The organism is Agromyces sp. Y182 (genome assembly GCF_059445385.1).
On the sequence record NZ_JCAIUF010000001.1, the window covers coordinates 3,003,385 to 3,113,309 of the forward strand.

General features: G+C 67.9%; 113 protein-coding genes, 4 tRNA genes and 2 pseudogenes (1 of these 119 running past the window's edge). 57 read left to right on the top strand and 62 right to left on the bottom strand.

Annotated features, from left to right (window positions below; all coding sequences use genetic code 11):
- Positions 1–358: the final stretch of a DUF6716 putative glycosyltransferase gene (locus tag AC1C2R_RS13770; RefSeq protein ID WP_495380285.1), read on the top strand. The gene continues 941 nt to the left of window position 1, outside the view; 358 of the gene's 1,299 nt are visible here — the last part of the coding sequence; its start codon lies beyond the left edge, outside the window; the stop codon is at positions 356–358.
- A gap of 40 nt (positions 359–398) precedes the next feature.
- Here the strand turns inward: AC1C2R_RS13770 and AC1C2R_RS13775 are convergent, their stop codons facing one another.
- The 3 genes from AC1C2R_RS13775 to AC1C2R_RS13785 form a co-directional block, all read right to left on the bottom strand.
- The gene (locus tag AC1C2R_RS13775) at positions 399–935 is read right to left on the bottom strand and encodes a gamma carbonic anhydrase family protein (RefSeq protein WP_495380286.1); all 537 of its coding nucleotides are present in this window, start codon (positions 933–935) and stop codon (positions 399–401) included.
- Between the two features lie 4 nt (positions 936–939).
- Positions 940–2,253 carry an APC family permease gene (locus AC1C2R_RS13780; protein ID WP_495380287.1) on the bottom strand — a complete coding sequence of 438 codons (1,314 nt, stop codon included), beginning with the start codon at positions 2,251–2,253 and terminating at the stop codon, positions 940–942.
- A gap of 64 nt (positions 2,254–2,317) precedes the next feature.
- Entirely contained in the window at positions 2,318–2,800 is a 483-nt protein-coding gene (locus AC1C2R_RS13785; protein ID WP_495380288.1) for a hypothetical protein, read from the bottom strand.
- Between the two features lie 199 nt (positions 2,801–2,999).
- Here AC1C2R_RS13785 and AC1C2R_RS13790 point away from each other — a divergent pair, with 199 nt between their 5' ends.
- Both AC1C2R_RS13790 and AC1C2R_RS13795 read left to right on the top strand, forming a co-directional pair.
- Positions 3,000–3,632, top strand: coding sequence for a YbaK/EbsC family protein (locus AC1C2R_RS13790; protein WP_495353056.1), 633 nt, complete (start codon positions 3,000–3,002; stop codon positions 3,630–3,632).
- A 662-nt stretch (positions 3,633–4,294) separates the two neighbouring features.
- Positions 4,295–4,849 carry a helix-turn-helix domain-containing protein gene (locus AC1C2R_RS13795; protein ID WP_495380409.1) on the top strand — a complete coding sequence of 185 codons (555 nt, stop codon included), beginning with the start codon at positions 4,295–4,297 and terminating at the stop codon, positions 4,847–4,849.
- 52 nt (positions 4,850–4,901) lie between these two features.
- Here the strand turns inward: AC1C2R_RS13795 and galK are convergent, their stop codons facing one another.
- Positions 4,902–6,050 (bottom strand): galactokinase, encoded by a 1,149-nt coding sequence (gene galK / locus AC1C2R_RS13800; RefSeq protein WP_495380289.1) that lies wholly within the window; start codon positions 6,048–6,050, stop codon positions 4,902–4,904.
- Entirely contained in the window at positions 6,047–7,153 is a 1,107-nt protein-coding gene (gene galT, locus AC1C2R_RS13805; RefSeq protein WP_495353256.1) for a galactose-1-phosphate uridylyltransferase, read from the bottom strand. Before galT ends, galK begins: the two co-directional genes overlap by 4 nt.
- A gap of 140 nt (positions 7,154–7,293) precedes the next feature.
- Here galT and AC1C2R_RS13810 point away from each other — a divergent pair, with 140 nt between their 5' ends.
- The gene (locus AC1C2R_RS13810; protein ID WP_495353058.1) at positions 7,294–8,139 is read left to right on the top strand and encodes a DeoR/GlpR family DNA-binding transcription regulator; all 846 of its coding nucleotides are present in this window, start codon (positions 7,294–7,296) and stop codon (positions 8,137–8,139) included.
- Complete coding sequence (locus AC1C2R_RS13815) at positions 8,136–9,068, top strand: aldose 1-epimerase family protein (RefSeq protein ID WP_495353059.1); 933 nt, start codon at positions 8,136–8,138, stop codon at positions 9,066–9,068. The genes AC1C2R_RS13810 and AC1C2R_RS13815 overlap by 4 nt, the downstream gene beginning before the upstream one ends.
- 765 nt (positions 9,069–9,833) lie before the next feature.
- On the opposite strand, the gene AC1C2R_RS13820 is transcribed toward AC1C2R_RS13815, so the two are convergent.
- Positions 9,834–10,577, bottom strand: coding sequence for a TetR/AcrR family transcriptional regulator (locus tag AC1C2R_RS13820; RefSeq protein ID WP_495380290.1), 744 nt, complete (start codon positions 10,575–10,577; stop codon positions 9,834–9,836).
- Positions 10,578–10,665: 88 nt separating this feature from the next.
- On the opposite strand from AC1C2R_RS13820, the gene AC1C2R_RS13825 reads away from it, so the two are divergent.
- Together AC1C2R_RS13825 and AC1C2R_RS13830 are read left to right on the top strand one after the other, a co-directional pair.
- Positions 10,666–11,610 carry an ATP-binding cassette domain-containing protein gene (locus AC1C2R_RS13825; protein ID WP_495353061.1) on the top strand — a complete coding sequence of 315 codons (945 nt, stop codon included), beginning with the start codon at positions 10,666–10,668 and terminating at the stop codon, positions 11,608–11,610.
- Positions 11,607–12,422: an ABC transporter permease gene (locus tag AC1C2R_RS13830; protein ID WP_495380291.1), complete on the top strand. Its 816-nt coding sequence runs from the start codon at positions 11,607–11,609 to the stop codon at positions 12,420–12,422. The genes AC1C2R_RS13825 and AC1C2R_RS13830 overlap by 4 nt, the downstream gene beginning before the upstream one ends.
- Before the next feature lie 213 nt (positions 12,423–12,635).
- Here AC1C2R_RS13830 and AC1C2R_RS13835 read toward each other — a convergent pair whose 3' ends face one another.
- From AC1C2R_RS13835 to AC1C2R_RS13875, 9 genes are all read right to left on the bottom strand, one after another.
- Positions 12,636–12,968 carry a DUF6262 family protein gene (locus tag AC1C2R_RS13835; protein ID WP_495380292.1) on the bottom strand — a complete coding sequence of 111 codons (333 nt, stop codon included), beginning with the start codon at positions 12,966–12,968 and terminating at the stop codon, positions 12,636–12,638.
- Positions 12,968–13,156: a hypothetical protein gene (locus tag AC1C2R_RS13840; protein WP_495380293.1), complete on the bottom strand. Its 189-nt coding sequence runs from the start codon at positions 13,154–13,156 to the stop codon at positions 12,968–12,970. Before AC1C2R_RS13840 ends, AC1C2R_RS13835 begins: the two co-directional genes overlap by 1 nt.
- 302 nt (positions 13,157–13,458) lie before the next feature.
- Positions 13,459–14,043, bottom strand: coding sequence for a hypothetical protein (locus AC1C2R_RS13845; RefSeq protein WP_495380294.1), 585 nt, complete (start codon positions 14,041–14,043; stop codon positions 13,459–13,461).
- Positions 14,040–14,825, bottom strand: coding sequence for a tyrosine-type recombinase/integrase (locus AC1C2R_RS13850; RefSeq protein WP_495380295.1), 786 nt, complete (start codon positions 14,823–14,825; stop codon positions 14,040–14,042). Before AC1C2R_RS13850 ends, AC1C2R_RS13845 begins: the two co-directional genes overlap by 4 nt.
- Positions 14,822–16,042: a PEP/pyruvate-binding domain-containing protein gene (locus AC1C2R_RS13855; protein WP_495380296.1), complete on the bottom strand. Its 1,221-nt coding sequence runs from the start codon at positions 16,040–16,042 to the stop codon at positions 14,822–14,824. Before AC1C2R_RS13855 ends, AC1C2R_RS13850 begins: the two co-directional genes overlap by 4 nt.
- The gene (locus tag AC1C2R_RS13860) at positions 16,039–16,644 is read right to left on the bottom strand and encodes a histidine phosphatase family protein (RefSeq protein WP_495353067.1); all 606 of its coding nucleotides are present in this window, start codon (positions 16,642–16,644) and stop codon (positions 16,039–16,041) included. Before AC1C2R_RS13860 ends, AC1C2R_RS13855 begins: the two co-directional genes overlap by 4 nt.
- Positions 16,644–17,291, bottom strand: coding sequence for a transcriptional regulator (locus AC1C2R_RS13865; protein ID WP_495380297.1), 648 nt, complete (start codon positions 17,289–17,291; stop codon positions 16,644–16,646). Before AC1C2R_RS13865 ends, AC1C2R_RS13860 begins: the two co-directional genes overlap by 1 nt.
- Entirely contained in the window at positions 17,288–17,695 is a 408-nt protein-coding gene (locus AC1C2R_RS13870) for a hypothetical protein (protein WP_495380298.1), read from the bottom strand. Before AC1C2R_RS13870 ends, AC1C2R_RS13865 begins: the two co-directional genes overlap by 4 nt.
- Before the next feature lie 243 nt (positions 17,696–17,938).
- Complete coding sequence (locus AC1C2R_RS13875) at positions 17,939–19,117, bottom strand: MarP family serine protease (protein WP_495380299.1); 1,179 nt, start codon at positions 19,115–19,117, stop codon at positions 17,939–17,941.
- Positions 19,118–19,352: 235 nt separating this feature from the next.
- Here AC1C2R_RS13875 and AC1C2R_RS13880 point away from each other — a divergent pair, with 235 nt between their 5' ends.
- Entirely contained in the window at positions 19,353–20,393 is a 1,041-nt protein-coding gene (locus tag AC1C2R_RS13880) for an LLM class F420-dependent oxidoreductase (protein ID WP_495380300.1), read from the top strand.
- Between the two features lie 171 nt (positions 20,394–20,564).
- On the top strand, positions 20,565–20,747 hold the full coding sequence (locus tag AC1C2R_RS13885; RefSeq protein WP_495353072.1) for a YegP family protein: 183 nt from the start codon (positions 20,565–20,567) through the stop codon (positions 20,745–20,747).
- 78 nt (positions 20,748–20,825) lie between these two features.
- On the opposite strand, the gene AC1C2R_RS13890 is transcribed toward AC1C2R_RS13885, so the two are convergent.
- A tRNA-Lys gene (locus tag AC1C2R_RS13890) sits at positions 20,826–20,898 on the bottom strand.
- A gap of 203 nt (positions 20,899–21,101) precedes the next feature.
- On the opposite strand from AC1C2R_RS13890, the gene AC1C2R_RS13895 reads away from it, so the two are divergent.
- Together AC1C2R_RS13895 and AC1C2R_RS13900 are read left to right on the top strand one after the other, a co-directional pair.
- A complete protein-coding gene (locus AC1C2R_RS13895; RefSeq protein ID WP_495353073.1) occupies positions 21,102–21,740 on the top strand; it encodes a DNA-directed RNA polymerase subunit beta in 639 nt (212 codons plus the stop codon).
- A gap of 253 nt (positions 21,741–21,993) precedes the next feature.
- Complete coding sequence (locus AC1C2R_RS13900) at positions 21,994–22,881, top strand: aminodeoxychorismate lyase (RefSeq protein WP_495380301.1); 888 nt, start codon at positions 21,994–21,996, stop codon at positions 22,879–22,881.
- An 18-nt stretch (positions 22,882–22,899) separates the two neighbouring features.
- Here AC1C2R_RS13900 and pstB read toward each other — a convergent pair whose 3' ends face one another.
- The 8 genes from pstB to AC1C2R_RS13940 form a co-directional block, all read right to left on the bottom strand.
- On the bottom strand, positions 22,900–23,679 hold the full coding sequence (gene pstB, locus AC1C2R_RS13905; protein ID WP_495353075.1) for a phosphate ABC transporter ATP-binding protein PstB: 780 nt from the start codon (positions 23,677–23,679) through the stop codon (positions 22,900–22,902).
- Between the two features lie 22 nt (positions 23,680–23,701).
- Positions 23,702–24,796, bottom strand: a complete 1,095-nt coding sequence (pstA, locus tag AC1C2R_RS13910) for a phosphate ABC transporter permease PstA (protein WP_495353076.1) — start codon at positions 24,794–24,796, stop codon at positions 23,702–23,704.
- Entirely contained in the window at positions 24,796–25,731 is a 936-nt protein-coding gene (pstC, locus tag AC1C2R_RS13915; protein WP_495353077.1) for a phosphate ABC transporter permease subunit PstC, read from the bottom strand. Before pstC ends, pstA begins: the two co-directional genes overlap by 1 nt.
- A 90-nt stretch (positions 25,732–25,821) precedes the next feature.
- The gene (locus AC1C2R_RS13920) at positions 25,822–26,913 is read right to left on the bottom strand and encodes a phosphate ABC transporter substrate-binding protein PstS (RefSeq protein ID WP_495380302.1); all 1,092 of its coding nucleotides are present in this window, start codon (positions 26,911–26,913) and stop codon (positions 25,822–25,824) included.
- Between the two features lie 165 nt (positions 26,914–27,078).
- Positions 27,079–28,203 carry an epoxide hydrolase family protein gene (locus AC1C2R_RS13925; protein ID WP_495380303.1) on the bottom strand — a complete coding sequence of 375 codons (1,125 nt, stop codon included), beginning with the start codon at positions 28,201–28,203 and terminating at the stop codon, positions 27,079–27,081.
- A gap of 63 nt (positions 28,204–28,266) precedes the next feature.
- The gene (locus tag AC1C2R_RS13930; RefSeq protein ID WP_495380304.1) at positions 28,267–29,202 is read right to left on the bottom strand and encodes an NUDIX hydrolase; all 936 of its coding nucleotides are present in this window, start codon (positions 29,200–29,202) and stop codon (positions 28,267–28,269) included.
- A complete protein-coding gene (locus AC1C2R_RS13935) occupies positions 29,199–31,391 on the bottom strand; it encodes an RNA degradosome polyphosphate kinase (protein WP_495380305.1) in 2,193 nt (730 codons plus the stop codon). Before AC1C2R_RS13935 ends, AC1C2R_RS13930 begins: the two co-directional genes overlap by 4 nt.
- Before the next feature lie 45 nt (positions 31,392–31,436).
- Entirely contained in the window at positions 31,437–32,126 is a 690-nt protein-coding gene (locus AC1C2R_RS13940) for a response regulator transcription factor (RefSeq protein ID WP_495353082.1), read from the bottom strand.
- Positions 32,127–32,202: 76 nt separating this feature from the next.
- Between AC1C2R_RS13940 and AC1C2R_RS13945 the strand changes: the two genes are divergently transcribed.
- The 3 genes from AC1C2R_RS13945 to ygfZ all read left to right on the top strand — a co-directional run bounded on the left by AC1C2R_RS13945 (position 32,203) and on the right by ygfZ (position 34,440).
- A complete protein-coding gene (locus tag AC1C2R_RS13945; protein WP_495353083.1) occupies positions 32,203–32,517 on the top strand; it encodes a hypothetical protein in 315 nt (104 codons plus the stop codon).
- Positions 32,518–32,671: 154 nt separating this feature from the next.
- Entirely contained in the window at positions 32,672–33,280 is a 609-nt protein-coding gene (locus AC1C2R_RS13950; protein WP_495380306.1) for a heme-binding beta-barrel domain-containing protein, read from the top strand.
- Positions 33,280–34,440, top strand: a complete 1,161-nt coding sequence (ygfZ, locus tag AC1C2R_RS13955) for a CAF17-like 4Fe-4S cluster assembly/insertion protein YgfZ (protein ID WP_495380307.1) — start codon at positions 33,280–33,282, stop codon at positions 34,438–34,440. The genes AC1C2R_RS13950 and ygfZ overlap by 1 nt, the downstream gene beginning before the upstream one ends.
- A gap of 95 nt (positions 34,441–34,535) precedes the next feature.
- On the opposite strand, the gene AC1C2R_RS13960 is transcribed toward ygfZ, so the two are convergent.
- A complete protein-coding gene (locus AC1C2R_RS13960) occupies positions 34,536–40,640 on the bottom strand; it encodes a ThuA domain-containing protein (protein ID WP_495353086.1) in 6,105 nt (2,034 codons plus the stop codon).
- Positions 40,641–40,856: 216 nt separating this feature from the next.
- Between AC1C2R_RS13960 and AC1C2R_RS13965 the strand changes: the two genes are divergently transcribed.
- A complete protein-coding gene (locus tag AC1C2R_RS13965; protein ID WP_495353087.1) occupies positions 40,857–41,603 on the top strand; it encodes a phosphoglyceromutase in 747 nt (248 codons plus the stop codon).
- 146 nt (positions 41,604–41,749) lie between these two features.
- On the opposite strand, the gene phoU is transcribed toward AC1C2R_RS13965, so the two are convergent.
- Positions 41,750–42,409, bottom strand: a complete 660-nt coding sequence (gene phoU, locus AC1C2R_RS13970; protein ID WP_495353088.1) for a phosphate signaling complex protein PhoU — start codon at positions 42,407–42,409, stop codon at positions 41,750–41,752.
- A 199-nt stretch (positions 42,410–42,608) separates the two neighbouring features.
- Here phoU and AC1C2R_RS13975 point away from each other — a divergent pair, with 199 nt between their 5' ends.
- The gene (locus tag AC1C2R_RS13975; protein WP_495380308.1) at positions 42,609–43,868 is read left to right on the top strand and encodes a sensor histidine kinase; all 1,260 of its coding nucleotides are present in this window, start codon (positions 42,609–42,611) and stop codon (positions 43,866–43,868) included.
- Positions 43,865–44,545, top strand: a complete 681-nt coding sequence (locus AC1C2R_RS13980; RefSeq protein ID WP_495380309.1) for a winged helix-turn-helix domain-containing protein — start codon at positions 43,865–43,867, stop codon at positions 44,543–44,545. Before AC1C2R_RS13975 ends, AC1C2R_RS13980 begins: the two co-directional genes overlap by 4 nt.
- A gap of 87 nt (positions 44,546–44,632) precedes the next feature.
- On the opposite strand, the gene AC1C2R_RS13985 is transcribed toward AC1C2R_RS13980, so the two are convergent.
- The gene (locus AC1C2R_RS13985; RefSeq protein ID WP_495353091.1) at positions 44,633–45,115 is read right to left on the bottom strand and encodes a hypothetical protein; all 483 of its coding nucleotides are present in this window, start codon (positions 45,113–45,115) and stop codon (positions 44,633–44,635) included.
- Between the two features lie 158 nt (positions 45,116–45,273).
- Here AC1C2R_RS13985 and AC1C2R_RS13990 point away from each other — a divergent pair, with 158 nt between their 5' ends.
- The 4 genes from AC1C2R_RS13990 to rlmB all read left to right on the top strand — a co-directional run bounded on the left by AC1C2R_RS13990 (position 45,274) and on the right by rlmB (position 49,622).
- Positions 45,274–45,756 carry a CarD family transcriptional regulator gene (locus tag AC1C2R_RS13990; protein ID WP_022889889.1) on the top strand — a complete coding sequence of 161 codons (483 nt, stop codon included), beginning with the start codon at positions 45,274–45,276 and terminating at the stop codon, positions 45,754–45,756.
- Between the two features lie 189 nt (positions 45,757–45,945).
- Positions 45,946–47,139, top strand: coding sequence for a 2-C-methyl-D-erythritol 4-phosphate cytidylyltransferase (gene ispD, locus AC1C2R_RS13995; protein ID WP_495380310.1), 1,194 nt, complete (start codon positions 45,946–45,948; stop codon positions 47,137–47,139).
- Between the two features lie 48 nt (positions 47,140–47,187).
- Complete coding sequence (gene cysS / locus AC1C2R_RS14000; protein WP_495380311.1) at positions 47,188–48,612, top strand: cysteine--tRNA ligase; 1,425 nt, start codon at positions 47,188–47,190, stop codon at positions 48,610–48,612.
- Positions 48,609–49,622 carry a 23S rRNA (guanosine(2251)-2'-O)-methyltransferase RlmB gene (gene rlmB, locus AC1C2R_RS14005; RefSeq protein WP_495353094.1) on the top strand — a complete coding sequence of 338 codons (1,014 nt, stop codon included), beginning with the start codon at positions 48,609–48,611 and terminating at the stop codon, positions 49,620–49,622. Before cysS ends, rlmB begins: the two co-directional genes overlap by 4 nt.
- Here rlmB and AC1C2R_RS14010 read toward each other — a convergent pair.
- From AC1C2R_RS14010 to AC1C2R_RS14020, 3 genes are all read right to left on the bottom strand, one after another.
- Positions 49,585–49,971: a GIY-YIG nuclease family protein gene (locus AC1C2R_RS14010; protein ID WP_495380312.1), complete on the bottom strand. Its 387-nt coding sequence runs from the start codon at positions 49,969–49,971 to the stop codon at positions 49,585–49,587. The genes rlmB and AC1C2R_RS14010 overlap by 38 nt on opposite strands.
- A gap of 231 nt (positions 49,972–50,202) precedes the next feature.
- The gene (locus AC1C2R_RS14015) at positions 50,203–51,525 is read right to left on the bottom strand and encodes a DUF4032 domain-containing protein (RefSeq protein ID WP_495353096.1); all 1,323 of its coding nucleotides are present in this window, start codon (positions 51,523–51,525) and stop codon (positions 50,203–50,205) included.
- Positions 51,526–51,719: 194 nt separating this feature from the next.
- Positions 51,720–52,820 carry an ABC transporter ATP-binding protein gene (locus AC1C2R_RS14020; RefSeq protein ID WP_495353097.1) on the bottom strand — a complete coding sequence of 367 codons (1,101 nt, stop codon included), beginning with the start codon at positions 52,818–52,820 and terminating at the stop codon, positions 51,720–51,722.
- Positions 52,821–53,068: 248 nt separating this feature from the next.
- Between AC1C2R_RS14020 and AC1C2R_RS14025 the strand changes: the two genes are divergently transcribed.
- The 3 genes from AC1C2R_RS14025 (at position 53,069) to AC1C2R_RS14035 (ending at position 55,271) form a co-directional block, all read left to right on the top strand.
- A complete protein-coding gene (locus tag AC1C2R_RS14025) occupies positions 53,069–53,995 on the top strand; it encodes a DsbA family protein (RefSeq protein ID WP_495353098.1) in 927 nt (308 codons plus the stop codon).
- Positions 53,996–54,087: 92 nt separating this feature from the next.
- Positions 54,088–54,160, top strand: a tRNA-Thr gene (locus tag AC1C2R_RS14030).
- A 4-nt stretch (positions 54,161–54,164) separates the two neighbouring features.
- Positions 54,165–55,271 (top strand): DMT family transporter, encoded by a 1,107-nt coding sequence (locus AC1C2R_RS14035; RefSeq protein WP_495380313.1) that lies wholly within the window; start codon positions 54,165–54,167, stop codon positions 55,269–55,271.
- On the opposite strand, the gene AC1C2R_RS14040 is transcribed toward AC1C2R_RS14035, so the two are convergent.
- Entirely contained in the window at positions 55,255–55,809 is a 555-nt protein-coding gene (locus tag AC1C2R_RS14040) for a nitroreductase family protein (RefSeq protein WP_495353100.1), read from the bottom strand. The two genes, AC1C2R_RS14035 and AC1C2R_RS14040, sit on opposite strands and share 17 nt — an antisense overlap.
- Entirely contained in the window at positions 55,810–56,211 is a 402-nt protein-coding gene (gene msrB, locus AC1C2R_RS14045) for a peptide-methionine (R)-S-oxide reductase MsrB (RefSeq protein WP_495353101.1), read from the bottom strand.
- Between the two features lie 236 nt (positions 56,212–56,447).
- On the opposite strand from msrB, the gene AC1C2R_RS14050 reads away from it, so the two are divergent.
- From AC1C2R_RS14050 to groL, 5 genes are all read left to right on the top strand, one after another.
- Positions 56,448–56,744, top strand: a complete 297-nt coding sequence (locus AC1C2R_RS14050; protein WP_495353102.1) for a DUF3263 domain-containing protein — start codon at positions 56,448–56,450, stop codon at positions 56,742–56,744.
- A gap of 28 nt (positions 56,745–56,772) precedes the next feature.
- Positions 56,773–57,318, top strand: a complete 546-nt coding sequence (locus AC1C2R_RS14055; RefSeq protein ID WP_495353103.1) for a LytR C-terminal domain-containing protein — start codon at positions 56,773–56,775, stop codon at positions 57,316–57,318.
- 203 nt (positions 57,319–57,521) lie between these two features.
- Positions 57,522–57,725: a cold-shock protein gene (locus AC1C2R_RS14060; protein WP_108595877.1), complete on the top strand. Its 204-nt coding sequence runs from the start codon at positions 57,522–57,524 to the stop codon at positions 57,723–57,725.
- A gap of 90 nt (positions 57,726–57,815) precedes the next feature.
- The gene (locus AC1C2R_RS14065; RefSeq protein ID WP_495380314.1) at positions 57,816–58,868 is read left to right on the top strand and encodes a DUF3048 domain-containing protein; all 1,053 of its coding nucleotides are present in this window, start codon (positions 57,816–57,818) and stop codon (positions 58,866–58,868) included.
- 125 nt (positions 58,869–58,993) lie between these two features.
- Positions 58,994–60,613, top strand: a complete 1,620-nt coding sequence (gene groL / locus AC1C2R_RS14070; protein WP_495353105.1) for a chaperonin GroEL — start codon at positions 58,994–58,996, stop codon at positions 60,611–60,613.
- Between the two features lie 319 nt (positions 60,614–60,932).
- Here groL and AC1C2R_RS14075 read toward each other — a convergent pair whose 3' ends face one another.
- The 3 genes from AC1C2R_RS14075 to AC1C2R_RS14085 all read right to left on the bottom strand — a co-directional run bounded on the left by AC1C2R_RS14075 (position 60,933) and on the right by AC1C2R_RS14085 (position 63,909).
- Complete coding sequence (locus tag AC1C2R_RS14075) at positions 60,933–61,223, bottom strand: WXG100 family type VII secretion target (protein ID WP_495353107.1); 291 nt, start codon at positions 61,221–61,223, stop codon at positions 60,933–60,935.
- Between the two features lie 141 nt (positions 61,224–61,364).
- Positions 61,365–63,185: a sensor histidine kinase gene (locus tag AC1C2R_RS14080; RefSeq protein WP_495353108.1), complete on the bottom strand. Its 1,821-nt coding sequence runs from the start codon at positions 63,183–63,185 to the stop codon at positions 61,365–61,367.
- Positions 63,186–63,216: 31 nt separating this feature from the next.
- Positions 63,217–63,909: a response regulator transcription factor gene (locus tag AC1C2R_RS14085; RefSeq protein ID WP_495353109.1), complete on the bottom strand. Its 693-nt coding sequence runs from the start codon at positions 63,907–63,909 to the stop codon at positions 63,217–63,219.
- Between the two features lie 116 nt (positions 63,910–64,025).
- Between AC1C2R_RS14085 and folP the strand changes: the two genes are divergently transcribed.
- Together folP and AC1C2R_RS14095 are read left to right on the top strand one after the other, a co-directional pair.
- A complete protein-coding gene (gene folP / locus AC1C2R_RS14090; protein ID WP_495380315.1) occupies positions 64,026–64,898 on the top strand; it encodes a dihydropteroate synthase in 873 nt (290 codons plus the stop codon).
- Complete coding sequence (locus AC1C2R_RS14095; RefSeq protein WP_495380316.1) at positions 64,895–65,617, top strand: pyrimidine reductase family protein; 723 nt, start codon at positions 64,895–64,897, stop codon at positions 65,615–65,617. Before folP ends, AC1C2R_RS14095 begins: the two co-directional genes overlap by 4 nt.
- Positions 65,618–65,630: 13 nt before the next feature.
- Here AC1C2R_RS14095 and AC1C2R_RS14100 read toward each other — a convergent pair whose 3' ends face one another.
- The 3 genes from AC1C2R_RS14100 to AC1C2R_RS14110 form a co-directional block, all read right to left on the bottom strand.
- Entirely contained in the window at positions 65,631–67,274 is a 1,644-nt protein-coding gene (locus tag AC1C2R_RS14100; RefSeq protein ID WP_495353112.1) for a DNA repair helicase XPB, read from the bottom strand.
- A 177-nt stretch (positions 67,275–67,451) separates the two neighbouring features.
- On the bottom strand, positions 67,452–69,314 hold the full coding sequence (locus tag AC1C2R_RS14105; RefSeq protein WP_495380317.1) for a helicase-associated domain-containing protein: 1,863 nt from the start codon (positions 69,312–69,314) through the stop codon (positions 67,452–67,454).
- Between the two features lie 9 nt (positions 69,315–69,323).
- Positions 69,324–69,596: a multidrug ABC transporter ATPase gene (locus AC1C2R_RS14110; protein WP_495380318.1), complete on the bottom strand. Its 273-nt coding sequence runs from the start codon at positions 69,594–69,596 to the stop codon at positions 69,324–69,326.
- Between the two features lie 109 nt (positions 69,597–69,705).
- On the opposite strand from AC1C2R_RS14110, the gene AC1C2R_RS14115 reads away from it, so the two are divergent.
- Positions 69,706–70,086, top strand: coding sequence for a cold-shock protein (locus AC1C2R_RS14115; RefSeq protein WP_495353115.1), 381 nt, complete (start codon positions 69,706–69,708; stop codon positions 70,084–70,086).
- The gene (locus tag AC1C2R_RS14120; RefSeq protein WP_495380319.1) at positions 70,079–70,744 is read left to right on the top strand and encodes a DUF3027 domain-containing protein; all 666 of its coding nucleotides are present in this window, start codon (positions 70,079–70,081) and stop codon (positions 70,742–70,744) included. The genes AC1C2R_RS14115 and AC1C2R_RS14120 overlap by 8 nt, the downstream gene beginning before the upstream one ends.
- On the opposite strand, the gene AC1C2R_RS14125 is transcribed toward AC1C2R_RS14120, so the two are convergent.
- Positions 70,717–70,983: a DUF2530 domain-containing protein gene (locus AC1C2R_RS14125; RefSeq protein WP_495380320.1), complete on the bottom strand. Its 267-nt coding sequence runs from the start codon at positions 70,981–70,983 to the stop codon at positions 70,717–70,719. The genes AC1C2R_RS14120 and AC1C2R_RS14125 overlap by 28 nt on opposite strands.
- A gap of 5 nt (positions 70,984–70,988) precedes the next feature.
- Positions 70,989–72,104 carry a phosphoserine transaminase gene (gene serC / locus AC1C2R_RS14130; RefSeq protein ID WP_495380321.1) on the bottom strand — a complete coding sequence of 372 codons (1,116 nt, stop codon included), beginning with the start codon at positions 72,102–72,104 and terminating at the stop codon, positions 70,989–70,991.
- Between the two features lie 72 nt (positions 72,105–72,176).
- Here serC and AC1C2R_RS14135 point away from each other — a divergent pair, with 72 nt between their 5' ends.
- From AC1C2R_RS14135 to AC1C2R_RS14150, 4 genes are all read left to right on the top strand, one after another.
- Positions 72,177–72,869 carry an iron-dependent transcriptional repressor DtxR gene (locus AC1C2R_RS14135; RefSeq protein ID WP_495380322.1) on the top strand — a complete coding sequence of 231 codons (693 nt, stop codon included), beginning with the start codon at positions 72,177–72,179 and terminating at the stop codon, positions 72,867–72,869.
- A gap of 391 nt (positions 72,870–73,260) precedes the next feature.
- Positions 73,261–73,932 carry a C40 family peptidase gene (locus tag AC1C2R_RS14140; protein ID WP_495353120.1) on the top strand — a complete coding sequence of 224 codons (672 nt, stop codon included), beginning with the start codon at positions 73,261–73,263 and terminating at the stop codon, positions 73,930–73,932.
- A 364-nt stretch (positions 73,933–74,296) separates the two neighbouring features.
- On the top strand, positions 74,297–74,794 hold the full coding sequence (locus AC1C2R_RS14145; protein WP_495353121.1) for an HNH endonuclease: 498 nt from the start codon (positions 74,297–74,299) through the stop codon (positions 74,792–74,794).
- A 363-nt stretch (positions 74,795–75,157) separates the two neighbouring features.
- A complete protein-coding gene (locus AC1C2R_RS14150; protein ID WP_495380323.1) occupies positions 75,158–75,874 on the top strand; it encodes a CHAP domain-containing protein in 717 nt (238 codons plus the stop codon).
- A gap of 79 nt (positions 75,875–75,953) precedes the next feature.
- On the opposite strand, the gene AC1C2R_RS14155 is transcribed toward AC1C2R_RS14150, so the two are convergent.
- Positions 75,954–77,015, bottom strand: a complete 1,062-nt coding sequence (locus AC1C2R_RS14155) for a lactonase family protein (RefSeq protein ID WP_495380324.1) — start codon at positions 77,013–77,015, stop codon at positions 75,954–75,956.
- 71 nt (positions 77,016–77,086) lie between these two features.
- Between AC1C2R_RS14155 and AC1C2R_RS14160 the strand changes: the two genes are divergently transcribed.
- Both AC1C2R_RS14160 and AC1C2R_RS14165 read left to right on the top strand, forming a co-directional pair.
- A tRNA-Arg gene (locus tag AC1C2R_RS14160) sits at positions 77,087–77,158 on the top strand.
- Between the two features lie 279 nt (positions 77,159–77,437).
- A complete protein-coding gene (locus AC1C2R_RS14165; protein ID WP_495380325.1) occupies positions 77,438–77,737 on the top strand; it encodes a hypothetical protein in 300 nt (99 codons plus the stop codon).
- A 39-nt stretch (positions 77,738–77,776) separates the two neighbouring features.
- On the opposite strand, the pseudogene AC1C2R_RS14170 reads toward AC1C2R_RS14165, so the two are convergent.
- Positions 77,777–77,893: pseudogene (locus AC1C2R_RS14170) on the bottom strand (hypothetical protein); the annotation flags it as partial.
- A gap of 79 nt (positions 77,894–77,972) precedes the next feature.
- Here AC1C2R_RS14170 and AC1C2R_RS14175 point away from each other — a divergent pair.
- Both AC1C2R_RS14175 and AC1C2R_RS14180 read left to right on the top strand, forming a co-directional pair.
- A complete protein-coding gene (locus AC1C2R_RS14175; protein WP_495380326.1) occupies positions 77,973–78,374 on the top strand; it encodes an SgcJ/EcaC family oxidoreductase in 402 nt (133 codons plus the stop codon).
- Between the two features lie 5 nt (positions 78,375–78,379).
- A complete protein-coding gene (locus AC1C2R_RS14180; protein WP_495380327.1) occupies positions 78,380–79,120 on the top strand; it encodes an SDR family NAD(P)-dependent oxidoreductase in 741 nt (246 codons plus the stop codon).
- A 74-nt stretch (positions 79,121–79,194) separates the two neighbouring features.
- Here the strand turns inward: AC1C2R_RS14180 and AC1C2R_RS14185 are convergent, their stop codons facing one another.
- A complete protein-coding gene (locus AC1C2R_RS14185) occupies positions 79,195–79,674 on the bottom strand; it encodes a MarR family winged helix-turn-helix transcriptional regulator (RefSeq protein WP_495380328.1) in 480 nt (159 codons plus the stop codon).
- A 64-nt stretch (positions 79,675–79,738) separates the two neighbouring features.
- Between AC1C2R_RS14185 and AC1C2R_RS14190 the strand changes: the two genes are divergently transcribed.
- A complete protein-coding gene (locus tag AC1C2R_RS14190) occupies positions 79,739–80,968 on the top strand; it encodes an FAD-dependent oxidoreductase (RefSeq protein WP_495380329.1) in 1,230 nt (409 codons plus the stop codon).
- Complete coding sequence (locus AC1C2R_RS14195; protein ID WP_495380330.1) at positions 80,965–81,702, top strand: metallophosphoesterase; 738 nt, start codon at positions 80,965–80,967, stop codon at positions 81,700–81,702. Before AC1C2R_RS14190 ends, AC1C2R_RS14195 begins: the two co-directional genes overlap by 4 nt.
- A gap of 25 nt (positions 81,703–81,727) precedes the next feature.
- Here AC1C2R_RS14195 and AC1C2R_RS14200 read toward each other — a convergent pair whose 3' ends face one another.
- Together AC1C2R_RS14200 and AC1C2R_RS14205 are read right to left on the bottom strand one after the other, a co-directional pair.
- Complete coding sequence (locus tag AC1C2R_RS14200; protein WP_495380331.1) at positions 81,728–82,312, bottom strand: ABC transporter permease; 585 nt, start codon at positions 82,310–82,312, stop codon at positions 81,728–81,730.
- Between the two features lie 37 nt (positions 82,313–82,349).
- A pseudogene (locus tag AC1C2R_RS14205) lies at positions 82,350–82,808 on the bottom strand (ABC transporter ATP-binding protein); the annotation flags it as partial.
- A gap of 149 nt (positions 82,809–82,957) precedes the next feature.
- On the opposite strand from AC1C2R_RS14205, the gene AC1C2R_RS14210 reads away from it, so the two are divergent.
- From AC1C2R_RS14210 to AC1C2R_RS14220, 3 genes are all read left to right on the top strand, one after another.
- Entirely contained in the window at positions 82,958–83,548 is a 591-nt protein-coding gene (locus tag AC1C2R_RS14210) for a TetR/AcrR family transcriptional regulator (protein ID WP_495380332.1), read from the top strand.
- Positions 83,549–83,625: 77 nt separating this feature from the next.
- Positions 83,626–84,027: a hypothetical protein gene (locus AC1C2R_RS14215; protein ID WP_495380333.1), complete on the top strand. Its 402-nt coding sequence runs from the start codon at positions 83,626–83,628 to the stop codon at positions 84,025–84,027.
- 62 nt (positions 84,028–84,089) lie between these two features.
- A complete protein-coding gene (locus tag AC1C2R_RS14220; RefSeq protein ID WP_495380334.1) occupies positions 84,090–84,650 on the top strand; it encodes a dihydrofolate reductase family protein in 561 nt (186 codons plus the stop codon).
- Positions 84,651–84,870: 220 nt separating this feature from the next.
- Here the strand turns inward: AC1C2R_RS14220 and AC1C2R_RS14225 are convergent, their stop codons facing one another.
- The gene (locus AC1C2R_RS14225) at positions 84,871–85,542 is read right to left on the bottom strand and encodes a DUF998 domain-containing protein (RefSeq protein ID WP_495380335.1); all 672 of its coding nucleotides are present in this window, start codon (positions 85,540–85,542) and stop codon (positions 84,871–84,873) included.
- A gap of 87 nt (positions 85,543–85,629) precedes the next feature.
- On the opposite strand from AC1C2R_RS14225, the gene AC1C2R_RS14230 reads away from it, so the two are divergent.
- The 3 genes from AC1C2R_RS14230 to AC1C2R_RS14240 all read left to right on the top strand — a co-directional run bounded on the left by AC1C2R_RS14230 (position 85,630) and on the right by AC1C2R_RS14240 (position 87,299).
- A complete protein-coding gene (locus AC1C2R_RS14230) occupies positions 85,630–86,253 on the top strand; it encodes a TetR/AcrR family transcriptional regulator (RefSeq protein WP_495380336.1) in 624 nt (207 codons plus the stop codon).
- Positions 86,254–86,355: 102 nt separating this feature from the next.
- Positions 86,356–86,511, top strand: coding sequence for a hypothetical protein (locus AC1C2R_RS14235; RefSeq protein WP_495380337.1), 156 nt, complete (start codon positions 86,356–86,358; stop codon positions 86,509–86,511).
- A 251-nt stretch (positions 86,512–86,762) separates the two neighbouring features.
- Positions 86,763–87,299: a hypothetical protein gene (locus tag AC1C2R_RS14240; RefSeq protein WP_495380338.1), complete on the top strand. Its 537-nt coding sequence runs from the start codon at positions 86,763–86,765 to the stop codon at positions 87,297–87,299.
- 81 nt (positions 87,300–87,380) lie between these two features.
- Here the strand turns inward: AC1C2R_RS14240 and AC1C2R_RS14245 are convergent, their stop codons facing one another.
- The 11 genes from AC1C2R_RS14245 to AC1C2R_RS14295 all read right to left on the bottom strand — a co-directional run bounded on the left by AC1C2R_RS14245 (position 87,381) and on the right by AC1C2R_RS14295 (position 97,246).
- Positions 87,381–88,007 (bottom strand): VOC family protein, encoded by a 627-nt coding sequence (locus tag AC1C2R_RS14245; protein ID WP_495380339.1) that lies wholly within the window; start codon positions 88,005–88,007, stop codon positions 87,381–87,383.
- A 222-nt stretch (positions 88,008–88,229) separates the two neighbouring features.
- Positions 88,230–88,976, bottom strand: a complete 747-nt coding sequence (locus AC1C2R_RS14250; RefSeq protein WP_495353124.1) for an energy-coupling factor ABC transporter ATP-binding protein — start codon at positions 88,974–88,976, stop codon at positions 88,230–88,232.
- Positions 88,973–89,650 carry a cobalt ECF transporter T component CbiQ gene (gene cbiQ, locus AC1C2R_RS14255; RefSeq protein WP_495353125.1) on the bottom strand — a complete coding sequence of 226 codons (678 nt, stop codon included), beginning with the start codon at positions 89,648–89,650 and terminating at the stop codon, positions 88,973–88,975. Before cbiQ ends, AC1C2R_RS14250 begins: the two co-directional genes overlap by 4 nt.
- Positions 89,640–89,948 (bottom strand): PDGLE domain-containing protein, encoded by a 309-nt coding sequence (locus AC1C2R_RS14260; protein WP_495353126.1) that lies wholly within the window; start codon positions 89,946–89,948, stop codon positions 89,640–89,642. Before AC1C2R_RS14260 ends, cbiQ begins: the two co-directional genes overlap by 11 nt.
- On the bottom strand, positions 89,945–90,649 hold the full coding sequence (locus AC1C2R_RS14265; RefSeq protein ID WP_495353127.1) for an energy-coupling factor ABC transporter permease: 705 nt from the start codon (positions 90,647–90,649) through the stop codon (positions 89,945–89,947). Before AC1C2R_RS14265 ends, AC1C2R_RS14260 begins: the two co-directional genes overlap by 4 nt.
- A 113-nt stretch (positions 90,650–90,762) precedes the next feature.
- Positions 90,763–94,185: a DEAD/DEAH box helicase gene (locus tag AC1C2R_RS14270; protein WP_495380340.1), complete on the bottom strand. Its 3,423-nt coding sequence runs from the start codon at positions 94,183–94,185 to the stop codon at positions 90,763–90,765.
- A 60-nt stretch (positions 94,186–94,245) separates the two neighbouring features.
- Positions 94,246–94,944, bottom strand: coding sequence for a TMEM175 family protein (locus AC1C2R_RS14275; protein WP_495353129.1), 699 nt, complete (start codon positions 94,942–94,944; stop codon positions 94,246–94,248).
- A gap of 87 nt (positions 94,945–95,031) precedes the next feature.
- A complete protein-coding gene (locus tag AC1C2R_RS14280) occupies positions 95,032–95,304 on the bottom strand; it encodes a hypothetical protein (protein WP_495353130.1) in 273 nt (90 codons plus the stop codon).
- On the bottom strand, positions 95,301–95,465 hold the full coding sequence (locus AC1C2R_RS14285) for a hypothetical protein (RefSeq protein WP_495380341.1): 165 nt from the start codon (positions 95,463–95,465) through the stop codon (positions 95,301–95,303). The genes AC1C2R_RS14280 and AC1C2R_RS14285 overlap by 4 nt, the downstream gene beginning before the upstream one ends.
- A gap of 145 nt (positions 95,466–95,610) precedes the next feature.
- The gene (locus AC1C2R_RS14290; RefSeq protein WP_495353132.1) at positions 95,611–96,657 is read right to left on the bottom strand and encodes an ATP-dependent DNA ligase; all 1,047 of its coding nucleotides are present in this window, start codon (positions 96,655–96,657) and stop codon (positions 95,611–95,613) included.
- Between the two features lie 73 nt (positions 96,658–96,730).
- On the bottom strand, positions 96,731–97,246 hold the full coding sequence (locus AC1C2R_RS14295) for an Lrp/AsnC family transcriptional regulator (RefSeq protein ID WP_495353133.1): 516 nt from the start codon (positions 97,244–97,246) through the stop codon (positions 96,731–96,733).
- A 145-nt stretch (positions 97,247–97,391) separates the two neighbouring features.
- Here AC1C2R_RS14295 and ald point away from each other — a divergent pair, with 145 nt between their 5' ends.
- Positions 97,392–98,489: an alanine dehydrogenase gene (gene ald / locus AC1C2R_RS14300; protein ID WP_495380342.1), complete on the top strand. Its 1,098-nt coding sequence runs from the start codon at positions 97,392–97,394 to the stop codon at positions 98,487–98,489.
- 125 nt (positions 98,490–98,614) lie between these two features.
- Here the strand turns inward: ald and AC1C2R_RS14305 are convergent, their stop codons facing one another.
- Positions 98,615–98,929, bottom strand: coding sequence for a rhodanese-like domain-containing protein (locus AC1C2R_RS14305; protein ID WP_495353135.1), 315 nt, complete (start codon positions 98,927–98,929; stop codon positions 98,615–98,617).
- 201 nt (positions 98,930–99,130) lie between these two features.
- Between AC1C2R_RS14305 and AC1C2R_RS14310 the strand changes: the two genes are divergently transcribed.
- Positions 99,131–102,817 carry an AAA family ATPase gene (locus AC1C2R_RS14310; RefSeq protein ID WP_495353136.1) on the top strand — a complete coding sequence of 1,229 codons (3,687 nt, stop codon included), beginning with the start codon at positions 99,131–99,133 and terminating at the stop codon, positions 102,815–102,817.
- On the top strand, positions 102,814–103,026 hold the full coding sequence (locus tag AC1C2R_RS14315) for a hypothetical protein (RefSeq protein WP_495353137.1): 213 nt from the start codon (positions 102,814–102,816) through the stop codon (positions 103,024–103,026). The genes AC1C2R_RS14310 and AC1C2R_RS14315 overlap by 4 nt, the downstream gene beginning before the upstream one ends.
- Here the strand turns inward: AC1C2R_RS14315 and mscL are convergent, their stop codons facing one another.
- From mscL to AC1C2R_RS14330, 3 genes are read right to left on the bottom strand one after another with little or no spacing between them, the layout of a single operon-like run.
- Complete coding sequence (mscL, locus tag AC1C2R_RS14320; RefSeq protein WP_495353138.1) at positions 103,027–103,443, bottom strand: large conductance mechanosensitive channel protein MscL; 417 nt, start codon at positions 103,441–103,443, stop codon at positions 103,027–103,029. It abuts the gene before it with no gap.
- 38 nt (positions 103,444–103,481) lie between these two features.
- The gene (locus AC1C2R_RS14325) at positions 103,482–103,865 is read right to left on the bottom strand and encodes an FmdB family zinc ribbon protein (RefSeq protein ID WP_495353139.1); all 384 of its coding nucleotides are present in this window, start codon (positions 103,863–103,865) and stop codon (positions 103,482–103,484) included.
- Positions 103,866–103,908: 43 nt separating this feature from the next.
- Entirely contained in the window at positions 103,909–104,487 is a 579-nt protein-coding gene (locus AC1C2R_RS14330; protein WP_495353140.1) for a 5-formyltetrahydrofolate cyclo-ligase, read from the bottom strand.
- Between the two features lie 70 nt (positions 104,488–104,557).
- On the opposite strand from AC1C2R_RS14330, the gene AC1C2R_RS14335 reads away from it, so the two are divergent.
- The 5 genes from AC1C2R_RS14335 (at position 104,558) to AC1C2R_RS14355 (ending at position 109,145) form a co-directional block, all read left to right on the top strand.
- Complete coding sequence (locus AC1C2R_RS14335; RefSeq protein WP_495380343.1) at positions 104,558–105,478, top strand: UTP--glucose-1-phosphate uridylyltransferase; 921 nt, start codon at positions 104,558–104,560, stop codon at positions 105,476–105,478.
- Positions 105,479–105,480: 2 nt separating this feature from the next.
- Complete coding sequence (locus AC1C2R_RS14340; protein WP_495380344.1) at positions 105,481–106,143, top strand: GNAT family N-acetyltransferase; 663 nt, start codon at positions 105,481–105,483, stop codon at positions 106,141–106,143.
- Between the two features lie 52 nt (positions 106,144–106,195).
- The gene (locus AC1C2R_RS14345; RefSeq protein ID WP_495380345.1) at positions 106,196–107,254 is read left to right on the top strand and encodes a hypothetical protein; all 1,059 of its coding nucleotides are present in this window, start codon (positions 106,196–106,198) and stop codon (positions 107,252–107,254) included.
- 53 nt (positions 107,255–107,307) lie between these two features.
- Positions 107,308–107,380: transfer RNA gene (locus AC1C2R_RS14350), tRNA-Ala, on the top strand.
- 271 nt (positions 107,381–107,651) lie between these two features.
- Positions 107,652–109,145 carry an MFS transporter gene (locus AC1C2R_RS14355; protein WP_495380346.1) on the top strand — a complete coding sequence of 498 codons (1,494 nt, stop codon included), beginning with the start codon at positions 107,652–107,654 and terminating at the stop codon, positions 109,143–109,145.
- 20 nt (positions 109,146–109,165) lie between these two features.
- Here AC1C2R_RS14355 and AC1C2R_RS14360 read toward each other — a convergent pair whose 3' ends face one another.
- Complete coding sequence (locus tag AC1C2R_RS14360) at positions 109,166–109,861, bottom strand: DNA alkylation repair protein (protein WP_495380347.1); 696 nt, start codon at positions 109,859–109,861, stop codon at positions 109,166–109,168.
- Positions 109,862–109,925: the final 64 nt, after the last annotated feature.

A 109,925-nucleotide genomic window follows, 5' to 3' on the forward strand; every position in this document is an offset into this window, starting at 1 on the left:
CGGCCTGTTCGGCGACGCGGAAGCGCTCGCCGACTGGTCGACCCGTCACCCCGATTCGGGGTGGCTCGCGGAGAACTACTTCCACGGGCGCGAGCACGACGACTGGGCGCAGCACCTCGACGCGCTCCTCGCGCGTCGTGCGGCGACGGCCCTCGCCCCGCGTGATCGGGCGCACAACCTGACCGGCGGTGCGCTGCGTCGAGCTTTCGAGCGCAAGCGCATGCTCGGTGAGCACGATCGTTCGATCGTGGGTGCCCTGTCGATGCTCGTCGCGATTCCGGCGCGGTGGGTGGTGCGTCGTGTGCGCAAGGTGCGCCGTCGCGTCATCGAATTCCGGACCGGTCCCGTCGAGGCGTGACCCGCCGTCGAGGCGTGAATCCCTTCGGGGCGCCGAGCGTTCAGTCGACGGGCGCGGAGTGCGCCTCGACATGGCGGAGGTACGCCGCGGCGTTGCGCTTGATGCCCGTGCGTTCGACGTCGTTGAGTTCGCGGCGCACCTTCGCGGGCACCCCTGCGACGAGTGAACCCGGCGGCACGACCGTGCCCTCGAGTACCACGGCACCGGCAGCGACGAGGGATCCGGCGCCGATCACGGCGCCGTTGAGCACTGTCGCGCTCATGCCGATGAGACAGTCGTCTTCGACGATGCAGCCGTGGAGCACCGCGCCGTGGCCGACCGAGACGCCGCGTCCGATGGTGAGTGGGTAGCCCGCATCGACGTGGCAGACGACCGCGTCCTGCAGGTTCGCGTCTTCGCCGAGGCTGATCGGTTCGGCCTCGGCGCGGAGCACTGCGTTGTACCAGACGCTCGAACCGGCGGCGAGCCGCACGTCGCCGACGATGACTGCGCCGGCTGCAACGAAGGCGGTCTCGTCGAGCATGGGTGCCGGCACCCCGGCGATGGTCAGGATGCGAGCCGAGGGGTCTGCAGTCATGCCGTCAGCCTACGCGCGGGCGATCGGGCGACCCGCCCCGGCGTGACCGCGCACCTCGCGCACCTCGCGCGATGAGCCGGTACGCAGCGCCGACGGCGAGCACGGCGACGCCCGCCACGATCGAGACGAGCGGCAGGGTCGCGACGAGCACGAGGCATCCGATCGCCCCCGCGACCGAGAGGGCCCGCGGTACCCGTCGTTCCTGTCTCGGCTGGGTGAGCGCCGCGGCATTCGCGACGAAGTAGTAGAGCAGCACGCCGAACGAGGAGAACCCGATCGCCCCGCGGAGGTCGACGGTGGCGACGAGCACGATGACGACGAGCGCGACGGCGATCTCGGCGATGTGCGGCACCTGGAAACGCGGATGCACCCTGGCGAGCGCCCGCGGCAGCTCGTCGTCGCGCGCCATCGCGAGGGCAGTGCGACCGATGCCCGCGATGAGTGCGAGCAGCGCCCCGAGCGCGGCGACGGCGGCTCCGATGCGCACGATCGGGGCCGCCCACGGCCAGCCTGCGGCCCCGACGACGTCGACGAGTGGGGCAACGGATGCCGCGAGCCCCTCGGCCCCGAGGGCGCCGAGGGCGACCGCCCCGACGGCGGCGTACACGACCACGGCGATGCCGAGCGCGATGCCGATCGCCCGGGGGATGGTGCGTGCCGGTTCCCGCACTTCCTCACCGAGGGTCGCGATGCGCGCGTACCCTGCGAACGCGAAGAAGAGTAGTCCGGCCGATTGCAGGATGCCGAACCATCCATGGTCGAGCAGTTCGGTGCCGAACACTGCCGGCTCGTTCGGGATCGCGCCCGTGCCGTTGAAGGTCGCGGCCGCACCGGCCGTGATGACGAGCACGAGCACGGCGAGCACGGCGATGACGATGACGGTCGCCGCCCGGGCGGTGCGGGTGATGCCACGCAGGTTCAGGGTGGCGATCGCGATCACCGCGAGCACCGCGAGTGGACGCTGCCATTCCGGAGGCGCGAGGTAGGCGGCGAAGGTGATCGCCATCGCTGCGCAGCTCGCGGTCTTGCCGATCACGAAGCTCCACCCGGCGAGGAATCCGGGCCACTCGCCGAGTCGTTCTCGGCCGTAGCGGTACGCACCGCCCGACTCCGGGTACCGGGCGGCGAGCTGCGCGGTCGAACCCGCGTTGGCGAGGGCGACGAATGCTGCGATCGCCAAGCCGATCATGAGGCCCGCGCCCGCCGCCTGTGCGGCGGGCGCGAACGCGGCGAAGACGCCGGCGCCGATCATCGCCGCGAGTCCGATCGCGACGGCGTCGCCCAATCCGAGCCGACGGGCGAGGGAGGGTTGGCTCACGCTCGCACTTTAGGGCATATCGGTGACCCGCAGGGTGCCGCTCAGGGCGTCGGTCGCGGCCTCGTCACGTGGTGTCACGGGCCCACGGCGAGCAGGCATGATGTTCGATGCAGACGCGGATCGCGACGGCACTGCCGTCCACGAGCCCGAGTTCTTCGTTCAGGTCGATCGTGACCTCGCCGTCGGTCGTGGGGCTGACGAAGCGGGTGCGGAAGTGGCCGTCGACGACCACCTCCGCCCGGGCGTCGTGACCGTCGTCCGAGCGGTCGTGCACCACGAGCCGGCTCGTGCCCGCGATGAGCGCCGCCGAGTAGGCGACGCCCTCGCGAGACTCGGTGTGGCTGATCTCGGCCGTGACGTCGAATGCGAGGTTGCCGACCCGCGCAACCGCCGTGGCCCGTGAGTTCGCACGCTCACCGGTCTCTCGGGCACCCATCTCGCAGACGTCGATCCCCGTGATCTCGCACGGGTCGTCGAACTGGTGCGGGTCCGGCATCGGCGCCCCGAACGTCATCGTGCCCGCGACGATCGCCGCCGCCAACTGCATCCCAATCATCCCAATCCCCATCGGTGCCCCATCCGTCGTGGCAGTCCCTTCACTGCGGAGACGAGCCTGCCGTGGGGCGCTTTCATCCGGCTTTCATATGCCCGCGAACGTTTCATGCACCGGCGAACGGATGTCCCGTGCCGCTCCCAACCGGGCAACCGGGGCAACCCGCCCGGGCGTCGTCGCTAGGATCATCCGCATGCCGTCACCCGTGCACCCCGCTGTCGACCGTGTCTCCGAAGCCCTCGCCGGGCACGGGCTCGCACCCGAGATCGTCTGGTTCGACGACGCGGTCACCACCGCCCAGCTCGCCGCCGATGCCCTCGGCGTCGTCGTCGGTCAGATCGCGAACTCGCTCGTCTTCACGCTCGACGAGGAGCCGATCCTCGTACTGACCTCCGGATCGCACCGGGTCGACACCGACTGGCTCGGCGAGACCCTCGGCGGCGTCATCCGTCGTGCCTCGAAAGAGACCGTGAAAGAGGCGACCGGTCAGGTGATCGGCGGAGTCGCACCGCTCGGCCACCCCTCGCCGGTGCGCACGATCGTCGATGTGCAGCTCGCTGAGTTCCCGGTCGTTTGGGCTGCAGCGGGCCACGCGAAGACCGTGTTCCCGACCTCGTTCGACGAGCTGGTGCGCATCACGGGCGGCACGCCGAGTTCGGTCGAGCCTCCAACAGTCGAGCCTGCGAAGGCGAGGGGCACGGTGGATGGAGGCGCGACGAGTACGGGCGCGCGGGATACCGGCGCGGCGGGCACGGGCGGGGCGACCACGGGCGGGGCGGACACGGGCGCGGCGGACACGGGCGGGGCCGACACGGGCGCTGCGTAGCGTCCTTGCTTCTCGCCGCCTCCACGGATCCTCGGCGCCGCCTCCGCTGCTCCTCAGCGCCGCCTCGACGCCAACTGTGCGCACTTCCGTCGCGTGGCTGACATCTTCGTGCCGTGCCGTGCCGTGCCGTGCCGTGCCGTGCCGTGCCGTTCCGTTCCATTCCGTGGCTCGCCCCGGTCAACGACATCGCGAGCACGGCGCCTTCGGCACAGCAGTTCTGGTGTTGATGCGTCCAGCGCATCAACGTGTGAACGTGTGAACGTGTGAGCGTGGTGGGTCTGTTCTGGTGTTGATGCGTCCAGCGCATCAACGTGTGAACGTGTGAACGTGTGAGCGTGGTGGGTCTGTTCTGGTGTTGATGCGTCCAGCGCATCAACGTGTGAACGTTGTGGACCGGGCGGGTCTGATGCGTCGAGCACTTCGGGGCTGCCCTCGCCGGAGAGTTGCCGGCGGGCGCCGGAGGGTGCCTGTGACATTGCGCGGGTGTCGATGTCGGTGGGGTTTGCCATGCTCCTTCCCAGGAGGCGCGCATGAACGGAGAATCGACTGGGGGTCGTCAGAGGGCTGGTGATCGCGAATCTGGCCGCGAATCCGATCGCGAATCTAATGGCGAACGGAGAGTGCCCGGCATTCGATCGGGGATCGATGTGGCGGGCATGGTGATGCGTGTTCGCCGCGCCTGCGATCTGAGCCAACGAGAGCTCGCGGCGGCGGTCGGGCGCGATCAGTCGCAGATCGCGCGTATCGAGGCGTCGCGGTCCGGTGTCGATCTCGAACTGCTGCAGCGCATCCTCGGCGTCGCGGGCATGCGCATCGCCGTGATGGACGGAGACGGCACCGAGGTTCGAGCGATCGATCCCGATGCGATTCGCGATCGCGCAGGTCGGCGGCTGCCCACGCATCTGGATGTCAGGACAGTGGCCGACCGCCCGCGATCGGCGTGGCTCACGGCTCATCGAGACGAGATGAGGCGCACGGCGTGGTACCACCAGCGTGCTGAGCGTGATCGACGGCGATCCACGTCGGGTGTCCATTCGATCGACGACCAGCCGACGCGACGCTCGCTCGAGGCGCTCGATCGAACGCGGCTCGACACGCGAGTGCGAAGCTCGGCACAGCATGCTGCGGCACTCATCGAGATGACGTGCGAATGCCCCGACCCGTGCTGGGGAAGCCGCGGCTGTGTCGACGAGTGCGGGTGCCGTTGCGGAGGCTGAAACATGACCGCCCCGGGGCGGTTCACCGGAGCCCGGCCCGATCCTCGAGCGGTCAGGCGTCGCGTCGTGCGCCCTGGGCGGCATGCACGGTGAACAACGACGGCTCGCGGTAGCCCTGTTCGGCGAACGCCGCGAGCACCTCGCGCGTCACGACCGGCACGAGTGCGTCGACCATGAGCGCGATCGCCGCGCCGCCGAAGCCGCCACCGGTCATCCGAGCGCCGATCGCCCCGGTGGCCTGCGCGGTCGCGACGGCGAGGTCGAGTTCGGGTACCGAGATCTCGAAGTCGTCGCGCATCGAGACGTGCGAGGCGTCGAGGAACGGCCCGATCGCGCCGGGACCGTGTTCGCGCAGCGTGCGCACGGTGTCGAGCACGCGCTGGTTCTCGGTGACAACGTGACGCACGCGGCGGAAGGTTTCGTCGTCGAGCAGCTCGGCAGCTCGTTCGAGGTCGGCGGGTCGGATGTCCCTGAGAGAGTCGACCCCGAGCGCCCGGGCCCCGGCCTCGCACGACGCCCGGCGGGCGGCGTACCCGCCCGAGGAGTGCTCGTGCGCGACTCGGGTATCGATCACGAGCACCGAGAGTCCGTCGGCGTCGAAGCCGAGCGGGATGACGTCGGCGTCGAGGCTGCGGCAGTCGAGGAAGACTCCGGCGTCGGCTTCACCCAGCAGCGATGCCGACTGGTCCATGATGCCCGTCGGTGCGCCGACCGCCCGGTTCTCGGCGAGGCGGCCCACCTTCGCGAGCGTGGGCCGGTCGAAGCCGAGACCCCAGTGCTCGTCGAGAGCGAGTGCGACGGCGCATTCGATCGCGGCCGAAGACGACAGGCCTGCGCCGATCGGCACGTCGGACGCCATGTAGAGGTCGACGCCCCGCACGTGTTCGAGGTCGGCACCGAATTCGCCGAGCGCCCATGCGACGCCGAGCGGGTATGCGGCCCAGCCGGTGACGGCGTCTGGAGTCAGCTCGTCGAGGTGGATGGTGACGGCCTCAGGCGAGAATGTCGAGGCGACGCGGATGACACGGTCGTCGCGGTCGCCGAGGGCGACTGCGGTACGCCGGTCGATCGCGAAGGGGAAGACGAATCCGTCGTTGTAGTCGGTGTGCTCGCCGATGAGGTTGACTCGCCCGGGCGCCGACCAGACGCCGGCAGGGCTCCGGCCGAACCATTCTGCGAACCCGTGTGCCGCCTCGCTCATACTTCGGCCTTTCCGATCGCGGCGCGCAGCGCCTCTGCTTGGGCTTCCGGGGGGACGTCCCCGATCCATGCTCCCATCGCCGCTTCCGACCCGGCGAGGTACTTGAGCCGGTCAGCGGCTCGCCGCGGACTCGTCAGTTGCAGCATAAGTCGCACGTCGTCGCGTCGTTCGTGCACCGGCGCCTGGTGCCACGCGGCGATGTACGGCGTGGGCGTGTCGTAGAGCAGGTCGATTCCGCGCAGCAGCCGCAGGTAGATCGACGCGAGTTCGTCGCGTTCGGCGAGGCTCGTCTCAGCGAGATCGGGCACCTGGCGGTGGGGGAGGAGGTGCACCTCGATCGGCCACCGGGCGGCGAACGGCACGAAGGCGGTCCAGTGCTCGCCCGTGAGCACGACGCGCGGTCCGTTCCGTTCGCGTTCGAGCAGGTCGGCGAAGAGCGTGGGCCCGTAGGCGTCGATCGAGGCGAGCAGTCGCTCGGTGCGCGGCGTCACGTAGGGGTACGAGTAGATCTGGCCGTGGGGATGACCGAGCGTCACGCCGATCTCGCGCCCGCGGTTCTCGAACGGGAACACCTGCTGCACGCCCGGCAGCGCCGAGAGGGCTGCGGTGCGCTGCGCCCACGCTTCGATCACGGTGCGCGCACGGGAGCGCGTCTGTGTGCCGAACGATCCCTCGTGCTCGGGGCTGAAGCAGACGACCTCGCAGCGGCCGATCGAGGGGTGCGTGCGCTCGAGTCCGACGCGCCGGAGATCGGCGAGGGCGTCGGTATTCGAGGAATCCGCTTCGCCGAGCGCCGGCCCGAATGACGGCGAACGGTTCTCGAAGACGGCGACGTCGTAGTTGCTCGGAATTTCCGAGGGGTTGCCCGGTCGTTGCGGCGCGAGCGGGTCGAGGTCGGCGGGCGGCAGGAAGACGCGGTTCTGCCGGGCTGCGGCGATCGAGATCCACTCGCCCGTCAGCGGGTCCTGTCGCATCTCGGCGTTCGCCGGGCGGGGGTCGAGCACCCGCTCGTCGACGCCGCGCCCGGGCGGCAGTGTCGAGTCGGCGTCATCGAAGTAGATGAGTTCGCGCCCGTCGCCCAGCTTGGTCGTGGTCACAGCGATGCGGGGGTCGACGAGCGGGGCGGATGCCGCTCCGGCGACGTCGTTCGAGTCGGTCACGCGGCACACCCTACGCGCCTTTCGTTTCGCAAACAACTTGGTTTCGTATTGCAAAGTAGCCCGGCAGGCCGCATGATTCCCCTATGACTGATGCAACGGCGCGCGCGAGCGGGCAGCCCGACGCGCTACGGCGGCGGGAGCTCGCGCTGGCTCTCGTCGCCGAACGCGGCTTCGTGCGCGTCGCAGAGCTCAGCGCCGCATTCGGCGTCACCACCGTCACCGCCCGCGCGGACCTCGACGCGCTCGAACGCCAGGGAGGCATCAGGCGCGTGCACGGCGGGGCCGTGCCGGTCTCCTCGCCGCTTGCGACCGCGCGGCCCGAACGAGAGCCGAGCTTCGAAGAGGCGCTCGAGGCATCCGTGGTTCCGAAGCGGCTCATCGGCGAGCTCGCGGCTTCACTCGTCAAGAGCGGACAGAGCATCATCCTCGACGTCGGCACGACGACGCTGCAGGTCGCTCGTGCTCTGCGTGCCCGCACCGAGCTCGACGACGTCGTCGTCTTCACGAACGGGCTCTCGATCGCGCTCGAGCTCGAGGCCGAGATCCCGCGCTTCACGGTCGTCGTCACCGGCGGCACGCTGCGGCCGAAGCAGCACTCGCTCGTGCACCCCCTCGCGGGCTCGATGCTCGATGAGGTGCACGTCGACCTGGCCTTCATCGGCTGCAACGGCGTCGACCCCGTGCACGGTGTGACCAACGCGAACCTGCCCGAGGCGGCGGTGAAGGCGCTCATGATGAGAGCCGCTGCGCGCTCGGTCGTCGTCGCCGACGCGACGAAGCTCGGCGAAGTCCATCTCGGCAGGGTCGCTCCCATCGATGCCTTCGACGCGCTCGTCACGGATGCCGCTGCGCCGCAGGCGATCGTCGCGGAGCTCGAGGACGAGGGGCTCGCGGTGCACTGCTCACGAGACTCTAGAGTGGATCCATGACCCTTCCCACGGGCGAGCAATTCGCCCTCGAGACGTCGACGTCGAGCGGGGACATCCGCGCGACGATCACCGCCGTCGCCGCAGGCCTCCGCACCCTCAGCATCAACGGCATCGATCTCGTGCCGTCGTTCCCAGAAGACCAGGCGCCGCCCATGGGCGCCGGCATCGTGCTCGTGCCGTGGCCGAACCGCATCCGCGACGGGCGGTGGAGCCACGAGGGCGTCGAGCACCAGCTCGCGATCACCGAGCCGGCGCGAGCCAACGCCATCCACGGCCTGCTGCGCTACACCGAATACAAGCCGATCTCCCGCGAGCGCGACTCCGTGACCCTTGCGGCGACGGTGTATCCGCAGCTCGGCTATCCGTTCCTGCTCGGCACGGCTGTGCACTACGAGCTCGTGGCCGACGGGCTGCGAGTCACGCACTTCGTCGAGAACCTCGGCGCCGACACCGCGCCCGTCGCGATCGGCACCCATCCCTACCTGAAGATCGGCGGCGTGCCGACAGCCGACCTCACCCTGCGTCTCGACGCCGCGAGTCACATCGAGGTCGACGACCGGCTGCTGCCCACGGGCGAGGTGCCCGTTGATGGCACCGAGTGGGACTTCCGTGAGGGCCGCAGGGTCGGCGATGTCTCCCTCGACGACGCCTTCGGCGAGCTCGCGAGCGAAGACGGCCAGGTGCTGCACACGCTCACCGCGCCCGACGGCCGCAGCGTCTCGATCTGGGCCGACGACGAGTTCGACTACGTGCAGGTGTACACCTCGCGTGAGTTCCCGGGCGAAGACGGCGATGTCGCAATCGCCGTCGAGCCGATGACGGCGCCCGCCGAGGCGTTCAACTCGGGCCGGGGCCTGCGTTGGCTTGACCCGGGCGAGGAGTGGCAGGTCTCGTGGGGCATCCGTTTCGAGGGGTTCACGGCGGAATAGGCGCAGGCCTCTCTCTCGACGAGGCATCTTCCGCTTCGAGGGGATTCGGGTGCATCCGATCACGGTCGTGCCTGCAACGGAGGGTCGCGAAGTCGAGGACCCGGGTTCTGGCAGGCAACGTTCGATCGTGAGCATTGGCTCTCGATTTGGCAGCGTTATGAACCATTCGGCAGGCAGCGTTCACAAACCGTCATTTCTGAGCGAAACGTTGGGTCGCCCTCGTATCTGTTCGTCATCGATCGCACATCGCTTCTGTAACGACCTTCGCGGCTGGTTCCGACCCCTCGAACACTCGGGGATGATCTCTCTCGGGGTGTGACGGGGGAGTCCAGGATGGCAGCGACGAACTGGCAAGGCGGTAAGAAGCCGATCCATTGGCCGTGGGGATTGCGATTGTCGCCACACTGCTCAGCGGACTGCTCCTCTGGCTCGCCAACCTGCGATTCGCTCTCCCGCCCGTGATGCCTCCACGACCAGTGCCGGACTACGCCGTGCAGACTGCTTGGAGCCTGGCCGGTGCCGTCGCGGTGGTGCTGGTCGCGATGGTGACACTCTTGATCGGTTCACGGATCCCGCAACGTAGGCACGGGATTCATGCCACGGGTGTTGTCGCGATGATCGTCGTTGGCGTCAGCTGCGGAGTGATCGCATTCGTTATATCTGCCCGGTGACTGGCAGTCTCGATCTGTGTCCAGAAACGACGGTTTGAGAGCGTGCTCAGAACCGGTCGATTGTGAAACATTGGATTCGCTGATCCTCGCGTTCTCACCCGAGAGCTGCATCACCGTGGCCGTTTGATGGGAGGGCCGCGGCGATGCAGTCGAGGACGCGCTGGAGCCCGCTTGCGAACTGATCGCTGCGGCTCATGTGCGGCTGGCGGGCTTCCATCACGATCTTGGTGAAGATCGGGAACCGCCCGCTCTCGATTAGTAGGTCGACGTACCGGGAGCTCTGTGCCATCCACTCCGACTCGCTGAGCGCGCTGCGACGCATTTCTTCGGCCGAGCTGATCTCCTCGCGGACCGTGCCCTCGACGTAGCCTTTCAGCATGGCGATGAGGCTGAGGTTCTCATCGATGGAGACCACAGGGTCAAGCACGCCCATCAGCCGTTCGATCAAGAGCAGCTGTTTGGGGCCCAAGCTGGGGAGTGACCGTTGGGTGGTGGCGATCCATGGGTGCCTCAACCACATGGCCCGCAGCCTGTCGGCGTAGCGGGTCAGGTCAACGCGCCAGTCGCCCGAGGGCATGTCCGTGACGTCGATCTCACCCAACACCCGGTCGGTCATGAGCTGGACCAGGTCGTCTCGGCTCGGGACGTACCTGTAGAGAGACATCGCGCTGGCGCCGATCTCGGCGGCGATCCGCCGCATGGTGGCGGCCTCGAGCCCCTCGGCGTCGGCGAGCCGGACGGCCGCCGCCGTGATCTGCGCACGGCTGTACAGCGGCTTGGGTCCGCGGGCGGGCTGTTCGGGCCGCATCCAGATGCTCACATACTCGGCGTCGGTCACCATTCCCCTCTCGCTTGCGTACATTGTACCCACTAGCCTAGTGTGAACGCATAACCGCGTACACCGTACCCAGCTGGAGGGCATCATCATGTCGGATCCCATCGTGCTTGCCGAGGGACTGCACAAGTCGTTCGGCGACACCCACGCCCTACGGGGCCTGAACCTGAGCGTCCCGCGGGGAACGGTCTGCGGTGTGCTGGGACCCAACGGTGCAGGGAAGACGACCGCGGTTCGCATTCTGGCGACCTTGTCAGATCCCGATTCGGGGCACGCCCGCATCGCCGGTTATGACGTAGTCCGCGACGCCGGCCAGGTGCGCGCGAGGATCGGACTCGCCGGTCAATACGCCGCCGTGGACGAGAAGCTCACCGGCCGCAGCAACCTGCGCATGTTTGGGCGCCTCTACCATCTGTCTCGACGTGAGGCGCACAGACGGGCCGACGAGTTGCTCGACCGGTTCAGCCTGACGGACGCCGCCGATCGGCAGGTTGCCGGCTACTCCGGAGGCATGCGTCGTCGCCTCGACCTGATCACCTGTCTCATCCTGCGCCCCGAGGTACTCTTCCTGGACGAGCCGACCACTGGCCTGGACCCGCGCAGCCGTGGCGAGATCTGGGACAGCGTTCGCGAGTTGGTGGCCGACGGCACCACGGTGCTGCTGACCACGCAATATCTGGAGGAGGCCGACCAGCTGGCCGACGCCATCGCCATCGTCGACCACGGACAGGTTATTGCCACGGGCACTCCCGACGAGCTCAAGGCGGTGATCGGGGACCGTCTCGACGTTGTCGTTGAAGATCCTGCCGCGCTACGTCCAGCAGCAGCCGTACTGAACGCGCTGACGGGGAGCGAACCGACGTTGACGGGCACCGACGGGCTCAGTGTCGCCTTGCCCGGCGGCTCGGTGCGCCTCGCCGATATCGTGCGTGAGCTCCACCGCGCCAACATCGCCGCGGCCGACGTGCGGCTACGTCACCCCACCCTCGATGAGGTGTTCCTGCGCCTCACGGACCGAAAGGAATCCGTACAATGACTACCCACACCCCGTTGCGGAGCCTGCGCTGGACTTTCTCTGACGGGCTGACCCTGATCGGCCGCGAGCTGGCGCGACTGCGCCAGGAGCCCGCGGAGCTCATCGCTGCGCTAATCTTTCCGGCCATCATGGTGGTGCTGTTCGGGTACGTGTTCGGCAGTGCTATCCAGGTGCCGAATGGCGGCAACTACCGCGAGTACCTCATGCCCGGGCTGTTCGCTATGGTGACCTTCTCCGGGGTGACGGCGGTCATGACGCGGATGGCGAACGACGCCTCCCGCGGGGTGATGGACCGGTTCCGCTCCATGCCGATGACGCGCTTGGCAGTACCGTTCGGGCAGACCGGCGGCGACTTGCTCATCGGTCTGCTGATGCTGGCCATCATGGTGGTCGCGGGCCTGCTGGTTGGTTGGCAGCCGCACCATGGCCTGATCCCCACGGCCCAGGCATTCCTTCTGATGATCCTGATGCGGTACGCGCTGAGCTGGGTAGGCGTCTACGTGGGCCTATCGGTGAAGAACGAGCAGGTTGCTGACGCGATGGTGCCCTTGGGCCTGCCGTTCACGATGCTGTCGAACGCGTTCGTCCCGACCGGCGGTATGCCGGGGTGGCTCCGCTTTCTGGCGGACTGGAACCCGGTGAGCGCGCTTACCGCAGCATCACGGGAATTGTTTGGCAACCCGGGCGCGCCATCCGGAGACATGGCATGGCCCCTCGCGCATCCGGTGACCGCTGTCCTGCTCTGGTCGACCGCGCTGCTGGTGATCTTCGTCCCATTGTCGCTCCGCGCCTACACGCGCAGAGGTCGCTGAACTCTCAAGTGGTCGCCGTTCCCAATCACCAATCAAAACAAAACGGTGCTAGCCCTGACTCAGAAGGGCACGTTCGACCGGCAGCATCGGCACACTCAATAACGACCGGTACCGACCACGCTCACAAACCGTCGTTATCTAGAGTCGGGTCAGACGTGGTCATGACGTCCAGCACGAGACTCAGCGGATCGGAAGTCTTCCTGGTGGACGCGGTTATCTTGAGCCGTCCATCAAGCGGCTCGGCCTCGTCACCGTGCCGTGGTCGAGGCGGCGTCGTAAGGACTCATCGGTGGAACGTTGCGACGCGGGCAGCGGTGCGCCGCTGGCTCCTTGCTGGAGGTCGCGGAGTCGGCGGATCTCGGCGCAGATGTCGGGCTGGGTGTAGAGCCAGGAACGTGAGACTTGCGCTTTCTGCACGACGATCTGGAAGGTGGCCGCCCCGCCTTCGCGGTCGAGGTCACGAAGAGCCTGGGTGGCTTTGGCGCGCGTGGCCTCGTGACGCAGTTGGGCGGCGGCGATCAGGTGATGGCTGTTATCGGCATGCATCAGGTGCTTGCCTCGCCGTCCTGGTCGTTCTCCAATGTGGTGATGATCTGGTCGAGGTTTCCCAGGACCTGCTGGTTCATCTCGATCAGCCTTTGCTGACCGCGGGCTTCGGCCGCGACGATGATCTGCACGACCTGCTGACGATGCTGGCGGTGCTCGGGCAGGAACTCCGAGGTGGTGATGAACATCGGGCAGCTCAGGCACGCGTTCGCGTGTGGGCAGGACTGCTGGACCGGCAGCCCGCAGAAGCCGTTGGACGTCGCAGCGCTTGAGCCACCGGTGCAGCGCCTTTCGGTAGGCCCCGTCACCGACCGACTCGCGGCCGTCGTCGTTGTCGGTGACTCGCGGGAAGAGCACGGGCGTACCAGCCGGCCACCGCTCCTGGAGCCGGCGGCGCTGCGCGGTGATGGCCTGGGCGAGGTCGGCGTCGATGGGCACCAGGGCCTCGCGTTTCATCTTGTGGTTGAGGTAGCGCAGGTAGGGCGCTCCCTCACCGTCGTAGGCGATGCAGTCGGTCGGCAGGCGGACGGTGTCGGTGATGCGTAGCCCGCACCCCATCAGGATCAGCTCGTAGCTGGGGTTGTTCCACTTGGCGAGGTTGTCCGGGTTCTCCAGCTGGGCCATCACGGTTTCGCTCAGCGCGCGCGGTTGCCGGATGGCTTCCTTTCAGCATGTGGTGGGTCACGGTGCCCGAGAACCGGGTGTGCAGGTGCGCGAGGTAGCGCTCCAACATCTCCCGGTCCAGGTCTGCCAGCCCCTGGACGGAAGGGGCGGCGTCCATGAGGAACTGCCCGAAGGACGTGATCGCCCGGGTGCCCGAGGAAACGCTGACCACCCCGAGTCCCGTGGCCGGGCGCCAGCGGGCCCAACGTTTCGCCAAGGCCTTCAGCCAGGGCTGCGGGATGTCCTCGAAGGTGATCCGGGCGAGCCGCCTGTCCTTGATGCCGAGCTCACGCAGCTGCCAGACGTCCTTGCCGTACTCCGCGTCCCAGCTGCTGGCCTGACGGGACGTTCGCCGCCGCTCGCGGCCGGTCCTCGAGGACTGGTCCGGCACCAGCGGGATGGGCGAGCTCACAACTGCACCTCCCGGCCGGTGAACCAGCCCGCTTCCTCCAGCGCCCTGCGGGCGTCCTCGGCGCTCAGGTGCCCGTAGACGGCGGCAGTGGTGGTGATGTCGGCGTGGCCGAGCAGCTTGGAGATGATCTCGATCGGCACGCCGTCGCGCAGCATCCGGGTGGCGGCGGTGTGGCGGTACCAGTGCGGATCGAAGTCGATCCCGGTGCGCCGGCGCAGACGCGTGACCAGGTCGTAGACCGCCGTGTAGGTCAGCGGGTGACCATGGGGTCGGCCCCACAGGTTCACGAAGACGTAGTCGGAGTCCAGGTCGCCGTACTCCAGGTGCAGGTAGTCGGCGTAGAGCCGGATCAGTTCCGCGCTGACCGGCACCGTCCGCGGGTTGCGTGACTTGGAGCGGGCACCGTTGTCATTGACCCGGCGCTGGACCGTGATCTGGGACTCGGCCGCGGCGATGTCCTCATGTCGCAGGCCTAGCGCTTCCCCGATCCGCATCCCGGTGTCGAAAAGCACGGCGAACAGGAACCGATCGCGCAGATGGGCACAGGCATCGAGGATCGTCGGCACCTCGACGGCGCTGAGCACGCGCGGGAGCTTGCGTTGCGCACTCAGCACGATGGCCCGCCGCGCTTGCGGTTTGCCCTTGCTGATGTGGTGCAAGAACGGCTTCCACTCCGAGCTACGGCCTCCGGCAGGCTGCCACGTCCTGAGCAGCTCCCCGAGGTCGATGCCGTGGCGGGCGGCGTGCTGGTAGAACGCGCTCAGGAGAGCGGGCCGCTTCACAGCGAGATGTGGCCGGTGTTGCCATTGACGATGACCACGGACGAAGGGTTGAGGAGCTCGGGCGCTCGTGGGACTGAGAGTACGGCGGGTATCCCGACTTCCCTGGCGACGATCGCTGCATGGGAGAGCACTCCACCTATTTCGGTCACCACTGCCGATGCAATGGTGAACAGCGGTGTCCACGCAGGATCGGTGTGGCGGCAGACCAGCACATCCCCGCGCTTGACCTTAGGAAAGTCGCCTGGTCCGCGGACCAGGCGGACGGGACCGGAGGCCACTCCTGGACTGGCTGGCACTCCGGTGATGGTGACATCGCCGGCGGCCGTCAGGGACGGTGCTGTGGAGTCAGGGACGACTGCCGTCACGGGTCGGGCTTGAAGGACCCACGTCGTGTCATCCGTGATGGCCCATTCGATGTCTCTGGGACCACCCAACGTGCTGGAGACCTCTTTGCCGAGGGCGTGCAAGCGCAGAACGTCGCGGTCCGTGAGACAGGGCTCCTTCTGCTCTGTCGGCACTGTGGATCGAGTGACGAGATACCCGTCGTAGCGGTCGGTGCGCTCGGTCTTGAGTCCTAGTCGGCGCTCGACGATGCCAGAGTCTCTGACGCGCCAGGAATCCGGAGTGACGTGGCCGGCGACGAGCCGTTCTCCGATGCCCCACGAGGCTTCGATCACGCTGGTAGTGCCGGTGAACATGATCCCGGAGACGCTGGCATCCACGAACCGTTGGACGAGCACGGCCATGTCGACTGGTGCCTGCCGGGCTTGGCGGGCTCGGTACGCGGCAGCGCGATCGGTCCACAGCGAGGCCCAGCACTTCAGGATCGCCTGGCATACCTGCTCGGTTCCGCGCAGGACAAGGAAGCTGTCATGCTGTCCTGCGGCAGATGCGTGGGCGTTGTCTTCAGCGATCGAGGATGAACGCACGGCCACGTAGTCAGTCGGTGCCCCGTCGGTGATGCGCTCCAACGCCCGGGAGACGTCATCGACAACGCCGTCCGGGAGGCGAGAGCGCAGGATTCGTGATCGAGCCTCTTCGGCGTGATCGGTGGAGAGTTCGGTGAGGCCAAGTGCCGTGGCCGCGGCTCGGTAGGTGGTTGCTGGCACCACGAAACCGGTAGGTACTTTGAAGCCAGCCCGTGTCAGCCCGGCCAAGGGGGCGGCTTTGCCACCGGCGGTCGAGTGATCGGCGTCGACGAGGTCCACGATGTTCACAGCTGTCTCCCGCCGGCAAAGCCTGTCCACCGCAATTCGGCGGGCAGGTGAGACATGTCGTTGACCATCACCACGCCAGGGGGTTCCCCGTCGGTGTGTTCGATCACCGTGAGCCCAGTGTTGGCGACACCGGCCAGCGACATCCATCGGGCAGGTGGGGCACTGAGTGCATCGCGCACCATCCAGGCGATCGGGTACGCGTGGGTCACGGCTACCTCGTGGGTCGGGCGCTGTGCCCGCGTGTTCGGCGTGCCGAACCGTGCCGCCAGGCCGTCTGCGGTCCTTCGACCGGCATCGGCTTCGCTGCGGTCGTAGCCGTCGAAGAATCCCACCCATGAGGGTGAGAGGTCTTCGCGGTCAGGGACGAACGGGACATGGTCGACGAGTTCGGCGGCCTCGTTGACCAGTACGCGCCGCATCTCCGCTGCGATAATCTCGGCACTCTCGACCGCCCGTGGCAGCGGGGAATGCCACACGACGTCGATGGGCAACCGGGCGAGTCGCTGGCCGATCAATCGGGACTGTTCCCGACCCTCGTCGGTCAACTGGCCCCAGGCGTCGGCCGCCCCGTGGCGCACGAAATAAACAGTGCGAGCAGCCATCACCGTCCTCCTTCATGTGGTTCCGAGGAACGGTCGTGACCGAGACTGGACAACAGATCCTCATGGAGTTCTGCCCACACGATGTGGCAAGAGAGCCGGCCCACGCCTGCCACCCACTGATGGTCACCCGCGCGAGCCTTCTCCAAGGCCGCCGAGAACTGCCGCGGGTACCGGCTGAATCGCGGAAGCCGGGCATCCAGTTCAGCTATGAGGTCGCTGAGAGCATCGCCTAAGTCCGTCAGCTCACGCAACACCTCCACACTGCGGTCCGCCCGGTCAGCGGAAGAGTGAAGCTGCCAGTCGGTCACCGCCCGGACGAGGCGGGGATTGACGCTGCCCTCGAAGTCCTCAGCCGTGGCTTGGAGGACGGGTCGCGCTCCGGATGCCTCAAGTTCTTCCTGTAGCAGTTCGCCGTCGCGACTCTTGCCCGCTTCCGTGAGAATCCAGCCACCGGAGTCAGCGAACGCCATGCGCTCAATCAGGTGCTGCCCTTCGAGGACGCGGAGAGTGTCACGGACGATGTTGGCTGGCAGGTCGACGCGGTCAGCGACCGCCTCAGTGTCCGCGAACCCGGCGAGGCGGACCGCGTGAAGCACCAGCAACTCGTCACGGGACTGCCACGTCGTATCGGATCGTTCAGATGTCATTCTGGTTGCTCCACGACGTCGCCGGCCTGGGCGCGAGTCGACACCCGCTGGAAGCGCTGCTGGGCCGCCTGCGGAGACTTCACTCCCAATTGCTTAGCGATGTCGGGCCAGGTCAATCCCTCTGCCCTCGCGATCAGCATCAAACCTGATTCGAGGGCATCGAGGTCAGCTCGTGCCGACTCCAGAAGTGTCAACGCGGCTCGAAGATCGTCGTGAGAAGCTTCCCCGACAGTCGAGTTCGCTCGCCACATGGCAAACCGCAGCAGGGTCACATCGTCGGGCATAGCCCCCGGTGGCAGCCACGGGAGCGGAGGCAACCCGTCGGCACCGGACTCGCACAGCTGTCGCCGCGCCGAGTCCAGCTCGTTCAACTCATCAAATTCATTCGGAACAGCAGGAACCATGCAGCAACCCTGACAGCACCAACATCACGTTGTCAACAGCCTGTTGATATCTGAGGACCTTCATCGGTCAGAGCACCCTGTTCAGTCCAGACCCCGAGCTGGACACCCGTCCACGACACAGAACCGAAGGTCATAGCCTGCGGTTGCGCTCCAGGACTCTAGATAACCGTCGTTTGCGGGCCGCCCGCTTCCCTCATCGAACGGCGCGAGCGCTCTTCGCCCACGACCGAATAGTCACGGGCCTCAACCGACGACGCACACTCCCGAGTCCACAGCCCTGCTGAGATTCGGCGCGTCGCCGGCGAGCGGCGCGAGGGTCGACGCCGGAATCGCGAATCCGACGTTGTCGACGGCCTCCGATTTCGCGAAGACGACCCCGCCCACCGCGCCGTCTCCGGTGAGCACCGGCCCGCCCGAATTTCCGTGGTCCACGTCGGCCGCGAGCGTCATCACGTCGCGCGTCGAGGTGCCGTCGGCGACCGAGATCGTGAGCGGTCCGCTCGCCATGACGTTCGCCGGGCGCAACTCGAACGGCCCGCCGAAGGGGTAGCCGGCGACGGCGACCTCTTGGCCCGGTGTTGCCGTTGCGAGCGCGAGGGGCGGCGTCGCGAGTCCGTCGACGGCGATGAGCGCGAGGTCGTTCGTGTCGTCGTAGGCCACGACCCGTCCGGGAAGCGCGGGCTGGCCCGGTGCCTCGACGATCGGCTCGGTGACGCCGGCAACGACGTGGGCGTTCGTCACGATGCGGTCGGATGCGACCACGAAGCCGCTGCCCGACAGGGTCGAGCCGCACTGGAACGCGCTGCCGGTGACGCGCACCACGGATGCCGCGGCGCGGGCGAGCTCGGCATCGTCGACCTCGAACGTGGGCAGCGCCGGGCTCTCGGTCGGGCCGTCGAGCACGTCGGCGAGCCAGGGGATGCCCTCGCCGAGCGCGGCGGTGCGGATCTCGGCGAGGAGTGTGCGGGTCGGTGCCGGTGTGACGGCGTCGAGGGTCTGCAGCACCCGCGATCCGGCCACCGCGGGGGAGAGCACGGGGACACCCATCGCCGAGACCCCTGAAGCGACGAGTGCGACGACGAACGCCGTGACGAGCAGGTTGCCGAGAGCACCGAGGACTCGGTCGAGCACCCCCAGCTTCACTGCCCTCGCGCCGTGCCGGAGGGCACGGCCCGCGACCGCGCCGAGCCACCCACCGAGGCTGAGCAGCACGATGGCGACCGCGATCGCCGCGGGTGCCCGCCACTCGGGCCAGGCGACGACACCGGCGATCCAGGGCATGACGAAGTAGGCGGCGATTCCGCCGGCGACGAGCCCGATGAGTCCGGCGGCCGTGCGCAGCAGGCCCGCGCGCGACCCGTTCACGACGGCACCGATGAAGACGAGCACGAGCGCGATGTCGAGCAGGATGCTCCAGACCACTGTGGCTCCATTCGTCGGCGGCGGGCGGGGATCTCCAGCCTGCGGCATCCGTCTCTGAGAGTGCTGAAGGCGCGCACACGGCAGGGCGGGTTCTCCGCAACCCACGACCGAACCGATCGTCGTCATCGCCGCAGAGTCGACCTGCGACAACGGATGCCACGTCGACGCGGCACCTCGGTTAGGGTCTGAGTGCCGCGGCCGATCGGCCGGGCCCACCACACGATGAGGAGTTCGGATGCGCGTCGGCATGTTCCTGAATTACGCGGGCGGCTTCCGTGAGGTCGCCGACGAGGTCCTCGAGCTCGAACGAGCGGGCGTCGACCTGATCGCCGTGCCCGAGGCCTACTCGTTCGACGCGGTCAGCCAGCTCGGCTTCCTCGCCGCCCGCACGTCGACCATCACGCTCGCCTCCGGCATCCTGCAGCTCTACACACGTACGCCCACGCTCACGGCGATGACCGCCGCCGGCCTCGACTACGTCTCCGACGGCCGGTTCGAGCTCGGCATCGGGGCATCCGGCCCCCAGGTCATCGAGGGATTCCACGGCGTGCCCTACGACGCGCCGCTCGGCCGCACCCGCGAACTCGTCGAGATCTGCCGCATGGTGTGGCGCCGCGAGCCCGTCGTGCACGATGGGCGCCGCTACCGCATCCCGCTGCCCGAAGGCGAGGGCACGGGCCTCGGCAAACCGCTGAAGCTCATCAACCACCCGGTGCGCGAGCGCATCCCGATCACGATCGCCTCGCTCGGCCTCAAATCGGTCGAGCAGACGGCCGAGATCGCCGACGGTTGGCTGCCGATGTTCTTCCACCCCGAGCGTGCCGCCGGGGTGTGGGGCGACGCGCTCGCCGCGGGCACCGCCAAGCGTGGGCCCGAGCTCGCACCGCTCGACATCTTCGCGAGCCCCGCGCTCGCGATCACCGATCACCCCGAGCAGGTGCTGCCGCTCGTCAAGCCCCAACTCGCGCTCTACGTGGGCGGCATGGGCGCTCGGGGCAAGAACTTCTACAACGAGCTGATCTCGAACTACGGCTTCGAGGCTGAGGCGGCCCTGATCCAGAACCTGTATCTCGAGGGGCGCAAAGACGAGGCGATCGCCGCCGTGCCCGACGAGCTCGTGCGTGCCGTCTCCCTCATCGGCCCTGCGTCGTACGTCGCCGAACGGGTGGCTGCGTTCGCGGAAGCTGGGGTCACGACGCTCGCCGTGACCCCACTTGCCCGCACTTCGGACGAGCGGGTGGCGTTGATGTCGGGGTTCCGCTCGATCGTCGGCTGAGCCTGTTGCCGCGACATCCGCTCGCCTTCAGGTGAGCGAGCGGATGCCTCGTGCATGAACATTGCCCGAGGCAACTCCCGACTGCCTCTGGCGCGGGGCGCCGCTGCAGGTCTACCGTGAAATTGTGCTCACGAAGACGTGGGCGCAAGGGACACCTGGGGAGGAGCCGCCGTGGCGGGAACGTTCGGACTCTACGAGGATGCGAGCGGGCGATTCAGGTTCCGACTGAAGACCGGCAACGGTCAGACGATGGCGGCATCCGAAGCCCGCACGACGAAGGCGGCCGCGAAGAGCGGCATCGAGTCGGTGCGCAGGAACGCGCCCGCTGTACCGCTCGTCGACCAGGCCGAGTAGTTCGAACGCCCGCCGAGGCGGTGCCAGGAGCGTCGCGAGAGTGAGGGGGTGTCATCGGTATGAACAATGACGCTTGGGTGGGCCCCGTCGGGCTCGAACCGACGACCCGCGGATTAAAAGTCCGCTGCTCTGCCAACTGAGCTAGAGGCCCGCCGAACCAGAATAGCCTGCTCGCGGGTGCGCTCGGTGCGACGAAGTCGAATGGCTGCTGCGTGTCTCGTCTGCGATTCGGTGAATGCAGTCGAATGCGCGGAGGATTCGATGAAAACTTGGTCTCGGCGGAGCTCGCCGGCGGACCTCGCCGGCTGAGCCCGTCCGGGCGGGGTTCGGCTCGTGCGAGTAGTGTGTGCGGCGATGTCTTCCGATTTCCATCGCCCCACTCGTTTTCCATCCGGCAAGTTCGAGGGGTTCCTCGGCGCCGAAGATCCCGCACAGATCAGCCGCGTGGCGCACGACACCGCTGCCGCGTTGCTGGCGAGAGTGCGTGCCGACCCCGATCCCGAGGTCGTCGCCCGCCTCGTGACGTACACCGACGAACACGGCATCGATGCGATCGCCGAGCTCTGGGCGCCGGCATCGCCGAGGAGCCTGCCCGGTGCGCTGTGGCGGGTCTATCTGCTGCGCACCCTGATCCGGCAGGATCCGCAGGGCCTGAGCCTCGCCTTCCAGCGCGGCACCGAGGTCTCCCACACGATCGACCAGGTCGTCGCGGGTGCGGCCATCCCCGCCGGCCCTGACGAGGTCCGCGAACTCGCCGACCGCATCCTGCACGGCCTCTTCACCGGGGACTTCGCCGTCGCGCTCGACCGAGCGTCCGCATTCGCGCGGGTGACCGCGGCGGGCATGGCGAGTCTCGCCGACGACGCCGATGCGACCGACGCCGCGAACCCCGTCCGCTCCCGGGAACTCACGAAGCGAGCTCTCCGTCTGACACAACTCGCCGAAGAGCTCACTTCGTGCGCACGACTCTGGCGCACCGACTCGCTCGACTGATTCCCGATTCTCGTCACCACGAGTCTCGGGAATGAAGTGGCACCCGACCTCGTTTACACTTGACGAGGCCGGCCGCAGTAACCCCGGGCTCCAATATTCGCCGCTCCGAGCGGCCTCGCGCCGAGAGGCGTTCTGCGGCCGGCCTTCCTCGTCTCCGGCGTCGGCCCGCGTTCATGCGTACGCCAACCACGAACCACGGTGAACGGATGCCCCGGAGCCGCGCGTGCGCGCGGCATCCGCGTAGCATCGGAAGATGCCCGAGACCGTCACCCTGCTCATCGAGCCCGTGCCCGCCGACACCCGCGCCACGGACTTCGGCTCGACGCTCCGCGAAGTCGATGCCGCGGCCCCGGCGCTGCGTGTCGGCGAGTTGTCGACGCAACGCGGCGACGGCGTCTTCGAGACGATCGCGGTGATCGACGGCCACGCGCAGGAGGCCGGGCCGCACCTCGAACGCCTCCGCAATTCGGCGCTCATCTGCGAACTGCCGGAGCCGAACCTGCCGCAGTGGCGCGCCGCGATCGATCGCGCGCTCGGGAGCCTGCCCGTCGCCGGCCCATGGGCGATGAAGCTCGTACTGAGCCGCGGCGTCGAGCACGGGCCGGCTCCAACCGCCTGGCTGCACGCGGCGCCGGCCGCGGACTTCAGCGAGGTGCGCGAGCGCGGGGTCTCCGTCGTCACGCTCGACCGCGGGTACTCGCACGACGCGGCCGAGCGTGCGCCGTGGCTGCTGCTCGGGGCGAAGACCCTGAGCTACGCGACGAACATGGCCGCGCTCCGCGAAGCGCATCGACGCGACGCAGACGACACGATCTTCGTCTCTTCAGACGGCTATGTCATGGAGGGGCCGACGTCGAGCGTGATCCTCCGGCACGGCGACGTCTACTCGACGCCGGCACCGTCGGGTGCGATCCTGCACGGCACCACGCAGCAGAGCCTCTTCGAGCATCTCGCCGCGACGGGTCGGGCGACGCAGTACCGAGACCTCCCGATCGCCGAACTCGCTTCCGCCGACGCACTGTGGCTCGTGTCGAGTGTGCGGCTCGCCGTCGGGGTGACCCGGCTCAACGGGGCATCCGTCGCCTACGACGCCGACGAGACCCGGGCGTTCAACGCCTACCTGCTCTCGCCTCGCGACTGAACCGCGACGGGTCGGGGCTCAGCCGAAGCGGCCCGAGACGTAGTCTTCGGTCGCCTGCACCGACGGGTTCGAGAAGATCGTCGTGGTGTCGTCGTACTCGATGAGGTTGCCGGGCTTTCCGGTGCCGGCGATGTTGAAGAACGCGGTGCGGTCGCTGACCCGCGAGGCCTGCTGCATGTTGTGCGTCACGATCACGATCGTGTACTGCTGCTTCAGTTCCTCGATGAGGTCTTCGATCGCGAGCGTCGAGATCGGGTCGAGCGCCGAGCACGGCTCGTCCATGAGGATCACCTCGGGAGAGACCGCGATCGCGCGGGCGATGCACAGGCGCTGCTGCTGGCCGCCCGAGAGGCCCGAGCCGGGGCGGTCGAGGCGGTCCTTCACCTCGTTCCAGAGGTTCGCCCCGCGGAGCGACTTCTCGACGAGCTCGTCGGCGTCGGACTTCGAGATGCGCTTGTTGTTGAGCTTCACGCCCGCGAGCACGTTCTCTTTGATCGACATCGTCGGGAACGGGTTCGGCCGCTGGAACACCATGCCCACCTGGCGACGCACGAGCACCGGGTCGACGTCGGGGTCGTAGAGGTTGTTGCCGTCGATGAGCACCTCGCCCTCGACGCGGGCGCCGGGGATGACCTCGTGCATGCGGTTCAGCGTGCGGAGGAAGGTCGACTTGCCGCAACCCGAGGGGCCGATGAACGCCGTGACGCTGCGGGGCTCGATCGAGAGCGTCACGCCTTCGACGGCGAGGAACTTCGAGTAGTAGACGTTGAGGTCGCGGACCTCGATGCGCTTGGACACGGGTTTCCTTTGCTTGCGGGTCTCAGCGGCCGAACTTCGGCGCGAAGATTCGGGCGATGAGCCTCGCGATGAGGTTCAGCGCCATGACGATGAGGATGAGGGTGAGCGCGGCGGCCCAGGCGCGGTCGATGAACGCCTCGGCCGGGTTGCCCTGGTTCGCGTACTGCGTGTAGACGTACACGGGCAACGACTGCATGCGGCCGTCGAAGATGTTGTAGTTCACGCTCGCGGTGAAGCCCGCGGCGATGAGCAGCGGCGCGGTCTCGCCGATGACGCGGGCGATCGAGAGCATGATGCCGGTGGTGATGCCGGCGATCGAGGTGGGCAGCACGACCTTGACGATCGTCAGCCACTTCGGCACGCCGAGGGCGAGGGCCGCCTCGCGGAGCTCGTTCGGCACGAGCTTGAGCATCTCTTCGCTCGAGCGAACGACGACGGGGATCATGAGCAGCGACAGGGCGACGGCGCCGGCGATGCCGGTGCGGGTGCCAGGGCCGAGGAAGATCGCGAAGAGCGAGTAGGCGAAGAGGCCGGCGACGATCGATGGGATGCCGGTCATGACGTCGACGAGGAACGTCACACCGCGGGCGAGCTTGCCCCGACCGTATTCGACGAGGTAGATCGAGGTCATCAGGCCGATCGGGATCGAGATGATCGCCGCCGCCCCGGTCATGAGCAGGGTGCCGATGATCGCGTGAAGCGCGCCACCGCCTTCGCCGGTGACGTTGCGCATCGACATCGAGAAGAAGTCGGCGTCGAAGCGCGCGGCGCCGAGCGTGACGACGGTGATCGCGAGCGAGACGAGGGGGATCATCGCGAGGAGGAACGCGCCCGTGACGAGCGCGGTGACGAGTCGGTCCATCGCGCGGCGACGGCCTTCGACGAGGGTCGAGAACAACCAGATCGAGGGGATGTAGAGCAGCGCACCGATGAACAGCGCACCGCCCCAGTTGTAGCCGGCGCCCGTGCCGACGGCGACGACGCCGAACACGGCGGCGGCGACGGCGATCGCGGCGATGAGGATCGTCCATGGCGCCGACTTCGGAAGCCGCCCAGCGGTGAGCGAATTGGCGATCGGCGTGCCGGCCTCGGGGGCCCGAGTGGTCTGGACGGTCATCAGTTGGCTCCCGAGAATTCCTTGCGGCGGTTGACGATCCAGCGCGCGAAGGCGTTGACCGCGAAGGTCACGATGAAGAGGATGAGGCCGGTGGCGATCAACACGTTGACGTTGAGGCCGTACGCCTCGGGAAAGCTCAGCGCGATGTTCGCCGCGATCGTGTTCGGGTTGACGGAGGTCAGCAGCTGGAACGTGATCACCGGCGATGCCGAGAGCACCATTGCGACGGCCATCGTCTCGCCGAGCGCGCGCCCGAGGCCGAGCACCGATGCGGAGATGATGCCGGGTCGCCCGAACGGCAGCACTGCGGTGCGGATCATCTCCCAGCGGGTGGCGCCGAGGGCGAGTGCCGCCTCCTCGTGCAGCACGGGCGTCTGCAGGAACACTTCGCGGCAGATGGCGGTCATGATCGGCAGCACCATCACCGCGAGCACGAGCGCCGCCGTGAGGATCGTGCGGCCGGTGGCAGACGGGGTGCCGCTGAAGAGCGGGATCCACCCGAGATTCTCGTTGAGCCAGGCGTAGGCCGAGACGAGGGCCGGAGCGAAGACGCCGATGCCCCAGAGGCCGAAGACGACCGACGGCACCGCGGCGAGCAGGTCGACGATGTAGCCGAGCACCGATGCGAGCCGGCGCGGTGCGTAGTGCGAGATGAAGAGGGCGATGCCGATCGAGACGGGCAGCGCGACGATGAGTGCGAGTGTGGCGGCCCAGATGGTGCCGAAGATGAGGGGCCCGACGTAGTCCCAGAAGTTCGTCTTGAGGATGGAGGCATCCTCGTTGGAAGCGACCATCGCAGGCAGTGCCTGCACGATCAGGAAGATGGCCACGGCGGCCAGGGTGACGAGGATCATCGATCCCGCGAAGACCGCCGAGCGGGAGAAGACGAGGTCGCCGACGCGGAGCTTCGCCTTGATCGGGGCCGTTACGGTCATCTGGTGCGATCCTCGGATCTCAAGGGAGGGATTCTGGGTGGCGATCGTGCCCGACCCCGTCGTGAACGATCGGGGTCGGGCACGAACCTACTACTCGATCGAGTCGATCGCAGCCGTGATCTTCTCGCGGAGCGTGTCCGAGATCGGGGCGGAGCCCGCGTCGGTCGCGGCGACTTCCTGGCCCTCGGGGCTCGCGATGTACGAGAGGTAACCCTTGACGAGTTCGACGTTCGCCGGGTCCTCGTACTGGCCGCACGCGACGAGGTAGCTCACGAGCACGATCGGGTAGACGCCCGCCTCTTCCGAGGTGCGGTCGATCTCGATGGCGAGGTCGCCATCGGCGCGGCCCTCGGCGAACGGCGAAGCGTCGACGATGGCGGCAGCGGCCTCGGGGGAGTACGGCACGAACTCGTCGCCGACCTGGATCGAGACGGTGCCGAGGTCACCGGCGCGTGAGGCGTCGGCGTAACCGATGGTGCCGTTGCCGTTGGTCACGGCGTCGACGAGGCCCGAGGTGCCCTGAGCGGCTTCGCCGCCTTCGAACGGCCAGACTCCGTCGGCTTCCCAGCTCCAGACGTCGGATGCCGCGGCGCCGAGGTACTCGGTGAAGTTCTCGGTCGTGCCCGAGTCATCGGAGCGGTGCACGGGCGTGATGGCGAGGTCGGGCAGCGTCACGTCGGGGTTCGTCGCGGCGATCGCCGGGTCGTTCCAGTTCGTGATCGTGCCGGCGAAGATGCCCGCAACGGTCGCCGCGTCGAGGTCGAGCGAGTCGACGCCCTCGAGGTTGAAGATCACGGCGATCGGCGAGATGTAGAGCGGCAGCTGGACGATGGTCGAGTCGGGCGCGCACTTGGCGAAGCCGCCGGCGGCGAGCTCCTCGTCGTTGAACGCGCGGTCGGAGCCGGCGAAGTCGCTGGCGCCCTCGAGGAAGGTCTCACGACCCGCTCCAGACCCGGAGGGGTCGTAGTCGATGGTGACGTCGGGGTTCGCGGTCTGGAAGCCGGCGATCCACGACTGCTGTGCGGCGTCCTGCGAGGAGGCGCCCGCGCCGACGAGGTTGCCCGAGAGCGTCGATGCCGAGTCAGACGGAGTTGCGCCGCCTTCGTTCGAAGCACAGGAGCTGAGTGCGATCACCGCAGTGACGGCGATGACGGCGGGCACGCCGAAACGCTTGAGGTTCACGTGAATTCCCTTCCGGGGTTCGATTGCAGGTTGTGGGCCGGTGCCGACCCGCCTGCGACGCTAATGAGCGCGCCTTACCAGCTTCCGCCACGACGGTAAACAGCAGGTGAACGACCGCTGTCGATGCGGATGCCGCGGCCGCTATCGCCGGCATCAGCGCACGACTCAGTGGAGCGGGCGGAAGAACTCGCGCAGATCGGCCGCGAGGAGCTCGGGTTCTTCATGCGGTGCGAAGTGGCCGCCTCGCGGCAGCTCGGTGTATCGCACGACGTTGTAGGTGCGCTCTGCCCACGCACGTGGCGGGTGAGTCAGGTCGCGCGGGAAGACGGCGACGGCGGTGGGAACCTCGACTCGGGCGACGCGTGTGGTCAGGCCGGCTGCGAACTCCCAGTACGGCCGGAACGAGGTGGAGATCGAGTTCGTGAACCAGTAGAGCGACGCTTGCGTCAGCAGGAAGTCGTCGCTGAACCGTGACGCGAGATCGCCGTCGCAATCGCTCCAGGCGCGGTACTTCTCGATGATCCATGCAAGCAGACCGGTCGGCGAATCGGACAGTGCGGGAGCCAGGCTGAGCGGCCGTGTCTGCTGCTCATGCTGATAACCGCCTTCGACCGCCACCCAGGCTTTCACCTCGTCGAGATAGACACGCTCTGCTGCAGACAGGGTCGTCTCGTCGGCGGCGGCGGGGGCGGCGACCGCGAGCAGGTGGATCCCGATCACCGCCTCGGAGTGAGCCTGCGCCAGTCTCGAGGTGATTCCCGCACCCAGATCGCCCCCGTGCGCCCCGTAGCGCTCGAACCCGAGCTCGTCGTGCATGAGGCGGTGCCAGAGTTCGTGCGTCTGCTCTTCATGCATGTCTCGCTGCGGCGAGAACGGGAAACCCGGCAGCGCCGGAACAACGACGGTGAACGCGTCGGCCGCGTCGCCGCCGTAGTGCGATGGGGTGGCGAGCCGCCGGGCGACCTCGACGAGCTCGAACGCGGTGCTCGGCCAACCGTTCGTGAGGATCAGCGGCATGGCGCCGGGGCGTTCAGCTTCGAATCGCAGGTAGCGGAGCGGGATCGCGTCGATCGTCGCGACGGCCCAGGGCAGGTCGTTGATGGCCCGCTGCTGTGCGTACCAGTCGAAACCGTCGGCCCAATAGGCGGTCAAGCGTCGCAGTTCGGTCGGGTCGGTGCCCGCCACCCACCCGGTGACCGGCCACTCACGCGACCAGCGAGTGTGCTGAAGCCGATCTCGCAGATCGTCCAGTTCGGCCTGTGGCACGTCGATCGCGATTGCGTCGGTCATCGTCCTATTCTCCTCTGTGAACCCTCGATCGGTCGTCTGCGGCGACCGGTATTGCGACCGCGCCTACGCCCGCGGTGCGTGCGTCTCGATCGCGATGATGCCCGATCCCGGACTCGTCGCCGAGAGGTGCACGACACTGAACGCGCCGGCCTCGAGCCCAGCGGCATCCGTGACGTACGCGCCCAGGGGAGTGCCGGTGGCGAGAGCCACCTCACGCATGATCTCGGGCAGCACCGGGGCGTGGCTGCAGATGATCGCGCTCTTGCCGGCCCGCACCCGTTTGCCGACGACGCGGCGCACTTCGGCGTCGCCGGACTCCCACGCGTCCTGGCTGATGCCCGCATCGCGCTTGATCTCGATGCCGGTCGCGGCGGCGAGCGGCGTCACCGTCGTCACGCATCGCACGGCCGGGCTCGACACGATGCGTTTCGGTGCCCACGCGCCGAGCGTTTCCACGAGTCCCGCCGCCTGCTCGATGCCTCGTTCGGTCAGCGGCCGCGCGGCATCGGCTCTCTTCCAACCCGAGCGACCGACGGCTTTGCCGTGCCGCACGACTGCGAGCGAGAAGGTCGAGGTGACGCCCTGGTCGAGCAGCGTCGCGAAGGCGTCGAGGATCTCGACGTCGGGCTCGTAGCTGAGGTATCCACGAGCCCGCTTGATCGTGACCCACTCGAGGGCGGCGACTTCGGCGTTCGGCTTGAACGTCGAGCGTTGCACGGCCCGTTCGCTCACTTCGGCCGCCCAGTAGTGCACGATCTTCTCGCGCCCGCTCGGCAGCGGATACCGCGAGACCCCGAGCGGCACCCCGAGTGCGACCTCGAGCCCCGTCTCTTCCGCGATCTCGCGCACGGCGGTCTGCGGCAACGACTCGCCGGGGTCGACTTTGCCCTTCGGGATCGTCACGTCACCGTACACGGTACGGTGAATGACCAGCACGTGCATCTTGCCGTCGATGACTCGCCAACAGACGGCGCCGGCGGCGTAGACCGCCGTCGTCACCGCCTCGGTCCCGAGCGAGGGCGCTGTCCGGAACGAGTGCGTTGGCCGATCTGCTGCATGAGCCTATTCTGCATGTCATCGAGCGGATGCCCCGCAGCATCCACCGATCGCCTGGCCCACTCGCCCGAGCCGTCGAGCCACCACGCGCTCGTCGTCTCGGCCATCGCGAGGTCGAACAGCGAGTCGATCTCACCGAGGTGCACGGGATCGGCCAGCCGCACGAGCGCCTCGACTCTGCGGTCGAGGTTTCGATGCATCATGTCGGCCGAGCCGATGTAGACCTGCGTGTCGCCGTCGTTGAGGAAGGAGAAGATGCGCGAGTGCTCGAGGTAGCGGCCGAGCACCGAACGCACCCGAATGTTCTCGCTGAGCCCCGGGATGCCGGGCCGAAGGCTGCAGATGCCGCGCACCAGCACCTCGACGGGCACTCCCGCGTTCGACGCGCGGTAGAGCGCGTCGATGATCGCCTCGTCGACGATCGAGTTCACCTTGATGCGGATGCCGCTGGGGCGCCCGGCCTCGGCATTGCCGATCTCGCCGGCGATGAGCTTCAGTAGCCCCTTGCGCAGGTGCAGGGGTGCGACGAGCAGCCGCTTGAACTTCTTCTCGATGGCGTAGCCCGAGAGCTCGTTGAAGAGCCGGGTGAGGTCTTTGCCGACCTGGTCGTCGGCGGTGAGCAGACCGAGATCTTCGTAGATACGGCTCGTCTTGGGGTTGTAGTTGCCGGTGCCGATGTGACTGTAGTGGCGAAGCACGCCCTTCTCCTGGCGGATGACGAGTGCCAGCTTGCAATGCGTCTTCAAACCGACGAGGCCGTAGACGACGTGCACGCCGGCCTTCTCGAGCTTTCGCGCCCACGAGATGTTCGCCTGCTCGTCGAATCGCGCCTTGATCTCGACGAGGGCGAGCACTTGCTTGCCCGACTCCGCCGCATCGATGAGGGCTTCGACGATGGGGCTGTCGCCCGAGGTGCGGTACAGCGTCTGCTTGATGGCGAGCACGTCGGGGTCGGCGGCAGCCTGCTCGAGGAACGCCTGCACGCTCGTGGCGAACGATTCGTACGGGTGGTGCAGCAGTACGTCTTGGCGGGAGACCGCGGCGAAGACGTCGGCCCGAAGGCTCGACTCGCTCGGCTGCAGCTGCAGCGCGGTGGTCGGCACGTGGGTGGGGTAGTGCAACTCGGGCCGGTCGAGACGCGAGAGGTCGAAGAGGCCGCCGAGGTCGAGCGGCGCGGGAAGGCGGAACACCTCCTGCTCGGTGACGTCGAGTTCGCGCACGAGGAGCCCGAGGGTCACGTCGTCCATGTCGTCGGTGATCTCGAGCCGGATCGGCGGCCCGAACCGGCGGCGCAGCAGCTCTTTCTCGAGCGCCTTGATGAGGTTCTCGGTCTCGTCCTCTTCGATCTCGACGTCTTCGTTGCGAGTGACCCTGAAGACGTGGTGCTCGACGATCTCCATGCCGGGGAAGAGGTCGCCGAGATGGTTGGCGATGAGGTCTTCGAGGGCGATGTAGCGGGCGTCTTCGATCGATTCGCCCGGATCGACGCGCACGAACCGGGGCAGCATCTGCGGAACCTTGACGCGCGCGAACTCCTGCCGCCCCGTGCGACTGTTGCGCACACGCACCGAGAGATTCAGCGAGAGTCCCGAGATGTAGGGGAAGGGATGCGCCGGGTCGACCGCGAGCGGCATGAGCACGGGGAAGATCTGCTTGGAGAAGTAGTCGCGCAAGTGGGCGTGCTCGTCGTCGCCGAGCTCGGCCCACGTGATGATGCGGATGCCGGACTCGGCGAGCGCCGGCTTGACGAGTTCTTGATAGGCGGCGGCGTGCCGCTCCTGCAGCTCGTGCGCCTTCTTGGAGATGTCGCTGAGCACGTCGAGTGGCGACCGCCCGACGTTCGACGGCATGGCCAGCCCGGTCACGATGCGGCGTTTCAGGCCGGCGACCCGCACCATGAAGAACTCGTCGAGGTTCGAGGCGAAGATCGCGAGGAAGTTCGCCCGTTCGAGCACGGGCACCCTCGGGTCTTCTCCGAGCTCGAGCACGCGTTGGTTGAACGCGAGCCAGCTGAGCTCGCGGTCGAGGTAGCGCTCAGGTGCGAGCTCGGGCGCGCCCTCGAGGTCGAACGGCTCGAAGTCGTCGTCGAAGTCGCTCGACGTGCGGTCGTCGAGGATGCTGTCGGCGGTCATCCCCTCATCATGCCACTGGCCTGTGACCGGCAGATGAGGTGTTCGTCAACGGGCGGTGACCGATGCGCCTTCGTCGTCTTCCTCGTGCACGTTGAAGCGGTAGCCGACGTTGCGCACTGTGCCGATGAGGCTGTCGAGGTCGCCGAGCTTCGCACGGAGCCGTCGCACGTGCACATCGACCGTGCGGGTGCCGCCGAAGTAGTCGTAGCCCCACACCTCGCTGAGCAGCTGCTCGCGGGTGAACACCCGCGAGGGATGCGCTGCGAGGAAACGGAGGAGTTCGAACTCCTTGTAGGTGAGATCGAGGGTGCGACCGTGCACCTTCGCCGAGTAGCTCGCCTCGTCGATGACGACGCCGGAGGTCTGGATGCGCTCGCTCGGCTGCGACGACTGCGAACGACCGATCGCGAGGCGGATGCGCGCGTCGAGCTCTGCGGGGCCGGCGTGCTCGAGCACGACGTCGTCGGTTCCCCAGTCGGGCGTCACCGCCGCGAGTCCGCCCTCGGTGACGATCAGGATGAGCGGCACGGAGAGCCCGGTCGTGCGGAGGATCTGCGAGAGTGCCTTGGCACCGGCGAGGTTCGTGCGGGCGTCGAGGAAGACGAGATCGGATTCGGGCGCCCTGACCAACTGCTCAGGCGAAGCGGGAATGATCCGCGTTCGATGAGTCAGGAGTGACAGAGCCGGAAGAACATCGTCGTTGGCCGCCGGCGACAAGATCAGGAGCTGCGCCACGCTCACCCTCCAGTAGTAAGGTGCGGTCAATACTACGGGACGCCGACGGGCGCGCCGCGACACGAATGGGGAGACGATGATCGACGAGACCGACACCGGCAGCGGATGGCTCGGCATCGCGCTCGTCTGGGCGATCGCGCTCGTCGGCGCGGTCGTGGTCGTGACGCTCGCCTACGCGGGAACCGCGGCCTGGTTCGGTGACACGACGCGGCTCGGCGTCTACGGCGCGCTCGGCGTGGTGCTCGCGACATCCGTCATCGCGGCTCTCGTCACCCAGCTCGCCACGCGACGGCCAGAGGGCTTCGTCGTGCGGGCGAGCTGGAGCATCGCCGGCGCCGTCGCGGTCATCGCGATCGCGGCCCTCGTGGTGACGCCCGTCGCCGTGCCGTGAGCGGATAGACTCAGAGCATGTCTGAGCTGCTCGCCCTCGAACTCCTCTTCATCGGCCTGCTCGGCCTCGCGAGCCTCGCGATCGCGTGGGTCAGCGGAGTGGTCGTCTACAAGCTCTTCAAGGGCCAGCGCTAGGTGCCCGTGAGGACGTGGCAATGATCGACCTGCCCGTCGACCTTCCGGCAGAGCTCGTGCCGCTCTCCTGGCTGCTCGGGGTCTGGGAGGGCTCGGGCGTCATCGACTACCAGGGCGGCGCCGAGCCGGTGACGCACGAATTCGGGCAGCGGGTGAGCTTCAGTCACGACGGTCTCCCGCACCTGAACTACACCTCGTACTCCTGGCTGTTCCCGGCCGAAGCAGGCGGTGAACCGACACCGCTCGTCACCGAGACGGGGTATTGGCGCTTGGCCCGCGAGCTCGGTGAGGGCGACCCGGGGCCGGGGATGCTGCCGGGGGTCGGCGAGTCGCGCTTCACCGATGCCGAGGCCGTCGAGTCACTGCGCAACGCCGACGGCGGCTTCGACATCGAGGTGTCGATCGTGCACCCCGATGGAGTCAGCGAACTCTACCTCGGCCAGGTCAAGGGCCCCCGGATCGACCTCGCGACCGATGCAGTGCTGCGCACGAGCAGCGCGAAAGACTACGCGGCCGCCACGAGGCTCTACGGCCTCGTCGACGGCCATCTGCTCTGGGCGTGGGATATCGCCGCCCTCGGAAACGAGCTGCGCACCCACGCGTCGGCCCGACTCGCGAAGGTCGACTGATGACTACTTCCCCTTTTCTCGGCCTGTCGGGCGCCGTCGCAGCCGAAGGCGTCGATGCGGGTGTCGCCGGCCACTACGGCAACCCGATCGTCGAGCAGCGCCACCTCGAACGCGGGCAGGCGATCGTCGATCTCTCGGGCCGTGGCGTCGTGACCGTGACCGGCCCCGACCGGCTCTCGTGGCTGCATTCCATGGCGAGTCAGGCGCTCGACCGGCTCGCTCCGGGTGAGAGCGCCGAGGCCCTCTTCCTCGACGCATCGGGGCGCATCGAGCACGCGGCGCATATCGTCGACGACGGCGCCACCACGTGGCTCGTCGTCGAGGGCGACGAGGCTGCGCCGCTCGCCGCCTTCCTCGATCGCATGCGGTTCATGCTGCGGGTCGAGGTCGCCGACGCGAGTGGCGAGGTCGCCGTGCTCGGCGCGATGTCCACGACTCCACTGGATGCCGCGGCGCCGGCGTTCGCCCCGAACGGTGTCGCCCTCGACTGGGTCGACCCGTGGGAGCACCTCCGCCCCGGGGCGCATCAGTACGCCCGCGACGCCGGCCACCCGGCATCCGAGTGGCACTGGATCGAGCGCATTGTGCCGCGCGCAGCGCTGGCCGACGCGGCGGAAGCTGTGCGCGCCGGCCGGGTCGACGTTGCGGGTGCGCTCGCCGCCGAGGCCCTGCGGGTCGCAGCATGGCGTCCGCGCCTCGCGACCGAGGTCGACGAGCGGTCCATCCCGCACGAACTCGATTGGCTGCGAAGCGCCGTCGACCTCGGCAAGGGCTGCTACAAGGGCCAGGAGACGGTCGCCAAGGTGCTGAACCTCGGGCGTCCGCCGCGGCGGCTCGTGCTGCTGCACCTCGACGGGAGCGATACCGTGCTGCCAGTGCCCGGAGACGAGGTCGTCGGCGAGAAGGTCCGCCCCGAGCCCGCCGCCGGTGCGGAGCCCGAGCGCAAGGTCGTCGGTCACATCACGACGGCGGTCATGCATCACGAACTCGGCCCCGTCGCGCTCGCGGTCGTCAAGCGCGCCGTGCCGGCCGACCTGCCGCTCATCGTGCTGAGCCACGGCATCGACGTCGCGGCGGCGCAGGTCGAGATCGTGCCCGCCGATTCCGGGGCTGCCGTCGAGGTGCCGCGCTTGCCGCGGCTCGGCGTCCACAAGCGCTAGCCGTACTTCCCGTCCCGTGCTGTGCCGGGCGCCCGGGCCGGACTGCGTCGGCGGCCCGGCATCCGCAGATGTCGGGCCGCCGAGCGTCGGGCAGGCTACTTCTTGCAGTTCGCCTTGGCGAACGCGCTCACTTGGCTGGTGTAGTGACCCTGGCTGCCGTCCCAGTGGTAGGCCGCCACCGTCGCCGTGCCCTTCTTCACCTTCGCCGACCCGGTGTCGAAGAGGTGGTACACCGCCGCACCGGGTGCGACCTTGACGACCTTGTAGGTTCCCCACTCGGTCGTGAGCCGGATGTCGGCCCACACGTTGCCCGTGTTGATGGCGTAGACCGCGACGTGTGCGTTCCCGTTGATGCACTGGGAGGCGGCGTTGGTCACGACCTTCAGATCGACGGGGCCGGGTTCCTCCCCGACGGTGACGGTCGCGGCCTGGTCTGCTTCGACCGAGCCTGCGACGTCGGTGGAGCGGTACTCCACGGTGTGCTCGCCTGCCCCCGTCACGAGGATCGGATCGGCGTATGCCGCCCAGTCCCCGCCGTCGAGGCGGTACTCGGTCGCCGCCACACCTGAGGTGTCGTCGATCGCGGCGAGGGTGACCCTGACCCCGGAATCGACGTCCTCCACGGTGGCCGTCGTGGCGGGTGCCACGGTGTCGACCTTCGCGGTCGCGGCGAGTTCGGCCTCGACGTTGCCGACGGCATCGGTCGATCGGAACGCGACCGCGACCTCGCCTTCGCCGGCGAACTCGACCGGCTCCGTGTACGCCGTCCACTCGCCGCCGCCGATCGCGTACTCGGTGGATGCCACGCCGGATCCGCCGGCATCGGTCGCGGTGAGCGCGAACGTCGGCGTCGTGCGGTACCAGCCGTCGCCGCCGTCGGGCGTGGCGGGCGTCCAGGCGAGACTCGTCGTGGGGGCCGTGGTGTCGACCTGCGGGGTCTCGAGGTGAACGTAGTCGAACTCCACCACGACCGGCTCCTCTTGCTGCGGTCCGATGGCCATCAGGCCGAGACCGTGGAGGGGCTGGTCGAACGTGATCCCGGTGTCGCCGATCGGTGTCCAGTTGACGCCGCCGTCGCTCACTTCGGCTGTGTAGAGGTCGCCGGTCTTCGTGACCCGGATGTACCAGTACCCGCTCTCCGAGGAGTCGGCGATGTCGACGTTGGTGTTGCCGATGCCCGCGGCATCCACCTCGCCCGCGAGCTCGGCCCTGAGATCGAGCGCCGTGCCCGGGGAGTTGTAGGCGACGACATCCGCCTTCACGTAGTTGTCGTCGTCGGCCCACATCATGAGGCCCGCCAGCTGGTAGCGGTGCTCGAGCGGCGCCGTGAACTTCGTCGTCGCCACCCAATCGCCTTCAGGCGCCTCGGTGAGGATGAAGTTGCGGGGCGAAACCGGGTTGTCGCCGTTGATGTCACCGAGTTGGGTCTCGATCTTCAGGTGACCCTCGGCGACCTCGGCGTGGTTGGAGTCGTAGCGCACACTCCGGTCCCAGCGGCATCCGTCGAGTGCGTCGCCGTCGAACTCGTCGCTCGTGGCGACGGGCTCTCCTGGGGCCGGCTCGGGGCTGAACCGGAACGAGTCGACCTTCGCCGTCACCGGCGTCGTGCCGAGATCGCCGGCGGCCATGACGCCGATCCGCGCATCCTGCTTGAGCTGCAACTGCCCGTCGAGCGCGGTCCACGTTTCGCCGTCCGTCGAGTACGCCCCGGTCAGCGTGGTGCCGTCGCTCGACAGCTTGAGGTGGATGGTCGACGGGAAGTCGGCCGGAAGCACCGGAGCTGCCGGTGTGGTGCGCGCACCCGCCGTCTCGCTCTGGAACTCCACCATGCGGCCGCCGTTCTGGTGGCGCACGAAGGCGAGCTTGTTGTACTCGTCGTCGCTCTGGTGCACGACGAGCCCGGCCCATTGCCAGTGCGAGGTGTGCTCCAAGGTGATCTCGGTCGTCGCCTCCCACGCACCCGCAGGCAGCGGCTTGCCGGCGAAGCTCACCGGGCCGGTCGAGGCCTCGTTGATGTCGCCGGAGGTGACGGGCAGTTCGAGGACGCCGTCGGATTGGGTGATGGGGGCGGCATCATCGAAACGGAGCGCCCAAGACGGCGCGAGCGCGGGGCCGTCGAACTCATCGGAGAGCGGACTCGCCGGGCACCTGAGCGGCTCGAGCGGGTCGACGGGCTCCGGCCCCTGCGGGTCGGTGTCGATCGCGAACTCCGCGAAGTCGACCGTTCCTGCAGCGCTGGCGTGCGAGACCGTGAACATGCCCACGTCCTGCACTGCGGTCGCGCCCGCGAGATTGACAGTGCCGCCGACCTGGGTCCACGAGGTGCCGTTCTTCGAGGAGTACGCGGTGTAGTCGGCCCCGCTCCGCTTCAGCTTGACCCACACCGGGTAGCTCGTCGTTCCGCCGGCGACCGAGGTGTTCAGCTGACCATTCCCGTCGGGGTCGGATAGGAATTCGATGCCGTTGTTCGGCCGGATGCCGACCATCGCGTAGCCCGGTGACGTGCCGGGCAGCGTGACGTCGTTGCGCACGATGATGCCGGCCTTGGCCGAACCGTTCGTGTTCTCCTGGGCATCGACCCTGACGACCGCCTCCCAGTCCTCGTCGCCACCGGCCGGTGCGTACAACGTCGAGTACTCGTCGACGCCCTGCCACGTGTCGGCGCCGGCGCCCGTGACGCGGAATCGACCGTCGCCGATCCGTTCGAAGGTGCCGTCGGCGTTCGTGAAGGGCACGAGGTCGCCGAAGAGCTCACCCACTTGCGCCAGCACGATGCGCGACGTGGTGGACTTGCCTGCCGCGCTCGTCGCGACCGCGGTGAGCTCGTAGAGACCCTCCTCGGGTGCAGACCACTCCGCGGCATACGGTGCGGCGTCGTCGACGCCGATGGACTCGCCGTCGACGAAGAACTCGACCTGCTCGATCTCGCCCGCGGTGTCTGCGGCATCCGCCTCGACTGTGACATCTTGACCTGGCTCGAGCTCGACGTCCTGTTCAGGCGTCGTGATGGCCACAGTCGGCGAGGACACGGGCGATGAGCCTTGGCCGATCGCCTCGAGGAAGTTGACCTTGATCTCGCCGCCATGGAAGACGAGATAGAGATCGAGCGTTTCCGCCGGGAACTCGCTCGTCTCGACGATCGCGTCGGCGAACCGCGTCGAGCCGGTCGCCGGCACCGCGGCCGTCGCGAGCAGCTCGCCGTCGGGCGCGCCACGGCGAAGCTCGATGGAGCCTCCCTCGGCGACCGCCGAGACCCGTAGCGCGAGTCGGTCGATCCGGTGGAAGCTCACGGGGTCGTAATGCGCCCAGGCGCCGTCGCCGCCGACGATCACTCGGTCGCTCTCGACGCCCTCGAAATCTCGGCTCGGTGCCGTCGTCATATCGGTCGACGCGGAATCGAAGAACTCGGCCTGCTTCATCTTGGGGAAGACGAGCGTCGTCTGCGAACCGATCAACGGGTTCGCACCACCTGCGCCGCCGCCGTCGGTGTAGCGGGCGTCGAGCGCGAAGAAGATGTCCTCGTCGGGCGCGTGACCGCCGAGGCTCGTCTCGGTGGTGCCCGTGAGGCCGCTGAGCGGCGTCGTCGGGTGGGCGTGCTCATCGTGCCCGAGTGCCGGCTGGATGATGACGTCGTCGCCGTCGACCACCCCGTCCTCGGCGTCGTTCACCGCGACATCCCACGAGAGGTCGTCGCCGAAGTCGAAGAACGAGCCGTTCGGCGGCAGCGAGAACGCGACCGTCGGTCGGGTGTTGCCCACGGTGATAGGCGCAGTGGTCGTCGCGGTCTTGCCGTCGGGGTCGGTGACCGTGAGTCTGGCGTCGTAGACGCCGTCGACTTCGTAGGTGTGGGCGGTCACGGCGTCGGTGGAGTCGACGGAGCCGTCCCCGTCGAAGTCCCACGCGTACGACAACGCTGCATTCTCCGGGTCCGACGAACCGGATCCGTCGAATGCGACCGCGAGCGGGGCCGGGCCGGAGTCCCGGTCGACGGCGATCTTCGCCGCGGGTGAGCGGGAACCTGAGATGTAGTCGATGCGGTGCAGGCCCGATTCGGGGTTGTCGCGGCCGAAGCCGCCGCCCCAGTCGAGCACGTACAGCGCCCCGTCAGGGCCGAACTTCGAGTCGATCGGGGCGAGGAACTGCTCCTGCGGCAGGAACGCGTTGACCTTCTCCACTTGCGAGCCCGAGCCGGCGGCCGGGTCCTTGAGCTGGATCGAGTACATCTTGTTCCGCGCCCACTCGTAGAAGAATGGCTTGCCGTCGTAGGAGGCCGGGAACTTCGTGTCCGACTCGAGGTCGGGGTCGTAGTCGTAGACCGGCCCGCCCATCGGCGCGAGACCGCCGCCCTGTGGGATGACCTCCGGCACCGAGGAGCGCTGGTAGCCGTACCACATGTCGGCGGCGCGAGCCGCGGGCAGTTCGGTGAGGCCCGTGTTGCGCGGGGAGTCGTTCACGGGGTTGTCGCAGTCGAAGTAGTCGCCGACGGTGACCGGGTTCGTCGTGTAGTCGACGTCGCGGAACGGCTCGTTGTCGCCCATGCAGAGCGGCCAGCCGTAGTTGCCAGGCGAGGTGATCAGGTTCCACTCGGAGATGCCGGCCGGGCCGCGGGTCGACGGTGCGTCGTTGCCGTTGTCGGGGGAGTAGTCGGCGAGGCTGATCGCTCCGGTTGACTGGTCGACCGAGAAGCGGAACGGATTGCGAAAGCCCATCGCGTAGATCTCGGGACGAGTCTTGTCGTCGGTGTCGTCCGCTTCGGCGAACAGGTTGCCGCTGGGGATGGTGTAGCCGGGTTCATCGGCGTTCGGGGTGATCCGCAGCAGCTTGCCGCGCAGGTCGTTCGTATTGGCCGAGGTCGCCCTGGCGTCGTGGAACGTGCCCTCGCGGGTCGAGATCGGTGCGTACCCGCCCGAGGGCTCGGAGTGCGGGTTCACGTCGTCGCCGACGCTGAGGTAGAGGTTTCCGTCGGCGTCGAAGTCGAGGCCGCCACCGGTGTGGCCGGGTTCGTCGGGCAGACGGCGCGCCGGCACCTCGATGATGAGCTCCTCGGTCGCCGGGTCGATGACTCCGTTCACCATCGTGAATCGCGAGACGCGACTGAAGAAGCTCGACGGGTCGCTGTTGTCGGCGGCGTCGGGGGAGCGGTAGACGTAGAGTCGTCCGTTCTCGGTGAAGGCCGGGTCGAGGGCGATGCCCAACAGACCGTCTTCGCCGCCCGAGTAGACGTCGAGCTCGAGCGCGGTCGTGACGTTGTTCGTGGCGGGGTCCCACACGCGGATCTGGCCGCGCACGAGTTCGGTGTAGAAGACGCGCCCGTCGGCGGCGATGTCCATCGCGAACGGCGCGGAGGTGTTCTGGTCGAGCGCGACCTTCTCGAAGCTGTCCCAGACGGTGCCGCCGCAGTCGCCCTCCTCGAGGCCCGCCGCATACTTCACGCCGCCGACGACGTGCTGCATGAACGCGGGCTCCTCGTAGTGCGATCCGAAGTGGCCCATCGCGGTCGCCCAGGCGCGTCCGCCGTCGTAGGGCTTGCACCACGAGATCGGGTGGTCGTAGCCCATCGCGTTACCGCCGGCGTCGTAGCTCGTCTCGTCCATCGAGGCGAGCACGTGCGCCGTGCCCCTGACGTTGTTCGAGAAGTTGTACCACTCGTCGGCGCGATCCCAGCGGCTGCCCTCGAAGTGCCCGGTGGAGGGGTGCGTGTGATCCTCGATCCGCACGGTGCCCGGCTGTCCGGGGTCGGTTCCGGTGGCGGCGTGGCCGGGCATCAGGGATCCGACCAGTTCGTCCCACCATTGGTAGTTGCCGCGCATGTCCGTCGCGTTGTGGATGGCGACGATGCCGCCGCCGGCTTCCTGATAGCGCTCCAGGGCGGCCTTCTCGTCGGCATTCCACGGGTCACCGGATGCCTGGAACATGATCAGAGCGTCGAAGCCCGCGAGATCCGTGTCATTGAAGGTCGTCGAATCCTCGGTATGCGTCACCTCGATGCCTTCGGCCTCGAGCGCCGCGGTGATCAGCGGAGTGCCCTTGTCGATCGCGTCCGTATGCCGGAACTGCGTCGTCTTGGTGAAGATCAAGACGTGCGCGCCGTCGTGCGCCTGTGCCGGAGTCGCGGTGCCCGCGATGAATCCCACGGCGAGCAGTGCGGCGAGCGATCCGGCGACCAGGCGAGCCACGACGTTGTGAAGCTGGGTGTGCATGAGACCTCCATCGGTTCCAAATGCCGAACGTGCATCCGGGAACCGAGCCCCCGCGCGTCCGTCACGAACCTAGGGGGGACTTTTAGCATTCGTCAAGCGAAAGATGTAAATTGCGGAACTGATTTCGTTTGTTCGGCATGATGATTCTGTGTGAACAAGGACACAACGGTGCAGGCGTGAACGCAGCAGCGGATGCCTCGTCGATAGGCTGTTCGCATGTCTCACACCCTCGTGCTGCTTCGCCACGGCAACAGCGAATGGAACCAGAAGAACCTGTTCACCGGATGGGTCGACGTGCGACTCAGCGAACTCGGCACGGCCGAAGCGGTGCGCGCCGGCGAGCTGCTCGCCGAATCCGGCCTGCTCCCCGATGTGCAGCACACCTCCGTGCTGACCCGCGCCATCCAGACCGCGAACATCGCTCTCGACGTCGCCGATCGTGCGTGGATCGACGTGCGACGCTCGTGGCGCCTCAACGAACGCCACTACGGCGCGCTGCAGGGTCTCGACAAGGCCGAGACGCTCGAGAAGTACGGCCCCGAACAGTTCCAGCTCTGGCGCCGCTCATTCGACGTGCCGCCGCCGGTGCTGCCCGACGACGCCGAGTACTCCCAGGTCGGCGACCCGCGGTACGCGAACCTCGACGACACGGAGCTGCCCCGCACCGAGTGCCTGAAAGACGTCATCGAGCGCATGCTCCCGTACTGGCGCTCCGACATCATCCCCGACCTCGAGGCTGGCAAGACGGTGCTCGTGACGGCTCACGGCAACTCGCTGCGCGCGCTCGTCAAGCACCTCGACGGCATCAGCGACGACGACATCGCCGAGCTCAACATTCCGACCGGCATCCCCCTCGTCTACCGACTGGGCGACGACTTCATGCCGCTCGGTGCCGGGGAGTACCTCGACCCCGAGGCCGCCGCCGCCGGTGCTGCCGCGGTCGCTGCGCAGGGCAAGAAGTAGCCGCTCGTTGATCGAGCGCCGGATCGAGTCGGCGCACCAGCGCCGTATCGAGATCTAGCGAGCGCCGGCGAGCGTATCGAGATCCGGAAACGAGGGTCTCGATACGCTCCTGCGCCGCTCCTCGACCACCAGTGACGTGGTCGGTGTCAGAGTGCCGACTTCTCGGGGTCCCAGTCGCCGGTCGCGAGATACTGCACCTTCTTGGCGATCGAGACCGCGTGGTCGGCGAAACGCTCGTGATACCGGCTCGCGAGGGTCGCGTCGACCGTGTCGACCGCCTGGCCCTTCCACGTCTCGCCGAGCACCTTGTCGAAGACCTGGAGGTGCAGGGCGTCGATCTTGTCGTCGTCGTTGCGGATCTCCTCGGCGAGGTGCACGTCTTCGATGCGGAGCAGCTCGACGAGCTTGCGGGCGATCTCGACGTCGAGACGACCCATCTGGGCGAACGTCGGGCGCAGCGACTTCGGCACGACCTTGTCGGGAAAGCGGTAGCGCGCGAGCTGGGCGATGTGCGTCGACATGTCGCCCATGCGCTCGAGCGATGCGCTGATGCGCAATGCGCTCACGACGATGCGCAGGTCTCGTGCGACCGGCTGCTGGCGGGCGAGGATCGTGATCGCCAGCTCGTCGAGTGCGACCGTCTCCTGGTCGATGCGGTCGTCGTCGGCGATCACCTCTTCGGCCAGGCTCACGTTGGACTCGTTGAATGCACGTGTCGCCTTGTCGATCGATTCGGCCACGAGTTCGGCGAGCTCGACGAGCCGCTCCTGCACCTCGCGCAGTTCCTGCTGGAACACCTCACGCATGTCTGTGAATCCTTGTCTGCTCTGCTCTGCTCTGCTCTGGTCTGTGACGGGACACGGATGTCCCGGGACGATCCGGCCCCGGGACATCCTCCCGGCGCAAGGTGAACAACTGGTGCCGGGACCCTGAACACTCCCTAACGTACCGCCGCACATGCAGATAACGGCGGAGAGCACCGGATCGGCTGGTTAGTCTGGTTCCATGGACTCCACCTGGTTGGTGCTCACCGCACTGGCCTTCGGCACCTTCCTCGGCGCCGCCTTCATGATCGTGCTGCACGTGGCAGAGCGCCGCGGCTCGAATGCCGCGAAGGTCGTCGCGCCGACGATCCCCGATGGAGTCGACCAGGTGCTCGACGTGCTGGAGTCCGCCGGTGTCGTGCTCGATCCCTCGAACAACGTGCTTCGGGCCTCGCCCGGGGCGCTCGCGATGGGGCTCGTGCGCCAGCAGGCGCTCGTGCACCCGGAACTGCTCGAACTCGTGTCATCCGTTCGCCGCCGTGGCGATGCCATCGACGACGAGGTGACCGTCTCCCGCGGGCCCTTCGGCGAATCGACGGTGCGCCTGCACGTGCGGGTCGCGCGCCTCGGCACGCGCTTCGTGCTGCTGCTCGCCGAGGACCGCACCGAGGCGCACCGCCTCGACGAGGTGCGCCGCGACTTCGTCGCGAACATCAGTCACGAACTGAAGACGCCGATCTCTTCGGTCAGCCTCCTCGCCGAGGCACTCGAACAAGCGGCCGACGAGCCCGAGCAGGTGCGCCGGTTCGTCGGGCGCCTCTCGGTCGAGGCCGCGCGTCTCGCGCACATCACGAGCGAGGTGATCGAGCTGTCGCGGTTGCAGGCGCGCGACGCGCTGCGGCCCGACCGGCGCGTGCGCGTCGACCAGGTCATCGCCGCAGCGGTCGACCAGAACCGCGTGGTCGCCGGGGCGAAGCAGGTCGAAGTCGCAGTGAAGGCCTCGGCGAAGGCGGAGGTCTACGGCGACCGTGCGCTCCTCGTCGTGGCGGTCCACAACCTGGTCGCGAACGCGATCGCCTACTCGAACTCGGGCGGCCGCGTCGGCGTCGGCGCGAAGGTCGTCGGCGACGTCGTCGAGATCGCCGTCACCGACCAGGGCATCGGCATCGAAGCCGACGAACTCGAGCGCGTCTTCGAGCGGTTCTACCGCGTCGATCAGGCGCGCTCGCGCAACACCGGCGGCTCCGGACTCGGCCTCAGCATCGTCAAGCACACCGTGCAGAATCACGGTGGCGACGTTCGGGTGTGGTCTCAGCCTGGTCGCGGCTCGACATTCATGATCCGACTGCCGCTCGCCGAGGCCGCGATCGAGCCGGAATCCGGCGATCGCGAGCTCGAGAGCCCTGCGGATGTCGCGCCGGGGCGCGCCGCGAAGTCCAAGCCGTCATCGGCAATACCGGCTGCGAAGCTCGCAGCCTCCGATCGAGGAGACCATACGTGACCCGCATCCTGCTCGTCGAAGACGAGATCGCCCTGAGCGACCCCCTGAGCTTCCTCCTGGAGCGGGAGGGCTACGAGGTGGAGGTCGCGGCCGACGGCCTCGCGGCGGTCGCCGCGTTCGACCAGTCGGGCACCGACCTCGTGCTCCTCGACCTCATGCTGCCGGGTCTGCCGGGCACCGAGGTGTGCCGTGAGATCCGCAGCCGCTCGACGGTGCCGATCATCATGCTGACGGCCAAAGACTCCGAGATCGACATCGTGGTGGGCCTTGAACTCGGCGCCGACGACTACGTCACGAAGCCGTATTCGACGCGTGAGCTGCTCGCCCGCATCCGGGCGGTCCTGCGTCGCCGCATCGAGATCGAGGACTTCGACGAGGCGGTGCTCGAAGGCGGCCGAGTACGCATGGACGTGGATCGGCACACCGTCGAAGTCGACGGAACGCCCGTGCCCATGCCGTTGAAGGAATTCGAGCTGCTCGAATTGCTGATGCGCAATCCCGGTCGCGTGCTGACGCGGGGCCAGCTCATCGACCGGGTCTGGGGCTCCGACTACTTCGGCGACACGAAGACGCTCGACGTGCACATCAAGCGCATCCGCTCGAAGATCGAATTGCAGCCCTCGGAGCCGGTGCAGCTCGTGACGGTGCGCGGGCTCGGCTACCGCTTCGAGGCGTGAGCGCGGCGCGGCAACGGTCGCGCCCAGCGGAACGGTACGCAGAAGGGGTGGCGGATGCCTTGCATCCACCACCCCTTCGCGGTGACGTCAGGGTACGAGGTGTGCGTACTCGGGCAGGCGGCCGTCGAGCACGGGGATGAGCTTCTCCACGCCCTCGACCGAGCCGTACTGGAAGAACATGGGAATGAGGCTGCCGGGTATGGAGTCGATGTCCTCGAGCAGCAGCGGCTCGACGACGTCGATGCCTTCGATGTCGTCGGTGCCGAATGCGACCGTGCTTCCGGCCTCGACCTCGATGGTCTGAGTGTCGCCGCCTCCGGCGCCGAACTGCACGCCGAGTTCGACATCATCGGTGCCGTTGTTCACGATGGTCATCACGAGGGTGCCGTCGACTCCGTCGTCGGAGACGACGAGGATGTTCCGGAGGTCGAGCTCGCCCACGTCGACTGAAACGCCGTCGCTCGCGTCGTAATGCTCGGTCGTCGCCTGGTATGTCAGCATCGAGCATCCGCTCGCGCCGAGCGCGATGCCGAGGGCCAGAGCAGCGGATGCCGCGAGACGCGCCTTCACAGAACCTCCAAGTGCAAGCGTGCGCGCGAGCGGTGGCCCGGGCGCAATGGGATCGGAACCGAGCATATCGTACGGAAGATGCCGCTCGAGAAGGGAGGCGGAACCTTAGCATGATCCTGAATGTGATATCCTGTTAGTTGCCGAAAGGACATCTATTCATGCTTTTTGAGGTTGGCGAAACCGTCGTTTACCCCCACCACGGTGCCGCAACGATCACCGAGGTCAAGAAACGCATCATCAAGGGTGAAGAGAAGCTCTACCTCAAGCTGAACGTCACGCAGGGCGACCTCGTCATCGAGGTGCCCGCTGAGAACGTCGACCTGGTCGGCGTTCGCGACGTCATCGGCAAAGAGGGCCTCGACAAGGTCTTCGAGGTATTGCGCGCCCCGTTCACCGAGGAGCCGACCAACTGGTCGCGTCGCTACAAGGCGAACCTCGAGAAGCTCGCTTCGGGCGACGTGATCAAGGTTTCCGAGGTCGTTCGCGACCTCTGGCGCCGCGATCAGGATCGCGGCCTCTCGGCCGGTGAGAAGCGCATGCTCGCGAAAGCGCGCCAGATTCTCATCTCCGAGCTCGCGCTCGCCGAGAAGACCGATGAAGAGGCGGCTTCGACCGTGCTCGATGAGGTGCTCGCCTCCTAGCGAGTCCTCACGAACGGCGGGCGCGAGAGCGCCCGCCGTTTCGCGTCCCCGCAGGTCGAGTAGGCGCTCCAGCGCCGTATCGAGACCCCGCGCCAGGTCTCGCCACGCTCCCACGTCGCTACTCGACCTGTGTTGATCGCGCAAGTGCCGTATCGATACCCACCCGACGGCAGACGCGGCTACGCTCGAATGGTGAGTTCAGCGACCGCCGTCATCGTCGTCGCCGCGGGCAGCGGCACCCGGCTCGGCCACACCGAGCCGAAGGCGTTCGTACCGCTCGGCGACGGCACGATCCTCTCGATCGCCGTCGATGCCGTGCTCGGCATGCGCGAACCGCCGCACCTCGTGCTCGTCGTGCCGGCCGATCTGGTCGATGCAGCCAAGGCGGCGTTCGAGCAGGCCGCTGCCGAGGCATCCGTCCAGCTCGTCGTCGTGGCGGGCGGATCGACTCGTCAGCAATCCGTTGCTCGCGGCCTTGCGGCGCTCCCGCCCTCGGTCGAGACCGTGCTCGTGCACGATGCGGCGCGGGCCCTCGCACCCGCTCTGCTCTTCGACGAGGTCGCCGGTGCCGTTCGAGCCCGGCGGCGAGGCATCGTGCCGGCACTCGACGTGGTCGACACCGTCAAACGGGTCTCGAAAGACGGGCACGTGCTCGAGACCGTCGACCGGTCGACGCTGCGCGCGGTGCAGACGCCGCAGGGATTCCCGCGGGGGTCGCTCGATCACGCCTACGCCACGGTTCACGGAGACTTCACCGATGACGCGGCGCTCGTGGCGTCCGCCGGGCTCACCGTCGAAGTGGTGCCCGGCGACGTGCGTGCATTCAAGATCACCGTGCCGGCCGACCTCCACCGCGCAGAGCAGCTCGTGAACGAACGGCGGGCTACGGTCGCGGTCGGCCGTGGAGCGCCGCGCATCGGCACCGGCACCGACGTGCACGCGTTCGCCGACGACGCCGACGTGCCGCTCTGGCTCGCCGGTCTCGAATGGCCGGGCGAGCGCGGTCTGTCAGGCCACTCCGACGGCGATGCCGCGGCGCACGCGATCTGCGATGCCCTCCTCGCCGCTGCGGGGCTCGGCGACGTCGGTCAGGTGTTCGGCACGGCCGACGCACGATTCGAGAGGGCGCACGGGGAGGTGTTCCTGACCGAGACGCGCCGTCTCGTCGAAGCCGCGGGCTGGCGCGTGGGCAACGTCACGGTGCAGCTCGTCGGCAACCAGCCGAAGCTCGCGCCGCGCCGGGCCGAGGCCGAGGCGTTTCTGTCACGCATCCTCCACGCGCCCGTGAGCGTGTCGGCGACGACGAGCGATGCGCTGGGATTCACCGGCCGCGGTGAGGGCGTCGCGGCGATTGCGACGGCCCTGTTGCTGCCCGTCGCCTAAGGCGCAGTCGCGGAGGTCTCGGACACGCCCGGCCGGTAGGCTTGCGGAGTGACCGTGCAACTCTACGACTCGAAGGCGCAGGCCCTCCGTGATTTCGTACCCCTCCGTGAGGGGCACGTCGGCATGTACGTCTGCGGACCGACGGTGCAGTCGAGCCCGCACATCGGGCACCTGCGCAGTGCACTGGTCTACGACATCATGCGTCGCTGGTTCGCATACCGCGGCAACGACGTCACGTTCGTGCGCAACGTCACCGACATCGAAGACAAGATCTTGAACGCGGCCGTCGCCTCGTCGACCGGTGAGCAGTGGTGGGCGCTCGCCTACCGCGTCGAGCTCGAGTTCACGGCGGCGTATGCCTCGCTCGGCATCTTGGCGCCCACGTACGAACCGCGGGCGACCGCGAGCGTGTCGCAGATGCAGGAGCTCATCGAGCGGCTCATCGAGCGCGGCTATGCGTACGCGGCCCCGGATGCCTCGGGCGACGTGTACTTCGACACTGCGAGCTGGCCCGCCTACGGCGAGCTCACGCGTCAGACCCTCGACAACATGGAGGCCGCGACCGACGCCAACCCGCGCGGCAAGCGCGACCCGCGCGACTTCGCCCTCTGGAAGGGCCGCAAGGAGGCCGAACCGGATTCGGCGAGCTGGGCCTCGCCGTGGGGCGATGGTCGCCCCGGCTGGCACATCGAATGCTCGGCCATGGCCACACGATACCTCGGCACCGAATTCGACATTCACGGCGGCGGCCTCGACCTGCGTTTCCCGCACCACGAGAACGAACTCGCGCAGTCGACCGCGGCCGGCGACGAGTACGCCCGATATTGGGTGCACAACGGACTCGTGAATATCGGCGGGCAGAAGATGTCCAAGTCGCTCGGCAACTCCGTGTACGCGGCGGAGTTGTTCGAGCTCGCCTCGCCGCTCGCCGTGCGCTACCTGCTCGGCGCCGCGCACTACCGGTCGACGCTCGACTACGTGCCCGGTTCCCTCACCGAGGCCGAGGCGGTCGTCGACCGCATCCGCGTCTTCCTGTCCCGAGTCGAGCGGCGGCTCGCCGGCACCAGGTACGCCGGAATCGGCGCCCCGGTGATTCCCGACGTCTTCGCCGCGGCGATGGACGACGACCTCGGGGTGCCGCAGGCACTCGCCGTGCTGCACGACACGGTACGCGCCGGCAATCAGGCGCTCGACGCCGAAGAGCTGCACGACGCGGCAGTGGCGCACGGGCAGGTCGTCGCCATGGTCGAGGTGCTCGGCATCGATCCGCGCGACGCCCAGTGGGCGGCGGCCGACGCCGGCCCCGCGGCATCCGCCCTCGACGCCCTCGTCACCGGCCTCATCGAAGACCGCCAGGCTGCGCGCGAGTCGAAGGACTACGCTGCCGCAGACCGCATCCGCACCGAACTCTCGGCCGCGGGCATCACCATCGAAGACAGCCAGACCGGAACGCATTGGAGCTTGGGACTATGAAAGGCAGCAGCGGCAAGTCGCGCGCCGGAGCCGTGCGCAAGGGGACGAGCAAGCAAGTCGGCTCCGGAGGCCAGGGGCGTCAGGCGCTCGAAGGTAAGGGGCCGACGCCGAAGGCCGAGGATCGCGCCTGGCATCCCGCGGGCAAGCGCAAGGCGGCGGAAGAGCGCTATCGCTCGTCCGGCGGCAAGCGGGTTGCGGGCCAGGAGCAGCGTGGGGGCGCTCCGCGCGGCACGTCGGGTGCTGCTCGACGGCCGAAGTCGGGCGACGAGTCCGAGATCGTGACCGGCCGCAACTCGGTTGTCGAGGCGCTTCGAGCGCGTATTCCGGCGACGACGCTGTATGTCGGCGCGCGCGTCGAGATGGACGACCGCGTGCGCGAGGCGATGAAGGTCGCCACGAACCGCGGCATCCCCATTCTCGAGGTCATGAAACCCGAACTCGATCGGCTCGCCGGCGACGGCGGCGTGCATCAGGGGCTCGCGCTGAAGGTGCCCGCCTACGAGTACGCGCATCCGATCGAATTGCTCGACGAGGTGTTGGCCCGCGACGAGACCCCGCTGTTCGTCGCGCTCGACGGCATCACCGACCCGCGCAACCTCGGCGCGATCCTCCGCTCGACGGGCGCGTTCGGCGGCCAGGGCGTCATCGTGCCGCAGCGTCGCTCGGTCGGAGTGAACTCCGCAGCGTGGAAGACCTCGGCAGGTGCGGCGGCACGGGTGCCCGTGGCGATGGCGCCGAACCTCACGCAGACGCTCAAGGCGCTGAAGGAACGCGGGGTCTTCGTGCTCGGCCTCGACGGCGGCGGAGATGTCTCGCTGCCTGGCCTTTCATGGGCCGATCGCCCGATTGTGATCGTCGTGGGCAGCGAGGGCAAGGGGCTCTCGCGGCTCGTCGCCCAGACGTGCGACGCGATCGTCTCGATCCCGATCAGTGCCGCGACCGAGTCGCTGAACGCTGGCATCGCGGCATCCGTCACCCTCTACGAGATCTCCAAGCTCCGCGCCGAATAAGGCCGTTCGTTGGTCGAGTAGTGAGCGTCGGCGAGCGTGTCGAGATTCGCCGGTGATCGAGGGTTCGTCGGTCGAGTAGTGAGCGTCGGCGAGCGTATCGATACCCGCCGGTGATCGAGGGTTCGTTGGTCGAGTAGTGAGCGTCAGGGAGCGTATCGAGACCCTCACGAGCGTACGCTTCGTCGATCCGTGGAAACTCCTCTGCGAAGACGAGGCGTACGGGGCGTCTTACGCTCTTATACGCGGCGCCCTCACCTGCATCGTGTTGCGCGGTCCGGCGTTCGAGGTCGATCGTGCTGCCGACGTAGTAGCTTCCGTCCGCGCATTCGAGGATGTACATGTGGGCCATGCCCGCGAGTCTGCCGATGTTCCGCCCAGGGGATCCACGTTGTCCACAGGGGGGATCGATACGCTCGCTGGCGCTCGCTACTCGACCGGCGGGTTCCTGTGGGGGATCGATACGCTCGCTGGCGCTCGCTACTCGACCGGCGGGTTCCTGTGGGGGATCGATACGCTTGCTGGCGCTCGCTACTCGACCAACGGACCTGTATACGCTCGTTACGGCGGGTATCGGTGTGGGTCAGACGTTCATTCGCCAGTCGCCGTCGTCGTCGGGATCGAGGGCGGCGAAGGCCGCGGTATCGGTCGAGGGGATCGTCTCGACCGGCATGGTGAACGCGCCGGTCGGCGGCCCGATCACGGTCGCCTCGTCGCGCCGATGCCGCAACACGGTGTTGATATAGGAGGTCACCGCTTCAGCCAGCGGGATGTCGTGCCCGGCCTGCTGGGCGAGGTACCAGCGGTGGTCGAGCAACTGGTGGAAGACCTCGGCCGGCTCGAGCTTGCCGCGCAGCTCGAGCGGAATCGCCCGTACGACAGGTTCGAACACGCGCATGAGCCACTCGTGCGCGACCATCTCCTCGTCGAGCTCGGTCTTGCCGTAGGCGGCCCGGTACGAGTCGAGGTCGTTGAGCAGTCGCCGGGCCTGGTTCTCGCCGGCGTCGACGCCGGTGAGTCGCAGCAGGCGCCGCTGATGGTGGCCGGCGTCGACGACCTTCGGCTGGATGCGCACGGTCGTGCCGGTCTCGTCGGTCTTGATCGCGAGCTCTTCGATGTCGAAGCCGAGCTCGTTCAGGCGGTTCACGCGTTCGTTGATGCGCCATCGCTCGGCGCTCGAGAACGACTCGGATCCGGTGAGTTCGATCCAGAGGCTTCGATATGCCTCGACGATGCCGTTCGAGATGTTCACGGGATCGAGTTCGTCGGCCACCTTGCCGCCCGCTTCGAGGTCGAGCAGTTCGCCCGCGATGTTGACCCGGGCGATCTCGAGGTCGTTCTCGCGTTGGCCGTTCGAGAGTCCGCCCTCGTAGAGCTTGCCGGTCTCGGCGTCGACGAGGTACGCCGCGAATGCACCCGCGTCGCGGCGGAACAGGGTGTTCGAGAGTGAGACGTCACCCCAGAAGAATCCGACGATGTGCAGGCGCACCAACAACACGGCGAGGGCGTCGACGAGCCGCGTCGCGGTGTCGGGCCGGAGGGTCTGCGAGAAGAGTGCCCGATAAGGGAGTGAGAAGCGGAGGTGCCGCGTGACGAGCACGGGCTTGAGTGCGTCGCCTTCGGCATCGGTGCGATTGGTGATGAACGCGACGGGCTCGACGCACGGGATGTCGAGACGCTGCAGCGTGCGCAGCATCTCGTACTCGCCCTTGGCCATGTCGGCCGTCGTCTCCTTGATCGCCACGACGTGGGCGCCGAGGTGCGCGAACCGCACGAGGTGGCGTGAGATTCCCTTGGGCAGTGCCGCGATGGTGTCGTTCGGCCACGCCTCGAGAGGGAGGTCCCAGGGCAGGTCGAGCAGTGCAGGGTCGGCCATGGCCGAGGTGATGGAGAGTGAGCCGCTCATTTGTGCTTCAGCGTAGTCGCGGTTGCGAGGGGGCGCAGATGGAGCGGACACCGATGGAGCGGACACCGATGGAGCGGGCGCAGATGGAGCGGACACCGATGGAGCGGGCGCAGATGGTGTGGGCGCAGAACGGGCGGAGAACAACGATGCCGGCCGGGCCGAGGCCCGGCCGGCATCGCCGGTGACTGCGTCGGTCAGCTCACCACGACCTTGCCGCCGAGGCGGTCGCCCGACTCCGCGTCGAAGAGGTGCACGTGGTTCGGCGTGGCAGTGAGGTACACCTTGTCGCCGGCTGACGGGTGCAGGCGTCCGTCGACGCGAGCGACGATGTCGGTGCGCTTGCCCTCGACCGTGGAGTGGCCGTAGAGGTAGCCGTCGGCGCCGAGCTCTTCGACGAGGTCGACCTCGACTGCGAGGCCCTCACCCTGAGTGGCCGACACGACGATGTCTTCGGGGCGCACGCCGATGGTGGCGACCTTGCCACTCGACTGGGCGAGCGTCTCGCGGTCGACCGGCACCGTTGCGGTGCCGAACTTGATGCCATCGTCGACGAGGTCGGCGTGGAACAGGTTCATCGCGGGCGAGCCGATGAAGCCGGCGACGAACACGTTCTTCGGGGCTTCGTACAGATCGCGCGGGGTGCCGACCTGCTGCAGGACGCCGTCTTTCAGCACGGCGATGCGGTCGCCCATGGTGAGCGCCTCGGTCTGGTCGTGCGTGACGTAGACCGTGGTGACGCCGAGACGACGCTGGAGCGAGGCGATCTGCGTACGGGTCTGCACACGGAGCTTCGCGTCGAGGTTCGACAGCGGCTCATCCATGAGGAACACCTGGGGCTGGCGCACGATCGCGCGGCCCATGGCGACGCGCTGACGCTGGCCGCCCGAGAGTGCCTTCGGCTTGCGTGCCAGGTAGGGCTCGAGGTCGAGGAGCTTGGCCGCCTCGAGTACACGAGCAGCGCGCTCCTCTTTGCCGATGCCCGCGATCTTGAGCGCGAAGCCCATGTTCTCGGCGACGGTCATGTGCGGGTAGAGCGCGTAGTTCTGGAAGACCATCGCGATGTCGCGGTCTTTCGGCGGCACGTCGGTGACGTTGCGGTCGCCGATGAAGATGTTGCCCTCGTTGACCTCTTCGAGGCCGGCGAGCATGCGGAGCGAGGTTGACTTGCCGCAACCAGAGGGGCCGACGAGGACGAGGAACTCGCCGTCTGCCACCTCGAGGTCGAGCTGATCGACGGCCGGCCGGTTGCCTCCGGGGTAGATGCGGGTGGCCTTGTCGAACGTGACTGACGCCATGATTCTGTTTCTCCTTCACCGGCAGGTACGTGCCGGACGATCCGTTGTGATGGACTGCGTCGACGCTGACGCCCACTCAGTATCGCATGCACGGGTGGCCGCGATGCACACGTTCCGGCCGGGGCATCCAGTCGGAACTCGGCGCGCTCGCGGCATCCGTTTGGGTGATTCCCAGCCATCCTCCCTACTATCGTCTTTGCGTCCGCATGCACAAGCGCGCGCCCACACAGCGACCGGAGTGACCATCGATGAGCAACGGCGGATCGAATCAGCCACGTCCCACCCGTAACGAGCAGCGCGAAGCGGCACGTGAGACGGCGCGAGTTCTCCGCGAGGACCAGAAGAAGCGCGAGCGCCGCAACAAGGTGCTCCTTCAGGGCGGCGTCATCGTCGCAGTCGTCGCGATCGCGGCGGTCATCGGCACGCTGATCTTCCAGAGCGTCAAGCCGGCGGGCCCCGGCCCCGCCAACATGGCGAGCGACGGCATTCTGCTCACGGGTGTCGACGGCGTCATCACGGCGACCGAGACCCCTGCGCTGGCTGCCGGCGGCACCCCGACCCCGACCGTGCCCGACGACAGCGGCACCGTGGCCAACATCGTCATGTACATCGACTACCTGTGCCCGTTCTGCGGCCAGTTCGAGTCGACGAACTCCGAGTCGATCAGAACGATGGTCGAGTCGGGGGCTGCGACGCTCGAGGTGCACCCGATCGCACTGCTGACCAACAAGTCGGCCGGCACGCAGTACTCGTTGCGCGCCGCGAACGCTGCGGCATGCGTCGCGGATGCCTCGCCCGAGTCGTTCTTCGACTTCAACGCACTGCTCTTCGAGAACCAGCCCGAAGAGACGTCGACCGGCCTCGACGATTCCAAGATCAAGGCGCTCGCGAAAGAGGCGGGTGTCAGTTCCCTCTCGACGATCGAGAAGTGCATCGACGACACCCAGTTCAAGAAGTGGGTTCAGGATGCCACGACGCGCGCGCTGACCGAGCCGGTGCCCAATTCCGACCTCGAGTCGATCAAGGGCACCCCGACGGTGCTCGTGAACGGCAAGCAGTACGAGGGCTCGCTCACGGATCCGGCCGAGTTCCAGTCGTTCGTGCTGCAGGCGACGGGTGAGACCTTCTCGGAGTCGACCTCGACGCCGACTCCGACGCCCACGCCGGCGTCCTGACGACCGTAGCGCCCAACGGGGGTCCGGCTGCTGCCGGGCCTCCGCGCGTTCGGCGTGCATGCGATCGATAGGATGTCGGAGAGGCACGCCTCGCCGGCTTGGCGCAATTGGTAGCGCACCGCTCTTGTAAAGCGGGGGTTACGAGTTCGAATCTCGTAGCCGGCTCTTGATGCAGAATTCAGCCGCGAAGGCCGTCGACGAGACGGACCGCACCGCCCGCACGAACCACGAGCATGCTCATGCTGATCGCTCCCGTCTGCCGATGTGGCTCGCACTCGTGCTCGCGCTCGCCTTCGGAGCCTTGACGGCGTTGCAGTCGCGAGTGAACGGCCAGCTCGCGGCTGCGCTCGACGACCCGTTCACGGCAGCGGCGATCTCCTTCGGCAGCGGCCTCGTCATCCTGCTCGCCGTGCTGAGCCTGTGGCGGCCAGGGCGGGTCGGCACGGCACGTGTCATCGGCGCACTGCGCCGGCGGGAACTCGCGTGGTGGATCGTGCTCGGCGGCCTTGCGGGAGCCTGGTTCGTGACCACGCAGGGCTTGTCGGCGGGCGTCATCGGCGTGGCCCTGTTCACGATCGCCATCGTCGCGGGGCAGACCATCGGCGGAATCGTCTTCGACCTCGTCGGCCTCGGGCCCGGCGGTCGCCGGCCGCTCAGCGCGACGCGTGTCGCAGGCGCGGTCCTCGCGCTCGCCGCGATCGGCTGGGCGGTGTCGGCTCAGATCGCGAACGAGGTGCCGGTGCTCCTCATGGTGCTGCCGTTCGTCGCGGGCCTCGGCTCGGCGTGGCAGCAGGCGGTGAACGGTCGGGTCAAGGTGCTCGCCGGCAGCGCGCTCACCGCGACGGTGTTCAACTTCGCGGTCGGCACCACGGCCCTCGTCGTCGTGATGCTCGTGCACGCGGCATCCGCGGGGTGGCCCGCTGCGATGCCGACCGAACCATGGCTCTACGCGGGAGGTGCGATCGGCTGCATATTCATCGCCGGGCAGGCGATGCTCGTTCGCGTCATCGGGGTGCTCCTGCTCGCCCTCTGCGGGGTTGCTGGGCAGCTCACGGCAGCGCTCGCCCTCGATCTACTGCTGCCGACGGCCGGTCGGCCGGTCGATCTCGCGACGATCGGCGGCACGGCACTGGCGCTCGTCGCCGTCGTGGTCGCATCGATCCGCTGGGGTCGGCGGAAGCATGCAGCTCCGCACGTGGCCGACGCGACGGGCGGTGTCGACGTGACGGCCGCCGACGACGCGACGACCGACACCGAGATCAGTCGAGCGAACTGAACCGCGAGGCGGCCGCGACGTCGGGGCCGCGATCGGGTCGCGGGCTGTCTGGCAGTCCGCCGACGTACAGCCAGCCGAGGAGTCGTTCACCGGACGCGAGACCGTGCAGTTCGGCGACGAGTGGATGCCGCGTGTGCGGGCCCGAGCGCCACATCACGCCCCATCCCGCCTCGTCGAGCAGCAGGCTCAGCTGATGGGCGACGCCCGCCGCAACCGCCTCCTGCTCCCACTCCGGCACCTTGTGGTGCTGTGAGGTGACGGCCACGATCGCGAGCAGCAACGGCGCCCGCAGCGGCTTGCCCGCGAGCCGGGCGCCGTGTTCGCCGTCGAGTCCGGCCGCACCTGCGAGCGCAGTGCCCAGTCGAACGCGAGCGTCACCGCGAAGGGCGATCACCCGCCACGGCCGTAGCGCGGCGTGATCGGCGACCCGGCCTGCCGCCTCGAGCAACGCGATGATCTGGGGGTCATCGGGCGAGGCATCCGTCACCTTCGGCGCCGACCGCCTCGCGAGCATGGCCTCGCGAACGGAAGCCGCCACTCAGGCCTCGGCCGTGAAGTCGAGGGAGAGCGAGTTCATGCAGTAGCGGTCGCCGGTGGGGGTGCCGAACCCGTCGGGGAAGACGTGGCCGAGGTGTGAGCCGCAATTCGCACAGCGCACCTCGGTGCGCACCATGCCGAGCGAGGAGTCTTCGATGAGCTCGACGGCCTCGGGGCGAACCGACTCGTAGAAACTCGGCCAGCCGCAGCCGGAGTCGAACTTCGTGCCGCTCTGGAAGAGCTCGGCGCCGCACGCGGCGCACGCATACACGCCGGCGCGCTCTTCATCGAGGAGTTCACCCGTCCAGGGGCGCTCCGTCGCCGCCTCCCGGAGCACCGAGTATTGCTCGTCACCGAGCTCGGAACGCCATTCCTCTTCGGTCTTGTCCACGTTGTACGCCATGTGCGGTCCTCTCTCAGTCCTCGCGTCGGTGCTCGACCATGCTCGCAGGTCCGGCGGCGGGTTCCGACATCGGTTGCAACGCACCGACGCGCTCCGATGTTCCGAGCTGCGGGCGGGTGCGCGGGATGGACCGCGAGCGGACCGGACACACGCCGCCGCCACTCGGCTCGTGCACGGGCGAGAGTGTCTAGGATTTGTGCAGGCGGTGCATCCGGCTCGCCTCGATGGGAGGTCGTATGAGCGCCGAGCGCACGCAGCGCCGTCCCCCCGAGTCGGCACTCGACGAACGCGCTGTACGCGTGCTCGCGTTCGAGTCACGTGCGTGGCAGCAGCCGGGCGCGAAGGCGGAGGCGATCCGCGACGAGTTCGCGATCTCCGCCGCCCGCTACTATCGGATACTCGGCGAACTCATCGATTCGCCCGCGGCCCTCCGGCACGACCCCATGCTCGTCAAGCGACTGCAGCGGTTGCGTGCGGCCCGGGCGGCGGCGCGAACGCGGCGTTCCCTCTCGATCGGCCGACCGCTCGACTGAGCGCGGCCCCGACCCGACGACTGGACCCATGGCGCAGAAGTTCCCCCGTGATCGTTTCGACTCGATTCCGCATGGCATCGATCGCGTCGGCGCGCATCGGGCGCCCGCACGCAAAGGTGCCGGCTGGATCACCTTCGGTTGGGCGACGCTCGCGACCGTCGTACTGGTGGGCGTGGGGATCGCCGCCGTCATGCTCTTCAACGACCGGCTGAACGTCGGCGATCCGACGGCCGCAGGGCCGAGCGCCGAGCCGGTCGTCACCGCCGAGCCCGTGGTCGCCCCCGACATCCCGGTGCTCGTGCTGAACGGCACGGCCACGTCGGGCCTCGCAGCCAGGGCGGAGGAGACCCTCGTCGCCAGCGGCGTGCCGGTCGGCTCCACCGCGAACGCGAGCGACGACACCCTGACCGAGACCGTCGTGTACTACGCGACACCCGACCTCGAGGGGGCCGCTCGAGGCGTCGCGCAGTTCCTGCCCGAGGCCGACGTGCGGATGTCCGACCAGTTCGTGGCAACAGGCAACCAGCTCGTCGTCGTGCTCGGATCCGACTACGCGGACGCCACGGCGGGCTGACCGTCGATCCAATCGTTGCCATTCCGAGACCTGTTGGCCGGTCCATGCTCTTGTGCCCGCACGCCTCGTCGTGAGTATCTGGACTCGGTCGCTCTACCCGTGTGAACGCCCGGTGCCGTCTCGGCGCCCCGTCAGCACGAACGAGGGCCCGGTACAGGCGACAGGCACGTGCTGATCGACACACGGCAACATGGGAGCAACGCATGGCGAACGGAACCGTGAAGTGGTTCAACGCTGAAAAGGGTTACGGATTCATCACCGTCGACGAGGGGGGTCAAGACGTCTTCGTCCACTACTCCGCGATCGACATGTCCGGCTACAAGGTGCTCGAAGAGGGCCAGCAGGTCGTGTTCGAGGTCGGCACAGGCTCGAAGGGCCCTCAGGCCGAGGCGGTCCGCCCAGCTTGAGCCGGTTCCACCTGATCCGCCCGGCAGGTCGCCGTAGGTCCGTGGCGTGCCGCAGACCGACTCCGACGCCCGCTCGACTACGCTGACCGCATGGCAGCGCGGGCCCGGCCGACACCGCTTCGGCGGGCAGCAGCGTTGGCCGTGCTCGCCTCGACCGCGGTGCTGCTCGTCGGGTGCCAGCCGTCGGCGTCCAACCCCGACACGCAATCCGGCGGAGTGACGTCGCGTCCTGTGGCCGACTCGTCCGCAGTGGCGGTGGCGTTCGCGCCGCTCCGAGGCACGGCGGCGGATGCTGCGGGGCTCGCGCATCCCTCGCTCGCCGTGAAGATCGACAACCACGAAGAGGCTCGCCCGCAAATTGCGATGAATCGAACCGACATCGTCTTCGAGGAGCTCGTCGAGGGCGGCATCACCCGGTACCTCGCGGTCTGGCATTCGGATGTCCCCGACGAGCTCGGCCCCGTGCGCTCGATTCGTCCGATGGATCCCGACATCGCGACGCCGTTCGGCGGCATCATCTCGTATTCGGGTGGGCAGGAGCGGTTCGTCGAGATGATGATGGCGACGCCGCTCCTCAACATCGTCTTCGACTACGACGACACCGGTCTCTTCTACCGCGCCGACGAACGGCCGGGGCCGCACGACGTGATCCTCCGTGCCGGCGAGGCCGTTTCGCGAAACGCGTCGCTTGCGCCGCCGCCGGCGCAGTTCGCGTACGGCGCGGCGGACCCGTTGGCTGCGCCGGCCCTCGCTGCGGCCCCGACGTCGCGGATCGATCTCGTGTTCTCCGATGCGCGCTTCCCTGCATGGGAGTGGGACGGCGGGGCATCCGTGTGGTTGCGCTCGCAGGAAGGCGCCCCTGATCTCGAAGCTTCGGGGGAGCGTGTGCGGGCCACGAACGTGGTGACCCTGCGGGTCGGCATCGACGAGAGCTACGAAGACGTGCCGAAGACGGTTCTGATCGGCTCGGGCGAGGCCTGGGTCTCGGTTGCGGGCCGCACAGCGCACGGCACCTGGTCGAAGGACGCCGCGGCGTCGCCGATCACCCTCACCGCCGATGACGGCTCACCGTTGCGCCTCGCCCCCGGCAACACCTGGGTGGAGCTCGTGCCGGACGAGGGTTCGGCGAGCTTCACGCCCTGAGCGGACAGCCCGGCGCTCGCTTGCACTCCCGACGGTCGAGTGCCAGAATCGTCTTAGCACTCACTCGTTTTGAGTGCTAACCCAACGAATCTTTGAAGACGTCCGGGAAAGGACGAGAGAAACACATGGCAAAGATCATTGCTTTCAACGAGGAGGCCCGTCGCGGCCTCGAGCGTGGCCTCAACACGCTCGCCGACGCGGTGAAGGTGACCCTCGGCCCGCGTGGCCGCAACGTCGTGCTCGAGAAGAAGTGGGGCGCGCCCACGATCACGAACGACGGCGTGTCGATCGCCAAAGAGATCGAGCTCGACGACCCGTACGAGAAGATCGGTGCCGAGCTCGTCAAGGAGGTCGCCAAGAAGACCGACGACGTCGCCGGTGACGGCACCACGACCTCGGTCGTGCTCGCCCAGGCGCTCGTGCGCGAGGGCCTTCGCAACGTCGCAGCAGGCGCCGACCCCATCTCGCTGAAGCGCGGCATCGAGAAGGCCGTCGCGGCCGTCGAGACCGAGCTCCTCGCGAACGCGAAAGACGTCGAGACGAAGGAAGAGATCGCCGCAACGGCTTCGATCTCGGCCGCCGACGAGCAGATCGGTGCACTCATCGCCGAGGCGATCGACAAAGTCGGCAAAGAGGGTGTCGTCACCGTCGAGGAGTCGAACACCTTCGGCACCGAGCTCGAGCTGACCGAGGGCATGCGCTTCGACAAGGGTTACCTCTCGGCGTACTTCGTCACCGATCCCGACCGTCAGGAAGCGGTCTTCGAAGACCCCTACATCCTGATCGTCAACGGCAAGGTCTCGAACATCAAAGACCTGCTGCCGATCGTCGACAAGGTCATCCAGACCGGCAAGCAGCTCCTGATCATCGCTGAAGACGTCGACGGCGAGGCTCTGGCCACGCTGATCGTCAACAAGATCCGTGGCATCTTCAAGTCGGTCGCCGTCAAGGCTCCCGGCTTCGGCGACCGTCGCAAGGCGCAGCTGCAGGACATCGCGACGCTCACCGGCGGCCAGGTCATCTCGGAAGAGGTCGGCCTCAAGCTCGAGAACGTCACCCTCGACCTGCTCGGCACCGCTCGCAAGGTCATCATCACCAAAGACGAGACGACCATCGTCGAGGGTGGCGGCGAAGAAGAGGCGATCGCAGGCCGTGTCTCGCAGATCCGCAAGGAGATCGACAACACCGACTCCGACTACGACCGCGAGAAGCTGCAGGAGCGCCTCGCCAAGCTCGCGGGCGGCGTCGCCGTCATCAAGGCGGGTGCGGCGACCGAGGTCGAGCTCAAGGAGCGCAAGCACCGCATCGAAGACGCCGTTCGCAACGCGAAGGCCGCCGTCGAAGAGGGCATCGTCGCCGGTGGTGGCGTCGCCCTGATCCAGGCGGGCAAGACCGCGTTCGAGAAGCTCGAACTCACGGGTGACGAGGCGACCGGCGCGAACATCGTGCGCGTGGCCATCGACGCGCCGCTCAAGCAGATCGCCCTCAACGCCGGCCTCGAGCCGGGCGTCGTGGTCGACCGCGTGCGCAACCTCCCGATCGGCCACGGCCTGAACGCCGCGACCGGCGAGTACGTCGACATGCTGGCTGCCGGCATCAACGACCCGGTGAAGGTCACCCGTTCGGCGCTGCTCAACGCTGCGTCGATCGCTGGCCTCTTCCTCACCACCGAGGCCGTCGTCGCCGACAAGCCCGAGAAGAACTCGGCTCCGGCCGGCGACCCCACGGGCGGCATGGACTTCTGACCCTGAGCGGAGCGTAGCTCCGCTTGGTCAGGGTCGAGTGACCGGCCCCTCCGGCCGGTCGTGTCGAGACCAGGTTCGCGTCACGCGACGCACACGATGGGCGTCTCCCTCACGGGAGGCGCCCATCGTCGTGTCGGCGCGGCGCATGGGCGCCCCGGTTCAGGCATGGGGTCGCTCCAGCCCGGCCGCGGCAGCCACACTGCCCGGCAGCACGACTGCCCGACTGCACGACAGTACGACTGCACGACAGCCCGACAGTACGACTGCCCGACAGCGCGACAGCGCGACTGCCCGGCAGCAACGACAGCACGACTGAGCTTCAGCGCAGGAACAGCCGGGCGTTCGACTGCTCGGCGTCGGAGTATTGCACCGCAGCGGTGCCGAGGGCGGTGTTGAGACCGGCGAGGCTCTCTTCGACCTGCGTCTGCGTGGCTCGCCAGTCGGCGACGGCTCCCTGGAACGCGGACGAGGCCTGCCCCGACCACGAGGACTGCAGGCCCGTGAGCTGGCCGAGCAGCGACGCCACTTCGGACTGGATGCGTCCGATCGTGCCGCGCATCGTCTGGGTCGCAGCGGCGACCTGCTCGGAGTCGACCTGGTACGTGGTCATGGTGTTCCCTTCGTTCGGTGTGTCGCCACGCTACGCGCGCATCGACGGAGGGGAACCGCGCGGGCACGCATCGGTGCCCGGCATCCGTCGCCCGCCGCATGTTGAGGACGAGTCGGGGCGCGCAGAAGGATGCGCGGTCGCTCAGTCGGTGTTGACCGACCGGGGCGATGCCGCTGCGCCGGCCAGAGGCAGCGACACCCGGAAGGTCGCTCCACCGCCCGGTGTCTCGACGACGTCGACCGTGCCGTTGTGCGCAGCGACGATCGAGGACACGATCGCGAGTCCGAGGCCGGACCCACCCGTCTCGCGTGTGCGGGACGTGTCGGCGCGCCAAAAACGCTGGAAGATCTTCTCGCGGATCTGCGGCGGGATGCCCTCACCGTGATCGACGACCTCGATCATCGCGCGCTCGGCGGATTCATCGACGGAGATGCGGATTTCGATGGGACTGTCGGGGGCGGTGAAGCGGATCGCGTTGCCCATCAGATTCGTGATCACCTGGCGGATCTTGTTCTCCTCCGCGAGCACGACCGTGCGCCGCACGGGTTTCTGGCGGCCCTGAGCCGAGGGAGCCTCCGCCGTCGCCGGTGCGGCGAGCGCGTCAGCGGCAGCGGCCGACGCAGCGGCCGCAGCGGCCGATGCGCGAACGGCGCGTTTCGAGGGCGCGGATGCTCCGCCTCCGGTCTTCCCCGTCGCCCGTCGGCTGCCGGTCGTCGTCGCAGCCTCGCCGCGAGGACGGCGGCCGCGCAACCGTGCGAGCGTCGCACCCGCGAATGAGATCGGTCCGGTGAGCGTGCTGGCGCGGTCGGCAGCGGGTTCGAGCTCGACCTCGAGGTCGGGGGCGGGCTCGCCCGCGGCATCCGCCCGGCTGACATCTTCGGGCGCGATCACCGTGATCGTGCGAGCGGGGTGCGCGGCCATCGTGTCGAGGGCGGCGTCGCGCGCGAGCGGCACGAGGTCGACTTCGGCGAGTTCGAGCGGCTTGGCCTCATCGAGACGGGCGAGGGCGAGCAGGTCTTCGACCAGGCCGCCCATGCGGATCGCCTCCTTCTCGATGCGCTCCATCGCCTGACCGACTTCTTCCGGGCTCTGCAGGGCGCCCATGCGGTAGAGCTCGGCATAGCCGCGCACCGAGACGAGAGGAGTGCGGAGCTCGTGCGAGGCGTCGCCGACGAACCGGCGCATCTGGTCGATCGTGCGCGCGCGATCACGGAACGCGCGATCGATGCGGTTCAGCATCGTGTTGAGCGAACGGTTCAGCCGCCCGACCTCGGTGTTCGGCGTCGCCCCGCCGAGGCGCTGGCTGAAGTCGCCGTCGGCGATCGCGGCAGCGGTGCGCTCGACCTCGCGGAGCGGCATGAAAGTCGTGGTCACGAGCATGCGGGTCAGGAGCGCTCCGACGAGCACGACGCCGAATCCGAATCCGAGGAAGATCGTCAGGTAGACGGCGAGCAGTTGCTCGGTGTCTTTCGAGGAGACGGCGATGATGACCGCCGAGTAGGCACCGTGCTCGTCGGCGAGCGTGATCGTGGTGACACCGCGGAAGCTCGGCGATCCCTGCGCATCCTCCAGTTTCAAGACCGTGTACGTCGAGCTGTTGAGCTCGTTCACCTTGGCCTGGGTGAGCATCTCGGGAATGACGGGACGCGACTCGGGAGGGCGGTCATCCCAGTTGGTCTGCTGCAGTTCGCCGGACGCTGCATCGTAGATCGCGATGAAGACATCGTCAGAGGGCATGAACTCGCGCTTGTCGAGGTCTTTCTCATCGGTGAAGTATTTCTTCAGTTCACCCGATGCGATCGACTCGAGCTTGGAGGTCATCTGCTCTTCGACGTACGAGCGCAGCATCGCCGCGGTTCCGATTCCTGAAACCAGAAGTCCGAGCGTGAGCATGAGCACGGTGACACCCGTGATCTTGGTACGCAGCGAGATGCGGTTCCACCGCTCGGAGATCTGATTCATGGCTGGCCGAGTCTAGGTTGGCCTTCCTGAGTCAGGGCTTGGAGGACTTCAGCATGTAGCCGAATCCGCGCTTGGTCTGGATCAGCGGCTCGGCGGAGTGCTGGTCGAGCTTGCGTCGGAGGTAGGAGATGTAGCTCTCCACGATGCCGGCATCGCCGTTGAAGTCGTACTCCCACACGTGGTCGAGGATCTGCGCCTTCGACAGCACCCGGTTGGGGTTCAGCATGAGGTAGCGCAGCAACTTGAACTCGGTCGGGGAGAGTTCGACCGGCACGTCGCCGACGAGCACTTCGTGGGTGTCCTGGTCCATCGTGAGTTCGCCGGTGCGGATCACCGCGTCTTCTTCGGCGTGCATCGTACGGCGCAGGATCGCCTTGATTCGCGCGACGATCTCGTCGAGGCTGAAGGGCTTGGTGACATAGTCGTCGCCCCCGACCGTCAGGCCGGTGATCTTGTCTTCGGTGTCGTCTTTGGCGGTGAGGAAGAGGATCGGTGCGGTATAGCCGGCCGAGCGCAGGCGCTTGGTCACGCCGAAGCCGTTCATATCCGGCAGCATGACGTCGAGGATGATGAGATCGGGTTCCTCTTCGAGCACCGCGGAGATGGTCTGCGCGCCGTTGCTGACCGCACGCACGGCGAAGCCGGCGAATCGAAGGCTGGTGGTGAGAAGGTCGCGGATGTTGGGCTCGTCGTCGACGATGAGAATTCGTGGTCCGTCGCTCATGTGATGATTCTCTGCGCATCGGCTGAAACTTTCCTGAACATTCTTCGAGGGTCGCGATTCCGGAGTGTCGGATGCCGCGCGCGCCGGGCAGCCCGCGACGTGGAAGACTCGGCAACATGGCCAGTCGTACACAGGTGATCCGGCGCATCGGCCCGCGCGAATTCGACTTCGCACGAGAGGTCGCCGTCATGGCGATCGTCAACCGCACGCCGGACTCGTTCTACGACCGAGGCCGCACGGAGGCGCTCGAGGCGGCAGTCGATGCTGCGAATCGGGCGATCGAGTTCGGCGCCGACTGGATCGACGTCGGCGGTGCGAAGTTCGCTCCGGGTCCGCCGATCCCGCCCGCCGAAGAGATCGACCGCGTGGTGCCGGTGGTGGCTGCGCTCGCGGGATCAGGTGCCGTGATCTCGGTCGACACGTTCCAGCCCGAGGTGGCTCGGGCCGCGATCGCGGCGGGCGCCCACGTCGTCAACGACACGACGGGCATCCACGACCCGGCCATGGCCGACGTCGTCGCCGAGACCGGGGCGACGATCGTCGTCACCCACAGCCTCGCGAAGCCGCGCACGCCGTATCCCTCGCCGCAGTACGGCGATGTCGTCGCCGAGGTGTCGGCGTTCCTCGCCGAGCGGGTGGCCCTCGCGGAGTCGCGAGGTGTGGCATCCGATCGCATCATCGTCGACCCGGGCCATGACCTCAACAAGCACACGCTGCACTCGCTCGAGCTCACTCGCCGCCTCGGTGAGATCACCGCGCTCGGCTATCCGACGCTCGTGGCGCTCTCGAACAAGGACTTCGTCGGCGAGAGTCTCGGCCGCCCGCGGGAACAGCGCATCGAAGGCTCGATCGCCGCCGCCGTGTACTGCGTCATGCGGGGCGCCCGCATCGTGCGGGTGCACAACGTGCGCGAGACCGTCGACGCGATGCGCATGATCGGGGCGATCGAGGGGTGGCGCGAGCCGGTGTTCCTGGAACACAACCGATGAGCGCCGCAGGGCCGGCGCTCGACCGCGACGAGCTCTTCGCGGCGAACGCGTTGCCCGACCGCGAGTCGCGGCGGGTGCGCATGAACTTCGTGGCGAGCCTCGACGGTGCGGCGACGATCGAGGGTCGCAGCGGCGGCCTCGGCGACGCGAACGACCGTCTCACGATGCAGGTGTTGCGCGCTCTCGCCGATGTCGTTCTGGTCGGCGCGGGCACGGTGCGCGCCGAAGGCTACGGCGGGCTCGCGGTCGGCGAAACGGATGTCGCGTGGCGCGTCGCTCACGGGCTCTCGCCGCAGCCGAGGGTCGCCGTAGTCTCCTCCGCGCTCGAGCTCGATCCCGATGCCGCGTTCTTCACGGCGGCCGTGACCCGTCCGATCGTCGTGACCCACGCGGCGTCTCCCGCTGCGCGCCGCGAGGTGCTCGCGCAGGTCGCCGACGTCGTCATCGTCGGCGAACGCTCCGTCGATCTGCGCGCCATGCTCGATGTGCTCGCCGAGCGGGGGTTTCGGCAGGTGCTCTGCGAGGGCGGGCCGCATTTGTTCGGCTCGCTGCTCGAGGCCGACCTCGTCGACGAACTCTGCCTCTCGCTCAGTCCGCTGCTGGTTGGAGGAACCGCGGGTCGCATCGTGCGTGGCACCCCCGAGTTCGAGCGGCGCATGCACCTCGTGCACGCGATCCCCGCAGGCGACCTCCTGCTCTTGCGCTACTCGCGCGCCTGAGCGCCGCGCCGGGTCACGCAGCCTCGAGCGAGTGCGCGTCGAGGATCGTGTAGCTGTAACCCTGCTCCGCGAGGAACCGCTGACGGTTCTGCGCGAAGTCCTGGTCGACCGTGTCGCGTGCGACGAGGGTGTAGAAGTTCGCAGAGAGGCCCGACTCCTTCGGCCGCAGCAGGCGACCGAGTCGCTGCGCCTCCTCTTGTCGTGAGCCGAACGATCCTGACACCTGAATGGCGACCGTCGCCTCGGGCAGGTCGACCGAGAAGTTCGCGACCTTCGAGACCACGAGCACGGGCGTGCGCCCTTCGCGGAACTCCTGGTAGAGCCGTTCACGTTCGTCGACCGGCGTCGCGCCCGTGAGTTTCGGGGCGCCGAGTGCATCGGCCAGCTCGTCGATCTGGTCGAGGTACTGCCCGATCACGAGGATGCGCTCGCCGGAGTGCTTCGCCACCAGTTCCTTCACCACACTGAGCTTCGCGGGCGCGGTGGCGGCGAGCCGGTAGCGCTCGTCGTCGGCGGATGCCGCGTACGTGAGTCGCTCGGACTGCGGGAGGTCGATGCGCACCTCGTAGCAGGCGGCCGGGGAGATGAAGCCCTGGGCTTCGATCTCCTTCCATGGAGCGTCGAAACGCTTCGGGCCGATGAGGCTGAAGACGTCGCCCTCGCGGCCGTCTTCGCGCACGAGCGTCGCAGTGAGCCCGAGCCTGCGGCGTGCCTGCAGCTCCGCAGTGAGTTTGAAGACGGGTGCAGGCAGCAGGTGCACCTCGTCGTAGACCACGAGGCCCCAGTCGAGCGCGTCGAGGAGCGCGAGGTGCGCGTACTCGCCCTTCCGCTTCGCGGTGAGGATCTGGTAGGTCGCGATCGTGACGGGCTTGACCTCTTTCACCTGCCCCGAGTACTCGCCGATCTCGTCGGCGGTGAGGGTCGTGCGCTTCAGCAGTTCGTCGCGCCATTGACGCGCCGAGACGGTGTTCGTCACGAGGATGAGCGTCGTCGTCTTCGCGGTCGCCATCGCGCCGGCCCCGACGAGGGTCTTGCCGGCACCGCAGGGCAGCACCACGACGCCCGAGCCGCCGTCGAAGAAGTTGTCGATGGCCTTCTGCTGGTAGTCGCGCAAGTGCCAGTCGGCCTGATCGAGGTCGATCTGGTGCGGTGTGCCGGGGGTGTAACCGGCGAGGTCTTCGGCCGGCCAGCCGAGCTTCACGAGCTCTTGCTTGAGGGCGCCTCGTGCCCAGGCGGCGACGAGGAAGCTCCGTTCGTCGAGGCGTTCGGTCAGGAGCGGTGCGATGCGCCTGGCGCCGGCGACCTCGGTGAGCACCGCGGCGTCGTCGCTGTGCAGGCGCAGCGCGCCGTCGTCGGTGCGATCGACGACGAGCCGGCCGTACCGGCCGACCGTCTCGCGCATGTCGACCGCGACCGTCTGCGGCACCGGGAACTTCGCGTACCGTTCGAGCGTCGCGAGCATGTCTGCGGCGTCGTGGCCGGCAGCCCGCGCGTTCCACAGGCCGAGCCTCGTGATGCGATAGGTGTGCACGTGCTCTGGAGCCCGCTCGAGTTCGGCGAACACCGCCAGATCGTGGCGCGCATCTTCGGCGAGCGGGTGGGCGACCTCGAGGAGGACGGTTCGGTCGCTCTGCACGATGAGTGGGCCGTCTGACATAGCGGTCGAGTCTACGCCCGGTTCATGGGAGGACGGCCGCGGGGCCATGGCACGAGAACCTGCAGGGCCGCCGAAGACGCCCGCACCACGCCTGTTCTCGTCGCCGTGGCGGAGTGTCGTCCTGTGTTCCTGACTGGACGGCCAGGGCCGTTGGATCGGTCGGAGAAGCGGCGCCGGTCAGGCGCCGGCGGGCGCCGGGGACACTGCTGCGATCGCCGACAGCGGAAGGGTGCGCTCGATGTCGGCCTTGCGGTCGCGCGCTCGCAGCCGGCCGTTGGCGACGCTCGCGGGGGCGAGGAGGTAGTCGGCGGTGTCGCCCCCTGGCATGCGCACGGTGACCGTGAGGGTCTCTTTCGACCGCGCCGCCGCCTCGAGCTGCCGCGCGAGCCACGCTTGTTCGGTCGCACCTGCCTCGCCCTCGGCGAGGACGACATCGAGCAATGCCTCGATGGGATCGGCTTTCGGAGCGGGTTCGGGTACCGCAGCGAGGTGATGCCGCCGCAGCCGGATGATATTGCCGGCCGCATCTTCTGCCGCCACGGGGTAGCGGGCGTCGGACAGTGCCCAGAACACGACTTCGGGGGCGAACCGGGAGAGCAAGCGGTGCGGCCCGGTCTGCCGCAGGCCGATCGGTGCGAGCGACTGGTCGACGGCGAGGGTGCGCACGAGTTGCTCGTCGTCGGAGCGGATCGAGGCGCGCGCCGGGGCATCCGTCTCGGCGGCGACGGCGACCCGCAGTGAGCCGAAGCGCGCGGCGGCCTCGCCGACGAGATACGAGAGGGGCTGGGGGATGCCGGTGAGTGAGAGTCCGCCGAGGAACGCGAGGATCGAGTCGGCCGTTTCGCCGGCGGCGAGCCCGCGATTGACGGATGCCGCGCTGACGCGGTACGTCGAGGCGAGGTCTCGACCCTCGACGTCGGCGAAGCTGCGGAGCCGGGCGTCGAGCGAGGGTTCGAGCGGCCCGGGAGAGACGATCGAGAGATCGTGCTGCAGGTACACCTTGTCGACCTGCGCGGGGAAGTGCGCCGCGAGTCGGCCTGCTGCCTGGTCGAGGTCGCCGCCGAGGACGAGGAGTGCGATCGTGCCCGGTTCGCCGGCGACCGCCAGTCCGAGCGCGTCGGCTTCGCCGATGAGTCGCTCGAGCCCTTCATCGAGCCATCGCCCGCCCGCGGGGTAGAACCAGCGCACGTCGTCACGAAGGGTGCTCGCGGTGAGCGACTCGCTGCGTCGCGCCACGAGTTCTCGCAGGGCCTCGGGGATGCGGTCGCGCCAGCACTCCGCGAGACGCCGCCACCGGCCCTCGGCCGATTCGAGCGCCCACGCGGCTCCGTTCTCGGATTCGAGCCAGAACGCACCTTCGCGCACGACGAGACCGGCTTCGTCGGCGCGGTGGAAGAGTCGAGGCAACGCGTCGAGCGCCGTGCCGCTCGCCTCGGCGAGGCGCTTGGAGTCGGGCAGCGCGAGCCCGCCTTTCGCGAGTTCGCGCGCGGGCTGGGTGCCGAGTGCTGCGAGCACCTCGGCGGTTGCCGCCACGGTCGCGTACGCGGTCTCGGCCGCACGTCGCTCGAGGATCGTGCGGTCGATCGCGTCGCCCGAGACGAGCACGGGCGGCGCGGGCGCCGCAAGCTCGGCCACCGTGGGCAGGTCGTCGCCGAGTCTCGGCGAGACCCGCGCGATGATCGCCGCCGGAACGTGCACCCGGTCGTCGACGCGCACCAGGAGCAGGAGCGAGTCGAGCACGTCGAGCAGTTCGCCGGCGGCATCCGACAGCTCTGCGGATGCCGCGAGACGCACCAGTTCGTCGCGTACCGCCTCGGCCGTGGTGTCGCCGCCTGCGGCGAGGTCGACCGCGACGGCGAGCACCGCGAGCCTTCGACGGTTGAGGCGGCCGACCGCGTGGTCGATCGAATCGGGGGTGAGTACGGCCTCAGCGAGGTCGAAGAGGTCGCGCACGCCTGACGGCTCGAACTCGCGCGACTGCAATGCTGTTGCGAGAGAGTCTCGCGACAGCTCGCGGAGTCGTGCGGCGAGCTCGAGCATGGTCTCCGCTCAGCTCGATCCGGCGCGCGAGGTGCGGGCCCGGCGAATGCCGTTGATGATGAGGAGGGCGATGAGCAGGAGGAAGGCGATCGGCAGGCCGAACCAGGGCAGCATCGTGACGACGGCCCAGAGGCCCGAGCCCATCTCGTCGCGTGTGACGCCCGAGAACGTGCCGATCATGACGGCGAAGAAGCAGATGATCGAGAGACCGACCACGGCGGCGAACATATAGGCGAGGACGCGCTCGGCGCGATTGTCGATGACGGGGCCGGAATCGCTCACTCGTCCAGAATAGGCCAGGCGACCCACTCGCGGGTGCCCCGGAGCCCTAGACTGGGTGGTGGACGGCGCAGCGTTTCAGCGCGCCTGCAACATGAGCGAGGTTTCCACGATGCCCACCGGCAAGGTCAAGTTCTACGACGAGGAGAAGGGATTCGGCTTCATCAGCTCCGATGACGGCCAAGAGGTCTTCCTCCATGCATCCGCTCTTCCCGCCGGCGCGACCGTGCGTGCGGGCAGTCGCCTGGAGTTCGGTGTCGCCGAGGGCAAACGCGGCGCGCAGGCTCTCTCCGTGCGCGTGCTCGACACGCCGGTGAGCCTCACCAAGATCAACCGCATGCCAGCCGACGACATGGCGATCATCGTCGAAGACGTCGTGAAGGTGCTCGATGGCATCGGAGCGGATTTGCGTCGCGGCCGTTATCCCGAGAAGTCGAAGGCACGTACCGTCTCCGCGGTGCTGCGCAAGGTGGCAGACGATCTGGATGCCTGAGCCGACCGAACCCGACAGCGCACCCATCATCGTTGCCGATGACGTGCTCCTGGCGTCGGCCGATCTTGCGCGGCGCGCGCTGCTCGAGGTGACCCCGCCCGAGACCGTCGGGTCGGTGGTCGGACACCTCGTCGAGGGTGAGCATGTGCTGACGCTGCTCTTCGCCTCCGATCTCAGCGGCTACCCCGGCTGGCGCTGGAGCGTCACGCTCTCGCGAGTCGACGGCGACGCCGAGCCGACCGTTCTCGAGACGGAGCTCATGCCCGGCGAGACGGCCCTCCTCGCGCCCGACTGGGTGCCGTGGTCGGAGCGACTGGCCGATTACCGTGCCGCACAAGACGCGGCGGCCGCAGCCGCCGGAGAGTCCGGCGATACCGCGGGCACCGAGGGCGCCGACGACGACTTCGACGACGATGACGAGAATGACGACGACGATGATCTCGACGACGACGATGATCTCGACGACGACGACGATCTCGACGACGATGAGCACGACGACGACGAGGATGTCGACGACCACGACCACGAAGATGAGTTCGACGGCATCGACATCGATGCACTCGACGAGTCGGATGACGACGACTCGGACGACGATGAAGGTGGCGATTCCGACGACGGGCCCGACGATGATCAGCTCGAGGAGCGCCCCGTCGACTGACCGTCCCGCCGGCGGATCACCTGCACGACCGCGAGGCCGATGAGGCCGAGCACGATGCCGGTGACCGTGGCGGCCGTGAACCAGCCGAATCCCGCGGACTCGAGCGGTTCGCGGAACACGAGGCAGGCGATGAGCGCGACCACCCATGCAGCGGTGCCGGCGACGACCGCCTTGCGGGCGTCGGCGCGCGCGGGCGCCGGATCGGGGCGTCGTTCGTCATCGTTGAGCCAGAATCGCACGCGGGTCAACCGATCTGTGCCAGCACGTAGTCGATCGATGCCGTGAGTGCACGCACATCGTCGGGCTCGATGGCGGTGAAGGTCGCGACGCGCAGCTGGTTGCGTCCGAGCTTGCGATACGGCTCGGTGTCCACGATGCCGTTCTCGCGGAGCACCGACGCCAGCGCCGCGGCATCCGTCGACTCGTCGAAATCGATCGTGACGACCACTTGCGAGCGGTGCGCGGGGTCGACGACGAACGGGGTGGCGACCGGGGTGCGCGCGGCCCAGTCGTAGAGCACGGACGACGACTCGCGTGTGCGGGCGTCGGCCCACGTGAGACCACCCGAGGCGTTCATCCACTCGAGCTGGTTCTCGAGCAGCACCAGGGTGGCGAGAGCCGGGGTGTTCAAGGTCTGGTCGAGCCGAGAATTGTCGACGGCGTTCTTCAGCGACAGGAACTCGGGGATGTACCGACCGCTCGCGGCGACGCGCTCGACGCGCTCGATCGCCGCCGGTGAGAGGAGGGCGAACCAGATGCCGCCGTCGGAGGCGAAGTTCTTCTGCGGAGCGAAGTAGTAGACGTCGAACTGCGTGGGGTCGACGTAGATGCCGCCCGCGGCACTCGTCGCGTCGATCACCGTGAGTGCGCCTTCGTCGCCGGCCACGCGGGTGACCGGCGCCATGACGCCGGTGGAGGTCTCGTTCTGCGGCCAGGCGTAGACATCGACACCCTCGAGTGGCGAGGGTTCGGCCCGCGAGCCCGGATCGGCCTTGCGCACGTCGGGGGCGTCGAGCCATGGGGCTGCGGCTGCGGCCGCGAATTTGGCACCGAACTCGCCGAACGAGGCGAGCTGGGCGCGCTGCTCGATGAGACCGAATGCCGCGGCATCCCAGAACGCCGTCGATCCACCGTTGCCGAGCACGACCTCGTAGCCCTCGGGCAGAGCGAAGAGATCGCTCAGCCCACCACGAACCCGACCGACGAGTTGCTTGACGGGTGCCTGTCGGTGCGAGGTGCCGAGTACGGAGGAGCCCACCTCGGCGAGGTGTGCGAGCTGCTCGCTCCGAACCTTGGACGGACCGCAACCGAAACGTCCGTCGGCGGGCAGCAGGTCACGAGGAATCACGATGCTCGGCATGCGGTCGAGTCTAGCGACGGGGCAAGCCCGGTAGGCTGGACGGCGGGCTGTGACAACGGGAGGATGGCGCGCGTGACGGACTTGATCGACACCACGGAGATGTATCTCCGCACGATCCTCGACCTCGAGGAGGAGAACATCGTGCCGCTTCGGGCACGCATCTCCGAACGACTCGGTCACTCCGGACCGACGGTCTCGCAGACCATTGCCCGCATGGAGCGCGACGGACTCGTGGTCGTCTCCGGCGACCGGCATCTCGAGCTCACTCCCGATGGGCGCTCCAAGGCGGTGCACGTCATGCGCAAGCATCGGCTCGCCGAGCGACTGCTCGCCGACGTCATCGGCCTCGAGTGGGAGTTCGTGCACGATGAGGCATGCCGCTGGGAGCATGTCATGAGCGAACAGGTCGAGCGTCGCCTCATCGAGATCCTCGGCAGTCCGCGCGAATCACCGTACGGCAACCCCATCCCGGGCCTCGAAGAGCTCGGCCTCCCGGCAGCAGATGCGTTCATGTGGGGTGTCGTCAACGTGGTCGAGGCCGTCGACGCGAGCGAGACCCCGGTGCGCGGCGTCGTTCGCCGCCTCGCCGAACCCGTGCAGTTCGACCCCGAGCTGCTCGGACAGCTCAGGCAGGCCGGTGTCATGCCCGGCGCCATGGCGTCGTTCAGTCGCGCCGGTGGCTACGTGCTCGTCGAGGTCGACGGCATCGACGGCGGGCTCGAGCTGCCGAGCGAGGTCGCCGGCCATATCTTCATCGCGGAATGATCCCGTTCAGGGCCGCGCCGTGATCGGAATGTGACATTCGGGCACGGCTCGCGTAGTCTCATTCGAGTCCGCCGGCGAGAAGCCAGTCGGAGGACCAGGGTCGAGACGCCTCCCAAGCCCACCGCTCGATCAAGTACCCGTAAGCGCCCTCGAGCGCATCCGGTGGGGTGACATTCGATGTCGTGGGGCGACGGAGGTACACATTTTGGCTCGATTCTCTCGGCGTCGGTTCACCGAAAACCACGCTCGCGGGGCCGCTACGAAGGCGATCATCGCCTCGAAGCCTCCCGTTTCCCCTGCCGCGCAGCCGGATGCGGCGGTTCGCGTCGCCGCGTCGACGTTGCCGTCGACTCGTCGGCTGCGTCGGGGCCGACTCGCGAACGTGCTCGTCATGACGGTCGCTGCCGGCATCGTCGGCACGCTCGCCATTCCGGCATACGCGTTCGCGCCGGGCAGCGGTGGCCCGCAGTTCGCCCAGACCGACGAGACGAAGCGCACGAAGGCGCAGGCGCAGTCCGTCGAGGTGACCGATGACGTCATCGCCGCACCCATGACGAAAGACGGCTACGCCGCCGTCTCAGGTGCCGAGATCCAGGCTGCCGCGCAGGCCGCAGCAGAGGCCGAAGCGGCCCGCGTCGCGGCAGAGACGGCGATGACCTCGTACGCCGCGTCGTACTCCGGTCCGTCGGTCGGCGACTTCCTCGCGAACCCCCCGTATCCGACGTTCGACCTCGCGAGCGTCTACAACGTCGCGACGCAGTACATCGGCACGCCCTACGTCTACGGCGGTGCAACGCCGGCCGGCTTCGACTGCTCGGGCTTCGTGATGTACGTCTACGCGCAGTTCGGCGTCGGCATGCCCCACTCGTCGACCGGTCAGGGCGCCATGGGCACCCGCATCTCCGAGGCCGATGCTCAGCCCGGCGACCTCGTCATCATGCCCGGCCACGATGGCTTCTACGCGGGCAACGGCATGATTCTGCACGCGCCCTACGAAGGGGCAGCCGTTCGTGTGCAGCCCATCTGGTCGAGCGACTACTACATCGTGCGCATCGGCATCTGATCGATGAACATCGCGTGATCCCGCACGTGAATGGCGCGCCGGAAGTTCCCGGCGCGCCATTCGTGTTCTAACCTGAGACCCTGACGATCCGAGAAAACCAGGCAGGGGAAGCCGATGGTCAAGTCGCGCAGCATCCATTCCGCGGGTGCGCGCGCGCTCTTCGACCAACGGCGCAGTAGTCAGTCGAGCACGAACCGGGCGAACGCTCCGACGGGCACTGTCATCACGACGGTGCCCGTTCTCTGTTCTCCGGGCGGTTCGACCCGCCGAATTCCGGCGGCGCAGACCAGGCCCGATCATTTTCTCGGAACGCCGAACCGTTCACGCGGCTGGAAGCCATCCAGCTCCGATCGAAAGGCACTCCATGCGCACACTCGTGCTCAACGCGGGCTATGAGCCCCTCGCCATCGTCTCCTTCAAGCGGGCGCTGCTCCTCGTCATGAACCACAAGGCCACCGTCATTCAGCACGAAGAGGGCAACCCCGTGTGCGCGGCGAGCGGTTCGTGGCAACGGCCGAGCGTCATCCTGCTCACCCGGTACGTGCGCGCCCCACGGGCGAACCAAGCGCCGGTGAGCAGGCGAGGCGTGCTGCGCCGCGATGATCACCGTTGCGCCTACTGCGGCAGGTCCGCCGCAACGATCGACCACGTGCTGCCTCGATCGCGGGGCGGCCGCGACACGTGGGAGAACCTCGTCGCGTGCTGCTTGCGCTGCAACAACACGAAGAGCGACCGAACTCCTGCCGAGATGGGCTGGGAGCTGCGCATCACGCCGGGCCGGCCCAATGGGCGAGGCTGGGTGGCCCGGGGCTTCGAGCGCCCGCTGCCGCAGTGGGACGAATACCTCGCAATGGCCGCGTGATCGAGTCGTGACAAAGGCACGCGACGTGCCCTATGGTGGTACGAGTCTGGCGGCTCACAAGTCGCCGATACCCGAGAAGCCACTCCGTAACAGGGCTGCACTGCGGCCTTGGCACGGTGCCCGGAGGTCCAGCTGTTGAACGGTGACGAGACGAACGACGCACACGAGCGCCCCCGCTCAGCGCGTCGGTCGGCCGACCGAGGTCGCGCGCGACGAAGCGCCGCCACGGCGCCGAAACGGCGAGGGCAGGGTAGAACCGATGCCGCGGCATCCATTGCCGTCCAAGCGCGTCCTGCAGCTCCGGCCGCCGACGTCGCGAAAGCCGTGGCCCAGGGTCCGCGCACCACTCGCCGCAATGGGCCGATGCGCGTCTTCGCGACTGTGCTCGTGGTGCCCGCAATCGTGGGCACCGTGGCCCTGCCGGCCTACGCGTTCATGCCGGGCGGCGAGACATTCGGTGCATCCGGAGCCTTCAGCCTGTCGAAGGCCGAGGCACAAGACATCGAGGTCTCCTCGCTCGCGAGTGGCGCACCACTCTCGGGCGATTCGTATGCGGTCACGACGAAGGCCGAGATCGAGTCGGCTCGCCTCGATCAGGAGGCACTCGACAAGGCGGCCTGGGCAGCGAACCTCGCCTCGCGCGGCACCGGCGAGTACGCGGTCTACACGGTCAAGGCCGAGGGTGACGACTACCCCTGGTGGGATCAGACTCCCGACGACTACGGTGGAGGGTTGTCGCCGCTGCGGTACTTCTTCCGCGAGTGCGTCGACTTCGTCGCCTGGCGCATGAACCGCGATGCCGGCGTGACGAGTGCGCCCTGGAAGTGGGACTGGAGCAACCTCGCGTCGGGTAGCGCCTATGCATGGGCCGACGAGTGGGCCAGCCGCGGCTGGCCGACGTCGAGCGAACCCGTCGTCGGCGCGGTCGCCTGGTTCCCCTACAACCATGTGGCCTACGTGCAGTCGGTCAATGGCGACGGCACCGTGAACATCGAGGAATACAACCAGAACTCCGACCACTCGTATCATCGGCGCACGATCCAGACCAGCGAGGCACTGTACCTCTACCCGCCCGCCTGACTCCTTTCGCCGGTCGAGTAGGCCCGCCAGGGCCGTCGCTGCCGCTGGTCGAGTAGGCCCGCCAGGGCCGTATCGAGACCTACACCCGCGCCAAGCACGCCGGCGCCGGAGTCTCGACGACGCCGACCACCTCGGTCGGCACTCCCGTGCTCTCGAGCGCGATCACCGCGATCGAGTCCGACTCCTGGTCGGCGACGAGCGCGAATCGCTCGTCATGCGTCACATTCAGGTCGCGCGGATGCCGCCCGCCGGTCTTCACCGTCGCCACGAGTTGGAGAGTGCGTGCCGCCGCGTCGAAGCGAAGCGCCCGCAGCGCGTCGGCGTCGCGGTCGCCGATGAGCACGATGCCGCCCCGCGTCAACCGGATCGCCGAGCAGCCGAGTCCCCTCGGCTCGACGTCGTCGCCGATCGAGAACCACGCCACCTCGCGACCCTCGGCGAGGTCGATGATGCTCGCCGTGCGGTCGAGTTCGTTCGCGGTGATGGCGAGGTCGCCGTCGATCACGAGGTGGCGGGGGCCGGCGCCGGCGTGCAGCACGATGTCGTCGACGTCGTCATGGTCGAGGGTCGTGGGGAGCCCGCCGAGGCCGAGCACGCGGATGCGGTCGGTGCCGAGATCCGGTACGAGCAGGTGGTCGCGCACCGAATCGAGCACGGCCTGGTGCGGGTGCGAGGATTGCTGCCGCTCGTGGTTCGGGCCGGTGCCGGTGAAGTCGGCAGCGACGATGACGTCGGCCGCGGCATCCCACGTCGCCTGGTGCACCGAGAGCCGGGCGCCCGAGTAGTTCGCGACGAAGATGAGGCCGCCGGACTCGTCGAAGGCGAGGTGGCAGGGGCCCGCGACGCCGGTGACGCCGGGCCGGCCGAACGGCACGGGCCCGTCGCCCTCGAGCATCCACGTCGAGACGAGGCCCTCGGGGAGTTCGTGCACGACACCGAGCACGCCGGTCGCGGGGGAGAGGGCGAGGAACATGGGGTTTGGCCCCACGTCGACGGGCTCGCCGAGCGTCGCCCGGCCGTCGGCCGCGACATCCAGTGGCCGGATGCCTCGTGCCGCCGACCCCAGCGCGCCGGTCGTCGAAGCGCCGACCCAGAACCTCGTGCCCGTCGACTGGCTCATGCCGCCCCGTTCTGCGGCCATGCCGCTGTTCGCCAGGCGCACGCGCGCCGCTGAACACGCTACCGCGGGCCGGGTAGACTCTGATGCGGCCAGCCTCTGTAGCTCAATGGAAGAGCAACTCCGTCCTAAGGAGCAGGTTGGGGGTTCGAGTCCCTCCAGGGGCACTTAATGTTCGACGCTCCAACCTGCAACCAAATGCTTGGGGTTGGGACGTCGGACTCGTTTACGACGTCTGCTCGTTTAGCTGACCAGTCGTGGGCTTCGCGGGCCTTCTCTGGGTCGAGGATGATGTTGAACGGCTCAGCGAGGACAGGCCGGATGGTGTTGTCCTCGTCGATGTAGATCTTGGTGAAGAACGCCTGGTTGCAGAGCCTGCGAGTTTGGTCGTCGCATCCGGCATAGATCCGTGAGACATCGGCGGCAAGCTCGAGACAGTCGTTGATGTGCAACCGTGCTTCGGCGTAGTCGTTGTGGTGTTCCGCGAGGCGCGAGTCGATGTCGTCGAACTCGGCGCGGAGCTTGTCCTGTCTGGCTTTGAACTGGTCGAGGCTGAGCGCGTCGGCGAGGTGTGCATCCAGGAGCCGGTCTTGTTCGGCGAGGTTCCTCGTGCGCCTTGCGGTGAGTTCGGCAGCTTCGGTTCCCGCGGACGCGGTGAGGCGATCCAACTCGGCGTTCAGCGTTTCCCGGAGCACGTCGATGGTCGCTGGCGGTATCCGAACGTTGCGATAATAGTCCGCAATTAGTTCCTCGACGTCGGTGGTGTGGATGGCTTTCTGGGTGCAGTCCGTGACGCGCTGGTGCCGACCGGAGCACACGAAGTAGGGATAGATCGTGCCCTGCCTTGAACGGGCGTGGTTGATCAGGAACCGTGAATCGCAGTGTTGAAGCCGGCACGCCACATCGATTTCGTGCGGGAATTGTTCCCGTAAGCGGGACCCTCACCGGGCCTGAGCGTGCCGGAAGATTAGGATTGATGTTATGGACTCGACCGTGCAGCTCCAGGCCATTGAAAGGTTGTTCAGCGCTCTGGAACGAGGGCATCGAGCGGAAGATGTTGATACCTATGTGTCGTACTTTGCGCCGGGTACGGTGTGGGTGACTGGACGCGGTGTCTGCTACCGGGGGCGAGATGCATTAGATGCTTACCTCCGACGGGCGATTCCTGGAGGTCTCGGCGAGGGGTCCGTGGCGTACACCGTGGAATCTACTCATACGCTCGGCACAGACCTGGTGGCGGTCGTGGTGAATCAGACCTACACGGATGTCGACGGCCGGCCACGTGACGCGCAAGCACGGCATACACAAATGTACGTCGTCTCACTGGCCAGTTCGCAACCGCGCATTGTGGCGGGTCAGAACACCGTTCGAAAGGTCGACTAAACACCATGGATCAGCGCTCATATGTGGTCACGGGTGGAGGGCAGGGCGTCGGCGAGGCCATCAGCCGCCGATTGGCTGAACACGGCCACGTCATCATCCTCGACGTCGTGAACGAATTGGCATGGGGTCACCCCGATGTGCAGCTTGTCACCGGAGACGCGCGAGATCCCCGCGTCGCTCTGAAGGCTTCAGAAATCGCTGAGACTGCAGGTCCGCTGGAGGGATGGGTGAACAACGCCGCCATCTTCCGCGACGCGACCCTGGATTCCGCCACTGCGGAGGATGTCCTCGCACTGACTACCGCGAATATCGCCTTGGCGCTCACCGGGTGCCACACCGCTGTGAACCACTACTTGCGGCATTCGCGCGCCGGGGCAATCGTCAACGTCTCTTCGCATCAGGCTCAACGTCCTGTGCGCGGGGCCCTGCCGTACTCCACCGCTAAAGCCGCTATCGAGGGCCTCACCCGCGCTATCGCGGTCGATCACGGTCCTCGTGGCATCCGCACGAATGCTGTCGCCCTCGGCTCCATCAGTACCACGCGGTACGAGGCCTACCGCACCCAACACCCTGATGTCGATGCCCAAATGTCAGCCCTGCATCCCCTCGGCAGAGTCGGCACAGGCAATGAAGTTGCCGACACCGTCGCCTACCTCCTCTCGGCACAGGCCAGCTTCATCAACGGCGTCATACTCCCCGTCGACGGCGGGCGATCGGTGATCGGCGTCGACCCCGAAGCCCTATAAAACGCCCTCGGCGGAACGCTTTCCGGACGCGGACGGATTGCACTCGTTTTCACACTATTGGCGGCTCATCGGCTTCATTGGTGGGGCGTGTTGCGGAGGCGGTTCACGTGGCGACGTTGAACGTCCGTGGCGCGAGCGATGAATCGTTCGACGGCATCGAGTTCGTCAATGGTGAAATGCTCGACTACATCAACTGCGCCGTCCTCGAGCATGGGGCCGATCATTGACCAGACGCGTTCCCGAGCCATGGGGGTTGCCTGGATCAGGACTTTGCGGCGGTCGCTGCTATGACGGGCCCTGGTGACGTAGCCGGCCCGTTCGAGGCGGTCGAGCATCGTCGTCACGCTTCCCGTCGTGAGGCCGAGGCGATGCGCGATTGTGCGAGGGGTGATCTCCGTATCCGGCTCGCTGATGAGAATCTCCAGACAGCGTAGGTCGGTGCCGTTGATTCGCAGGAGCCGCGCCGTTTCGCGGTCGAAGTCGTCGACAGACGATTGGTAGTGCTGCATGGCAAAACCCACCGATTGTCGCTTGAGCATCAAGTCATTTGACATTCAAGTGTTCCCTTCAATAAGATCGTTTGATAATCAAGATACTACTCGAAGAGGACCCAAGCTCATGACTAAAGCACTCGTTATCGGCGGCGGCATCGCCGGCCCGACGCTGGCTGTCGCACTACGCAAGATCGGCATGGAGGTGGAAATCTTCGAGCAGTTGCCGTCCGATGCTGATCAACGTGGGTCGTGGCTCAACTTCCAAGCCAATGGCCTCGACGCGTTGCGCTCGATCGGCATGGGGGAGTGGGTAGAGCAACTGGGCTATCCGGTCGACACTGTGAGCTTCGTCAACGGCAAGGGCCGTCTGCTCGGGCAGCTCCCGATGGCCTTTGGACGGCCCGATGGGCTCACGTCCCGCATGATGCCGCGCGCGGCGCTATTCGTCGCGTTGGCAGACATGGCGCGTGACCAGGGTGTCACCGTTCATCACAACAAGCGCATGGTGGACGCCCGCAACACGGGATCCGGCGTCATCGCACGGTTTGAAGACGGCTCTGAAGCCAGCGGGGACATCCTGATCGGATGCGACGGGATTCACTCGTTGACACGTCGGCTTATTGATCCCACGGCACCTGCTCCGCGTTTCGTTCCTGTGCTCAACAACGGAGAGTACATCCCGAACTTCAATGTTGATTCGCCAGCGCGGGACCTCCGGATGCAGTTCGGCACGAAAGGCTTCTTTGCCTGGATGAACACGCCGGATGGTGGCACGATCTGGTTCGCCAACCCGCCGATGAAGGACGAGCCCGCCCGCGGTGTGCTCTCGGGCATGACCGACGCGCAGTGGCGGCGCTGGCTGCACGAGCTCATGGACGGCGACGCGGGGCCGGCGTCGGGGATCATCGACGCGACTCCCGGGCCGGTGATGGGCTGGGCGACCTACGACATGCCGGTCGTCAGGCGCTGGCACGATGGCTCCCGGATGATCGTCATCGGGGACGCCGCGCACGCCACTTCACCTGCCGCCGGCCAAGGCGCGTCGATGTCACTTGAGGACGCCGTGATCCTCGCCCAGTGCCTGCGCGATTGCCCTGATGTTCCGTCGTCATTCGCAACTTTTGAATCGCTACGCCGCGAGCGTGTCGAACGGATCGTGGCGGACGGACACAAGTCCTCGGCCGACAAAGCAGCAGGACCGATCATGCGGATCATCCGTGACCTCATCCTCCCCGGTAAATTTCGCGCCGGAGCGAAGGACGGCGGTCAGTCGATGAAGTGGCTCCAAGGGCACCACATCGACTTCGATGAGCCGATCACCCCCGTCGCGGCCTGGCCCAAGGAGGACTCTTGACCGTCATCGCTCATCTGAGTGACATGCATCTCGACGGGTCATCGTCGCGCCAGCGCCGTTTTCGGGCTGTGCTGAAACAGGTCGCAGAACTCTCCGACGTAGATGCGCTACTGCTCAGCGGCGACCTAGCTGACCACGGCGACCCAGCAGAGTACTCGCAATTCTTCGGCGCCCTCCCCGACGGACTGCCGACGCTCGTCGTCCCGGGTAATCACGACCTCTCGGCGCCCCTGCTCGCGGCTTTGCAAGCCCACGGGCGCCGAGCTTCGCTGAACGCCACCATCGATCTGGCTGGGGTTCGACTGATTGGCCTAGACTCGCACATCGATCACAGCGACGAGGGGATGCTGGGATCGGAGGCGATCGAGTACGCGCGTGAGTTACTCGCTGGCACGATCGGCTCGACAGTGCTCGCGATGCATCACCCGCCTATGTCGGTCGGACATCATGTCATGGATCGTTTCGGCCTCACGAACGTTGAAGCGCTCGCGACGCTCGTTCGCGAGCACCACAACGTCATCGGGATATTCACTGGGCACGTGCACACCGCCCTTGCGACTTCCTTTGCCGGCGTCCCACTCCTCGGAGCTCCAGGCATCGCTTCGACCATGCGGCTAGGCAGCAAGACCGACCCCATAGCGGATCCCGACGCGATGCCGGGCCTTGCTGTCCACCATATTGACGGGTCGAGCATCAGGACGCTGTTTCACTACCTCAGCCCGTCTGCGCTGTGACCTCCCGCGAGAACGGACAGCCGATCTAGTCCCATCGGAAATATCGTGCTGCTAGCCCGCCTGCCACAATTGCCCATCCGAGCATCACGGCCAAGTGCAATAGTTGCGGCCAGTGTCCGGATGCGGCGTCCTGCAGTGCCTGGACGCCGGCGCCAAGAGGGGTGAAGTCGCTGATCGTTCGCAGGACGTCGTTCATATTGGCGCGTGGTAGCCAGAGGCCGGCGAAAAAGGCCAGGGGGAAGAACACGATGGTGCCGATCGCGCTGGCACTCTTGCTCGACGGGGCGAGCGCGGCGACGAGTAATCCGATCGCGAACAGTGCCAAGGCCAGCAGTAGGTAACTGATGAGGTAGGCGAGCGGTTGCTGGGGCAGTTCCACACCGAATGCCAGCCGGCCGATGGCGAGGATGACGACCATCGTCACGACCGACAGGATCGTAGCCATCAGCAGTTGCGCTCCGAGCATGACAGTCGGTCGGACGGGGGTGGTGCGCATGCGTCGCAGCACACCTTTCTCCCGGTAGGACGCGAACAATTGCGAGAGGCCGCTGAGGGAAAAGGATCGTGACTCCGCGATCGCGGATCCGCTCGATAAGCCCCCACACGTCACGGCGGGCCTGCGGGTCGAGGCCCGTGGTCAGTTCGTCGAGCACCGCGACCTTCGGGTTGCCGATCAGTGCCAGCGCGATCGACAACCGCTGCTTCTGGCCGCCAGACAACCGCCTGAACTGCGTGCCGAGCTTGCTCGTGAGATTGAGGATCTCGGCGAGCTCCCGCCAGTCAGAGGGATCGCGGTAGAAAGAGCTGTACAGCTCCAGCGCCTCACCGACTTTGAGCTTGTCAGGCAGCTCACTCTCCTGGAGCTGTGCGCCGAGCAACTGTCGCAGCTCATCTTCGTCCCGATGCGGGTCGATGCCGCAGACCAGAATCGACCCACTGTCCGGGGTGCGCAACCACTCGAGGCACTCGACAGTCGTGGTCTTGCCAGCCCCGTTCGGCCCCAGGATGCCGAAGATTTCACCCTGTTCGACGGCGAAGCTGACCCCGTTCACTGCGGCGTGGTCACCGTAGTGCTTCACGAGGTTCTCTACCTCAATCATTCCCATACAACACTTCCCTTTGCAGCGACGACGATGCTCGGATGGTCGAGCGAGTCGTATTCGATCCGTGTCCAAGGAGTGGGCAACGGGCGAGCCATTCTTGACCGCTCAGTCGAACTCTAGACTGAGTAGTCGAAAAACGCTAGGCTTCCACCATGTCGACCCGCACCCATCAGGCCCGACGCGACGATCTGATCGCCGCGACCGTTCGGTTAGTCCACCGAGACGGCATCCACGCGGCGTCGGTCGAGCGGATCGCTGCGGAGGCAGGCACAAGCAAAGGCACGGCCCTGTACCACTTCGGTAGCAAGGAAGAGATCTATGCCAGCGTCGTGGACACCTTGTTCGACGCCGGCCGCGCCTACATGACCGGGCGCGTCCTGGCCGCGATCGCGACACCCAGGCACCAGGTCGAGACCTACGTCGAGGCGAACCTGCGCTTCATCCTCGACAATGTTGAGCACGTGGTGGCGACCCAGCGCATCGTCCAGCACACCGGAACCGTCGAAATTGACGACGCGATCCATCCGCTCCGTGGCCTGCTTGAAGCAGGCCAGCAGGACGGAAGCTTCGGCGAATTCGATGCCGAGTTCATGGCGCACACGATCCGCGCCATCATCGACTCCGCCGCCTACTACTTACCTGCCCACCCAGAACTAAACCCCGACCACCACATTACCGAGGGGGTCAGGCTCGTATTGCGTGCCATCGGTGCCACAACGACATCGACATCTGAAGAAGGGTAATTATGGCTCAACTAGCCGACAGCGAGACGACCTTAAGTGAAGTTCCCACTACCACAGGGAGCGGACAGACCCGTCGAATGACCAGTGCTGCGTGTGGGTTTGGCGCGTTCGCCGCCGTGATGTTCGCGCTTTTCATGGTCAGGCTGGGGATAGGGGCGAACGCCGTCTCGCCCGAATTCCAGATCTTCATGTGGGTAGCCGCAGTCGCGGGAATCATCGTCACTTTGCTGCTCCTGGCGGGCACCGTGTCAATGTGGATGCGGCAGTCAAGCGGTCACGTCATCCTAATCGTCGCCTCTGCCCTGGGGGTTGCGTACGCGGTGAGTTTCACCGTCTACAACTACTTTCGCGGTCCAGACGCGTACGGCGCGGGCGACATCGGGGTAGTCATTTTGCAGATACTACTCGGCGCCGTCCCGTCTCTTATCGCACTGATCTGCGCCGCTACAGCCAAGGCGCACAGCGCAACCCACCGATAGCCAAACGTAAGAGATTTCGGGCGAGTCGACGCGACTGAAGCCCGCCAAAAGAAGGAAGCATAATGCGCAAGTTAGTCATCTCGGAGTTCATTTCGTTTGACGGTGTTGTCGACTCGCCAGGGGGCGGCGACCACCCGGAGGCCGGCTGGACATTCAAGCGGGTGGAGCCAGACGAAAAGATGTACGAAGACCAGGGGCGTCAGCAGGACGCGGCAAGCGCGCTGCTGATGGGCCGCATTAGCTACGACGAGTTCGCGCCCGTGTGGCCGACGATGGAGGAGTTCGTGGGCTACAACGCGATGCCGAAGTATGTTGTGTCCACAACTCTCGAGAACCCGGAGTGGAACAACACTTCTGTGCTGCGCGCGCTGGATGATGTGCAGCGTCTCAAGGAGAGCGACGGCGGTGACATCTATGTTCCCGGCAGTCCAACGCTCGTCAAGAGCCTTGCGGCTGCGGGATTGATTGATCGGTACGACTTGCTCGTCTTTCCTGTCCTGCTGGGTGCGGGTAAGCGACTGTTCGATGACACCGACGGTGTGGGTCTCGCCAAGCTGGAGCTCGTCGAGTACAAGCCGTATGCGAACGGGGTCGTGCGGGCGGTCTACGACGTCGCACGCTGACCTGCGCGGACACGGCTACATTCACAGGGGTGATCGCTCTGATGGTCAGCTGACGTCAGCGGTTGACCCCTGTGGATGCGCTAATCCCGGTGACCACCATCTTCTCGAAGAGCTACTCGGGAGTGTGCCGAGGCCGACGCCACCATCGCAACGGGGCTCGCGTCCGCCGGAGATACGCGCGTCGTGAAACGAATGCAGCGTGGTGACGCTCCAGCGCTGGCTAGCGGCGTGATCGAGAGGGATGCGGGGACCAGCCGTAGATCTGGGAGCATGCGAGCGCGAGCCAGGTGAACTGCGCGAGCACGGCAATCCACAAGAGTGCGACGCCGACCGGGCTGGTCGCCAATACGGCTCCGCCGAAGAAGCCGACCACGATGACGCAGCCGAGGATCACACTTACGTTCCCGCGCCCTTTGGCGTCAATGCTGCGGCTCCACCCGGCGTGAGCAAAGGCAGCGGCGGCTATTGCGACGAAACCGAGCGCTCCGAAGAGCAGGTGCAGGATGCCGCTCAAGCCGAACTCACCCCCGGTCGAGCCGGGAGGGAATCCTTCGACAGGGTCAGGGGGGAAGACGGCGCTCAGGATGAGCCCGCCGCCATACACAATGATGAGCACCTGCATTGCCAGGCCGCGGCCACTGCGCACCGCCCGGGCAACCCCGAAGGCGGCGACGATCGCCATCAGCCCGGTCAGGATCAGGTTCGTTCGCTGCAGCCAGCCTAGGTCGCCGAGAGTCAGGAGCGAGAGGGCGTGGTGGGTCAGGTCGAAGCCCGGACGGGTGAGGGCGAGGACCAGGCTGGCGACCAGGTAGAAGGGGCCGGCGACAACGCCCCAGCCAAGGAGACTGCGCGTGACGGCGGCGCCGCGATCGAAATCGGGATTCTCGGACATTCTTTCTCCTGCACTTTGGAGTGCATTAGTGCACTCCGCGCTAGCATAGCTATCGACGACAAGATCGTGCAACCGGAGAGGAACGACATGGCGCAGAGCACCGAGGATCCGCGGGTCATCCGATCGCGCGCCCTGATCCTCGAGGCAGCGCGACGGGTCTTCCTGGAGGACGGCTACCAGGCTGCGACGGTAGAGAACGTGGGGGCAGCGGCGGGAATCGCCAAACGCACCATCTACAACCTCTACGCCAGCAAAGAGGATCTTTTCCGGGCAGCTATCCTGTCCGCGATCGAAATTGCAGACGCATTCGCCGCTTCCCTGGCCGCGAACGTCCGGCGTATGGATGCCTCGGTCGAGCACCTCGCGCAGATCGGCCTGCGCCTCGCGGAGGCCACCCTGCTCGGTCCTGTGCTTCCACTGCGCCGCCTACTCGTGATGGAGTCTCATTACTTCCCGGAACTGGTGATCGAGTACCGTTCACGCGCACCCGAAGCTGTCATGGCCGCGTTGGCCGAGCACTTCGAGATGATGATGCGCGCCGGCGCTCTGCGCGCCGTTGAGCCTCAATTGGCGGCTGAGCACTTTGCCTTCCTCGTCATGGGTGCCGACCTCGATCGCGGAATGTTCACCGGAGAACAGCCGCCGAGGGCGCGCGTGCGTCGCCGCGCAATTGCCGGCGCTGAGGCTTTCGCTGTCGCGTACGCGGCCTAGCCGCTCGCGCTCCTCGAAGGTGACGTCTTCCTGCGTTGCGCGAATACTCCCCGGTTTGTGCTCGACTCGTCTACTACGGCGTCACGGCTGCGAGGGGAAGGCGTGCATGAAGGCGAGGATAACGCGACGCTCGGGGTCCTCATCAACGATTTCTCGTCGCCTCCAGGACAGCAGGAGGTCGTCGACTTGGCGCCCGAGCTCAACAAGCTCGTCGGGGTGCTCCTGATCGCCCGTCGCCGACGCGCGACCACCGAGTAGCCTCACGCCACCGATCCGCCGATCCGCCGGCCCGCCTGTCGCTCGACGCAGCAGGCGGGCCGCGGCGCGTCGTCCGAGGCTCCGGGCCCGACCGACATGCGAGAATTCACGTGCACCACCGTTCGTCGCCGGGAATCGAACGTTGACGCCAAAAGCACAGTGGGAGAGAGGGCTACTTGAGCGTCGAAGACGATCGCCCCCGATTTCGTCGGCGGCAGTGGTTGACGACTCGCGTTCTCCTCACTTGCGCCGTGTTCGCCGCCGTTCAGGTCCTCCTCTATTTCGCGGTCGCGCCGTTCACCGCGGCCCTGGCAGCCACCTTCCCACCGGCGTACGCCGTGCTTGCCGGCTTGCACAGCCTGATGCCGTACACCGCGCGAAGATTCACCGGCCAGCATGGCACTGCCACGCTCACAGCGGTCCTGACGGGCGTACTTGTCGCCGCAGTCAGCCCGATCGGGCTCCTCATGCTGGTGCCACTGACCGTCGCCGCTGCAGCCTTCGATCTGACCTATCTCTTGCTCGGCTCGAGACGGCGGCTCCCGCCCGTCCTGCTCTCCGCTGTCGCAGCCATGACTTCAGCTGTTGCCCTCTTCGCCGTGTCCCTGCTGGTGTTCTCGACCGAGCACCTGATCGTCGGCGTGCTCGCGGTGACCCTTGTCGGCCGTATCATCGGGCAACTTGCGTCGGTATTCGGTTCGTCGGGGGTGGTCGGGCTTCTCGTTCGAGCTGGGGTGCGCCCCGGCCAAGCCAGACTGCAAAGTCGGAAGCCGGTGCCGGACAACTGAGTGGGTACGGCACCGGCTCGTTCATGAGAACGGGCACCTCAGGTGACCATCCAGGTGAAGACGGCGGCCGCGCCGCCCGGCTCACGCCGATGCGGCCTCCCAGACGAAGCCGTCGGGGTCGGTGAACGGCCCGGCATCGCTGCCGATGGCGATCCGGTGCGATCCGGTGCCGTCGGCGGGGACGCCGGCATCCTTGGCGAGGGCGCGGCGCTTGTAGAGCCCCAGCTTGATGGCACTGGCCGGTGAGGCGAACTCGACGTAGCTGCCGAAGCTCTTGCCGACGGTGAAGCCGTGGTCGAGGTAGAACCGCTTGCTCGCGGCCACGTCGTCGGCGGCCAGCAGCAGCGCGATCTGGTCGATCTGCCGCGTCGCCGGGCCGGTGTCCTTCTTCGCCGACGTCGCAACCTTCCAGATCGTTCCGTCGGGGGCTTGGAGACTGCCGCCGTAGCCCCACATGGACTTCTCGACGGGCTTCAGCGTCGTGGCGCCGGCGGCGAGCGCCGCTTCGAAGAGGCTCGTGACGGTGGAGGGCTGCGCCACGATGAGCGACAGCGTGAATCCGCGGAACCCGGTGCTCGGGGCATCCGTGGCGCGAACGCGGACGTGAGTGCCGAGTCCGAAGGCGGCGAGAATGCGCTCGGCGGCGGGCACGTCGGCCACTTCGAGCGTGACCGAATCGATGAGCGTCTGAGTCGTAAGTGTGTTCATGACAGTGACGCTATTCGCCCGCCCTCGCGGCCGCTTCTTCAGATCTGCTCGATGCAGCTCACCCGCCGAGCAGCCCCGGATATCGTCGGCCGTGAGCGTCTCGCTGAAGAGTTCGCCGTCGTCCATGAGTGAGGAGACCAGCTTCGCCTTGCGCGCCTTCAGCGCGCGCCACTTGGGTGCCGCCCAGTTCGCGTACGCGAATCCGCCGGAGAGCGCGACCGGTCAGGCCCGCGGCGGCGCAACCGTCGGGTCGAAGCCGTACGGCAGCTCGAGGCCGTGCGCGGCCATGCTCGCGGCATCGGCCATGATCTCCCTCGTCGGTCCGTCCGCGATGATCCTGCCGCCGTCGAGGATCACGGCGCGGGGGCACAACTCGAGGGCGTAGGGCAGATCGTGCGTCACCACGAGGATCGTCGACGAGAGCGCGTCGAGCGCGGTCGACAGTTCGCGCCGCGCGGTGGGGTCGAGGTTCGACGTGGGTTCGTCGAGCACGACGACGTCGACGTCCATCGAGAGGATCGTGGCGATCGCGGCTCGTCGACGCTGGCCGAGCGACAGGTGCTGCGGTGCCCGCTCGGCGAGATCGGCGAGACCCACACGCTCGAGCGCGGCGGCGACCCGCATCTCGAGATCGGGGCCGGTGACGCCGTAGTTCGCCGGGCCGAAGCCGACGTCTTCGCCGATGGACGGCATGAAGAGCTGGTCGTCCGGATCCTGGAACACGAGACCGACGCGCCGGCGCACCTCGCGCACCGTGGTGCGGTCGATCGTGAGGCCGCCGATCGAGACCGAACCCGATTGTGCAGCGTGGATGCCGTTCAGGTGCAGCATGAGGGTCGTCTTGCCCGCCCCGTTCGGGCCGAGCACGGCGACGCGTTCGTGCGGTTCGACCTCGAGGTCGACGCCGCGCAGCACCTCGGTGCCGTCGGGGTAGGCGAAGCCGAGGCCGCGAACCGAGATCGCACTCACGCCCCGCCCTCCCCGCCGCGGGCGAGCATCGCGAGGTGCACACGCTCGCCCCGGCCGTGCGCCCGCACGAAACCACTGCCGACGCCGCGCGCGATGACCTTCCACGACGCCGGGCCGGTCGCCTGGAAGCCGCGCGAGAGCCGTGCGGTGCGCATGCGCCGCCCTTCTTCGATGATGAGGTCGAGGTAGCGCAGCATGAACCCCATGATCGAGGTCAGCGCACGGGGGAGGCGCAGTTGCTCGAACGCCTGGATCACCTTGCGCGGCGGTGTCGTCGCGATCAGCACGGTGGATGCGAGGAGCGCCAGGGTGGCCTTCACGAGCAGCGCCCAGGCACCCCAGAGCCCCCCGATCGAGAGTGACAGGCCGAGCACCTCGACACGCGGTCCGGTCGCGATGAACGGCATCAGCATCGCGAACACCACGAAAGGCACCTCGAACACGAGCTTTCGCGCGATGAATCCGGCTGGGATCCGTGCCCTGATGGCGAGCGCCATGAGCACCCCCGCGTAGACCGCGAACGCGGCGAACCACTCGCGCGGGGTCGCCACCACGATGAGGGCGAAGCCGATGAGTGCGAGCACCTTGCTGCGTGCGGTCGCTCGGTGGAGCGGGGAGCTGCCGTTCAGATAGCCCCATTCCACGCCGGCGGGAGTGGCCACGTCAGCCGGCACGTCGTTTCGACGCCCGCCCGATCAGCCAGGCCAGGGCGAAGGTGACCGCGCAGCCGACCGCGCCCGCGATCGCGACCGACAGCCAGGGGTTGGCGATTCCCACGACGCCGTAGTCGGCGAGCGCACTTCCCGTGGTGGCGCTGTCCTCGGCGGCGCCGAGGAATCCGTTCGACTCGGCGACGAATTCGAGGCCGTCGGGGTGGCTCGAGGCCCAGAGGCTGACGATGCACGCGAGCAGCACAGCGAATGCGAGCGCACCGATCGTGAACGCTCGAGTGGAGATGCGGCGTCTGCTCATACGGACGCCTCCTTCGGAGTGATGGCGGTATCGAGTGATCGACCGTCGACACGCGCGAATCGGGCCCCGTAGACCAAGTCGGGACGGGTGGCCAACACGGCCGAGACGATGAGCATCGTGATCACGGCTTCGCCCAGCCCGATGACGGTGTGCCAACCCACCATCGCCGCGAACACGGCGTCGAGCGGCACGTCGACGTGGCCGCCGATCGCGAACAGACCGACGAATACCGCAGCGGCGGCGGGAACCGAGACGAGGGCGCCGAGACCCGCGGCGAGAGCGACCGACCATCGCCTACCGGGCAGCACCAGCATCATGAGGCGGAACACCCCCCAGCCGACGGCCACGGTCACCACCCCCATGAGCGTGATGTTCGTGCCGAGCGCCGTGATGCCGCCATCGGCGAAGAGGAATGCCTGCACGATGAGCACGACGCCGAGACAGAGCACGCCCGTCCATGGGCCGACGAGCACGGCGGCGAGCGCCCCGCCCATGAGGTGGCCGCTCGTGCCGGCCCCGACCGGGAAGTTGATCATCTGCGCCGCGAAGACGACGGTCGCGACGATGCCCACCATCGGGGCCTTGCGATCGTCGACGATCTCCCTGCGGGCCCGGGTGAGTGCGATTCCGATCGCCCCCGCCGCAACGACTCCGGTCGCGATCGACACCGGTATGTCCAGGAATCCATCGGGTACATGCATGGCCCAGCCCCCTCCGCGGAACCCGAAACGGGTCCCTCGTCCCCCTGGCCCCACGATAGCCCGATGCGATGCAGCGGGCTAGGCCCGGTCGGGAAGGCGGTACCGTCGGCGGGTCACCCGCCGAGCAGCCCCCGGATGTCGTCGGCCGTGAGCGTCTCGCTGAAGAGCTCGCCGTCGTCCATGAGGGAGGAGACGAGCTTCGCCTTGCGCGCCTTGAGCGCCATGACCTTCTCTTCGATGGTGCCCTCGGCGACCATGCGGTAGACGTTGACCGACTTCGACTGCCCGATGCGATGCGCCCGGTCGACGGCTTGCGCCTCGCTCGCCGGGTTCCACCACGGGTCGAGGAGGAAGACGTAGTCGGCCTCGGTGAGGTTCAGGCCGAACCCGCCCGCCTTCAGGCTGATCAGGAAGACCGGTGCGTCGCCCTCGCGGAACTTCGCGATGACGTCGGCCCGTCTGGTCGTCGATCCGTCGAGATACGCGTACGGCACCCCTGCCGCCTCGAGCCGGGCGGCGGCCAGCCGCAGGAACGACGTGAACTGGCTGAAGACGAGCGCGCGGTGCCCCTCGGCGACGACCTCGTCGAGTTGCTCGAACAGTGCGTCGAGCTTCGCCGACGGCACGTCGGCGTACTGTTCGGGGTCGATGAGCCCGGCATGCAGGCTCAGCATGCGCAAGAGCGTCAGCGATCGGAACACCGTGAACCGGTTGCGATCGAGATCTTCGATGAGCCCGAGCAGCTTCTGCCGTTCGAGCTGCAGGAACGCGTCGTAGATGCGCTGATGCTCGGGGTCGAGCTGCACGGTCAGCACTTGCTCCTGCTTCGGCGGCAGCTCGGGTGCGACGACCTCTTTGGTACGGCGCAGCATGAACGGGCGGATGCGGCGGCGCAGCGTCGTCAGCCGATCGGCGTTGTGGTCGTTCTCGATCGGCCGGGCGAATCGCTCGGCGAACCCGCGAGCCGAAGGGAACAGTCCGGGCGCGACGATCTTCAGCAGCGCCCACAATTCCATGAGATTGTTCTCGACGGGCGTGCCGGTGACGGCGAGCCTGAAGGGGGCACGGATGTCGCGTGCTGCAGCATTCGCCTTCGATGACGCGTTCTTCACGAACTGCGCCTCGTCGAGCACGAGACCGGCCCAGTCGAGGCCCGCGAACTCGGGGGCGTCGAGGCGCAGGATCGCGTAACTCGTGACGATGATGTCGGCGCGTGCCGCGACATCCGCAAGTCGAGTGCGGCTCGCCGCCCGTGTCGTGGTGACCGACTCGACTCGGAGGCCCGGCACGAAGCGTGCGGCTTCGATCGCCCAGTTCGAGACGACGGAGGTCGGAGCGACGACCAGGAACGGCCGGCGGGTGGCCTCGTCGCTCGTCTCGTGTACGTGCGCGATCAGCGCGAGCGTCTGCGCGGTCTTGCCGAGGCCCATGTCATCGGCGAGGATGCCGCCGAGCCCGTGCCGATGGAGGAACGCGAGCCAGCGGTAGCCCGCGAGCTGGTAGGGCCGAAGCTCCATGGCGAGCCCCGCAGGCGGCGCGATCTCCTCCACCCGGTCGGCTGCGCGGAGCCCCGCGACCGTCTCACGCCAGGCGACGGCCGTCTCCGACTCGTCGGCGAGGTCTTCGAACTCGGCCCAGAGGCTCGTTTGGTAGCGGCTGATGCTCAGCCCGACCTCCCATTCGCGCAGCGACCCGGCCTCTTCGATGAGCTCGCGCAGCGGGTCGAACACGGGCTGCTTCAGCGAGAGGTAGGTGCCGTCGATCAGCATGAGCTTCGCCCGCCCCTTGGCGAGCGCACTGAACAGCGGCCCGAACGGCACCCGCTTGCCCTCGACGGTGACGACGACGCCGAGGTCGAACCAGTCGGTGCGTTCGCTCTCGACGGTCGTGACCGTGAGCTTCGGCGCCTCGACGAGTTCACGATAGGCCGGCGGATCGCCGACGACGTCGACGCGCAGCCGCTCGAGTTCTTGCAGTCGCGGCAGCAGTCGCGCGGTGAACTCGGCGCTCGCGAGGCCGCGGAGCACCGCCCCGGCACGAAGCACGGGTTCTGCACCGGAGGTCACCGAGGGCAGCCCGGCCGGGTCGTCGGCGAGTACAGCGGCAGCGGATGCTGCGACGAGCCGTTCCTGCTCGGGGTCGTGGAACTCGGCGTCGGGTGCGTCGAGGGCGAATCGCCGCCCGCCGTCGGCCTCCCACTCCCATTCGAGTCGCACCACGTGCTGCGGCTCATGATGCATCGTGACGACGAGGGTCGCGGGCGGAAGTTCGGGCAGGTCGAAGCTTCCGTCGCCGCTGCCGAGCTTGAGCGATCGGGCGAGCGGCGCGTACTGCTGCTCGACGAACGCCGCGACCTCGGCCGACGGAACCACGATCGGCGATCGGCGCCGAACCGCCGCGCGCCCGGCGGGCGTCAATGGCGCGGCGAGCGGCGCGAGCGTGATCGTGCCGCGGGCGAAGTCGTAGACGTAGACGCCGTGGTCGCCGATGAGTCGCACCAGGTCGGTGGGGTACACCCGCTCGTCGACGGTGACCGAAGGTGTCAACACGAGATCGGGCTCCGGCTCGGGCTCGAGGCCGGCCGTGGTCGCCGGCTCGACATCGAGGCCGTTCGCGGCGGCAGCCGAGGCCGCGGGCGCGGGCTCGCGCTCGCCGCGACGAGCGTCGAGGCCGATCACCGCGGCCCCCGCGACGTCGACAATGCCCCGCGCCGTGGCAGCGACGAGCCCGATGCCGAGGCGGGGCGCCGCCTCGAGCAGCGCCCAGAGTGTGTGGCTCTCGTACTCGTCGAGGGAGATCCACGCCGATCCGAACTCGGCGAACGCGGAATGCCGCGCGCCCTTGAGCAGTGAGAACTCGGCGAACCAACGCGCCTGCGCCGGGTCGAACCCGCCAGCGCGCCCCTGGAACCCGACGTTCTGCCACGTGAGGTTGCTCTTGATCCAGCCGCCGCGCGTCCCGCGCGTGACGGGACGAACCGCGAGACGGTCGACGGATGCCGCAGACGACGCCGGCTCGTCGCGAGCCGACTGGCGCCGGCTCCCGCGACGCGCGACGCGCTCACGCAGTTCGAACTGCAGCGCCAACGGCTTGCGCGGGGCGGCGGCATCCGCTTCGCCCGAACCGCCGGTTGCGCCCGCGAGCGCCGCCAGCTCGCCGCGCCATCCATCTTCCGCCGCGCTCGTGGCATCGCGCGACGCCGACTCCGCGGCCTCGGACTGCGCACGGCGATGATGTTCGGCGGCAGCGAGCAGTGTCGCGGCGACGTGCTTGCAGTTGCGGCCGACCGGGCACGTGCAGGCACCCGCGAGGATCGTTGCACGCCCCGGCATGCCGAGGTCGAGTTTCACACTCGAGCGGTAGGGCTCGGGCGCGGTTCCGCGGACGTCGGCGCTCAGCCGGAAATGCGCGGGATCCCAGGTGAGCGAGACGACGCCCCCGGCGCGCTCGACCGTGCGCCCCCGGCTCAGGGCCAGCGGACCGACGAACCTGGCGATCGCGAGCTCCTCCACGAACGGGTACGTGTCGACGGTCATCCTTCAATCGTCGCACTCCTCGCAGACACTCGTGGACGGTTCCGCTGCACGGCGAAGGGTTCAGCGCGTGCCGACGGGCGTTGACGGATGCGCGCTCGCCGAAGCCCGGATCCGCGCGATTCGACGCGCCGCCCATCTCCCGGTGAGCGGACTGATGACGATGAGGAGCGCCCACGTGTACCGCGCCCAATCGGTGCCGAACAGGTACGCGATGGGAATGGAGGCGAGGAACACAGCCGGAGTCGTCAGGGTGTCGAGCAGCTTGACGGTGTCGGCTCGGCGCGGGAGGGGATCCTTCAGGACGCCATCGCGACGCGCCACGAAGAAGACCGCGGCCTGGGCCAATACGGCCACGCTGATGTTCAGCGCGTACACCGACACCGCGAGGGGCTGGTCGGCGGTCTCGGAGTCGCTGATGCCCTGCGTCGAGAAGGGGATGAGCACGACGAAGGCGATCGCCACGAGACTCACCACGATGGTGGCCGAGGTGATCGCGTCGAAGCCGGCGACGATGCGATGATTCACCCGCCAGAACACCGCGATCACCGCGAAGCTGATCGCGAAACCGAGGAGCTGCCAGCCGAGTCCGCTGTCGAGCAGGGTCGTCGGGCTCTTCCAGTCGGATGCCGCGGGCGGGTCGATGTTTACGACGAGCAGGGTCAGCGCGATGGCGTAGACGGCGTCGAGGAACGCGAAGGTTCGTGCGAACTCGACTGAATCCCGTCCGTACGTTCGCTCGGGCTCTGCTGTCGCGCTCACGGGTCGAGTCTGCCGCGGGCGCGCGCCGCTCAGCGCCCGACCCGCCGTTGATCGGCGTCAGTCGGATCGGCGTCAGTCGGATCGGCGTCAGTCCCAGTCGGCTGCGTGCATCCAGCCGGCGATGTACGCGCGCTCGTTCTCGCCGAGCCGCACGCCGAGGTTCGGGGTGCTCCCGGGCTCGAGCTCGCAGAGCTCGAAGATGCGGCGTACGACGACGGCTCGGAGCGGTGCATCGAGGTTCTCGAGCACTTCCATCTGCAGCGGGCGTTCGAGCATCGGCCACCAGAGTCCGATCGGCGGAAGTCCGTGCGAGCGCCGGGCACGCTCATCGTGTGCGGGTTCGTCGAGGATCGAGCTCATTGTGCCGGCTCCTCGCTCGTGCGGCCCGTCTCGGGGTCGCGGACGACGACCTGTTCGTTCGGGTCGGCGTCTTCTTCGGCCTGCTGGTGCTGCTCGACGGCATCGACGGCCTGGTCGAGTTCGTCCTCCGGGCGCGATACGGAAGGGGCGGGATCGCTCATCGGTGTGTACTCCTCGTTCGAGTCGGCTGCGGCATCGGAGCCGACATCTTCGAACGTACGCGCGCGGAGTCGGCATCGACAGGGGATTGACCCTTCGAGGGGCGCATGCTACTCGCGGAGCCCGAGACGGTTCAGGCGATCAGATTCAGCCGAGCACTTCGCCGAGGTCGTACGCGACCGGACGATCGATCTGCTCGAATGTGCACGAGCGGGGCTCGCGATCGGGGCGCCAGCGCTCGAACTGGGCCGTGTGCCGAAAACGCTCGCCCTCGAGCTGGTCGAAACGCACTTCGGCGACGAGCTCGGGGCGCAGGCGCACGAAGGAGACGTCGCGGCCCGATGAGAAGCGGCTGCGCTCGGTCTCGCCGGTAACGGCCCCGCCGTCGTCGTCGCGGACGACGTAGGGCTTGAGTTCGTCGATCAACTCGAGTCTCCGCGCGTTGCTGAATGCCGACATGCCGCCGACGTTGCGCAACTGCCCGGAGTCGTCGTACAGGCCGAGGAGGATGGATCCGACCCCGTTGCCCGAGGCGTGGATGCGGTAGCCGAGTGCGACCACGTCGGCGGTGCGGTGGTGCTTCGCCTTCAGCATGACGCGCTTGCCGGGGGAGTACGGTGCCGCGAGCGGCTTGGCGACGACACCGTCGAGCCCGGCGCCCTCGAACTCCTCGAACCAGCGACGCGCGAGCGCGACGTCTCTCGTGATGCGGGTCAAGCTGATCGGGTCGCCGAGTTCGCCGACGAGTCGTTCGAGTGCGGCCCGGCGTGCGGAGAACGGCTCGTCGATGAGCGAGACGCCGGCCTCCTCGATCAGGTCGAAGGCGACGAACATCGCGGGCGTCTCTCGGGAGAGCATCTCGACACGGCTCGCAGCGGGATGGATGCGCTGGGAGAGCGCCTCCCAATCGAGGCGCGCGCTGCCGGCCGGCCCGGCGGCGACCACGATCTCGCCGTCGAGCACGCACGGCCCGGGCAGCATGCGAGCGAACGCCTCCACGAGTTCGGGAAAGTACCGAGTGAGCGGCTTCGCCCCGCGGCTGCCGATCTCGACGTGCTCGCCGTCGAATGCGACGATGCCGCGAAAGCCGTCCCACTTCGGCTCGTAGGCGAGACCGCCGGCAACGGAGTCGGGCTCGGGCACGGTCGGCACGGCCTTGGCGAGCATGGGAGCGACGATCTCGGTGGGCGCCATGGCGTCAACGATATGACCGGATGGCGCGGCTGGCGAGAGCTCGAGGCATCTGTCGTCGATTCGGTGTGCCCGCTCAGATCACCGCGCGGAGCCCCGCGGAGAGCGCGGTGTGGTGCTCGAAGACGAGGTTCGTCTCGGTGAGGGCGACGGCCGGGTTCGCCGAGAGGTTCTTCAGCACGAACTGGCGCACGTGATCGCTGTCGCGCACGCGCACATGGATGAGGAAGTCTTCGGAGCCGCCGAGGAAGAAGAGCTGCGCGACTTCGGGTTGGGTGCGCAGTTCGTCGGAGATCTGCTCCATGAGGTGCCGGGCGCCAGGGCGGATGCGCACGCTCACGAGCGCCTGCAGATGGTAGCCGAGCGCGGCGGGGTCGATCTCGGCGGTGTAGCGCACGATGACCCCGCGCTCGCGCAGCGACCGCACCCGAGCGAGGCAGGTCGACGGGGAGATTCCGACGGCGCGCGCGAGGTCGACGTTCGGCGTGCGGGCGTTCTCGTGCAACCGGGCGATGATCTGACGGTCGACAGCATCGAGCACGACCGGCGTCGGTTCGGCGCCGGGTGCGCTGATCTGCGGTGCATCGGGCATCGGGATATCCTTGATTCGAATGAGTGCAGCGGATGCATCCATTCTACCGAATTCTGTGCGGTTGATCTTTCGGACAATCGAACAAGCGGCGAAAATAATGGCACTCGTCATCACGACATTCGGCCCACAGTTATCGGAGCAACCCATGCGCATCGGCGTGCCCGCAGAGATCAAGAACAACGAGTTCCGCGTCGCCATGACGCCCGCCGGGGTGCACGCGCTTGCGGGGCGCGGTCACGACGTCGCGATCGAGGCCGGAGCCGGCACGGGCGCCGGCTACCTCGACGCCGAGTACGCCGCCGCGGGCGCCACGATCGTCGCGACCGCCGAGGAGGCGTGGTCGGCCGACCTCGTGCTGAAGGTCAAGGAGCCGATCGCCGCCGAGTACGGCTTCCTGCGCGACGACCTGACGCTCTTCACGTACCTCCACCTCGCGGCCGACCTGCCGCTCACGCGGGCGATCCTCGACTCGGGCGTCACGGCGATCGCGTACGAGACCGTGCAACTCGCCGACCGCTCGCTGCCGCTCCTCACGCCCATGAGCGAGGTCGCAGGCCGACTCGCGCCGCAGGTCGGTGCCGCCGAGCTGCTCGCCTCGCGGGGTGGGCGCGGCGTGCTCCTCGCGGGCGTTCCGGGCACCTCGCCCGCGAAGGTCGTCGTCATCGGCGGCGGCGTCGCGGGTGAGCAGTCGGCCGCGACCGCACTCGGCCTCGGCGCCGGCGTCACCGTGTTCGACATCTCATTGCCGAAGCTGCGCGAGATCGACGCCCGCTACGACCACCGCATCCGCACGCTGGCGTCGTCGCCGTACGAGATCGCGCGCCAACTGAAGGACGCCGACCTCGTGGTCGGCGCGGTGCTCGTGCCGGGCGCCGCGGCACCGAAGGTGGTCAGCGACGAGATGGTCGCCGCGATGAAGCCGGGCTCGGTGCTCGTCGACATCGCGATCGACCAGGGCGGATGCTTCGAGGGTTCACGCCCGACCACGCACACCGAGCCGACGTTCCGCGTGCACGACGCGATCTACTACTGCGTCGCCAACATGCCCGGGGCGGTGCCCGCGACCTCGACTCCTGCGCTCACGAACGCGACGCTGCCGTACACGCTGCAGATCGCCGATCTCGGCTGGCAGGCCGCGCTCGCCGCCGACCCGGCGCTCGCGAAGGGGCTGAACGCCACGGCCGGCCGTCTCACGAACGAGGGCGTCGCTGCGGCGCACGGGCTCGAGCTCGCGTCGATCTGAGCTGCACCTCGTCGTGGCGCAGCCACGACTGTGTCGAGGCCTTGCGAGGGTCTCGAGACGCGCTTCGCGCTCCTCGACCGGCGAAGTGTCGAGGCCTTGCGAGGGGTCTCGAGACGCGCTTCGCGCTACTCGACCGTCGGGGCGTCGAGGGTGACCGGTAGGCCCGCCCGGTGCCACGCCATGATGCCGCCCTCGACGTTGACGGCGTCGACGCCCTGCGACTCGAGGTACGCCACAGCTTGAGCGCTGCGCCCGCCGACATGGCAGATCACGTAGACGGTCGTGTCACGAGGCACTTCGCCGACTCGGTCGACGAGCTCGCCGAGCGGGATGTCGAGCGTGCCGTCGATGCGCGCCTGTACCAGCTCGTGCGGTTCGCGCACATCGAGGATGACGGCGTCGGCGATCGCGTGCACGTCGTGGGGAATGGCGGATCGCATCGGAGCTCCTGGAAATGGTCGGGCGGGGTCCGTCCAACGTTACCCGCGGTCTCGACACAGCGCTCCGCGGCGATGCTGACATGGATTCCGCGCGATACCACGTATGGTGTCCGTGTGCGGCGGCTCGATCGGAATCATGACGAGGATGACATCCTCGATCCCGAGACCGACGCTGCCGCGGAACAACTCACACCGGATCCCATGCGACACGACACCACGAGCCCTGACAGCCTCAGCCTCGGCGACCCAGAGCTCGTCGCAGGCAACGTTGCCGAGCCCGCGTGGCGTCGCTGGCACGGCGAGCTCGCCGGCGTGGGCGCCCGCTCGCCGCTCGCTCGATTCGTGGACACCCCGCGCACTCGCATCGAGCTCTCGACGACGCACCCGGGAGGCCTGCCGCAGTTCATCACCGGCAAGTCGACCCTGCTCTCGAGCTTGATCCGCGACGAGCTGGCTCTGCGCAACGCCCGGCTCGCCGCAGCCGAGATCACCCAGAAGGGCATCGAGTTGCGCTCCGTGCGCGGCATCGAGTCGGTGCACCTGGCCATCGGGCTCGCGTCGTGGCGCAACGCCGGTGAAGAGTATCTCGCCCCGGTGCTGTTGCGACCGCTCGCCATCCGTCGCTACGGACGCGACTTCGAACTGAAGCTCAAGGGCCAGCCGTTCCTGAACCCCGCCCTCGCTCGCGAGCTTCGCGAGCAGTTCCAGATCACGCTCGACGCCGAGGCGTTCGTCGCGCTCGCCATCACCAATGGCGTATTCAAGCCGCAGCCCGTGATCGATCGGCTCCGCGGCCTCACGAGCCACCTGCCGTGGTTCCACGTCGCGCCGCGACTCGTCGTCTCCTCGTTCGCCGAGGTCGGCCCGTCGATGGCAGCGGATGCCGCGAAACTCGACCACCCCGTCATCGATGCGATCGCCGGCAACCCCGCTGCTCGCGCGACCGTCATCGCCGCGACGGGCGAACGAGTGCGCGCGGTGGCGCAGGACGCCCGCCCGCCATCGACCGACACCCTGCTGCTCGACGCCGACCCCGAACAGGAGCAGGCCGTCGCCGAGATCGAGGCCGGCACCTCGGTCGTCGTGAAGACCCTGCCCGGCACCGGTGGTACCCAGACGATCGTGAACGCGATCGGCGCACTCGTCGCGAAAGACAAGCGCGTGCTCGTCGTCGGCTCCCGCAGGGCGAGCCTCGACGGCATCGCCCACCGACTCGGCCAGGTCGGGTTGGGCGGAGCCGCGGTGACGACCGCGGGCCTGCGCCGTGAACTCATCCAGTCGATCTCGCGCAACGAGAAGGCCGAGCGCCCCAGGGTCGCCGATGTCGACGACGCGCTCGTGCGCCTGCGGAAGGTGCTCCTCGACTATCGCACGGCGCTCACCCGCGCCGACCCCGAGCTGCATGTCTCGGTGCTCGACGCGCTCAGCGAGCTCGCGCGGCTCGCCCTCGCGCCCGAGTCGCCATCGACCACCGCCCGGCTCGACCATCACGCGCTCGTCGCGATCGCCGACGACCGTGACGAGGTCGCTCGCGACCTCGCTCGCGCGGCAGCGCTCGGCGAATTCCGTTACGGCCCCGGTGATTCCCCCTGGTACGGCGCCTCCTTCACCTCGTCCGACGAGGCGAGCAATGCGCACAGTCTCGCGAAGCGCCTCTCGGCGAGAGATCTACCGCGACTGCTCGATCGCGGCCGGGCGCTCATCGCGCAGACGCGCTTGCGCGAGTTCGAGTCGGTCGCCGAGCTCGGGGTGTTCCTCAGGCTGCTCCTCGACGTGCGCGAGACGCTCGACCGGTTCCAGCCCGCCGTCTTCGACCGGCCGCTCGGCGAACTCATCGCCGCGACCTCTTCGCGGCGCGACTCGGCCGGCATGTCCGGAGCGAACCGACGGCGTCTGCGCCGGCACGCGCTCGAATACGTGCGCCCCGGCGTGCACGTCACCGACCTGAACTCCGCCCTCCGCGGCATCCAGCAGCAGCGCACGCTCTGGCAGCGTTACTCGGAGGCGGGGGCGATCCCCGGCGTGCCCGTCGGCATCGACGACGTACACGTCGCCCTCCAGCACGTCGCCACCGATCTCGCGGCCCTCGACGCCCCGCTCGGCATCGTCGGCACGCCGCGGCAGCTCGCCGCCCGACCGGTGCGCGAGCTGACCTCGACCCTCTCCGGGCTCGCTGCCGAGTCCGAGGTGCTCACCAACCTGCAGGAACGCACCGCGGTGCTCGGGCGCCTTCGCGACCTGGGTCTGGACCCCCTGCTCCTCGACCTCGCCAAGCGCCATGTGCCCGAGCGGTCCGTCGCTGCCGAGCTCGAACTCGCCTGGTGGCAGTCGGTGCTGGAATCGGTGCTCGCCGGTGAGAAGGCCCTGCTCGGTGCGAACACGACGGTGCTCGACCGGCTCGAGAGCGACTTCCGACTCGTCGACGAAGCCCATGCCTCCGCCGCCGGGCCGCAACTCGCGTGGCGGCTCGCCGAGAACTGGAAGGTCGCGCTCGTCGACCACCCCGACGAGGCAGGTCGACTGAAGCGGATGCTCCGTGGCGACCGCGTGCGGCCCGAAGCGCTGCAGGCCGAATCGCCGCACCTGTTCCGCGCGCTCGCCCCCGTCTGGCTCGCGTCGCCCTACGATGTCGCCGCGATCGACGACTCGATCGGCTTCGACACGGTGATCCTCGTCGATGCGGGCGCGACGAGCATCGCCGAGAATCTCGGTGCGATCCGCCGTGCGAAGCAGGTCGTCGCGTTCGGCGACCCCGTGACGCAGACACCGACCCTCTTCGAGACCGGTATCGACGACGTCGAGCAGACGGGTGCGCCGGTGACGGAGCACGGCGTCGACGCCCTGCACGCCGACTCGGCCCTCGCCCGACTCGGCGAGCTGCTGCCCACCCTCACGCTCACGCGCAGCTACCGGGCGGGCGGCGAAGACCTCGCCGAACTCGTCAACAACCGCTTCTACGCGGGGCGCATCGTGTCGTTGCCGTGGGCGGGCAGCTTCCTCGGCCACGGCAGTCTCGGCCTGCACTACGTCTCGGGCAACGGCTTGCCCGACTCGGTGACCGGCACAGTGGAGTCGATCGACTCCGAGGTCGCGAAGGTCGTCGAACTCGTCATGGAGCATGCGGTGAAGCGCCCACGCGAATCGCTCATGGTCATCACCGCGAGCACGAGGCACGCCGCCCGCGTGCACCAGTCGGTGCTCGCCGCGTTCGCCAAGCGCACCGACCTCTCCGACTTCATCCTGAAAGACCGGGCGGAGCCGTTCACGGTGCTCACGCTCGAGCAGGCCGTTGCACAGAGCCGCGACCGAGTGATCTTCTCCGTCGGCTACGGTCGCACGCCGCACGGCCGGCTGCTCTCGAATTTCGGCTCGCTCGGCGAACCGGGTGGCGACCGCCTGCTCGCGGTCGGCATGACCCGCGCCAGGCGATCGATGGACCTCGTCTCGGCGTTCCACCCCGATGACATCGACGAAGACCGGCAGAGCCACGGCGTGCTCGCCCTCGCGAACGTGCTCACCCAGACCGAAGAGCGAGCGGCGGAAGCCGGCGAGACCGGTGACGGGCCGTCGATGCTGCGCGACCTCGCGGGGAGACTCGAGCGCCGCGGAATCCGGGTGAGCGTCGGTCATCGGGGCCGGCTCGCCCTCGCCGCCGCGAACGCGGGCAAGGCCGTCGTCGTCGAGACCGACGACGCCCTCGCCGGTCTCAGCCTTCGCGAGTCGCTCCGACTGCGCCCCGACGTGCTGCGCCGCCTCGGCTGGCACTACCTGCGCGTGCACAGCTTCGAACTCTTCGGCGACCCCGAGGCGGTCGCCTCGAGGGTCGCGTCACTGCTCGGGCGGCCCGAGGCCGAGCGGTCGACGGATGCCGCAGCCGCGCCCCGATGAGCAAGGAGCCACGTCAGCGCGTCGAGCGTGCCGCGGGTCGGGCACGCCGTGCCAGGCTCACGCCGGCACCGGGCTCCGATCCTTCGCCCGAGGTGCCGGTCGACCGGCCCGACGAACCGGCGCCGACGCAGGCGGAGAAGGCCGGCCCCGCGTCATCCGATGACGAACGACTGACGCGGGACCGGCCGCCTCACTGGAAGCAGACCTGATCAGTCGCGGTGGGCTCCGCTGCCACCCCGCGCCTCGGCGAGGAGGTCGCGGATCTGCGTCAGCAGCTCGGCCTCGGTGAGTGGCTCGTCGGTCGGTTGTCCGGCCGCGGCCTTCGCTGCCTGACGTTCTCGGAACGTGTTCATCGGGAGCACGAAGACGAGATAGACGACGAGCGCGACCGCGAGGAAGGTGATGATCGCGGCGAGGACGGCGCCGAATTTGAGCTGCGCGTCGCCGACTGCGACGATCATCGCGTCATTGAGGCTCTCGGCGTTGAACAGGAGTCCGACGAGCGGATTGATGAGGCTGTCGACGATCGCATTCACGACTGCGGTGAACGCGGCACCGATGACGACCGCGACGGCGAGGTCGATGACATTGCCTCGCGTGATGAAATCCCTGAAACCCTTGAGCATGGTTCCTCCTGGAGTCGAGGCCGCGTGGGCGGCCTCCTTCAGGCCACGCTAGCGGAGGAGTTGCCGCCCGTCGATGATGACGACCCGGAACCGCTTGCGGAGGATCCGCCACCGGAGCCCGACGAGCCGGAGCCGCCCGAACCGGACCCCGACGAACCGGACCCCGACGAACCGGAGCCCGAGCCGGACTCCGACGAGCCGCTCGAACCGCCGGAGCCGGCCTTCGAACCCGACCCGGATCCGTTGCTTCGCGAATCGGTGCTGTAGAACCCCGATCCGTTGAAGGTCACGCCGATCGTGTTGAAGAGCTTGCGCAATCTGCCGCCGCAGACATCGCAGACGCTCAACGTGTCGTCGGTGAACGCCTGGTGGATGTCGAAGGCGTTGTCGCACTCGGTGCAACGGTATGAATACGTGGGCATGGAGCTTCTTCCGATTTCTGGTCGCGCGCCGGCACCGGGCCGGTCAGAACGCGATGATGCGTGTGGGCGTCACGACGCCGTTCACGGGCTGGTCGTGCACCTCGCGTGGCACGGTCTCGACGAACTCGCTGTCGAAGACGACGGCGTACACCGGAGGACATTTTCCCATTGATCCGAGGGTCTTGTCGAAATAGCCCCGACCCCAGCCGAGCCGCATGCCGGTTGCATCGACCGCCGCTGCCGGCACGATGATGAGGTCGACGTCGTTGATCGCCATCGGGCCGAGCAGTTCGCCGACGGCCTCGGGCATGCCGTAGAGGCCGAGCGTCTCGGTCTCCTCCTCGCCGACCGTCCAGTCGAGCAGGCCGTCTTCGCGGGTCACAGGGAACAGCACACGGATGCCGCGGGCCTCGGCCCAGTTCACGAACGGCCGGGTGTCGGGCTCGGTCGGCATCGAGAGATAGCACGACAGGGACTCGGCCCCGGTCGAACCGATGAGCTCTTCGAGCCGAGCGGTGAAGCCTTCGGTCGCGAGCTCGCGCTCGTGTGCGGGCATGTTCTGCCGCCGCTCGCGGAGCTCCGCGCGGAGTACGCGCTTCTGAACGTCCGGGTCCTCGGGCATGTCACACATCATAGGCTGACGCGCCGCTGGTCCTGTGTGGTGCGCCGCCTCCACCGATACGCTCGAATGCATGAGCTCACGCATCACGAAGGCCGTCATCCCCGCAGCCGGACTCGGAACGCGGTTCCTGCCCGCCACCAAGGCCATGCCGAAAGAGATGCTGCCCGTCGTCGACAAGCCGGCCATCCAGTACGTCGTCGAAGAGGCCGTCAGCGCCGGACTCACCGACGTGCTCATGGTGACGGGGCGAAACAAGAATGCCCTTGAGAACCACTTCGACCGCGTTGCCGAGCTCGAGGCGACCCTCGAAGCCAAGGGCGACACGGTCAAGCTCGCGAAGGTGAACGAGTCGACGGGCCTCGCCGACATGCACTATGTGCGACAGGGCGACCCGCTCGGGCTCGGACACGCGGTGCTCCGCGCCCACATGCACGTCGGCGACCAGCCGTTCGCCGTGCTGCTCGGCGATGACATCATCGACGCCCGTGACACGCTGCTCACCCGCATGCTCGAGGAGCAGGGCGTGAGGGATGCCTCGATCGTCGCGTTGCTCGAGGTCGACCCCGATTCGATCCACCTCTACGGCGCTGCCGCGATCGAGCCCACCGATGATCCCGACGTGGTGCGCATCACCGGAATGGTCGAGAAGCCCGCGAAGGAGGTCGCACCGTCCAACTTCGCCGTCATCGGCCGGTACGTGCTGAAGCCCGAGGTGTTCGCGATCCTCGAGCACACCCCGCCCGGCAAGGGCGGCGAGATCCAGCTGACCGATGCGCTCATGACGATGGCGAACGACGTCGAGGGCACCGGCGGCGTCTACGGACTGATCTTCCGAGGGCGTCGCTACGACACGGGCGACAAGCTCGACTACATCAAGGCGGTCGTGCAGCTCGCCTCGGATCGCGACGACATCGGACCCGAGCTGCGGCCCTGGCTCATCGAGTACGCCGCAGGACTCGATACGGACGCCGCAGGACTCGATACAGTCTGAGCATGCCCGCAGTCGCCGTTCCCACGTTGCGCGACGGAGACGTCACGTTGCGCCCGATCCGCGTTCGCGATGCGAAGCCGCTCGAGCGGGTGCTGCTCGCCAATCGCGGTTGGCTGCGGCAGTGGGAGGCGACATATCCGGGCGGCGGCTCGGTCATCGACACGCGCGCGAGCATTCGAAATCTGCTGGCGCACACCCGCACCGGGCACGCCCTCGCGTTCATCCTCGAAGTCGACGGCGACCTGGTCGGCCAACTGAACGTGTCGTCGATCACGTACGGCTCACTCTCCTCGGCGACGATCGGATACTGGGTCGCGCAGAACGTGGCGGGGCGCGGCATCACGCCGACGGCCGTCGCACTCGCGACCGACTACTGCTTCGGCGTGCTCCGGCTGCACCGCATGGAGATCTGCATCCGCCCCGAGAACGGCCCGTCGCTCCGCGTGGTCGAGAAGCTGGGCTTTCGTTACGAGGGCTTCCGGCGGCGCTACATTCACATCGACGGCGTGTGGAGCGACCATTTCGCGTTCGCGCTCGTGTCCGAAGAAGTGCCACATGGAGTCCTACGCCGTTGGCGTGACGGGCGGGTGCCCGAGGGGGTCGCGCGGGTGAGCGCAGAGGACCGCGCGGCATCCGCGTACCCCCTGCCGCTCGCCGATCGGTGAACACGCGGGCGTCGAGTACGGCTGAAGGCATGCAGTGACCTAGCGTTGTCCCATGGACGTGATCGGTGGGGGACTGCTCGTGGCTGTGGCAGCCGCGCTGTGGATCGCGTACCTGCTGCCGAGCTGGCTGGGGCGCCGCCAATACCTCGCGACCGAGCGCAATGCCGTTCGTCTCCAGCAGACCCTCCGCATCCTCGCCGAGACGGCTGAGACGCCCGAACCGGTTCGCATCGAGGCGACGGCGCGCGAGGTCGCGTCCCAGCAACGCATCCTGCAGCAGCGCGAGGCAACGGCCAGGCTCGCCGCCGAGGCCGCCGAGCAGCAGGCCCTCGCCGAGTTCCGCGCAGCAGAAGGGGCAGCGGATGCCGCGCGCGGTCGTGCCGTCGAAGCGCTCGCCGTCAAAGCAGCCGTCACCGAGCCGATCTCCGTGGTCGCGCACGCAGCAGCGGAAGAGCCCGGCTCGTCGACGAGCGAACGAGCCACGGTCCGCACCGGCGCCGCGGCGCGCCGTGCGCTTCGGCGCAAACGGGCGCTGTGCTCGCTCGTGTTGCTCGTCTCGCTGGTCACCCTGGTCGCCGGCGGCATCGCCGCTGCGTTCGGCGCGACGCTCATCGCGCCCGGCGTCGGCGCCCTCGGTGTCGTACTCGCGATCGCCGGTGTCGTCCGACTCGCGCGCGTGCGCCCGGCCCGCACCGCAGCGACGCAACCCGTGCGCACCGTCGAAACCGCGTCATTCGAACCGATCGATCTGCCCGAAGCCGAGCCGATCACCGAGAGCTGGACCCCGCAGCCGCTCCCGCGACCGCTGCACCTCTCACGCGGCACGATCGCTGCGACGGCGATGGCCTCCATCGAAGCAGCTGCCGAGTTGAAGCGCGCCGAGGCTGGCGACGATATCGCGCGTCGGGCCGCCGAGCTCGTGCCCGAGGTGCCCGCGATCAGACCGGTCGCGCCGGCTGCGGCATCCGCTGACCGTGCTCGGCAGGTCGCCGGCGCAGGGCGTGAGAAGGCTCCCGCGAGTCCGTATGCCCGCATGGGCATCGTCGATGACACGCGGCCCGGCATCGACGACCTCGATGCAGTGCTGCGCCGCCGTCGGCAGGCCGGTTGACGACCGCGCCGGTCCGAGTCAACGCTCGCGAGATGATAAGCTTTTTCTCGCTCGGGCCCATGGCGCAGTTGGTAGCGCGTCTCGTTCGCAATGAGAAGGTCGGGGGTTCGAATCCCCCTGGGTCCACCGATACGCTGCGACAGCCCTGCCCCGTTGAGAGCAGGGCTGTCGCGGTTTCCGGCGGTGTCTCGCTCTGCTCGAGCTGTGATTCCAGCGGCCGACGCAGCGACGCGTGAGCTCTCGATGCCGTGCAGTCGTACGCCGTCTGGAACGTCGAGGACCCGGCTGGTACGGCACGCGAGCTAACACCGCAACCACGTTTCCCGCATCGCAGTGACCGGCCGTCACGTCGGCCGCCTCCCGCGGCGCCGGGTGGCCCGGGCGTATGGTGGAACAGATGACGCAAGCGCCTGAGACCCGGTCGATCACCCTGCCCGAAGGTCACCGGTGGCGCGCGTACTGGGTGTGCGTCGCGGTTGCGGCGCTGACGATCCTCGACCTGTCGAAGGTGAACGTCGGCCTCCCCGCGATCGAGGAAGCCTTCGGTGCGGGTTCCACCGAGCTGCAGCTCATCGTCGCCGGCTACGTGTTGACCTTCGGCCTCACCCTCGTGCCCGCGGGGCGCATCGGCGACCAACGCTCGCGCAAGACCCTGTTCATCGTCGGGCTCAGCCTGTTCACGATCACGAGCCTCGTCGCGGCGCTCGCACCGAACATCACGGTACTCCTCGTCGCCCGGCTGTTGCAGGGCGTGGCCGCCGGCATCCAGATGCCGCAGGTGCTCGGCCTCATCCAAGAGCTCTTCATCGGCAAGGAACGGGGCAAGGCGTTCGGTCTGTTCGGCGCGACGATCGGACTCGCGACCGCATTCGGGCCGACGCTCGGTGGCCTCGCGATCGCGATCGGGGGCGCCGAAGACGGCTGGCGCGGCATCTTCTGGATGAACGTGCCGCTCGCGCTCGTCGCGATCGCGGCCGCGATCTGGCTGTTGCCCGTCACCAGGCGTCCGTCGACGAAGCCGTTGTCGCTCGACCCGGTCGGGCTCGTGCTGTTCGCGGTGACCGTCATCTCGCTCTTGTGGCCGTTCCTCTTCACGACGGGTTCGCCGAGCGATGACCCGGGCCGATGGTGGGTGCTCGTCGTCTTCGTCTTCGCGATCACGGGCTTCATCGCGTGGGAGCGACGGTACGCGGCATCCGGCAAGCACCCGCTCGTGCCGCTCAGCCTCTTCGGCGTGAGTTCGTTTCGAAACGGCACGGCGCTCGCGAGCGTGTATTTCGCGGCGATGCCGTCGATGTTCCTGCTCACGACCCTCTATCTGCAGCTCGGGCTCGGCCTCGAAGCCGTCTTCGCGGGCATGGTCAGCATCGGCTTCGCGCTCATGAGCGCGGTCGGGTCGTGGGTCGGCGGCACGCTCGTGAACCGCATCGGGCGGCCGCTCGTCGTGTGGGGTCTCGCGCTGCTGCTCGTCGGCATCGGACTCCTCGTGCTGTTCGCGATCGTGACGCCGCCTGAGATGACCCCGTGGGCGATGGCGGGGGCGATGGTGATCGGCGGTACGGGCGGCGGTCTCGTGGTCTCGCCGAACCAGACGCTGACGCTCATGGACATCCCCGTGAAGCAGGGCGGCCTCGCCGGCTCGGTCGGCCAGCTCGGCCAGCGCATCGGCACGGCGATCGGCACGGCGGTCACGCTCTCGCTCTTCTATTCGACGATCTTCCGCGAGTCCAACGGCGCCCCCGACCTCGCCGTCTACCACGACGCCTACGGCGTCGGCATGCTCGCTGTCGCGATCCTCGTCGCGATCGCCTTCGCGATCGGCATTGCCGACCTCGGCGCGCGTCGACGTCAGCGCAGTGCGCTCGGCGCGGCGGAGGCAGGCGAGGCCTGACCGCGGGAGACCTCGAGGCCTCAGCGGAGCGCGAGGATTCGAGTGCGTTCCGGCTTGTCGTAGTGTTCGATGGCCGCTCGGAGTGCGACCCTCGGCATGGTCGCCGCATGTGCGTCGACGAACGCGGTGAGCCGTACCCGGTCGAGGTCGCCCGCCGCGCGCAGCACCCAGCCGAGCGCCTTCTGCACGTACGGTTCGGGGTCGTCGGCGAGGAGTTCGGCGAACCGGTACGCATCGTCGAGTTCGCCGCGACGGAGGAAAGCGAAGGTCGCCACGAGCGCGGTGCGGCGCTCCGGCCAGAACGCGGATGCCGCGAGCCCGGCGAGCGGCGCACGATCGCGTTCGAGCAGGTAGCCGCCGACGACCTCGCGTGCGGCGAGGTCGACGAGGTCCCACTGGTCGATTCGATCGTGTCGCCGGAGGTAGAGCTCATACAGCTCGGTGCGCCGGGCCTCGGTGGTCTTGGCTCGCGCACCCGACTTGCCCATGATGCTGCAGGCGAGCGCGCGCACTTCGTGCGTCGCTTGCTCGAGCAGCAGCTCGAGTTCGGCGGGCGGCAGGTCGAGCGCAGTCTTCGCGAGCTCGAACACCGCGCCCATGCGCACCCCGATGAACGGGGCGTCGGGGTCGGGCGGGAAGTACTTCGTGTACTTCTCACGCTCTTCGTCGCTCGCGAGCTTCTCGAGCGTGAGGATCAGATCAGCGGCATCCGGCATCGATCGCTTCCTATCGTCGGTGATGAGGCGGAGCTTGCCGATCTCGTGCCACGCCCCGAGAGCT

Bases quoted from the DNA above. Each gene is read 5' to 3' on its own strand.
- AC1C2R_RS14010 (WP_495380312.1), bottom strand. From the start codon at position 49,971: ATGGCCCACATGTACATCCTCGAATGCGCGGACGGAAGCTACTACGTC.
- AC1C2R_RS14285 (WP_495380341.1), bottom strand. From the start codon at position 95,465: ATGAGCGATCCCGCCCCTTCCGTATCGCGCCCGGAGGACGAACTCGAC.
- AC1C2R_RS14210 (WP_495380332.1), top strand. From the start codon at position 82,958: ATGTCGACCCGCACCCATCAGGCCCGACGCGACGATCTGATCGCCGCG.
- groL (WP_495353105.1), top strand. From the start codon at position 58,994: ATGGCAAAGATCATTGCTTTCAACGAGGAGGCCCGTCGCGGCCTCGAG.
- folP (WP_495380315.1), top strand. From the start codon at position 64,026: ATGGCCAGTCGTACACAGGTGATCCGGCGCATCGGCCCGCGCGAATTC.
- AC1C2R_RS13900 (WP_495380301.1), top strand. From the start codon at position 21,994: ATGCCCGAGACCGTCACCCTGCTCATCGAGCCCGTGCCCGCCGACACC.
- AC1C2R_RS14290 (WP_495353132.1), bottom strand. From the start codon at position 96,657: ATGGCGCCCACCGAGATCGTCGCTCCCATGCTCGCCAAGGCCGTGCCG.
- AC1C2R_RS13825 (WP_495353061.1), top strand. From the start codon at position 10,666: ATGTCGGATCCCATCGTGCTTGCCGAGGGACTGCACAAGTCGTTCGGC.
- AC1C2R_RS13880 (WP_495380300.1), top strand. From the start codon at position 19,353: ATGCGCGTCGGCATGTTCCTGAATTACGCGGGCGGCTTCCGTGAGGTC.
- AC1C2R_RS14025 (WP_495353098.1), top strand. From the start codon at position 53,069: ATGAGCAACGGCGGATCGAATCAGCCACGTCCCACCCGTAACGAGCAG.
- ygfZ (WP_495380307.1), top strand. From the start codon at position 33,280: ATGACTACTTCCCCTTTTCTCGGCCTGTCGGGCGCCGTCGCAGCCGAA.
- AC1C2R_RS14245 (WP_495380339.1), bottom strand. From the start codon at position 88,007: ATGAACACACTTACGACTCAGACGCTCATCGATTCGGTCACGCTCGAA.
- AC1C2R_RS14215 (WP_495380333.1), top strand. From the start codon at position 83,626: ATGACCAGTGCTGCGTGTGGGTTTGGCGCGTTCGCCGCCGTGATGTTC.
- AC1C2R_RS13810 (WP_495353058.1), top strand. From the start codon at position 7,294: ATGACTGATGCAACGGCGCGCGCGAGCGGGCAGCCCGACGCGCTACGG.
- AC1C2R_RS13935 (WP_495380305.1), bottom strand. From the start codon at position 31,391: ATGACCGCCGACAGCATCCTCGACGACCGCACGTCGAGCGACTTCGAC.
- AC1C2R_RS14355 (WP_495380346.1), top strand. From the start codon at position 107,652: ATGACGCAAGCGCCTGAGACCCGGTCGATCACCCTGCCCGAAGGTCAC.
- AC1C2R_RS13945 (WP_495353083.1), top strand. From the start codon at position 32,203: ATGATCGACGAGACCGACACCGGCAGCGGATGGCTCGGCATCGCGCTC.
- AC1C2R_RS14175 (WP_495380326.1), top strand. From the start codon at position 77,973: ATGGACTCGACCGTGCAGCTCCAGGCCATTGAAAGGTTGTTCAGCGCT.
- phoU (WP_495353088.1), bottom strand. From the start codon at position 42,409: ATGCGTGAGGTGTTCCAGCAGGAACTGCGCGAGGTGCAGGAGCGGCTC.
- AC1C2R_RS14360 (WP_495380347.1), bottom strand. From the start codon at position 109,861: ATGCCGGATGCCGCTGATCTGATCCTCACGCTCGAGAAGCTCGCGAGC.
- AC1C2R_RS14340 (WP_495380344.1), top strand. From the start codon at position 105,481: ATGCCCGCAGTCGCCGTTCCCACGTTGCGCGACGGAGACGTCACGTTG.
- AC1C2R_RS14145 (WP_495353121.1), top strand. From the start codon at position 74,297: ATGCGCACACTCGTGCTCAACGCGGGCTATGAGCCCCTCGCCATCGTC.
- serC (WP_495380321.1), bottom strand. From the start codon at position 72,104: ATGCCGAGCATCGTGATTCCTCGTGACCTGCTGCCCGCCGACGGACGT.
- AC1C2R_RS13950 (WP_495380306.1), top strand. From the start codon at position 32,672: ATGATCGACCTGCCCGTCGACCTTCCGGCAGAGCTCGTGCCGCTCTCC.
- AC1C2R_RS13785 (WP_495380288.1), bottom strand. From the start codon at position 2,800: ATGCAGTTGGCGGCGGCGATCGTCGCGGGCACGATGACGTTCGGGGCG.
- AC1C2R_RS14230 (WP_495380336.1), top strand. From the start codon at position 85,630: ATGGCGCAGAGCACCGAGGATCCGCGGGTCATCCGATCGCGCGCCCTG.
- AC1C2R_RS13815 (WP_495353059.1), top strand. From the start codon at position 8,136: ATGACCCTTCCCACGGGCGAGCAATTCGCCCTCGAGACGTCGACGTCG.
- AC1C2R_RS14325 (WP_495353139.1), bottom strand. From the start codon at position 103,865: ATGCCCACGTATTCATACCGTTGCACCGAGTGCGACAACGCCTTCGAC.
- AC1C2R_RS14150 (WP_495380323.1), top strand. From the start codon at position 75,158: ATGCGCGTCTTCGCGACTGTGCTCGTGGTGCCCGCAATCGTGGGCACC.
- AC1C2R_RS13990 (WP_022889889.1), top strand. From the start codon at position 45,274: ATGCTTTTTGAGGTTGGCGAAACCGTCGTTTACCCCCACCACGGTGCC.
- AC1C2R_RS14345 (WP_495380345.1), top strand. From the start codon at position 106,196: ATGGACGTGATCGGTGGGGGACTGCTCGTGGCTGTGGCAGCCGCGCTG.
- AC1C2R_RS14020 (WP_495353097.1), bottom strand. From the start codon at position 52,820: ATGGCGTCAGTCACGTTCGACAAGGCCACCCGCATCTACCCCGGAGGC.
- AC1C2R_RS13775 (WP_495380286.1), bottom strand. From the start codon at position 935: ATGACTGCAGACCCCTCGGCTCGCATCCTGACCATCGCCGGGGTGCCG.
- AC1C2R_RS13795 (WP_495380409.1), top strand. From the start codon at position 4,295: ATGCGTGTTCGCCGCGCCTGCGATCTGAGCCAACGAGAGCTCGCGGCG.
- AC1C2R_RS13790 (WP_495353056.1), top strand. From the start codon at position 3,000: ATGCCGTCACCCGTGCACCCCGCTGTCGACCGTGTCTCCGAAGCCCTC.
- AC1C2R_RS14185 (WP_495380328.1), bottom strand. From the start codon at position 79,674: ATGTCAAATGACTTGATGCTCAAGCGACAATCGGTGGGTTTTGCCATG.
- pstC (WP_495353077.1), bottom strand. From the start codon at position 25,731: ATGACCGTAACGGCCCCGATCAAGGCGAAGCTCCGCGTCGGCGACCTC.
- AC1C2R_RS14335 (WP_495380343.1), top strand. From the start codon at position 104,558: ATGAGCTCACGCATCACGAAGGCCGTCATCCCCGCAGCCGGACTCGGA.
- AC1C2R_RS13835 (WP_495380292.1), bottom strand. From the start codon at position 12,968: ATGCATGCCGATAACAGCCATCACCTGATCGCCGCCGCCCAACTGCGT.
- AC1C2R_RS14050 (WP_495353102.1), top strand. From the start codon at position 56,448: ATGAGCGCCGAGCGCACGCAGCGCCGTCCCCCCGAGTCGGCACTCGAC.
- AC1C2R_RS14095 (WP_495380316.1), top strand. From the start codon at position 64,895: ATGAGCGCCGCAGGGCCGGCGCTCGACCGCGACGAGCTCTTCGCGGCG.
- AC1C2R_RS14265 (WP_495353127.1), bottom strand. From the start codon at position 90,649: ATGCATGTACCCGATGGATTCCTGGACATACCGGTGTCGATCGCGACC.
- AC1C2R_RS14120 (WP_495380319.1), top strand. From the start codon at position 70,079: ATGCCTGAGCCGACCGAACCCGACAGCGCACCCATCATCGTTGCCGAT.
- ispD (WP_495380310.1), top strand. From the start codon at position 45,946: ATGGTGAGTTCAGCGACCGCCGTCATCGTCGTCGCCGCGGGCAGCGGC.
- AC1C2R_RS14140 (WP_495353120.1), top strand. From the start codon at position 73,261: ATGACGGTCGCTGCCGGCATCGTCGGCACGCTCGCCATTCCGGCATAC.
- AC1C2R_RS14015 (WP_495353096.1), bottom strand. From the start codon at position 51,525: ATGAGCGGCTCACTCTCCATCACCTCGGCCATGGCCGACCCTGCACTG.
- AC1C2R_RS14225 (WP_495380335.1), bottom strand. From the start codon at position 85,542: ATGTCCGAGAATCCCGATTTCGATCGCGGCGCCGCCGTCACGCGCAGT.
- mscL (WP_495353138.1), bottom strand. From the start codon at position 103,443: ATGCTCAAGGGTTTCAGGGATTTCATCACGCGAGGCAATGTCATCGAC.
- AC1C2R_RS14190 (WP_495380329.1), top strand. From the start codon at position 79,739: ATGACTAAAGCACTCGTTATCGGCGGCGGCATCGCCGGCCCGACGCTG.
- AC1C2R_RS14100 (WP_495353112.1), bottom strand. From the start codon at position 67,274: ATGTCAGACGGCCCACTCATCGTGCAGAGCGACCGAACCGTCCTCCTC.
- AC1C2R_RS14080 (WP_495353108.1), bottom strand. From the start codon at position 63,185: ATGAATCAGATCTCCGAGCGGTGGAACCGCATCTCGCTGCGTACCAAG.
- AC1C2R_RS14305 (WP_495353135.1), bottom strand. From the start codon at position 98,929: ATGCGATCCGCCATTCCCCACGACGTGCACGCGATCGCCGACGCCGTC.
- AC1C2R_RS14270 (WP_495380340.1), bottom strand. From the start codon at position 94,185: ATGACCGTCGACACGTACCCGTTCGTGGAGGAGCTCGCGATCGCCAGG.
- AC1C2R_RS14065 (WP_495380314.1), top strand. From the start codon at position 57,816: ATGGCAGCGCGGGCCCGGCCGACACCGCTTCGGCGGGCAGCAGCGTTG.
- AC1C2R_RS13895 (WP_495353073.1), top strand. From the start codon at position 21,102: ATGTCTTCCGATTTCCATCGCCCCACTCGTTTTCCATCCGGCAAGTTC.
- AC1C2R_RS14115 (WP_495353115.1), top strand. From the start codon at position 69,706: ATGCCCACCGGCAAGGTCAAGTTCTACGACGAGGAGAAGGGATTCGGC.
- AC1C2R_RS13870 (WP_495380298.1), bottom strand. From the start codon at position 17,695: ATGGTTCCTGCTGTTCCGAATGAATTTGATGAGTTGAACGAGCTGGAC.
- AC1C2R_RS13830 (WP_495380291.1), top strand. From the start codon at position 11,607: ATGACTACCCACACCCCGTTGCGGAGCCTGCGCTGGACTTTCTCTGAC.
- AC1C2R_RS14060 (WP_108595877.1), top strand. From the start codon at position 57,522: ATGGCGAACGGAACCGTGAAGTGGTTCAACGCTGAAAAGGGTTACGGA.
- AC1C2R_RS14315 (WP_495353137.1), top strand. From the start codon at position 102,814: ATGAGCAAGGAGCCACGTCAGCGCGTCGAGCGTGCCGCGGGTCGGGCA.
- galK (WP_495380289.1), bottom strand. From the start codon at position 6,050: ATGAGCGAGGCGGCACACGGGTTCGCAGAATGGTTCGGCCGGAGCCCT.
- AC1C2R_RS13840 (WP_495380293.1), bottom strand. From the start codon at position 13,156: ATGTTCATCACCACCTCGGAGTTCCTGCCCGAGCACCGCCAGCATCGT.
- rlmB (WP_495353094.1), top strand. From the start codon at position 48,609: ATGAAAGGCAGCAGCGGCAAGTCGCGCGCCGGAGCCGTGCGCAAGGGG.
- AC1C2R_RS14220 (WP_495380334.1), top strand. From the start codon at position 84,090: ATGCGCAAGTTAGTCATCTCGGAGTTCATTTCGTTTGACGGTGTTGTC.
- AC1C2R_RS14035 (WP_495380313.1), top strand. From the start codon at position 54,165: ATGCAGAATTCAGCCGCGAAGGCCGTCGACGAGACGGACCGCACCGCC.
- AC1C2R_RS14280 (WP_495353130.1), bottom strand. From the start codon at position 95,304: ATGAGCTCGATCCTCGACGAACCCGCACACGATGAGCGTGCCCGGCGC.
- msrB (WP_495353101.1), bottom strand. From the start codon at position 56,211: ATGGCGTACAACGTGGACAAGACCGAAGAGGAATGGCGTTCCGAGCTC.
- AC1C2R_RS14260 (WP_495353126.1), bottom strand. From the start codon at position 89,948: ATGAGCAGACGCCGCATCTCCACTCGAGCGTTCACGATCGGTGCGCTC.
- AC1C2R_RS14295 (WP_495353133.1), bottom strand. From the start codon at position 97,246: ATGCCCGATGCACCGCAGATCAGCGCACCCGGCGCCGAACCGACGCCG.
- AC1C2R_RS14085 (WP_495353109.1), bottom strand. From the start codon at position 63,909: ATGAGCGACGGACCACGAATTCTCATCGTCGACGACGAGCCCAACATC.
- AC1C2R_RS13860 (WP_495353067.1), bottom strand. From the start codon at position 16,644: ATGGCTGCTCGCACTGTTTATTTCGTGCGCCACGGGGCGGCCGACGCC.
- AC1C2R_RS14310 (WP_495353136.1), top strand. From the start codon at position 99,131: ATGCGACACGACACCACGAGCCCTGACAGCCTCAGCCTCGGCGACCCA.
- AC1C2R_RS14180 (WP_495380327.1), top strand. From the start codon at position 78,380: ATGGATCAGCGCTCATATGTGGTCACGGGTGGAGGGCAGGGCGTCGGC.
- AC1C2R_RS14055 (WP_495353103.1), top strand. From the start codon at position 56,773: ATGGCGCAGAAGTTCCCCCGTGATCGTTTCGACTCGATTCCGCATGGC.
- ald (WP_495380342.1), top strand. From the start codon at position 97,392: ATGCGCATCGGCGTGCCCGCAGAGATCAAGAACAACGAGTTCCGCGTC.
- AC1C2R_RS14155 (WP_495380324.1), bottom strand. From the start codon at position 77,015: ATGGCCGCAGAACGGGGCGGCATGAGCCAGTCGACGGGCACGAGGTTC.
- AC1C2R_RS13960 (WP_495353086.1), bottom strand. From the start codon at position 40,640: ATGCACACCCAGCTTCACAACGTCGTGGCTCGCCTGGTCGCCGGATCG.
- AC1C2R_RS14105 (WP_495380317.1), bottom strand. From the start codon at position 69,314: ATGCTCGAGCTCGCCGCACGACTCCGCGAGCTGTCGCGAGACTCTCTC.
- AC1C2R_RS13965 (WP_495353087.1), top strand. From the start codon at position 40,857: ATGTCTCACACCCTCGTGCTGCTTCGCCACGGCAACAGCGAATGGAAC.
- AC1C2R_RS13925 (WP_495380303.1), bottom strand. From the start codon at position 28,203: ATGACCGACGCAATCGCGATCGACGTGCCACAGGCCGAACTGGACGAT.
- AC1C2R_RS13975 (WP_495380308.1), top strand. From the start codon at position 42,609: ATGGACTCCACCTGGTTGGTGCTCACCGCACTGGCCTTCGGCACCTTC.
- pstA (WP_495353076.1), bottom strand. From the start codon at position 24,796: ATGACCGTCCAGACCACTCGGGCCCCCGAGGCCGGCACGCCGATCGCC.
- AC1C2R_RS14330 (WP_495353140.1), bottom strand. From the start codon at position 104,487: ATGCCCGAGGACCCGGACGTTCAGAAGCGCGTACTCCGCGCGGAGCTC.
- AC1C2R_RS13865 (WP_495380297.1), bottom strand. From the start codon at position 17,291: ATGACATCTGAACGATCCGATACGACGTGGCAGTCCCGTGACGAGTTG.
- AC1C2R_RS14075 (WP_495353107.1), bottom strand. From the start codon at position 61,223: ATGACCACGTACCAGGTCGACTCCGAGCAGGTCGCCGCTGCGACCCAG.